The 115,343-nt window shown below is 70.6% G+C and carries 95 protein-coding genes and 1 pseudogene (2 of these 96 running past the window's edge); 67 read left to right on the top strand and 29 right to left on the bottom strand.

Annotated elements, in window-relative coordinates:
• The 9 genes from lepB (ACKTSN_RS13910) to ACKTSN_RS13870 all read left to right on the top strand — a co-directional run.
• Positions 1–121, top strand: the end of a protein-coding gene (lepB, locus tag ACKTSN_RS13910) for a signal peptidase I (RefSeq protein ID WP_409469423.1). It extends 866 nt beyond the left edge of the window; 121 of the gene's 987 nt are visible here — the last part of the coding sequence; the start codon falls outside the window, past its left edge; its stop codon occupies positions 119–121.
• 91 nt (positions 122–212) lie between these two features.
• The gene (gene lepB, locus ACKTSN_RS13905) at positions 213–986 is read left to right on the top strand and encodes a signal peptidase I (RefSeq protein WP_409469422.1); all 774 of its coding nucleotides are present in this window, start codon (positions 213–215) and stop codon (positions 984–986) included.
• Positions 987–1,020: 34 nt separating this feature from the next.
• The gene (locus ACKTSN_RS13900; RefSeq protein ID WP_409474825.1) at positions 1,021–1,545 is read left to right on the top strand and encodes an NUDIX hydrolase; all 525 of its coding nucleotides are present in this window, start codon (positions 1,021–1,023) and stop codon (positions 1,543–1,545) included.
• A 56-nt stretch (positions 1,546–1,601) separates the two neighbouring features.
• Positions 1,602–1,910 carry a DUF2469 domain-containing protein gene (locus tag ACKTSN_RS13895; protein ID WP_003993268.1) on the top strand — a complete coding sequence of 103 codons (309 nt, stop codon included), beginning with the start codon at positions 1,602–1,604 and terminating at the stop codon, positions 1,908–1,910.
• Positions 1,911–1,997: 87 nt separating this feature from the next.
• Entirely contained in the window at positions 1,998–2,399 is a 402-nt protein-coding gene (locus ACKTSN_RS13890) for a YraN family protein (RefSeq protein WP_409469421.1), read from the top strand.
• 1 nt (position 2,400) lies between these two features.
• On the top strand, positions 2,401–4,026 hold the full coding sequence (locus tag ACKTSN_RS13885) for a YifB family Mg chelatase-like AAA ATPase (protein WP_409469420.1): 1,626 nt from the start codon (positions 2,401–2,403) through the stop codon (positions 4,024–4,026).
• The gene (dprA, locus tag ACKTSN_RS13880; protein WP_409469419.1) at positions 4,023–5,183 is read left to right on the top strand and encodes a DNA-processing protein DprA; all 1,161 of its coding nucleotides are present in this window, start codon (positions 4,023–4,025) and stop codon (positions 5,181–5,183) included. The genes ACKTSN_RS13885 and dprA overlap by 4 nt, the downstream gene beginning before the upstream one ends.
• Before the next feature lie 271 nt (positions 5,184–5,454).
• Positions 5,455–6,297 carry an RNA polymerase sigma factor WhiG gene (gene whiG, locus ACKTSN_RS13875; RefSeq protein WP_129801604.1) on the top strand — a complete coding sequence of 281 codons (843 nt, stop codon included), beginning with the start codon at positions 5,455–5,457 and terminating at the stop codon, positions 6,295–6,297.
• A gap of 94 nt (positions 6,298–6,391) precedes the next feature.
• Positions 6,392–6,949 (top strand): TetR/AcrR family transcriptional regulator, encoded by a 558-nt coding sequence (locus ACKTSN_RS13870; protein WP_409474824.1) that lies wholly within the window; start codon positions 6,392–6,394, stop codon positions 6,947–6,949.
• Positions 6,950–7,095: 146 nt separating this feature from the next.
• On the opposite strand, the gene ACKTSN_RS13865 is transcribed toward ACKTSN_RS13870, so the two are convergent.
• A complete protein-coding gene (locus ACKTSN_RS13865) occupies positions 7,096–7,695 on the bottom strand; it encodes a peptidoglycan DD-metalloendopeptidase family protein (protein WP_409469418.1) in 600 nt (199 codons plus the stop codon).
• A gap of 272 nt (positions 7,696–7,967) precedes the next feature.
• Between ACKTSN_RS13865 and rpsB the strand changes: the two genes are divergently transcribed.
• From rpsB to ACKTSN_RS13815, 10 genes are all read left to right on the top strand, one after another.
• Positions 7,968–8,855, top strand: coding sequence for a 30S ribosomal protein S2 (gene rpsB / locus ACKTSN_RS13860; RefSeq protein ID WP_409469417.1), 888 nt, complete (start codon positions 7,968–7,970; stop codon positions 8,853–8,855).
• Positions 8,856–9,011: 156 nt separating this feature from the next.
• Positions 9,012–9,848: a translation elongation factor Ts gene (tsf, locus tag ACKTSN_RS13855; protein WP_409469416.1), complete on the top strand. Its 837-nt coding sequence runs from the start codon at positions 9,012–9,014 to the stop codon at positions 9,846–9,848.
• Positions 9,849–10,037: 189 nt separating this feature from the next.
• On the top strand, positions 10,038–10,796 hold the full coding sequence (gene pyrH, locus ACKTSN_RS13850; RefSeq protein ID WP_224735224.1) for a UMP kinase: 759 nt from the start codon (positions 10,038–10,040) through the stop codon (positions 10,794–10,796).
• A 185-nt stretch (positions 10,797–10,981) separates the two neighbouring features.
• Positions 10,982–11,539, top strand: a complete 558-nt coding sequence (frr, locus tag ACKTSN_RS13845) for a ribosome recycling factor (protein ID WP_055623354.1) — start codon at positions 10,982–10,984, stop codon at positions 11,537–11,539.
• Positions 11,539–12,663: a phosphatidate cytidylyltransferase gene (locus ACKTSN_RS13840; RefSeq protein ID WP_409469415.1), complete on the top strand. Its 1,125-nt coding sequence runs from the start codon at positions 11,539–11,541 to the stop codon at positions 12,661–12,663. Before frr ends, ACKTSN_RS13840 begins: the two co-directional genes overlap by 1 nt.
• 462 nt (positions 12,664–13,125) lie before the next feature.
• Positions 13,126–14,232 (top strand): 23S rRNA (adenine(2503)-C(2))-methyltransferase RlmN, encoded by a 1,107-nt coding sequence (rlmN, locus tag ACKTSN_RS13835; protein WP_409469414.1) that lies wholly within the window; start codon positions 13,126–13,128, stop codon positions 14,230–14,232.
• Positions 14,233–14,438: 206 nt separating this feature from the next.
• Positions 14,439–15,533 carry a thiamine ABC transporter substrate-binding protein gene (locus ACKTSN_RS13830; RefSeq protein ID WP_409469413.1) on the top strand — a complete coding sequence of 365 codons (1,095 nt, stop codon included), beginning with the start codon at positions 14,439–14,441 and terminating at the stop codon, positions 15,531–15,533.
• Positions 15,509–17,182, top strand: coding sequence for an ABC transporter permease (locus tag ACKTSN_RS13825; RefSeq protein ID WP_409469412.1), 1,674 nt, complete (start codon positions 15,509–15,511; stop codon positions 17,180–17,182). The genes ACKTSN_RS13830 and ACKTSN_RS13825 overlap by 25 nt, the downstream gene beginning before the upstream one ends.
• Positions 17,182–18,201, top strand: coding sequence for an ABC transporter ATP-binding protein (locus ACKTSN_RS13820; protein WP_409469411.1), 1,020 nt, complete (start codon positions 17,182–17,184; stop codon positions 18,199–18,201). The genes ACKTSN_RS13825 and ACKTSN_RS13820 overlap by 1 nt, the downstream gene beginning before the upstream one ends.
• A gap of 25 nt (positions 18,202–18,226) precedes the next feature.
• The gene (locus ACKTSN_RS13815; protein WP_409469410.1) at positions 18,227–19,024 is read left to right on the top strand and encodes a maleylpyruvate isomerase family mycothiol-dependent enzyme; all 798 of its coding nucleotides are present in this window, start codon (positions 18,227–18,229) and stop codon (positions 19,022–19,024) included.
• Between the two features lie 60 nt (positions 19,025–19,084).
• Here the strand turns inward: ACKTSN_RS13815 and ACKTSN_RS13810 are convergent, their stop codons facing one another.
• The 7 genes from ACKTSN_RS13810 to ACKTSN_RS13780 form a co-directional block, all read right to left on the bottom strand.
• Positions 19,085–19,789, bottom strand: a complete 705-nt coding sequence (locus ACKTSN_RS13810) for an LAETG motif-containing sortase-dependent surface protein (protein WP_409469409.1) — start codon at positions 19,787–19,789, stop codon at positions 19,085–19,087.
• A gap of 163 nt (positions 19,790–19,952) precedes the next feature.
• A complete protein-coding gene (locus tag ACKTSN_RS13805) occupies positions 19,953–21,083 on the bottom strand; it encodes an LOG family protein (protein WP_409469408.1) in 1,131 nt (376 codons plus the stop codon).
• Between the two features lie 26 nt (positions 21,084–21,109).
• Positions 21,110–21,517 carry a VOC family protein gene (locus ACKTSN_RS13800; RefSeq protein WP_409469407.1) on the bottom strand — a complete coding sequence of 136 codons (408 nt, stop codon included), beginning with the start codon at positions 21,515–21,517 and terminating at the stop codon, positions 21,110–21,112.
• A gap of 97 nt (positions 21,518–21,614) precedes the next feature.
• Positions 21,615–22,925 (bottom strand): hypothetical protein, encoded by a 1,311-nt coding sequence (locus ACKTSN_RS13795; protein WP_409469406.1) that lies wholly within the window; start codon positions 22,923–22,925, stop codon positions 21,615–21,617.
• Positions 22,907–23,647 carry an ABC transporter ATP-binding protein gene (locus ACKTSN_RS13790; RefSeq protein ID WP_409469405.1) on the bottom strand — a complete coding sequence of 247 codons (741 nt, stop codon included), beginning with the start codon at positions 23,645–23,647 and terminating at the stop codon, positions 22,907–22,909. The genes ACKTSN_RS13795 and ACKTSN_RS13790 overlap by 19 nt, the downstream gene beginning before the upstream one ends.
• A gap of 189 nt (positions 23,648–23,836) precedes the next feature.
• The gene (locus ACKTSN_RS13785) at positions 23,837–25,219 is read right to left on the bottom strand and encodes an aspartate aminotransferase family protein (RefSeq protein ID WP_409469404.1); all 1,383 of its coding nucleotides are present in this window, start codon (positions 25,217–25,219) and stop codon (positions 23,837–23,839) included.
• Positions 25,204–25,752 carry an Lrp/AsnC family transcriptional regulator gene (locus tag ACKTSN_RS13780; protein WP_224740474.1) on the bottom strand — a complete coding sequence of 183 codons (549 nt, stop codon included), beginning with the start codon at positions 25,750–25,752 and terminating at the stop codon, positions 25,204–25,206. Before ACKTSN_RS13780 ends, ACKTSN_RS13785 begins: the two co-directional genes overlap by 16 nt.
• Before the next feature lie 165 nt (positions 25,753–25,917).
• On the opposite strand from ACKTSN_RS13780, the gene ACKTSN_RS13775 reads away from it, so the two are divergent.
• Complete coding sequence (locus ACKTSN_RS13775) at positions 25,918–27,357, top strand: gamma-aminobutyraldehyde dehydrogenase (protein ID WP_409469403.1); 1,440 nt, start codon at positions 25,918–25,920, stop codon at positions 27,355–27,357.
• 115 nt (positions 27,358–27,472) lie between these two features.
• Positions 27,473–28,006: a hypothetical protein gene (locus ACKTSN_RS13770; protein ID WP_409469402.1), complete on the top strand. Its 534-nt coding sequence runs from the start codon at positions 27,473–27,475 to the stop codon at positions 28,004–28,006.
• Here ACKTSN_RS13770 and ACKTSN_RS13765 read toward each other — a convergent pair.
• The gene (locus tag ACKTSN_RS13765) at positions 27,996–29,159 is read right to left on the bottom strand and encodes a serine hydrolase domain-containing protein (protein WP_409469401.1); all 1,164 of its coding nucleotides are present in this window, start codon (positions 29,157–29,159) and stop codon (positions 27,996–27,998) included. The two genes, ACKTSN_RS13770 and ACKTSN_RS13765, sit on opposite strands and share 11 nt — an antisense overlap.
• Positions 29,160–29,529: 370 nt before the next feature.
• Between ACKTSN_RS13765 and ACKTSN_RS13760 the strand changes: the two genes are divergently transcribed.
• Positions 29,530–31,209, top strand: a complete 1,680-nt coding sequence (locus ACKTSN_RS13760; protein ID WP_409469400.1) for a sigma-70 family RNA polymerase sigma factor — start codon at positions 29,530–29,532, stop codon at positions 31,207–31,209.
• A 6-nt stretch (positions 31,210–31,215) separates the two neighbouring features.
• Here the strand turns inward: ACKTSN_RS13760 and ACKTSN_RS13755 are convergent, their stop codons facing one another.
• Together ACKTSN_RS13755 and ACKTSN_RS13750 are read right to left on the bottom strand one after the other, a co-directional pair.
• On the bottom strand, positions 31,216–31,902 hold the full coding sequence (locus ACKTSN_RS13755) for a glycerophosphodiester phosphodiesterase (RefSeq protein ID WP_409469399.1): 687 nt from the start codon (positions 31,900–31,902) through the stop codon (positions 31,216–31,218).
• Between the two features lie 21 nt (positions 31,903–31,923).
• A pseudogene (locus ACKTSN_RS13750) lies at positions 31,924–33,089 on the bottom strand (adenosine deaminase).
• A 61-nt stretch (positions 33,090–33,150) separates the two neighbouring features.
• On the opposite strand from ACKTSN_RS13750, the gene ACKTSN_RS13745 reads away from it, so the two are divergent.
• Positions 33,151–34,281, top strand: coding sequence for a DUF4190 domain-containing protein (locus ACKTSN_RS13745; protein ID WP_409469398.1), 1,131 nt, complete (start codon positions 33,151–33,153; stop codon positions 34,279–34,281).
• Positions 34,282–34,283: 2 nt separating this feature from the next.
• On the opposite strand, the gene ACKTSN_RS13740 is transcribed toward ACKTSN_RS13745, so the two are convergent.
• Positions 34,284–34,874 carry an NADAR family protein gene (locus ACKTSN_RS13740; RefSeq protein ID WP_409469397.1) on the bottom strand — a complete coding sequence of 197 codons (591 nt, stop codon included), beginning with the start codon at positions 34,872–34,874 and terminating at the stop codon, positions 34,284–34,286.
• A 210-nt stretch (positions 34,875–35,084) separates the two neighbouring features.
• Between ACKTSN_RS13740 and ACKTSN_RS13735 the strand changes: the two genes are divergently transcribed.
• Genes ACKTSN_RS13735 through ACKTSN_RS13710 form a run of 6 tightly spaced genes read left to right on the top strand, consistent with a single transcriptional unit; the run spans position 35,085 to position 42,254 of the window.
• Entirely contained in the window at positions 35,085–36,620 is a 1,536-nt protein-coding gene (locus ACKTSN_RS13735) for a gamma-aminobutyraldehyde dehydrogenase (RefSeq protein WP_409469396.1), read from the top strand.
• Positions 36,621–36,676: 56 nt separating this feature from the next.
• A complete protein-coding gene (locus ACKTSN_RS13730) occupies positions 36,677–37,921 on the top strand; it encodes a polyamine ABC transporter substrate-binding protein (RefSeq protein ID WP_409469395.1) in 1,245 nt (414 codons plus the stop codon).
• 5 nt (positions 37,922–37,926) lie between these two features.
• Complete coding sequence (locus ACKTSN_RS13725; protein ID WP_409469394.1) at positions 37,927–39,081, top strand: ABC transporter ATP-binding protein; 1,155 nt, start codon at positions 37,927–37,929, stop codon at positions 39,079–39,081.
• Entirely contained in the window at positions 39,081–40,004 is a 924-nt protein-coding gene (locus ACKTSN_RS13720; protein ID WP_409469393.1) for an ABC transporter permease, read from the top strand. The genes ACKTSN_RS13725 and ACKTSN_RS13720 overlap by 1 nt, the downstream gene beginning before the upstream one ends.
• The gene (locus tag ACKTSN_RS13715; protein WP_409469392.1) at positions 40,005–40,805 is read left to right on the top strand and encodes an ABC transporter permease; all 801 of its coding nucleotides are present in this window, start codon (positions 40,005–40,007) and stop codon (positions 40,803–40,805) included. It begins immediately after the preceding gene.
• Positions 40,806–40,826: 21 nt separating this feature from the next.
• Positions 40,827–42,254, top strand: coding sequence for an NAD(P)/FAD-dependent oxidoreductase (locus tag ACKTSN_RS13710; RefSeq protein ID WP_409469391.1), 1,428 nt, complete (start codon positions 40,827–40,829; stop codon positions 42,252–42,254).
• A 6-nt stretch (positions 42,255–42,260) separates the two neighbouring features.
• Here the strand turns inward: ACKTSN_RS13710 and ACKTSN_RS13705 are convergent, their stop codons facing one another.
• Both ACKTSN_RS13705 and gabT read right to left on the bottom strand, forming a co-directional pair.
• Positions 42,261–42,905 carry a phosphatase PAP2 family protein gene (locus ACKTSN_RS13705; RefSeq protein WP_409469390.1) on the bottom strand — a complete coding sequence of 215 codons (645 nt, stop codon included), beginning with the start codon at positions 42,903–42,905 and terminating at the stop codon, positions 42,261–42,263.
• Between the two features lie 481 nt (positions 42,906–43,386).
• Positions 43,387–44,721, bottom strand: coding sequence for a 4-aminobutyrate--2-oxoglutarate transaminase (gene gabT, locus ACKTSN_RS13700; RefSeq protein WP_409469389.1), 1,335 nt, complete (start codon positions 44,719–44,721; stop codon positions 43,387–43,389).
• Between the two features lie 284 nt (positions 44,722–45,005).
• Between gabT and ACKTSN_RS13695 the strand changes: the two genes are divergently transcribed.
• The 3 genes from ACKTSN_RS13695 to ACKTSN_RS13685 all read left to right on the top strand — a co-directional run bounded on the left by ACKTSN_RS13695 (position 45,006) and on the right by ACKTSN_RS13685 (position 50,425).
• Positions 45,006–47,123, top strand: coding sequence for an ATP-binding protein (locus ACKTSN_RS13695; protein ID WP_409469388.1), 2,118 nt, complete (start codon positions 45,006–45,008; stop codon positions 47,121–47,123).
• 127 nt (positions 47,124–47,250) lie between these two features.
• Positions 47,251–48,834, top strand: coding sequence for a PucR family transcriptional regulator (locus tag ACKTSN_RS13690; RefSeq protein ID WP_409469387.1), 1,584 nt, complete (start codon positions 47,251–47,253; stop codon positions 48,832–48,834).
• A 145-nt stretch (positions 48,835–48,979) separates the two neighbouring features.
• Positions 48,980–50,425 carry an aldehyde dehydrogenase family protein gene (locus ACKTSN_RS13685; RefSeq protein ID WP_409469386.1) on the top strand — a complete coding sequence of 482 codons (1,446 nt, stop codon included), beginning with the start codon at positions 48,980–48,982 and terminating at the stop codon, positions 50,423–50,425.
• An 85-nt stretch (positions 50,426–50,510) separates the two neighbouring features.
• Here ACKTSN_RS13685 and ACKTSN_RS13680 read toward each other — a convergent pair whose 3' ends face one another.
• From ACKTSN_RS13680 to ACKTSN_RS13660, 5 genes are all read right to left on the bottom strand, one after another.
• Entirely contained in the window at positions 50,511–51,257 is a 747-nt protein-coding gene (locus ACKTSN_RS13680; RefSeq protein WP_409469385.1) for a hypothetical protein, read from the bottom strand.
• Positions 51,258–51,504: 247 nt separating this feature from the next.
• Positions 51,505–52,074 carry an HD domain-containing protein gene (locus tag ACKTSN_RS13675; protein ID WP_409474823.1) on the bottom strand — a complete coding sequence of 190 codons (570 nt, stop codon included), beginning with the start codon at positions 52,072–52,074 and terminating at the stop codon, positions 51,505–51,507.
• A gap of 38 nt (positions 52,075–52,112) precedes the next feature.
• Complete coding sequence (locus ACKTSN_RS13670; RefSeq protein WP_409469384.1) at positions 52,113–52,679, bottom strand: GNAT family N-acetyltransferase; 567 nt, start codon at positions 52,677–52,679, stop codon at positions 52,113–52,115.
• Positions 52,680–53,010: 331 nt separating this feature from the next.
• Positions 53,011–53,532, bottom strand: coding sequence for a GNAT family N-acetyltransferase (locus ACKTSN_RS13665; RefSeq protein WP_409469383.1), 522 nt, complete (start codon positions 53,530–53,532; stop codon positions 53,011–53,013).
• A gap of 29 nt (positions 53,533–53,561) precedes the next feature.
• The gene (locus ACKTSN_RS13660; RefSeq protein WP_409469382.1) at positions 53,562–54,839 is read right to left on the bottom strand and encodes a hypothetical protein; all 1,278 of its coding nucleotides are present in this window, start codon (positions 54,837–54,839) and stop codon (positions 53,562–53,564) included.
• Positions 54,840–55,071: 232 nt separating this feature from the next.
• Here ACKTSN_RS13660 and ACKTSN_RS13655 point away from each other — a divergent pair, with 232 nt between their 5' ends.
• The 4 genes from ACKTSN_RS13655 to ACKTSN_RS13640 are packed head-to-tail and all read left to right on the top strand — an operon-like array spanning position 55,072 to position 56,415.
• A complete protein-coding gene (locus ACKTSN_RS13655; protein WP_409469381.1) occupies positions 55,072–55,464 on the top strand; it encodes a hypothetical protein in 393 nt (130 codons plus the stop codon).
• Positions 55,461–55,694, top strand: coding sequence for a hypothetical protein (locus tag ACKTSN_RS13650; protein ID WP_409469380.1), 234 nt, complete (start codon positions 55,461–55,463; stop codon positions 55,692–55,694). Before ACKTSN_RS13655 ends, ACKTSN_RS13650 begins: the two co-directional genes overlap by 4 nt.
• Positions 55,691–55,813: a hypothetical protein gene (locus tag ACKTSN_RS13645; RefSeq protein WP_409469379.1), complete on the top strand. Its 123-nt coding sequence runs from the start codon at positions 55,691–55,693 to the stop codon at positions 55,811–55,813. Before ACKTSN_RS13650 ends, ACKTSN_RS13645 begins: the two co-directional genes overlap by 4 nt.
• The gene (locus tag ACKTSN_RS13640; RefSeq protein WP_409469378.1) at positions 55,810–56,415 is read left to right on the top strand and encodes a DUF6415 family natural product biosynthesis protein; all 606 of its coding nucleotides are present in this window, start codon (positions 55,810–55,812) and stop codon (positions 56,413–56,415) included. Before ACKTSN_RS13645 ends, ACKTSN_RS13640 begins: the two co-directional genes overlap by 4 nt.
• Here ACKTSN_RS13640 and ACKTSN_RS13635 read toward each other — a convergent pair.
• Positions 56,366–59,185 (bottom strand): glycoside hydrolase family 3 C-terminal domain-containing protein, encoded by a 2,820-nt coding sequence (locus ACKTSN_RS13635; RefSeq protein ID WP_409469377.1) that lies wholly within the window; start codon positions 59,183–59,185, stop codon positions 56,366–56,368. The genes ACKTSN_RS13640 and ACKTSN_RS13635 overlap by 50 nt on opposite strands.
• 371 nt (positions 59,186–59,556) lie before the next feature.
• On the opposite strand from ACKTSN_RS13635, the gene ACKTSN_RS13630 reads away from it, so the two are divergent.
• The 4 genes from ACKTSN_RS13630 to ACKTSN_RS13615 all read left to right on the top strand — a co-directional run bounded on the left by ACKTSN_RS13630 (position 59,557) and on the right by ACKTSN_RS13615 (position 65,540).
• On the top strand, positions 59,557–61,251 hold the full coding sequence (locus tag ACKTSN_RS13630) for an extracellular solute-binding protein (RefSeq protein WP_409469376.1): 1,695 nt from the start codon (positions 59,557–59,559) through the stop codon (positions 61,249–61,251).
• A gap of 27 nt (positions 61,252–61,278) precedes the next feature.
• A complete protein-coding gene (locus ACKTSN_RS13625; protein WP_409469375.1) occupies positions 61,279–62,313 on the top strand; it encodes an ABC transporter permease in 1,035 nt (344 codons plus the stop codon).
• Complete coding sequence (locus ACKTSN_RS13620; protein ID WP_409469374.1) at positions 62,310–63,245, top strand: carbohydrate ABC transporter permease; 936 nt, start codon at positions 62,310–62,312, stop codon at positions 63,243–63,245. Before ACKTSN_RS13625 ends, ACKTSN_RS13620 begins: the two co-directional genes overlap by 4 nt.
• Before the next feature lie 612 nt (positions 63,246–63,857).
• Positions 63,858–65,540 carry a 1,4-beta-glucanase gene (locus ACKTSN_RS13615; protein ID WP_409469373.1) on the top strand — a complete coding sequence of 561 codons (1,683 nt, stop codon included), beginning with the start codon at positions 63,858–63,860 and terminating at the stop codon, positions 65,538–65,540.
• Positions 65,541–65,552: 12 nt separating this feature from the next.
• Here the strand turns inward: ACKTSN_RS13615 and ACKTSN_RS13610 are convergent, their stop codons facing one another.
• The gene (locus ACKTSN_RS13610; RefSeq protein WP_409469372.1) at positions 65,553–67,214 is read right to left on the bottom strand and encodes a hypothetical protein; all 1,662 of its coding nucleotides are present in this window, start codon (positions 67,212–67,214) and stop codon (positions 65,553–65,555) included.
• A gap of 143 nt (positions 67,215–67,357) precedes the next feature.
• Here ACKTSN_RS13610 and ACKTSN_RS13605 point away from each other — a divergent pair, with 143 nt between their 5' ends.
• The 3 genes from ACKTSN_RS13605 to ACKTSN_RS13595 are packed head-to-tail and all read left to right on the top strand — an operon-like array spanning position 67,358 to position 72,313.
• A complete protein-coding gene (locus ACKTSN_RS13605) occupies positions 67,358–69,373 on the top strand; it encodes a beta-galactosidase (protein WP_409469371.1) in 2,016 nt (671 codons plus the stop codon).
• A complete protein-coding gene (locus tag ACKTSN_RS13600) occupies positions 69,370–71,574 on the top strand; it encodes a glycosyl hydrolase family 95 catalytic domain-containing protein (protein ID WP_409469370.1) in 2,205 nt (734 codons plus the stop codon). Before ACKTSN_RS13605 ends, ACKTSN_RS13600 begins: the two co-directional genes overlap by 4 nt.
• Positions 71,575–71,599: 25 nt before the next feature.
• Positions 71,600–72,313, top strand: a complete 714-nt coding sequence (locus ACKTSN_RS13595) for a glycoside hydrolase family 12 protein (protein WP_385785567.1) — start codon at positions 71,600–71,602, stop codon at positions 72,311–72,313.
• 66 nt (positions 72,314–72,379) lie between these two features.
• Here the strand turns inward: ACKTSN_RS13595 and ACKTSN_RS13590 are convergent, their stop codons facing one another.
• Positions 72,380–75,094 (bottom strand): tetratricopeptide repeat protein, encoded by a 2,715-nt coding sequence (locus ACKTSN_RS13590; protein WP_409469369.1) that lies wholly within the window; start codon positions 75,092–75,094, stop codon positions 72,380–72,382.
• A 372-nt stretch (positions 75,095–75,466) separates the two neighbouring features.
• Here ACKTSN_RS13590 and ACKTSN_RS13585 point away from each other — a divergent pair, with 372 nt between their 5' ends.
• On the top strand, positions 75,467–75,700 hold the full coding sequence (locus tag ACKTSN_RS13585; protein WP_409469368.1) for a type II toxin-antitoxin system RelE/ParE family toxin: 234 nt from the start codon (positions 75,467–75,469) through the stop codon (positions 75,698–75,700).
• Between the two features lie 185 nt (positions 75,701–75,885).
• Here ACKTSN_RS13585 and ACKTSN_RS13580 read toward each other — a convergent pair whose 3' ends face one another.
• The gene (locus ACKTSN_RS13580) at positions 75,886–77,994 is read right to left on the bottom strand and encodes a glycoside hydrolase family 36 protein (RefSeq protein WP_409469367.1); all 2,109 of its coding nucleotides are present in this window, start codon (positions 77,992–77,994) and stop codon (positions 75,886–75,888) included.
• Positions 77,995–78,101: 107 nt separating this feature from the next.
• Here ACKTSN_RS13580 and ACKTSN_RS13575 point away from each other — a divergent pair, with 107 nt between their 5' ends.
• The 5 genes from ACKTSN_RS13575 (at position 78,102) to ACKTSN_RS13555 (ending at position 84,813) form a co-directional block, all read left to right on the top strand.
• Positions 78,102–79,139, top strand: coding sequence for a LacI family DNA-binding transcriptional regulator (locus ACKTSN_RS13575; RefSeq protein WP_385512847.1), 1,038 nt, complete (start codon positions 78,102–78,104; stop codon positions 79,137–79,139).
• A gap of 56 nt (positions 79,140–79,195) precedes the next feature.
• On the top strand, positions 79,196–80,518 hold the full coding sequence (locus ACKTSN_RS13570) for an ABC transporter substrate-binding protein (RefSeq protein WP_409469366.1): 1,323 nt from the start codon (positions 79,196–79,198) through the stop codon (positions 80,516–80,518).
• A 2-nt stretch (positions 80,519–80,520) separates the two neighbouring features.
• A complete protein-coding gene (locus ACKTSN_RS13565) occupies positions 80,521–81,441 on the top strand; it encodes a carbohydrate ABC transporter permease (protein ID WP_409469365.1) in 921 nt (306 codons plus the stop codon).
• Positions 81,438–82,265 (top strand): carbohydrate ABC transporter permease, encoded by an 828-nt coding sequence (locus tag ACKTSN_RS13560; protein WP_385512844.1) that lies wholly within the window; start codon positions 81,438–81,440, stop codon positions 82,263–82,265. The genes ACKTSN_RS13565 and ACKTSN_RS13560 overlap by 4 nt, the downstream gene beginning before the upstream one ends.
• A gap of 82 nt (positions 82,266–82,347) precedes the next feature.
• The gene (locus tag ACKTSN_RS13555; RefSeq protein ID WP_409469364.1) at positions 82,348–84,813 is read left to right on the top strand and encodes a CBM35 domain-containing protein; all 2,466 of its coding nucleotides are present in this window, start codon (positions 82,348–82,350) and stop codon (positions 84,811–84,813) included.
• Positions 84,814–84,882: 69 nt separating this feature from the next.
• Here ACKTSN_RS13555 and ACKTSN_RS13550 read toward each other — a convergent pair whose 3' ends face one another.
• Together ACKTSN_RS13550 and ACKTSN_RS13545 are read right to left on the bottom strand one after the other, a co-directional pair.
• The gene (locus ACKTSN_RS13550) at positions 84,883–86,925 is read right to left on the bottom strand and encodes a glycoside hydrolase family 31 protein (RefSeq protein WP_409469363.1); all 2,043 of its coding nucleotides are present in this window, start codon (positions 86,923–86,925) and stop codon (positions 84,883–84,885) included.
• 72 nt (positions 86,926–86,997) lie between these two features.
• Positions 86,998–88,011, bottom strand: coding sequence for a LacI family DNA-binding transcriptional regulator (locus ACKTSN_RS13545; protein ID WP_409469362.1), 1,014 nt, complete (start codon positions 88,009–88,011; stop codon positions 86,998–87,000).
• Between the two features lie 147 nt (positions 88,012–88,158).
• On the opposite strand from ACKTSN_RS13545, the gene ACKTSN_RS13540 reads away from it, so the two are divergent.
• From ACKTSN_RS13540 to ACKTSN_RS13500, 9 genes are all read left to right on the top strand, one after another.
• Entirely contained in the window at positions 88,159–88,395 is a 237-nt protein-coding gene (locus ACKTSN_RS13540) for a hypothetical protein (RefSeq protein ID WP_409469361.1), read from the top strand.
• A 343-nt stretch (positions 88,396–88,738) separates the two neighbouring features.
• A complete protein-coding gene (locus ACKTSN_RS13535) occupies positions 88,739–88,963 on the top strand; it encodes a GH12 family glycosyl hydrolase domain-containing protein (RefSeq protein ID WP_409469360.1) in 225 nt (74 codons plus the stop codon).
• Between the two features lie 110 nt (positions 88,964–89,073).
• A complete protein-coding gene (locus tag ACKTSN_RS13530; RefSeq protein WP_409469359.1) occupies positions 89,074–91,005 on the top strand; it encodes an acyl-CoA dehydrogenase family protein in 1,932 nt (643 codons plus the stop codon).
• A 256-nt stretch (positions 91,006–91,261) separates the two neighbouring features.
• On the top strand, positions 91,262–92,524 hold the full coding sequence (gene dxr / locus ACKTSN_RS13525; RefSeq protein WP_409469358.1) for a 1-deoxy-D-xylulose-5-phosphate reductoisomerase: 1,263 nt from the start codon (positions 91,262–91,264) through the stop codon (positions 92,522–92,524).
• A gap of 8 nt (positions 92,525–92,532) precedes the next feature.
• Positions 92,533–93,825 (top strand): M50 family metallopeptidase, encoded by a 1,293-nt coding sequence (locus ACKTSN_RS13520; RefSeq protein WP_409474822.1) that lies wholly within the window; start codon positions 92,533–92,535, stop codon positions 93,823–93,825.
• A gap of 206 nt (positions 93,826–94,031) precedes the next feature.
• A complete protein-coding gene (gene ispG / locus ACKTSN_RS13515; RefSeq protein WP_409469357.1) occupies positions 94,032–95,189 on the top strand; it encodes a flavodoxin-dependent (E)-4-hydroxy-3-methylbut-2-enyl-diphosphate synthase in 1,158 nt (385 codons plus the stop codon).
• Between the two features lie 257 nt (positions 95,190–95,446).
• A complete protein-coding gene (locus ACKTSN_RS13510; protein WP_409469356.1) occupies positions 95,447–96,295 on the top strand; it encodes a GNAT family N-acetyltransferase in 849 nt (282 codons plus the stop codon).
• Positions 96,296–96,382: 87 nt separating this feature from the next.
• Positions 96,383–96,952 carry a GNAT family N-acetyltransferase gene (locus tag ACKTSN_RS13505; RefSeq protein ID WP_409469355.1) on the top strand — a complete coding sequence of 190 codons (570 nt, stop codon included), beginning with the start codon at positions 96,383–96,385 and terminating at the stop codon, positions 96,950–96,952.
• A 73-nt stretch (positions 96,953–97,025) separates the two neighbouring features.
• A complete protein-coding gene (locus ACKTSN_RS13500; RefSeq protein WP_409469354.1) occupies positions 97,026–98,729 on the top strand; it encodes a proline--tRNA ligase in 1,704 nt (567 codons plus the stop codon).
• 61 nt (positions 98,730–98,790) lie between these two features.
• Here the strand turns inward: ACKTSN_RS13500 and ACKTSN_RS13495 are convergent, their stop codons facing one another.
• From ACKTSN_RS13495 to ACKTSN_RS13485, 3 genes are read right to left on the bottom strand one after another with little or no spacing between them, the layout of a single operon-like run.
• Positions 98,791–99,690 (bottom strand): aminoglycoside phosphotransferase family protein, encoded by a 900-nt coding sequence (locus tag ACKTSN_RS13495; RefSeq protein ID WP_409469353.1) that lies wholly within the window; start codon positions 99,688–99,690, stop codon positions 98,791–98,793.
• A 27-nt stretch (positions 99,691–99,717) separates the two neighbouring features.
• Positions 99,718–100,209 (bottom strand): ferritin-like domain-containing protein, encoded by a 492-nt coding sequence (locus ACKTSN_RS13490; RefSeq protein WP_409469352.1) that lies wholly within the window; start codon positions 100,207–100,209, stop codon positions 99,718–99,720.
• The gene (locus ACKTSN_RS13485; protein ID WP_409469351.1) at positions 100,206–100,721 is read right to left on the bottom strand and encodes a hypothetical protein; all 516 of its coding nucleotides are present in this window, start codon (positions 100,719–100,721) and stop codon (positions 100,206–100,208) included. The genes ACKTSN_RS13490 and ACKTSN_RS13485 overlap by 4 nt, the downstream gene beginning before the upstream one ends.
• Positions 100,722–100,915: 194 nt before the next feature.
• Between ACKTSN_RS13485 and rimP the strand changes: the two genes are divergently transcribed.
• The 9 genes from rimP to ACKTSN_RS13440 all read left to right on the top strand — a co-directional run bounded on the left by rimP (position 100,916) and on the right by ACKTSN_RS13440 (position 112,930).
• Positions 100,916–101,425: a ribosome maturation factor RimP gene (gene rimP / locus ACKTSN_RS13480; protein WP_409469350.1), complete on the top strand. Its 510-nt coding sequence runs from the start codon at positions 100,916–100,918 to the stop codon at positions 101,423–101,425.
• A gap of 2 nt (positions 101,426–101,427) precedes the next feature.
• Positions 101,428–102,414: a transcription termination factor NusA gene (gene nusA / locus ACKTSN_RS13475; protein ID WP_409469349.1), complete on the top strand. Its 987-nt coding sequence runs from the start codon at positions 101,428–101,430 to the stop codon at positions 102,412–102,414.
• Between the two features lie 102 nt (positions 102,415–102,516).
• Positions 102,517–102,813, top strand: coding sequence for a YlxR family protein (locus ACKTSN_RS13470; RefSeq protein WP_409469348.1), 297 nt, complete (start codon positions 102,517–102,519; stop codon positions 102,811–102,813).
• A gap of 146 nt (positions 102,814–102,959) precedes the next feature.
• Positions 102,960–106,058 (top strand): translation initiation factor IF-2, encoded by a 3,099-nt coding sequence (gene infB, locus ACKTSN_RS13465; protein WP_409469347.1) that lies wholly within the window; start codon positions 102,960–102,962, stop codon positions 106,056–106,058.
• Positions 106,059–106,268: 210 nt separating this feature from the next.
• Positions 106,269–106,562 carry a DUF503 domain-containing protein gene (locus ACKTSN_RS13460; protein WP_409469346.1) on the top strand — a complete coding sequence of 98 codons (294 nt, stop codon included), beginning with the start codon at positions 106,269–106,271 and terminating at the stop codon, positions 106,560–106,562.
• 38 nt (positions 106,563–106,600) lie between these two features.
• A complete protein-coding gene (gene rbfA, locus ACKTSN_RS13455) occupies positions 106,601–107,047 on the top strand; it encodes a 30S ribosome-binding factor RbfA (protein WP_409469345.1) in 447 nt (148 codons plus the stop codon).
• Entirely contained in the window at positions 107,044–107,949 is a 906-nt protein-coding gene (gene truB / locus ACKTSN_RS13450) for a tRNA pseudouridine(55) synthase TruB (RefSeq protein ID WP_409469344.1), read from the top strand. Before rbfA ends, truB begins: the two co-directional genes overlap by 4 nt.
• A gap of 243 nt (positions 107,950–108,192) precedes the next feature.
• A complete protein-coding gene (locus ACKTSN_RS13445) occupies positions 108,193–111,852 on the top strand; it encodes a trypsin-like peptidase domain-containing protein (protein ID WP_409469343.1) in 3,660 nt (1,219 codons plus the stop codon).
• 130 nt (positions 111,853–111,982) lie between these two features.
• Positions 111,983–112,930, top strand: a complete 948-nt coding sequence (locus tag ACKTSN_RS13440; RefSeq protein WP_409469342.1) for a bifunctional riboflavin kinase/FAD synthetase — start codon at positions 111,983–111,985, stop codon at positions 112,928–112,930.
• Positions 112,931–113,021: 91 nt separating this feature from the next.
• Here ACKTSN_RS13440 and ACKTSN_RS13435 read toward each other — a convergent pair whose 3' ends face one another.
• Positions 113,022–115,343, bottom strand: the 3' portion of a protein-coding gene (locus ACKTSN_RS13435) for an AAA family ATPase (protein WP_431197163.1). 312 nt of this gene lie beyond the right edge of the window; 2,322 of the gene's 2,634 nt are visible here — the last part of the coding sequence; its start codon lies off the right edge, out of view; its stop codon occupies positions 113,022–113,024.

Raw genomic sequence — 115,343 nt, 5'->3', positions numbered from 1 at the left:
GGGCGGCCAGTCCTCCGCGTCCGCGGCCCTGACCGCCGCCCCGAACGCCCTGGCGCTCGCCGGGGTCGTGCCGGTGGCCCTGTGGCGCCGCCGCCGGCTCACCGTCGCACAGACGCGCTGACCGGCCCTGGTGAAGCCTTCCGGAACTCTGACCTCGGTCGGAGAACCGAAGGGCTGACCCGGTCAGGTACCGCCGGGTAGGGTGCGGGTCCATGGGTGGCGAGAGCGCGACACGTACGGCCCCGCAGCGCGGCGGGGTGAGCAGTGGCCCGGCGGGCGGGCGGATCGGACAGCGGTTGTCCGGGCTGGCGGTCGCGCTGGGCCTTGTGCTGTTCCTCGGCGGATTCGGCTGGGGAGCGGTGGTCTACCGCCCGTACACCGTGCCCACCGGCTCCATGGCACCGACGATCGGCGTGGGCGACCGCGTGCTGGCCGAGCGGGTCGACAGCGCGGACGTGCGCCGCGGTGACGTCGTCGTCTTCAAGGACGTGACCTGGGGCAACGCGCCGATGGTCAAGCGCGTGGTCGCGGTCGGCGGGGACACCGTCTCCTGCTGCCGGGACGGGAAGCTGACCGTCGACGGCAAGGAGATCGAGGAACCGTATCTGCCCGAGGGGCAGGCCGCCGAAGTCGCGAACTTCCCGACCGTGACCGTGCCCGAGGGACGGTTGTTCCTGCTCGGTGACGAGCGGCACGGCTCCCTGGACTCCACCGCCCACCTCACGGACGCCGCCGGCGGCACCGTGTCGCGCGACGCCGTGTCCGCGCGGGTGGACGCCGTCGTCTGGCCCATGGACGGCATGCTGGAACGCCCCACCGGTTTCGAGGTGCTCGGCGACCTGTCCACGCCCGGCCCGCTCCGTACGATGGGCGCCATGATCGTGGTCGGAGCCGTGCTGGTGCTCGGGGGCGCCGCGTACGGTCCGCTCGCGAAGCGCGTGGCGGGCCGTAGCCGTCCGTGGACGGAGTCTGCCGGTGCCCGCTGAGGCGACGGATGCCGGAGCAGGTTCCTCCGAGGGCCTGGGCGGCACCGCCGCGCCCCGGAGGCGAGCCGCGCATGAACACGAGGTGCGCAAGGTGGCCCGGGTCGTGCTGCTCGACCCCCACGACCGCATCCTGCTGCTGCACGGCCACGAGCCGGACGATCCCGCCGACGACTGGTGGTTCACTCCTGGCGGCGGCCTGGAGGGCGACGAGACCCGCGAGGAGGCCGCTGTGCGGGAACTCGCGGAGGAGACCGGAATCACGGCCGTCGAGCTGGGCCCGGTGCTGTGGCGGCGGATGTGCTCGTTCCCGTTCGCGGGCCGACGCTGGGACCAGGACGAGTGGTACTACCTGGCCCGGACGAACCAGACGACGACCGAGGCCCTGGGCCTCACCGAGCTGGAGCGACGCAGTGTCGTGGGTGCGCGGTGGTGGACGTGGCAGGAACTGACCCGGGCGCATGAGACGGTGTATCCGACCAGACTCGCCGAGCTGCTGCGCAGACTGCTCGACGAAGGTCCCCCTGCCAGGCCCAAGATCCTCGACACGGAAATCGTCTAGGGGCTCACGGGACTGGCGCACAATGGTGGGATCGCACGGCTGAAGGGGAACATGCCATGAGCGCCGAGGACCTCGAAAAGTACGAGACCGAGATGGAGCTCAAGCTCTACCGGGAGTACCGCGATGTCGTCGGTCTGTTCAAATACGTGATCGAGACCGAGCGGCGTTTCTACCTGACCAACGACTACGAGATGCAGGTGCATTCGGTTCAGGGCGAAGTGTTCTTCGAGGTGTCGATGGCGGACGCCTGGGTGTGGGACATGTATCGGCCGGCCCGGTTCGTGAAGCAGGTCCGGGTCCTCACATTCAAGGATGTGAACATCGAGGAGCTGAACAAGAGCGATCTGGAGCTCCCGAGCGGGTGATCGGTGGTCGCTGTCGCTCGCGTGGGTGACGACGTTGTCCACAACTGCCGAGTAACCCACCAAGATCCACTTCTTGGCGGAGGATGCGTGACGGTTGGCGCCGGAGGTGGTGCCGACATGAACACGCATCTGGCACGCAGTGCACTGGGCAGGTACGGAGAGAAGCTGGCCGCTCGGCGGCTGGTCACGGCCGGCATGACGGTCCTGGAGCGCAACTGGCGCTGCGGCAGGACCGGGGAGATCGACATCGTGGCGCGGGACGGTGATGTCCTGGTCGTCTGCGAGGTGAAGACCCGCAGGTCGGGTCCCTTCCAGCATCCGATGGCGGCGATCACGCCGGCCAAGGCGGCGCGCCTGCGCGGCCTGGCGGAACGCTGGCTGCAGGAACACGGGGGAGCGCCGCCCGGCGGCGTCCGCATCGACCTCGTCGGCGTTGTCCTGCCCGACCGGGGCGCGGCCGTGGTCGAGCACGCGCGGGGGGTGGCCTGAGATGGGCTTCGCACGTACGTGCTCCGTCGCCCTCGTCGGGGTGGAGGGCGTGGTCGTCGAGGTCCAGGCCGACCTCGAACCGGGTGTCGCCGCGTTCACGCTGGTGGGACTGCCGGACAAGAGCCTGACGGAGAGCCGGGACCGGGTGCGGGCGGCGGTCGTCAACTCCGGGGGTGAGTGGCCGCAGAAGAAGCTCACGGTCGGGCTCAGTCCGGCGTCGGTCCCGAAGGCGGGCAGTGGTTTCGACCTGGCCGTCGCCTGCGCGGTGCTGGGCGCCTGCGAGCGGATCGATCCGCGGGTGCTCGCCGACATCGTGATGATCGGCGAGCTGGGCCTGGACGGACGGGTGCGGCCGGTGCGGGGCACCCTGCCGGCCGTGCTCGCCGCGGCGGACGCGGGCTATGAGCAGGTGGTCGTGCCGGAGTGCGCGGCAGCCGAGGCCTCCCTGGTGCCCGGAGTGTCCGTGCTGGGCGTGCGCAGTCTGCGCCAGCTGATCGCCGTACTGGCGGACGAGCCCGTCCCCGACGAGGAACCGGCCGAACCGGGACGTCCCGACCCACTGCTCGCCGGCCTGCGGGTTCCCGGCACCGGCGCGGCAACGGGCATGCACAGCTCCGGCGCCGCGCAGCACGACCAGGACCACGACCTCGCCGACGTCGTCGGACAGACCTCGGCTCGGACCGCCGTGGAGGTCGCCGCGGCCGGCGGACATCATCTCCTCCTGTCGGGACCGCCCGGTGCCGGGAAGACGATGCTCGCGGAGCGGCTGCCCGCCGTCCTGCCCAGGCTCGGCCGCGAGGAGGCGCTGGAGGTGACGGCGGTGCACTCCGTGGCGGGCCTGCTGCCCCCGGGCAAACCCATGATCGACACCGCTCCCTACTGCGCCCCGCACCACTCGGCCACCATGCAGGCGCTGGTCGGCGGCGGCCCGGGGATGGCCCGCCCCGGCGCCGTGTCGCTGTCCCATCGGGGGGTGCTCTTTCTCGACGAGGCGCCGGAGTTCAGCAGCCATGCGCTCGACGCCCTGCGACAACCCCTGGAGTCGGGGCATGTCGTGATCGCCCGCAGTGCCGGGGTGGTGCGGTTCCCGGCGAGGTTCCTGATGGTGCTCGCCGCGAACCCGTGCCCCTGCGGCCGCTTCTCGCAGACCGACAGCCTGTGCGAGTGCCCGCCCTCGGCGATCCGCCGCTACCAGGCCCGGCTCTCGGGACCACTCCTCGACCGGGTCGACCTCAGAGTGGAAGTGGACCGCGTCACCCGCGCCCAGCTCGCCGACCGCGGTGTGCGGGGTGAGTCCACGGCGACGGTCGCCGACCGTGTCCGGGCGGCGCGGGAGCGGGCCGCAGCACGCTTCGCCGGTACGCCCTGGCGGACGAACAGCGAGGTGCCCGGCCGGGAGCTGCGCAGCCGCTGGCACGCCGCGACCGGCGCGATGGACGAGGCGGAACGCAATCTGGAGCGGGGCGCGCTGACGGCACGCGGAATCGACCGGGTGCTGCGGGTCGCCTGGAGCGTCGCCGACCTCGTGGGACACGACCGGCCCGACGCGACGGACGTCGCCCTGGCGCTGCAACTGCGTACGGGAGTGCCGCGCGGTGTGCCGATGGCCATCGGGGCGCTGACATGAGCGGCGGCGGCGATCCGGACGACGAGCTGCTCTCCCGTGTCTTCCTCACCCGCGTCATCGAGCCCGGTGACGAGGTTGCCGGGCGGTGGGTGCGGGAGTTCGGGGTGGAGCAGGTGGTACGACGCTTGCGGGAGGGCGGGAGGCCCTTGCCGGGGGTGAGTGAGAAACGGTGGGCCGGGCTGCTGGCGCGGGCCAGGCTGGCCCAGCCGGGGCGTGATCTCGGCGTCGCGCGGGACGCCGGCGTGCGGTTTGTGTGCCCGGGGGACGCGGAGTGGCCGGGGCAGCTGGACGACCTGGGAGAGGCGAGGCCGCTCGGGCTGTGGATCAGGGGCCGGCCCAGTCTGCGGATGTGGGCGCTGAGATCCGTCGCCGTCGTGGGTGCCCGGGCCTGCACCGAGTACGGCGCGCACATGGCCGTCACCCTCGCGGCCGGCCTCGCCGAGCGCGGCTGGGTGGTGGTGTCCGGCGGCGCCTACGGCGTGGACGGCGCCGCTCACCGCGGTGCCCTCGGCGCGGGTGGTGCCACCGTCGCCGTCCTCGCCTGCGGGGTCGACCGGCCCTACCCGCGCGGCCACACCCAGTTGATCACCAGGATCGCAGACCAGGGGCTGGTGGTCGGCGAGTTGCCGCCCGGTGATCATCCGACGCCGAACCGGTTCATCGTCAGGAACAGAGTGATCGCCGCGCTCACCCGGGGAACCGTCGTCGTCGAGGCCGCCTATCGCAGTGGCTCACTCGTCACGGCGCGGGCGGCGCAACGGCTGGGGCGTCACACGATGGGAGTGCCCGGGCCGACCACCAGTGGACTGTCGGCAGGCGTGCACGAACTGCTGCGCGGGGACGCGACGCTGGTCACCGACGCGGCGGAGGTGGTGGAACTCGTCGGAGACATGGGGGAGCTGGCCCCGGACCGCCGAGGACCGGTGCTGCCGCGGGATCTGCTGGCGCCCGGCGCACGACGCGTCCTGGCCGCGTTGCCCGCCCGTGGAGCCGCCACGGCCGAAGAGATCGCACGCGGCACGCCGACGACGGAGGATGACGCGATCGCGAGACTGTACGAACTCAGAGCACTTGGTTACGTCGAACGACACGGCGATGGCTGGAAGTTGACACGCCAGGCCATGATCTCCGTTCAAGGCGGTCGGAGCCCGTGCTGACCGTGCGTGTTCGGCCGTCCGAGGGAAAACTCGACGCCCTTGGGAAATCCCGCAGTTGACGGGTCCTGGCGGTCACGGAGAGCGACCGTCATGACCCTACGGGGCACCCGGCGGAACGTATCTGCGCATGGGTTCCGCCCCGTCCTTCGCACACCGCGACTCTTCAGTCACGCTACGCTCACAAGGATCCCGACACAGTCCAGTAACTCGACATCAGACCGACAGCTCCCCCAGGCGCCACCCTTCACGGCAGAACGGCACAAGGCGACGAATGCCCCAGCACACCTCCGGGTCCGACCGGGCGGCGATCCCCCCAGCCGCCCGTGACGGTGGCAGCGTGCGGCCGCCCGCTCCCTCGACGCTCGACGAGTTGTGGCGGTCGTACAAGGCGACGGGGGACGAGCGGTTGCGGGAGCAGCTGATCCTGCACTACTCGCCGCTCGTGAAGTACGTGGCCGGGCGGGTGAGCGTGGGGCTGCCGCCCAACGTCGAGCAGGCGGACTTCGTGTCGTCCGGGGTGTTCGGGCTGATCGACGCGATCGAGAAGTTCGACATCGACCGGGAGATCAAGTTCGAGACGTACGCGATCACGCGGATCCGCGGCGCGATGATCGACGAGCTGCGGGCGCTGGACTGGATCCCGCGGTCCGTGCGGCAGAAGGCGCGCAATGTGGAGCGGGCCTACGCGACGCTGGAGGCACGGCTGCGGCGGACGCCGACGGAGAGCGAGGTGGCCGCCGAGCTGGGCATGGCGGTCGACGAACTGCACGCGGTCTTCAGCCAGTTGTCACTGGCCAACGTGGTGGCGTTGGAGGAGCTGCTGCACGTCGGGGGTGACGGCGGCGATGGGCTGAGCGTCATGGACACGCTGGAGGACACCGCCGCGGACAATCCGGTGGAGGTGGCCGAGGACAGGGAGCTGCGGCGGTTCCTGGCGCGGGCGATCAACACGCTGCCCGAGCGGGAGAAGACCGTGGTCACGCTGTACTACTACGAGGGGCTCACGCTCGCCGAGATCGGCAATGTGCTCGGGGTGACCGAGAGCCGGGTCAGTCAGATCCACACCAAGTCCGTGCTCCAGCTGCGCGCGAAACTGGCAGGCTTCGGGCGTTGACCTGGTCGAACGCCGACGAGGCGACGCGATTCACTCCCGCCCCGGGTGCCGCGTCCGTAAAGTGGTCGACGTGCCAAGGATTCGAGCGGCCTCCGTGGCCGAGCACCGGTCGATGCAGCGAGCCGCCCTGCTGGACGCGGCTCGTTCCCTACTGTCCGAGGGCGGGACGGAGGCGCTGACCTTCCCGGCCCTGGCCGAGCGGACGGGGCTTGCGCGGTCGTCCGTGTACGAGTACTTCCGGTCACGGGCCGCCGTGGTCGAGGAGCTGTGTGAGGTCGACTTCCCGGTCTGGGCGGCGGAAGTGTCGGCGGCGATGGAGCGGGCGCACGGGCCGGAGGCCAAGGTCGAGGCGTATGTGCGCAAGCAGCTGGAGCTCGTCGGGGACCGGCGGCATCGGGCCGTGGTGGCGATTTCGGCCAGTGAGCTGGATGCCGGGGCGCGGGAGAAGATCCGGGCGGCGCACGGGGAGCTGGTCTCGATGATCGTCGAGGCGCTGGGGGAGATGGGGCATGCGGAGCCGCGGTTGGCGGCGATGTTGCTGCAGGGGGTTGTGGACGCGGCCGTGCGGCGGATCGAGCTGGGGGCGGCGGAGGAGCCGGGGGTGATTGCGGAGGCTGCGGTGGGGATGGTGTTGCGGGGGGTTCGGGGCTGAGTGCAGGTGCAGGTGCAGGCCGGTGGGGGTGGTTGGGGGACTCGCCGGCGTTGGCCGGGTGCCGCTGCGCCCACCCTCCCCCACTCTCGGCTTCGCTCGAGCGGGGACCCCCATCGCCCCAGCGGCACGACTGTCCGCAGCTACGTCTACGCCGGTGGTAGCGGTACCCCGAGCACCGGTAGGAGGCGGGACGGTCCACGGTGCAGGAGCCAGGGCGGTAGCAACGACAGTGGGTCAAGGTACGTGGTCTCCCTCAGCAAACCCCAGTGCACGCACGTGACTGTGCAGTGTGAGCCCGTCGGTTCGACCGTGCCGAGCACCTCGCCCCCCTGTACCTCGGCCCCCTTGCGGACCGACGCGTGTACGGGTTCATAGGTCGTCCGCAAGGGCGGGGTGCCGGTACCGGTCAGTTCCACCGACACAACCCCCTTTCCGGCCACCCGCCCCGCGAACGACACCCGGCCCGCCGCGACCGCCCGTACCGGTGTTCCGGGCGGGGCCGCCAGGTCCACGCCCCGGTGGCCCCGGCCGTACGGCGTGGCAGGGGGGTCCCAGCCGCGCAGCACGGAGGGGCGTAACCCCACCGGCCACGTACGGCCGATCACCGGTACCGGGGCGTCCGCCCTCGGCGGCGCTGTCGGCGGCGGGTCGTCCGCCCGGGCCGCGGTGGCCAGGACGGTCAGCGTCAGCCCCAGCAGCATCGCCCACGTCGCTCGTACACCTCGTTTACATCGCATCGCTCGCATGCGAGGACCGTGCCGTACTCCCGCCGATCCCGGCTGAAACCTGTGGATTACTCCCGAGTTGTGGACAGCGGCGTCACCCGGGACCTCCTGGGTCCCGTACACTTCTGATGGCGACCCGGGCCACCGGGTCGACTTCGCACGCCCCGATACCAGGGCCGGCAACGGTCCGGATCAGCGCCCCTCGGTCCCTTTGTGGCAAGGCGCATGCGGGCGTCAGGCGCGGGAGCCGTCCGGCATCCGCGGCACAACCGAGAAACACGAGGAGAACGGCCATGGCCGTCGTCACGATGCGGGAGCTGCTGGAGAGCGGCGTCCACTTCGGTCACCAGACCCGTCGTTGGAACCCGAAGATGAAGCGCTTCATCTTCACCGAGCGCAACGGCATCTACATCATCGACCTGCTCCAGTCGCTGTCGTACATCGACCGCGCCTACGAGTTCGTCAAGGAGACCGTCGCCCACGGCGGCACGGTCATGTTCGTCGGCACGAAGAAGCAGGCGCAGGAGGCCATCGCCGAGCAGGCCACCCGCGTCGGCATGCCCTACGTCAACCAGCGCTGGCTGGGCGGCATGCTCACCAACTTCTCGACCGTCTACAAGCGTCTGCAGCGCCTCAAGGAGCTCGAGCAGATCGACTTCGAGGACGTCGCCGCTTCCGGTCTGACCAAGAAGGAGCTTCTCGTGCTCTCGCGCGAGAAGGCCAAGCTGGAGAAGACCCTCGGTGGTATCCGCGAGATGCAGAAGGTGCCCAGCGCCGTCTGGATCGTGGACACCAAGAAGGAGCACATCGCCGTTGGTGAGGCCCGGAAGCTGAACATTCCGGTCGTCGCGATCCTCGACACCAACTGCGACCCCGACGAGGTCGACTACAAGATCCCGGGCAACGACGACGCGATCCGCTCCGTCACCCTGCTCACCCGTGTGATCGCCGACGCCGTCGCCGAGGGCCTCATCGCCCGCTCCGGCGTCGCCGCCGAGGGCAAGGGCGAGAAGGCCGCGGGCGAGCCGCTCGCCGAGTGGGAGCGCGACCTGCTCGAGGGTGAGAAGAAGGCCGAGGAGGCTCCGGCTGCGGAGGCTGCCGCCGAGGCTCCCGCCACGGAGGCGCCGGCTGCCGAGGCGCCGGCTGCTGAGGCTCCGGCCGCCGAGGGCGAGCAGGCCTGACCGTCCCGTCAGCGTTGACGGCGGGAGCGGTGCATGAAGACCGCTCCCGCCGTTCACCCGTAGGTCAGCGGAGTGTCGTAGATCTGCAGATGCATGCGGATCGCAGAACCCCGCAGATCTTCGATCTTCCAGACTTCGAGAAAGATTCACAGACTCATGGCGAACTACACCGCCGCCGACGTCAAGAAGCTCCGTGAGCTCACCGGCGCCGGCATGATGGACTGCAAGAAGGCGCTGGACGAGGCCGAGGGCAACGTCGAGAAGGCCGTCGAGGCGCTGCGCATCAAGGGCCAGAAGGGCGTCGCCAAGCGCGAGGGCCGCTCCGCCGAGAACGGCGCCGTGGTCTCCATCATCGCCGACGACAACTCCTCCGGCGTCCTCGTCGAGCTGAAGTGCGAGACGGACTTCGTCGCCAAGGGCGAGAAGTTCCAGGCCGCGGCCCAGACCATCGCCGAGCACGTCGCCAAGACCTCCCCGGCCGACCTGGAGGCCCTGCTCGCCTCCGAGATCGAGCCCGGCAAGACCGTCCAGGCGTTCGTGGACGAGGCCAACGCCAACCTCGGTGAGAAGATCGTCCTGGACCGCTTCGCGCAGTTCTCCGACGGCTTCGTGACCGCGTACATGCACCGCACGATGCCCGACCTGCCGCCGCAGATCGGTGTCCTCGTCGAGTTCGACAAGCCGAACGCCGAGGTCGCCAAGGGCATTGCCCAGCACATCGCCGCCTTCGCGCCGAAGTACCTCTCCAAGGAGGACGTCCCGGCCGAGGTCGTCGAGACCGAGCGCCGTATCGCCGAGGAGACCACCCGCGCCGAGGGCAAGCCCGAGGCCGCGATCGGCAAGATCGTCGAGGGTCGTCTGAACGGCTTCTTCAAGGACGCCACGCTGCTCGGCCAGCCGTACGCGCTCGACAACAAGAAGTCGGTCCAGAAGGTCCTGGACGAGGCCGGTGTCACCCTGAAGCGCTTCACGCGCATCAAGGTCGGCATCTGAGTCCGTACAGCGACGGGTACCCGATCCCGATAGGGTCGGGTGCAGTCGTCCGTGTCGCTCGCGCGGGCAGCCCCGCCCGCGCGCGTGGCGGACGACAGCAGATCTGACGAGGAGGCCATTGCCGCGTATGGGATGCAAACCCACCACCGGCAATGGCCTTCTTCGTATGTGCACCACGAGGAGATCCCCATGACCACCAGCGTCGAGAAGAGCGACGACGGCAAAGTACGCGGCCGGTTTCTGCTGAAGCTGTCCGGAGAGGCCTTCTCAGGCGGCGGGGGCCTGGGCGTCGACCCGGACGTGGTGCACGCCATCGCCCGCGAGATCGCGGCCGTCGTACGCGACGGCGCGCAGATCGCGGTCGTCATCGGCGGCGGCAACTTCTTCCGCGGCGCCGAACTCCAGCAGCGCGGCATGGACCGGGCCCGCTCCGACTACATGGGCATGCTCGGCACCGTGATGAACTGCCTCGCCCTCCAGGACTTCCTGGAGAAGGAGGGCATCCAGTGCCGGGTGCAGACCGCCATCACCATGGGGCAGGTCGCCGAGCCGTACATCCCGCTGCGCGCCGTACGGCACCTGGAGAAGGGCCGTGTGGTCATCTTCGGCGCCGGTATGGGCATGCCGTACTTCTCCACCGACACCACCGCCGCCCAGCGTGCCCTGGAGATCGACGCCGAGGCCCTGCTGATGGGCAAGAACGGTGTGGACGGGGTCTACGACTCCGACCCGAAGGCCAACCCGGACGCCGTCAAGTTCGACTCCCTCGGCTACGGCGAGGTCATCACGCGGGACCTGAAGGTCGCCGACGCCACCGCCATCACACTGTGCCGCGACAACAAGCTTCCGATCGTGGTCTTCGAGCTTCTGAAGGAGGGCAATATCGCCCGAGCCGTCAAGGGTGAGAAGATCGGCACGCTGGTGGGTGACCAAGGCAGCCGGGACTGACCGGTGGAACGACCTCGGTTCGCGGGAGGACACCTGTCCGAGGGACGGAGGGAACGGACCCTGGCCAGGGGATGGACAATGACCTGCCGGTCGGGAACCGTGCAGGAAGAAGACGCGACGCAGCCGGCCGTCGGCCCCGACAAGGAACCGCAGCCGGGCCTACTCAAGACACGCAGGAGCAAGTGGTGATCGAAGAGACCCTCCTCGAGGCCGAGGAGAAGATGGAGAAGGCCGTCGTGGTCGCCAAGGAGGACTTCGCCGCGATCCGCACCGGCCGTGCGCACCCGGCGATGTTCAACAAGATCGTGGCCGACTACTACGGCGCACCGACGCCGATCAACCAGCTGGCTTCGTTCTCCGTGCCGGAGCCGCGCATGGCGGTCGTGACCCCGTTCGACAAGAGCGCGCTGCGCAACATCGAGCAGGCGATCCGCGACTCCGACCTCGGCGTCAACCCGAGCAACGACGGCAACATCATCCGGGTGGTGTTCCCCGAGCTCACCGAGGAGCGCCGCCGCGAGTACATCAAGGTCGCCAAGGGCAAGGGCGAGGACGCCAAGGTGTCCATCCGCTCCGTCCGCCGCAAGGCCAAGGACGCCATCGACAAGCTGATCAAGGACGGCGAGATCGGCGAGGACGAGGGCCGCCGTGCGGAGAAGGAGCTCGACGACACCACGCACAAGTACGTCGCTCAGGTGGACGAGCTCCTCAAGCACAAGGAAGCTGAGCTGCTCGAGGTCTGATGAACGACTCTTCCTGGGGAGCGCCGCCGCACGCCGGGTACTGGGCGCCGTCCGACGGGGGGCCTGTCCCGGGGGCCGCCCCGGCGGGTCCCACGTACGATGCGCACAACGCGCAGCAGACTCGCCCCATGCCCGTCGTGCCCGACGTGTCCGCCCACGGCGGAGACCAGGACGACGACCGGGGGGCCGCTCGGCTGGGCGGCCCCTTGTTCCGCGACGAGAGCCCGACGGCGCAGCCCCATCCGGCGGTGCCGCAGAATCCGGAGCCCATGCACGACGCCCCACAGCCGGCGCCCGCACCGCAGAAGAAGAGCGCGGGCCGCGACCTGGGCGCCGCGATAGGGGTCGGAGTCGGACTCGGCGCGGTGATCGTCGCGTCTCTGTTCATCGTCAAGGCGGTGTTCGTCGGGGTCGTCGCGGTCGCCGTAGTGGTGGGCCTGTGGGAGCTGACCAAACGGCTCGACGAGCGCAAGGGCATCAAGGCGCCGATCGTGCCGCTCGCGGTGGGTGGCGCGGCGATGGTCGTCGCCGGGTATGTGCGCGGGGCCGAGGGCGCCTGGGTGGCGATGGCGCTCACCGCGCTCGCGGTCCTGGTCTGGCGGATGACGGAACCGCCGGAGGGTTATCTCAAGGACGTCACCGCGGGGGTCTTCGCAGCCTTCTACGTGCCGTTCCTCGCGACATTCGTCGCGATGATGCTGACGGCCGAGGACGGTCCGCGCCGGGTCTTCATGTTCCTGCTGCTGACGGTCGTCAGCGACACGGGTGCGTACGCCGTCGGCTGGCGCTTCGGCCGGCACAAGCTCGCCCCGCGCATCAGCCCCGGCAAGACCCGTGAAGGGCTGCTCGGCGCGGTCAGCTTCGCCATGGTGGCAGGGGCGTTGTGCATGCAGTTCCTGATCGACGACGGCATGTGGTGGCAGGGTCTGCTGCTCGGCCTCGCAGTCGCGGCGAGTGCCACGCTGGGCGACCTCGGCGAGTCGATGATCAAGCGGGACCTCGGCATCAAGGACATGGGCACGCTGCTGCCGGGCCACGGCGGCATCATGGACCGGCTGGACTCGCTGTTGCCGACGGCTCCGGTGGTGTGGTTGTTGCTGGTGCTGTTCGTGGGGTCCGGCTGATCGCCGCTCCTGTCCTGCGGAGGCCTGCTGCCCTCGGGGGTGGCGGGCCGTTTCCGTTCAAAACCCGGTGCCCCGCCCGCGGGCGCCTGAGTACGCTCGTCGAGCCCCGGGTGCTGACAAGCTCGGGGCACTGACCGGCGACCGCGTCCACCTGGCTGCTGCTTGTGGCGGGGTCCGTCTGATGGCGGGTGGTCGCCGGCGCGCGGGGAGGGTGTGCGGTGTCGGTACGTTCGTTGCCGACATGAGTGACAGAACCGAATCCGGGACGCGGCCGTGCCGTTGGTGCGGTACGCCGGTCCCGCAGCCGCGCCGCCGGTGGCGCAGGCGGCGGTACTGCAGCCAGGCACACCGTCGCGGGTACCGCGCTCTTGAGGCGGTCGCGCGCTTCTTCGACAGCCTGTAGGCCGCCCTGCGTCTGGGGAAAATCGCCCTCCCCAATTGATCTGCGACACTGGTACAGCCATGCCTAAGCCCGGAGAACTCACTTTCGTCGCCCCGCGCGGAGCCAAGAAGCCGCCGCGGCACCTTGCCGATCTCACGCCTGCCGAGCGCAGGGAAGCCGTGGCCGAGATCGGCGAGAAGCCGTTTCGTGCCAAGCAGCTCTCGCAGCACTACTTCGCGCGGTACGTGCACGACCCGGAGCAGTGGACCGACATCCCGGCCGGGTCCCGCGCGAAGCTGCGGGAGGCGTTGCTGCCCGAGCTGATGACCGTCGTACGGCATCTGTCGACCGATGCGGACACCACCCGCAAGACGCTGTGGCGGTTGTTCGACGGGACGCTCGTCGAGTCGGTGCTGATGCGGTACCCGGACCGGGTGACCATGTGCATCAGCTCGCAGGCCGGCTGCGGGATGAACTGCCCGTTCTGTGCGACCGGGCAGGCGGGGCTGGACCGGAATCTGTCCACCGCCGAGATCGTGCACCAGATCGTGGACGGGATGCGGGCGCTGAGGGACGGCGAGATTCCCGGCGGTCCCGCGCGGCTGTCGAACATCGTCTTCATGGGCATGGGCGAGCCCCTCGCCAACTACAAGCGCGTCGTCGGCGCGATCCGCGCCCTCACCGACCCCGAGCCGGACGGGCTCGGGCTGTCGCAGCGCGGGATCACCGTGTCGACCGTCGGACTGGTGCCGGCGATCCACCGCTTTGCCGACGAGGGCTTCAAGTGCCGGCTGGCCATCTCGCTGCACGCGCCCGACGACGAGCTGCGTGACACCCTCGTCCCCGTCAACACACGGTGGAAGGTGCGGGAAGTCCTCGACGCCGGGTGGGAGTACGCGGCCAAGTCGGGGCGCCGGCTGTCCATCGAGTACGCGCTGATCCGGGACATCAACGACCAGGCCTGGCGCGGTGACCGGCTCGGCCGACTGCTCAAGGGCAGGCCTGTGCACGTGAATCTGATCCCGCTGAACCCGACACCGGGCTCGAAGTGGACGGCCTCACGGCCGGAGGACGAGAAGGCGTTCGTCGAGGCGATCGCCGCGCACGGCGTGCCGGTGACCATCCGGGACACCCGAGGTCAGGAGATCGACGGGGCGTGTGGTCAGCTGGCGGCCACCGAGCGGTAGTCTGACGCCGTACACATCTTCATATTCCGACAGGGGAGCGCCACAGCGCTGAGAGTGCGGGACAGTCCGCAGACCCTCTGAACCTCGCCCAGGTCATTCTGGGTAGGGAGATCGGTCGTCACTCAAGCTGTTGCGCCCTGCCCGGGAGCCGTCCGAAGGTCCCCGGGCAGGGCCGCGTCTCTTCCTGGTCAGCCAGGAGGAAATCGGTGAACAACACCAGGAAGTTCACAGCCGTGGTCGTCGGGCTGGGCCTGATCACGCTGCCAGTGCTGTCTGCGTGCGGGTCTTCTTCCGAGTCCGGCAGCGGGGGCTCCGGGGACTCCAAGACGGTCACCCTCGTCAGCCACGACTCGTGGGCCGTGTCCAAGGGCGTGCTGGCGGACTTCGAGAAGCAGTCCGGATACACGGTGAAGGTCCTCAAGGACGGCGACGCCGGGCAGGCCGTCAACAAGGCGATCCTGACCAAGGACAACCCGCAGGGCGACGTCTTCTTCGGCGTCGACAACACGCTGCTGTCCCGCGCCCTCGACAACGGCCTCTTCCAGCCGTACGAGGCGAAGGGCGCCGACTTCGTCCTGCCCGAGTACCGGGTCGACCAGGACAAGCACCGGGTCACGCCCGTCGACACCGGCGACATCTGCGTCAACTACGACAAGGCCTACTTCACCGAACACAAGCTGGACCCGCCGCAGTCCTTCGACGACCTGACCAAGCCCGCGTACAAGAACCTCCTGGTCACCGAGAACGCCTCGACCTCCTCGCCCGGCCTCGGCTTCCTGCTCGGTACCGCCGCGAAGTACGGCGACGACGGCTGGCAGGACTACTGGAAGAAGCTCGAGAGCAACGGTGTGAAGGTTGTCGACGGCTGGGAGCAGGCGTACTACGAGGAGTTCTCGGGTTCCTCGAGCGGCCGGAAGGCCGGCGGCGACCGGCCCCTCGTCGTGTCGTACGCCTCCTCCCCGCCCGCCGAGGTCGTCTTCGCCGACCCGAAGCCGAAGACCGCGCCGACCGGCGTCGCGACCGGCACCTGCTTCCGGCAGGTCGAGTACGCGGGGTTGCTGAGCAACGCGCGGAACACCGAGGGCGGCAAGGCGCTGCTCGACTTCCTGCTCACCAAGGAGTTCCAGGACGACATGCCGCTGAACATGTTCGTCTACCCGGTGCGGGAGGGCGCCCAGGTGCCGGAGGAGTTCGTGAAGTACGGGCCGCAGGCCGAGGATCCGCAGACCATGGACCCGGCCGAGATCGCCGCCAACCGCGACCAGTGGGTCAAGTCGTGGACCTCGCTCGTACTGAAGTAGCCCTCAGGAAGCGCGTCACGAAGGGCGGCGCGGCGCGGCTCGGGCTCATCGCACTGCCCGTCGCGTTCTTCGCCGCCTTCTTCGCCTACCCCGTGGCTGCGATCGTCGCCCGCGGGCTGAAGGCCGACGGGGGCTGGCAGCTCGGCAGGATCGCGGACGTCCTCGCGCAGTCAGACATCCGCCACGTGCTGTGGTTCACCACCTGGCAGGCGCTCGCCTCGACCGCGCTGACGCTGCTGGTCGCGCTGCCCGGTGCGTACGTCTTCGCCCGCTTCGACTTCCCCGGCAAGCAACTCCTGCGGGCAGTCGTGGCCGTGCCGTTCGTGCTGCCCACGGTGGTCGTCGGGTCGGCGTTCCTCGCGCTGGTCGGGCGTGGCGGGCTGCTCGACGAGCTGTGGGGTGTACGGCTGGACACCACCGTGTGGGCGATCCTGCTGGCGCACGTCTTCTTCAACTACGCCGTCGTCGTACGGACGGTCGGCGGGCTCTGGGCGCAACTCGACCCCCGGCAGGAGGAGGCCGCCCGGATGCTCGGTGCCTCGCGGCTCTCCGCCTGGCGCACCGTGACCCTGCCCGCGCTCGCGCCCGCCGTGGCCGCCGCCGCGCTGATGGTCTTCCTGTTCACCTTCACCTCCTTCGGTGTGGTGCAGATCCTGGGCGGGCCGACCTTCTCGACCCTGGAAGTGGAGATCTACCGGCAGACCTCAGAGATCTTCGATCTGTCGACGGCCGCCGTCCTCACGATCATCCAGTTCCTGGCGGTGGGCGCCGTCCTCGCCGTGCACGCCTGGACCGTACGGCGACGGGAGACCGCCCTGCGCCTCGTGGACGCGTCCGTGACCGCGCGCTGGCCGGAGGGGATGGGCCAGTGGGCGCTGCTGGCCGGTGTCCTCACTTCCGTCGCCGTGCTGCTTGTGCTGCCGCCGGCCGTGCTGGTGCAGCGGTCGCTGGACGCGCCCGACTTCGCCTACTACCGGGCGCTGACCAGCGAGGACGACGGGGCCTTCCTCGTCCCGCCGATCCACGCGATCGGCAATTCGCTCCAGTACGCCGTCGTCGCCACCGCCATCGCCGTGCTGATCGGCGGACTCGCGGCCGTGGCACTGACCCGAAGGGATGCCGGGCGGTTCGTGCGCGGGTTCGACGCGCTGCTGATGCTGCCGCTGGGCGTGTCCGCCGTGACCGTGGGCTTCGGGTTCCTCATCGCCCTCGACGAACCGCCGCTGGATCTGCGCAGTTCATGGATCCTGGTGCCGCTCGCGCAGGCGCTGGTCGGGGTCCCCTTCGTCGTACGGACCATGCTGCCCGTGCTGCGGGCCGTGGACGCGCGGCTGCGGGAGGCGGCGGCGGTGCTCGGGGCGTCGCCGTGGCGGGCATGGCGCGAGGTCGATCTGCCGATGGTGCGGCGGGCGCTGCTGGTCGCGGCCGGATTCGCCTTCGCGGTGTCGCTCGGGGAGTTCGGGGCGACGGTCTTCATCGCACGGCCGGACAACCCGACGCTGCCGGTCGCGGTGGCGCGGTTGTTGGGCCGGCCCGGTGAGCTCAACTACGGGCAGGCGATGGCCCTTTCGACGATTCTCATGGTGGTGTGCGCGGTGGCGCTGCTGGTGCTGGAGCGGTTGCGGACCGACCGGACGGGGGAGTTCTGATGCTGCTGAGCCTTGAGGGCGCGACCGTACGGTTCGGCGGGCGGGCCGCGCTCGACCGCGTCGACCTGGACGTCGCCGAGCACGAGGTGGTGTGCGTGCTCGGGCCGAGTGGCAGCGGCAAGTCGACGCTGCTGCGGGCGGTCGCCGGGCTGCAACCGCTGCATGCCGGACGGGTGGTGCTCGACGGGCGGAACCAGGCGGGCGTGCCCGCTCACAAGCGGGGCGTGGGGCTGATGTTCCAGGACCATCAGCTGTTCCCGCAGCGGGACGTGGGCGGCAATGTGGCGTTCGGGCTGCGGATGCACGGGGCGTCGAAGGGGCAACAGGACGAGCACGTACGGGAGTTGCTGGAGCTCGTCGGGCTGCCGGGTGCCGCGCGTCGGGCCGTCGCCGCGCTGTCCGGAGGTGAGCAGCAGCGGGTTGCGTTGGCCCGGGCGCTGGCGCCGCGGCCACGGCTGCTCATGCTGGACGAGCCGCTCGGCCAGCTGGACCGGTCGCTGCGGGAACGGTTGGTGGTCGAACTCCGGGAACTGTTCGGCTGGTTGGGGACGACCGTGCTCGCGGTGACGCACGACCAGGGCGAGGCCTTCGCGCTCGCCGACCGGGTGGTGGTGATGCGGGACGGGCGGATCGCGCAGTCCGGTACGCCGCTCGAGGTGTGGCAGCGGCCGGCGGACGAGTTCGTGGCCCGCTTCCTGGGCTTCGACAACGTGGTCGCGGCGACGGTGAGCGGACAGGCCGCGGACACGCCGTGGGGCAAGCTGCCGGTGCCCGAGGGGGCGGCGCAGGGGGCGGGCACGGTCCTCGTACGGCCCGCCGGTGTACGCCTCGTGCCGGCCGACGCCGGGCTGCGCTGCACGGTGGCCGCGCGCACGTTCAAGGGCACCCATGTCGCCGTACATCTGCAACCCGAGGGCGCCCCGCGGCTTGAGGCGGCGTGTGCGCTGCGGGAGGCGCCGGAGGTGGGGGACGCGGTCGGGGTCGAGTTCGACGTGGCCGAAATCGTCGTGCTCCCGTGATCGACCGCACCGTAGGGTGCCGCCCATGACGCACCTCGCACACGACCGGTACTGCGACGAAATCGCCCACCAGATGCGGTTGCTGAGGTCCGTGGTGACCTCCGGAGCCGCTCTGTCCGCCACCGTGCCGACCTGCCCCGACTGGTCCCTGGAACAGCTCGTACGACATGTGGGCCGCGCCCTGCGCTGGGTGGAGCTGCTGGTGCGCACCCGGTCCGCGGAGGACATCCCGGAGGATCAGGTACTGGGAGGCGGCGGGCCGGAGACCGAAGGGGACGCGGCCGCGCTGGACGCCTGGCTGGCCGAGAGCGGCGAGCTGCTCGTCGGCACCCTGCGGGAGGCCGGGCCGGACGCCGAGGTGTGGGGCTGGGCCGGGATCCGCAACGCCGGTTTCTGGGCCCGCCGGATGACCCATGAGGTCACCGTCCACCGCGCCGACGCCACGCTCGCCGCGAAACTGCCGTACGACGTCGCGCCCGACGTGGCGGTGGACGCGATCGACGAGTGGCTGCAGATCGTCGAGTTCGTCCAGCGGACGGCTCCGCACGACGCGGTACAGGATTTGCGTGGGCCGGGCCGGAGCATCCATCTGCACGCCACGGACACGGGGCCTCAGCTGAACGCCGAGTGGGTGATCGAGCTCACCGCGGACGGGGTCGCCTGGCGGCGCGGCCACGAGAAGGCGACGGTCGCGTTGCGCGGCCCGCTCACCTCCGTTCTGCTCGCCTTCTACCGCCGGCTGTCGTTGGACAGCCCCGAGGTGGAGGTCCTGGGGGAGCGGGAGTTGCTGGAGTTCTGGCTGGAGCGGGCGACGTTCGGCTGAGACGCGTGTGGCCCGCCCCGGGAACGGGCCGGGCCACAGCCGGTCGGGCCGGACGGAGGATCAGCGGTCGTTGCTCGCCCCGCGGCGGCGCATGCCGAAGAACACCGCGCCGCCGCCGACGGCGACCAGGGCGGCCGCGATGCCGGCGATCAGACCGGTGTTGGAGTCGGCGCCGGTCTCGGCGAGGTTGGAGTCACCGGCACCGGCCGCGGGCGACGGAGCGTTGCTCGCGGTGTCCGCGGGCGCGCTGCTGCCGCCCTCCGAGGCCGTCGGGGTCGGGGTGTCGGACTCGGCCGGGGCCGAGGGGGTCGCCGACTCCGACGGCGTCTGGGACGGGGTCGGGGTGGGGCTGGGGGTCTCCTCGGTCGTGCAGGCGGTGGCCGGGGTGACCAGGTTCGGCTTGATGTCCTCGTCGACCTGGTTGCCGGCCTTGACGTGGATGCGGTACGTCGCGCCCGGCTTCCAGTCCTCGGCGAAGGTGATCGTGACACCCTCGCGGGAGCCCTTGACCACCTGCTTGCCGACGAGCCGCTCGTCGGCCCCGTTGTTCTCGAGGTAGACGGAGACGGTCGCCGGGGTGCCGGCCGGGTCCTTGTCGGTGACCGTGATGACGCCCTTGGTGCCGTCGCACTCGGCCGCGGCCGAGAACTCACTGATGTTGCAGGCGAGCGCGTTGCCCGCGGCGCCGAGCGCGAGCGCGGCAGAGGCGGAGACGACACCGAGGATGCGCACGGAACGGCGTGCGTTACGGCGAGTTATGGACACGTTTGTCCTTCATGGGATGCGCGTAATGCGGGGGGTTTGAGGGGGAGATGAGGCGACAGCGCCTGCCGATGCTCACCACCCCCAGGAGACTCACAGGTTTATAAGCGCTCCATAAGGAGTGTCAATCCGTCTGCGCATCATGACGATTGGCTTTGCCCGCTTATTAACCGCCGAGACGTTTCAACGCCGCCGGAGCCTCCTCGATCCCGTCGACCAGGGCGATCCGGGCCTCCATCGAACGCTCCCGCGCGAGCGCCCGGAGCAGCGGCCATGTCGGCAGCTTCTCCGTCCAGTGGGCGCGGTTCACCAGGACCATGGGGGTGGGTTCGCCGCGGGACTCGTAGTAGTTGGGGGTGGCGTTGTCGAATATCTCCTGCACGGTGCCGGCGGCACCCGGCAGGAAGACCACGCCCGCGGTGCAGCGGGCCAGCAGGCCGTCCTCACGGGTCGCGTTGGCGAAGTACTTGGCGATGTGCGCGGCGAACGGGTTCGGCGGCTCGTGGCCGTAGAACCAGGTGGGGATGCCGACGGAGGGGCCGCCGTCCGGCCAGCGGCCGCGCACCTCGAAGGCGGCGCGCGCCCAGTCGGTGATGGACGGGGTGAACCTCGGTGCCTTGGCGAGGAGTTGGAGGGCGTCCATGAGCATCTCGTCGCCGTACGGAGCGGCGTACGCGCCGAGGTTCGCCGCCTCCATCGCGCCGGGGCCGCCGCCGGTCGCGACGGTGAAGCCCGCGCGGGCCAGCTCCCGCCCGAGGCGGGCCGCGCCGGCGTAGGCCTCCGTGCCGCGAGCCATCGCGTGACCGCCCATGACACCCACCACCCGGGCGCCGACGAGGAGTTCGTCCAGCGCGTCGGAGATGGCGTCGTCGTGGACCGCGCGCAGCATGGACGCGAAGACGTCGCCGTCCGCCTTCGTCTCCTGGAGCCAGGCGTACGACAGGGCGTCCGGTGTGGCCTCGTAGCCCTGGTCGAGCGAGTCGAACAGCTCGTCGGGGGTGTAGACGAAGCCGCGGTACGGGTCGAAGGGGAGGTCCGGGACGGGCGGGAAGACCAGGGCGCCGGCGGCGCGCACCCGGGTGGCCGCCGCCTCGTCCATCGGACAGCCGAGGAAGACGGCGCCCTTGGTGTCGACGGACAGCAGTGCGTCCGTACGGCCCGTCAGATCGACGGCCTGGACGCGGAAGTGGGCGAGGGTTCCCTGCTCGGCGACGACCTCGTCGAACTCGGCGAGAGACTCGATCTCGCGGTCGTGGGAAGCGGTGTGGGGCGCGTGGGCGGGTGGTGTCGGCTGCACCCGCCCATGCTAGGCATGCGTGCCGCTCAGCCCTCGACGGCCGCCGGGTCCATCCACATGACCTCCCAGGTGTGGCCGTCCAGGTCGTCGAAGGCGCGGCCGTACATGAAGCCGTGGTCCTGGACCTGTTCCGACGCCGTGCCGCCCGCCGCCACCGCCTTCTCGACCAGCTCGTCGACCTTCTCGCGGCTCTCGGCGCTCAGACAGATCAGCACCTCGCTGGTCCTCGTGGCGTCCGCGATCTCCTTCTTCGTGAACGTCGCGTAGAACGGCTTGGTGAGCAGTATCGCGACGATTGTGTCGCTGATCACGACGGATGCCGCGTTCTCGTCGCTGAACTGCGGGTTGAGCGTGTAGCCGAGCTCCGTGAAGAACTTCTTCGAGGCGTCGAGGTCGTTCACGGGCAGGTTCACGAAGATCATCTGCTGGTACATGTGTCGTCTCTCCCATCGGGCTTGTGCCGTTCGGTGGGGTAGACCCGAGGGCCGTCGGAGACTCATCGGCGGCCGGAGAATTTTTTCCGTACGAGCTTCAGCGGGCCAGTGGCCGGGCCGCGAGCTCGGCGACGAACAGGGCCAGCGGGCCGAACACCGCGAGGAGGGCGCCGGCGCGGAGGGTGGCGGCGCCGCGCAGCATCGTGGCCGGGGCGCCGAGGCGCAGCAGGGCGGCGGTGGTGTCGGCGCGGGCGTGCTTGGCCTCGACGGCGGCGGTGAGCAGGGTGGCGAGCGTGCAGCCCGCGACGAGGAGGACGCCGAGGGTCGTCAGCGGGCCGAAGGCCGGGCCGTCCGGGTCCTGCAGGGTGGCCACGGCGTACGCGGCGGACCCGGCCGCGCAGACGACGCCGACGGGGCGGCCGATGCGGGTGGCTTCCTCCATGAGGACACGGCCGGCGAGGAGGCGCACGGCGCCGGGACGGGCTGCCTGGAGGAGGTGGCCGCAGAGGTGGGTGAGGCCTGGGCCGGCCAGGATCAGGCCCAGGGCGGCCAGGGCCCAGCCGAGGAGCAGGCCTGCGGGGCCGCTGGGTGGGCTGCCGGGCATGGAGAGGCCGGTGGTGCTGGTGTGGGCGGCGTAGGCCTCTGCGGCCAGGCCGGCGGCGAGGGTGGCGATGCCCCAGGGGAGGGTGGCGGTGGGGTGGGGTGGGGTGCGGGTGGGTGTGGGTGCGGTCGGGGCGCCGGGGGTACCAGGTGCCCAGTGTGCGGCTGAAGGGTTGGTCGCGCTGCCCGGCGCTTGCGGGGTGCCTCCCCCAGAGGGGGGACCCCCAGCGCCCACCCGCGCCGCCCCAGCGGCACGACTGCCCGCGGTTGGGCGGGACGGGCGGGACGGGCGCCGCGGCTCTCTGGGGCGTAGGACCAGGGCGACCGACAAGGACGCGGCTGCTGGGACCAGGGCGAGGAGGGTCAGGGCTGCGGGGAGGGGGAGTGGGGTGCCCGCGGCGAGGAACTCGGTCGCCGCTCCGTCGAAGGGCATGCCCGTGAGGTCGCCGCGCAGGTGGAGGAAGAACAGCAGGGCCAGCATCGAGCCGAGGGCCGTGGACAGGGCCGTCGTCGTGGCCGAGAAGGCCATCTGGCGGGCCGGGCCGAGGCCGATCGCCGAGAGGCCGTCGCGCGGCCGGGTGCAGGGATCGGTGCGGGCGACGGCCACCGCGAAGTGGACCGTGGCGGCCGCCGGCACCGCACACCAGGCCAGCCGGAGGACGGATGCGGCCGGCGTGTCCGGGTGGCTCATCGCGTGGCCGAGGGTGCACAGCAGGAGGAAGCCGGTCCCGGCCGACGCCGCAGCCACCAGGAGACGGCGCAGCTGGACGGCCGGGTGGGCGCGGCGGGTCAGACGGAGAGCGAGCACGCGGCCCGGCCTTCCGTCTCGGAGACGGGCGGCAGGTGCACGGTGTTCACGCGCCGTCCGTCGAGCAGGGAGACCGTGCGGTCGGCGAGCGCGGCGGTTTCCGGGTCGTGGGTGGCCAGGACCACGGTGATGCCGTGCGAGCGGGCCGCCGTGGTGAGCGTACGCAGCACGTGCCCGCGGTCGGCGCGGTGCAGCGGGGCGCTGGGCTCGTCGGCGAACAGGACCGTCGGGGAAGGGGCCAGCGCACGGGCGATGCAGACCCGCTGTCGCTCGGCCTGGCGCAGTTGGTGCGGGCGTCTGCGGGCGCGGTCACCGATGTCGAGGCGCTCCAGCCACTCCAGGGCGACCTTCTTGGCGCGTCGGCGGCTGGTGCCGCGCAGCATCAGGGGGAGCGCGGCGTTCTCCCAGACGTTCAGCTCGGGGACGAGGACGGGGGCCGGGTCGATCCAGCCGAAGCGGTCGCGGCGCAGCCGTTCCCGGGCGAGGGGACCCATCCTGTGCACGGGGACGCTGTTGAACCACACCTCGCCGCTCCCGGCCCGCAGCAGTCCGGAGAGGCAGCCCAGGAGCGTGCTCTTGCCGCTGCCGCGCGGGCCGCTGACGGCGAGGATCTCGCCCTCCTGGACGCCGAGCGAGACGCCTTGCAGCGCAGGGGAGCCGTCGTGGTGCTGGAAGTGCAGGGCGCGTGCCCAGAGCACGTCGTTGTCCGGCGGGGCCACCATGGGCGTACTCCTCAGTTGATCCGCTTTCCTGTGCCAAGTCCCCCAAGCGGGGGAACGAAGGCTGGGCCGATCGGTCACTGGCACGCTAGGTACTCAAAGGAGCCGGGCCGGACAGCACACAGCCCCGGGCCGCCGTTTCTCACTCGAACGGACGGCACCGGGGCCGTAGTTGATCACAGCGTCAGTTGATCAGAGCTTTGTCCACGCCTCCGTCAGCGTCGCGCGCAGGATCTGCTCGATCTCGTCGAACGTCTCCTGGTTGGAGATCAGCGGCGGGGCGAGCTGGACGACCGGGTCACCGCGGTCATCGGCACGGCAGTACAGGCCGTTGTCGAAGAGGGCCTTGGAGAGGAAGCCGTACAGGACGCGCTCGGTCTCCTCCTCGTTGAAGGACTCCTTGGTCGCCTTGTCCTTGACCAGCTCGATGCCGTAGAAGAAGCCGTTGCCGCGGACGTCGCCGACGATCGGCAGGTCGTGCAGCTTCTCCAGGGTGGCGCGGAACGCGCCCTCGTTGTCGAGCACGTGCTGGGTGAGGTTCTCGCGCTCGAACAGGTCGAGGTTGGCGAGGCCCACGGCCGCGGAGACCGGGTGGCCGCCGAAGGTGTAGCCGTGCAGGAAGGTGTTGTCGCCCTTGTAGAACGGCTCGGCCAGGCGGTCGGAGATGATGCAGGCGCCGATCGGGGAGTAGCCCGAGGTCATGCCCTTGGCACAGGTGATCATGTCCGGTACGTAGTCGAACTTGTCGCAGGCGAACATCGTGCCCAGGCGGCCGAAGGCGCAGATGACCTCGTCCGACACGAGCAGCACGTCGTACTTGTCGCAGATCTCGCGGACCCGCTGGAAGTAGCCGGGCGGCGGCGGGAAGCAGCCGCCGGCGTTCTGCACCGGCTCGAGGAAGACCGCGGCGACGGTGTCCGGGCCCTCGAAGAGGATCTGCTGCTCGATCTGGTCGGCGGCCCAGCGGCCGAAGGCCTCAGGGTCGTCGCCGAAGATCGGGGCGCGGTAGATGTTGGTGTTCGGGACCTTGTGCGCGCCCGGGACGAGGGGCTCGAACGGGGCCTTCAGGCCCGGCAGGCCCGTGATGGACAGGGCGCCCTGCGGGGTGCCGTGGTAGGCGACCGCGCGGGAGATCACCTTGTGCTTGGTGGGCTTGCCGGTGAGCTTGAAGTACTGCTTGGCGAGCTTCCAGGCGGTCTCGACCGCCTCGCCGCCGCCGGTGGTGAAGAAGACCTTGTTGAGGTCGCCCGGCGCGTGGTGGGCCAGGCGCTCGGCCAGTTCCACGGCCTTGGGGTGGGCGTAGGACCACACCGGGAAGAACGCCAGCTCCTGCGCCTGCTTGAAGGCGGTCTCGGCGAGTTCCACGCGGCCGTGACCGGCCTGGACCACGAACAGACCCGCGAGACCGTCGAGGTAGCGCTTGCCCTTGTCGTCGTAGATGTAGGTGCCCTCGCCCCGGACGATGGTGGGAACGGGGGAGTTCTCGTACGAGGACATGCGGGTGAAGTGCATCCACAGGTGGTCGTACGCGGAGCGGCTGAGGTCCTTGGTACTCACGGTTATCGGGTTCCCCACATATAGGTCTGCTTCTTGAGCTTGAGGTAGACGAAGCTCTCGGTGGAGCGCACGCCGGGCAGGGCCCGGATGCGTTTGTTGATGACGTCCAGCAGGTGGTCGTCGTCCTCGCAGACGATCTCGGCGAGGAGGTCGAACGAGCCCGCGGTCATCACCACGTACTCGACTTCCGACATGCCGGTCAGCGCGTCGGCCACGGACTCCGTGTCGCCCTCGACGTTGATCCCGACCATCGCCTGCCGGCGGAAGCCCACGGTGAGCGGATCCGTGACGGCGACGATCTGCATCACGCCCTGGTCGAGCAGCTTCTGGACGCGCTGGCGCACGGCCGCCTCGGACAGGCCCACGGCCTTGCCGATGGCGGCGTACGGCCGGCGGCCGTCCTCCTGGAGCTGTTCGATGATGGCGAGGGAGACGGCGTCCAGCTGCGGACTGCCGTTCCTGGGATCGCGAGAGGACTCGCGGGAGGACTCACGGATGTCGCGTGAGTTCCTCTGGTCTGCGCTTCGACTGGCCACGAGCTCACTCTGCACGAGGACTCGTCGGTTTCGCAAGGCCAGATCGATGAAATCCGTTGTCTGCGAGCTTGAAGCTTGCGGATTTCGCAGGTCTGGTGCGTCGGGGGGTGTTGAAACCGTGGGCTTACGGATTAGGGTGGGTGTCTCAGTGATTGGACACCCGAACTTGGAGGGCCGGCAGTGAGCACCGAGCTGCGTCGTCTGCGCAACTACATCGACGGAGAGTTCCGGGACGCCGCCGACGGACGGACCACCGAGGTGGTGAACCCCGCGACCGGCGAGGCGTACGCCACCGCGCCGCTGTCCGGGCAGGCCGACGTCGACGCCGCGATGGCGGCCGCCGCCGCCGCGTTCCCGGGGTGGCGGGACACCACGCCCGCCGAGCGGCAGAAGGCCCTCCTGAAGATCGCGGACGCGTTCGAGGAGCGTGCCGAGGAACTGATCGCGGCCGAGGTGGAGAACACGGGCAAGCCCATCGGGCTGACCCGCTCCGAGGAGATCCCGCCGATGGTCGACCAGATCCGCTTCTTCGCGGGCGCGGCCCGGATGCTGGAGGGCCGCTCGGCCGGCGAGTACATGGACGGGATGACCTCGATCATCCGCCGTGAGCCGGTCGGCGTCTGCGCGCAGGTCGCGCCGTGGAACTACCCGATGATGATGGCCGTGTGGAAGTTCGCCCCGGCGATCGCCGCGGGCAACACGGTGGTGCTGAAGCCCTCGGACACCACCCCCGCGTCGACGGTCCTGATCGCGGAGATCCTCGGCTCGATCCTGCCCAAGGGCGTCTTCAACGTCATCTGCGGCGACCGCGAGACCGGCCGCATGATGGTCGAGCACCCGACCCCGGCGATGGCCTCCATCACCGGTTCCGTGCGCGCGGGCATGTCCGTCGCCGAGTCGGCCGCCAAGGACGTCAAGCGGGTCCACCTGGAGCTGGGCGGCAAGGCGCCGGTCGTCGTCTTCGAGGACACCGACATCGCCAAGGCCGTCGAGGACATCTCCGTGGCGGGCTTCTTCAACGCCGGGCAGGACTGTACGGCCGCCACCCGCGTCCTCGTCCACGAGGCGATCCACGACGAGTTCGTGCAGGCCCTCGCCAAGGCCGCCGCCGACACCAAGACCGGCCAGCCGGACGACGAGGACGTGCTGTACGGCCCGCTGAACAACCCCAACCAGCTCAAGCAGGTCGCCGGCTTCATCGAGCGGCTGCCCGCCCACGCCAAGGTCGAGGCCGGCGGTCACCAGGTCGGCGACAAGGGCTACTTCTACGCTCCGACCGTCGTCTCGGGCCTCCAGCAGGACGACGAGATCATCCAGAACGAGGTCTTCGGCCCGGTCATCACCGTCCAGTCCTTCACGGACGAGGACCAGGCCACCGAGTGGGCGAACGGCGTCGAGTACGCCCTCGCCTCCTCCGTCTGGACCAAGGACCACGGCCGCGCGATGCGCATGTCCAAGAAGCTCGACTTCGGCTGCGTGTGGATCAACACGCACATCCCGCTGGTCGCCGAGATGCCGCACGGCGGCTTCAAGAAGTCCGGTTACGGCAAGGACCTCTCGGCGTACGGCTTCGACGACTACACGCGGATCAAGCACGTGATGACGTCGCTGGACGTGTAAGTCGCCGGTTGAACGCGGCCCCGGACGGAGGACGGACCGTCCGGGGCCGCGGTGTGTCCGGGGTACTCCGTCGAAGTGTTTTGAACATGTTCAATTCCAGGACTGCGCTCCCCTCATGAGCGACAGAGCCGCCCTGTTGAAGGGCATCCGTGCCTGGCTGGTCTTCTTCATCGTCTGCCTGGTGCTCAGCGGCGCCACGGCCTTCCCCCTCGTCCACGAACTTCGCTGGACCGAGGACCTGTTGCGCGCCCTGTCCGTGCCGGAGCACCTCCCCGGACTCATGGACTGGATCGAGCGCGTCCGGCGCGGGCTCGACGCCGCCGACGCCGACTACCCGTTCCTGCTCTACGGCACGGACTGGCTGGCCTTCGCCCACCTCGTCATCGCGGTCGCCTTCTGTGGCCCCTACCGCGACCCCGTCCGCAACATCTGGGTCGTCGAGTTCGGGATGATCGCCTGCGCGGGGATCATCCCGCTCGCCCTCATCTGCGGACCGATCCGCGACATCCCCTTCTGGTGGTCGGTGATCGACATGTTGTTCGGCGTCTTCGGGGTGATCCCGCTGTACGTCGTACGGAAGAAGATCAAGCGGCTGGAGGCGCTGACGGCGCCTTGGACACCTCCAGCCGCCGCCGTCGTCAGCGGTTGAACGCCGGGAAACTGAAGCGCTGGACGATGGCCAGGCCGTCGCCCTTCGCGTCGGTCGAGTTGACGGAGTAGACCAGCGTCCGGGACAGGTCACGGGTGGCCGCCACGACCGTGTGATAGCCGGGGCGGGATCCCGTCTTGCCCCAGATTTCCCGCCCGTTCAGCTCGAAGCGCTCCAGGCCCATGCCCATCGTCGCCCCCGGCAGGTCCGGGACCGTGAACATCTGCGTCAGCTGCGGCTCGGGCACGACACGGCCGCGGAACAGGCCCACCAGCAGCCTTTCCAGGTCCGCCGTAGTCGAGATCATGTCGCCGACCGCCCAACGGTCGGACATGTTCCAGTCCGTCACGTCCACCAACTCTCCGTCGATCCAGTCGTACCCGCGGTTGTGCGGGCCGTGGACGCGGGGGTCCGGGCCGGCGGGGAAGGAGGTGTGCCGCATGCCGAGGGGGCGGAAGATCCGTACGGCCGCCTGGTGGGCGTACGAGTCACCGGTGACCTTCTCGATCAGCATGCCCAGCACGGTGTAGTGGATGTTGCCGTACCGCTGGTGTTCGCCGGGGGCGTGCTCGGGGTCGGGTCCCTTGGCGACGGACGCGGCGACGACCTCGGCGGGTGTCAGGGTCTCGAAGCGGTGTGCGTAGCCGTCCTTGTCCGTCTCGCCGAGGGACGCGCCCGGCTGGAGTCCGCTGGTGAAGTCCAGCAACTGTCGTACGGTGATGGGCGCGAAGTCGTCGGTGAGCAGCCCCGGCAGGTAGTCCTGCACCGTGCCGTCGAGGGAGATCCGCTTCTCGGCGACGAGTTGCAGCACGATCGCCGCGGTCACGATCTTCGTCGTGGAGCCGGCGCGGAAGCGGGCGTTCTCGAGCGCCGGGGCGCCGGTTCTCATGTCGCGCACACCGGCCACCCCGCGCCAGCTCCCCTTGCCGCCCACGCGGATCAGCGCGGCCGTCGCGTCCCGGTCGGGCAGTCCGGCGATGGCGGCGCACAGGGCCTTGACGTCGGGGCCGTCCTTCGGGGTGTCCTCGATCGCCTGCGCGGTGCACGACGACGCGGGTCGCGCGGAAGCGGTCGCGGCCCCGGCCAGCGGCAGCGCGGTCAGGGTCAGGGCGAGCGCGGAGGTGAGGAGGACGGGAAGCGGGCGTACGGGCATCTGCTGCTCCTGAAGTCGACGGGACGGCCGGCGGGAAGGTCCGGCGAAGGTGCGTGATCATCGTCGGGGCGGTACGGTCCCGTCCGGATCGTCGGTGAGGAGGGGCTCGGACCCTGACGGACCCCGGAGCAAATGCCCTGTACAACAAGGGAGTTGTAAGGGATCGCCCTTACGGGCCCTCGCCCGGCGAAAAGTGTTATCGCCGCCCCCTTCACCGCGTCTCCACTCGCGTCCCCCCGTCCCCCACACCCGGGAGCCGCTCCATGCCTCGCCCGTACCGGAAGCGGAATGTGATCTCCAACATAGCCAACAGTGCAGGTCAGGCTGAGAAGGTGCGTACGGGCAGCAAGTGAGCCGGGAGAGGACGTACGTGGACGAGGGAGCCGGCAGGCAGTGGCGCTCCACCATCGCGGCGGCGCAGGCCGGTGACCGGCATGCGCTGGACAAGCTGGTCGAGGGCTGGCTGCCGCTGGTCTACAACGTGGTCGGGCGCGCCCTGAACGGCCATGCCGACGTCGACGACGTCGTCCAGGAGACCATGCTGCGCGCTGTCGACAACCTCGGCTCGCTGCGCGACCCGGACAGCTTCCGTTCCTGGCTCGTCGCCATCGCCATGCGGCAGATACGGGACCGGGCCCGCCGCAAGCAGCCCGCTCACCTCGACGAGTCGGCCGCGCACGAGGCCACCGACTTCGCCGAACTCACCGTGCTGCGGCTGCAGTTGGAGGGGCAGCGGCGTGAGGTCGCCGAGGCGGTGCGCTGGCTGGACGACGAGGACCGGCAACTGCTGTCGCTGTGGTGGCTGGAGGTCGCGGGCGAGCTGACCCGGCGCGAACTGGCCGCGGCGGCCGGGATCAGCCGGCAGCACGCCGCGGTGCGCGTCCAGCGGGTGAAGGAGCGGCTGGAGACCGCGCGCGGCATCGTACGGGCGCTCGACGGCGCCTGCCCCGACCTGCGCGAGCTGACCGCCCGCTGGAACGGCCGTCCCGACTCGGTCTGGCGCAAGCGGCTGGCCCGGCACATCAGGGGCTGCGGCTACTGCGGCGACACCCGCGAGGCCGTCGTACCGGCGGAACGGCTCCTCGTCGGCATCGCGCTCGTCCCGATCCCGGTCGGCTTCACGCTGTCGCTCGCCCTCGGCGGCAAGACGGCGGTCGCGGCCACCGCCACGGCGACCTCCGTCGGCTGGTCCGCGAAGGTGATGGCCGCGATCACCCAGCCCGCCGTTGCGGTGACGGCCGGCGCGACGATCGTCGCGGGCGGCGCGTACGTCGTCACCCAGACCCCCGACGCCCCGCCGCGTGCGGTCGCCCCGACGGCGTCGAGCACGGCCCGACCGCCGTCGTCCCCGGTCCCTTCCGTGACCCCGTCGGCCACGCCTTCACCGTCGCCGTCGGTGACGCAGCGGAAGGTCGAGCTGTACGGCACGGTCGTCGACGCCGTCGACCGGGCCCCGGACCCGAACGCCCGCCCCGCGGCCCTGCCGCACCGCCCCGAGTCCGGCATCACCAGCACCTGGGGGGCGAGGGCCGTCATGCAGCACCGCGGCGAGAGCGTAACGCTCAGCGGGCAGGGCTATGTCCTGGTGCGCTGGCAGATCGCGCCGCACGACCGGCCGGGCGGGCTGACCATGCCGACCTGGACCGGCCTGAAGGGCAAGATCTTCCACGTTGCCTCCGGTGGCGGCCGCCGCATGGACGACGTCACCGGGGAGGCCGCCGACGGCGACCCCGTCACCGGCATGGGCGGCCCGGACACCGGCTACACCGTCCTGCCCGACGGCACCCAGCAGATGTGGCAGAACGAGTACTTCTACGTCGACGGCACCGTCACCCTCAACCAGAACGAGCGCGGCGCCTCCTACGGCCTGACCGTCTTCCCGTCGAGCTGGAACGCCGTGAACGAGGACATCAACTCCGGGCCTCCTGAGGGCGCGAAGCGCTACGGCCTCGTCCGCGACACGGGCAAGGACGACACCCCCGTACCGCAGTACGTCACCCGCACGACCCCGGCCGACCCGGCGACGGTCCCTCAACGGTCCCGCGTGTAGCGCGGGTCAACGGAACGTGCGCAGCGCGCACAGGGCGTCGATGCGGTTCGTGGTGATCGAGTCGACGCCCATGCCGAGGAGCCGGCGCATGGCGCGTCGGGTGTCGGGGGTCCAGACGGAGAGCAGGTAGCCGTCGCGGTGGACGCGGGCCGCGAGGTCACGACCGACCAGTGAGAAGCGGTAGTTGAGCCAGCGCGGGCGTACCGCGTCCAGCAGCGCGGGACGCGGTGGCGCCAGCGTCGTCCAGGTCAGGGCGATCTCGGCGGCCGGGTCGGCGGCGCGCACGGCGAGCATGGCGGAGGGGCCCGCGCAGTAGTACACGCGGTCCTGGGCCCCGCAGTCGCGCACGACGTCCACGACCCGGCGCGCCGCTCGCACATCGGGCGTGCCCGGCAGGTCGAGCATCACTCGGCTCCCGTCGGTCGCCGTGAGCGCTTGGGCGAGCGTCGGCACCGCGCCGTTGGTGAGCCCGTGCACCTCGTCCGCCGACAGCGACAGCAGCGGCCGGTCGTGCTCCCACAGCCGCTTCAGCGTCTCGTCGTGCAGCAGCACAGGGATGCCGTCCCGGGTGAGCCGTACGTCGATCTCGACGGCGTCCGCGCCCAGTTCGAGCGCGGTGCGCAGCGAGTCGACCGTGTTCTCGGGATGGTGGTAGGGGGCGCCGCGGTGGGCCACGGCGGTCACGTTCGGCATGGGCTCAATTCTGGTGGTGGGTCAGGACGCGAACCAGGACGAGGTGTAGGTGTCGATCTCGGCTGCCAGGCTCGCCTTGCCGGCCTCGTCCAGGAAGGATGCCTCGACCGCGTTCTTCGCGAGGTCGGCGAGACCCCGCTCGTCGAGGTCGAGGAGCCGGGCGGCCACGGCGTACTCGCTGTTGAGGTCGGTGCCGAACATCGGGGGGTCGTCCGAGTTGATCGTGACGAGGACGCCGGCGCGGGTGAACTCCTTGATCGGGTGCTCGTCGAGGGTGCGGACCGCGCGCGTGGCGATGTTGGAGGTCGGGCACACCTCCAGCGGGATCCGGTGCTCGGCGAGGTGCGCCAGCAGCTTCGGGTCCTGCGCGGAGCTGGTGCCGTGCCCGATGCGCTCGGCGCGCAGGTGGGTGAGGGCGTCCCAGACCGTCTCCGGTCCGGTGGTCTCGCCGGCGTGCGGCACGGAGCGGAGTCCGGCGGCGATCGCGCGGTCGAAGTACGGCTTGAACTGCGGCCGGGGTACGCCGATCTCGGGCCCGCCGAGTCCGAACGACACCAGTCCCTCGGGGCGCACCTTGTCGTCGGTGGCGAGCCGTGTGGTCTCCTCGGCGGCCTCGAGACCCGCCTCGCCGGGGATGTCGAAGCACCAGCGCAGTACGGTCCCGAAGTCGGCCTCGGCCGCCTTGCGGGCGTCCTCGATCGCATCCATGAAGGCCTGCTCCTCGATGCCGCGCCGGGTGGAGGAGAAGGGAGTGATGGTCAGTTCGGCGTACCGCACCTGCTGCCGGGCCAGGTCCCGGGCCACCTCGTACGTCAGCAGCCGGACGTCCTCCGGGGTGCGGATCAGGTCGACGACGGACAGGTACACCTCGATGAAGTGCGCGAAGTCCGTGAACGTGAAGTAGTCGACCAGGGCCTCGGGGTCGGTGGGCACCTTGGAGTCGGGGTGACGGGCGGCCAGTTCGGCGACGATCCGGGGGGAGGCGGAGCCGACGTGGTGCACGTGTAGTTCGGCCTTGGGCAGTCCGGCGATGAAGGCGTGCGGGTCGCGGACGCCGGGGACGGCGGATACGGCGGCGTGGTCGGTCAAGGTTCCTCCCCGGGAACGGCGTCCCCGGCCGCGGGTGGCGGCGGGACGCGGGTGATCGGCTGATCGGTGACTCGGGGATCATCGTATGCCGGGCCCACACGGCAGATGCCAGGGCCGTAGCATGCTTCACGGCACGCACGACAGAGGGGATCCCCGCGCATGTCCGACGACAGGCAGCCGCCGGCAGCGCCGGAGGCCAACGCCGCGCCCGCGTCGGCGGGCCGGGACGACGGCGTATCCGGTGCGGCGCCGAGCGGTGGGGCGCCGAGTGGTGCAGTGCCCAGTGATGCGGTACCCCGCGACCCGTGGGCGCCGCCGGAGCGGTCGGCGTATGACGGGGCGCCCGAGGTCGTGTTGGACAGCGGCGCCATTCCGGAGGTCCAGCAGGACCGGGACACGGCGTTCGGCATATCGCAGGTCGGCGAGGCGGTGCCCCTCGTGCCGTCGGACGGGGAGGCCTCGCCATCGCCGCGGACCCCGCACGATGCGGACACGGCCCGGCAGGGCACAGCGCCGCAGGTTCCCCTCGACAAGCACCCCGCCGCAGCTCCCAGCCCTGAGCCGAACCCCTGGGCACCCCCGGCGAACGACGTCATGGGCGGCCCCGGCGACACGATCGCGTCGAGCGGACCCGCCACCCCGGCCGGCCCCTCCGTCCACGACCAGCAGACGATCACGTCCCTGCCCGCCGCGGACAGCCCCCCGGCAGCCCAGGCCCCGCAGGGATGGGCAGCTCCGACCGCTCCGTCGACGGGTGCACCCCAGCAGGCGTGGGCCGCCCCGACCGCGCCGCCCAGCTCAGGCGGCCCGCACGATGCGTTCCCGCCGTCGGCCTCCACCGCCGGCAACCCGTTCGCCGCGCCCACCGCAGGCGTCCCGCACCCCCAGGACGGCGCCGTCCCGCCTCCGCCCATAGCCCCCAACGGCCCCGGCCAGGTCCCGTACGGCTACCCCGGCGGCCACGGCTACCCGGGCGGGCCCGGCTACGGCGGCCCGCTCACGCACGGCGCCCAGGGTTACTACGGCTGGCCCGGTGCACAGGCGATGCCCAGCAACGGGCTCGGCACGGCCGGGCTCGTGGTCGGCATCGTGGCCGCCGCCGGCTTCTGTCTGTGGCCGGTGGCGATCATCCTGGGCATCCTGGGCGTGATCTTCGGCGCGGTCGGCCGCAGCAGGGCGAACCGCGGCGAGGCCACCAACCCGGGCCAGGCTCTGGCCGGGATCATCTGCGGCACCGCGGGCATCCTGCTCGGCGCAGGCTTCGGCATCCTGGTGCTCGTGACCCCGTAGAACTACGCCCCTGCAGCGCTCCCTTCAGCGCTCCGCAGCCTCTCCCGCGCCTCCATCAACGCGAACCCCAGGAGATTCGGCCCCCGCCACCGCTCCGGATCCGACGCGGCCTCGTCGTCCGCGGCGAGCCCGATGCCCCACACCCGGTCCACGGGACTCGCCTCCACCAGTACCCGCGCCCCGGTGTTCAGCAGATACTCACGCAGATCCGCATGCGCGCCGAACTTGTGGACGCTCCCCTCGACCACGATCCCGAAGCGCTCGCGCTCCCATATCGACTCGTCGAAGCCGCGCACGAGCCGCCCCGCCTTCTTCGCCTGCGCGGGATGCGCAGCCGCCAGCACCCGGCGCTCCGCCTCCGCGTCCTCGAACAGCCGCGCCTTGGCGGCCATCATCCAGTGCTCCGCCGTCGCGTACTCCACCTCGTCCACCGTGAACGGCGACGGCCACCACTGGCTCAGACAGCTCGGCCCCCCTCGCCCGTCCGACCGTGGCCGGTGCCCCCAGAAGTGCAGATACTTGATGTGCGCCCCCGCGCGGACCTCCCTGACCAGGGCGTCCAAGGAATCGATCTTCCCCGTGATCCTCTCCATGCATGCGAGTCTGGCAGGCACCACTGACAGTCCGTCCCTCCTTTTCCATGCCGACTCGACACCTGGTCGACAGATTCCGTCGCGTAACCAAAAGGCAACAACGGAATCACTTGTTGGACGCCCTTGGCTCTGTCAGGATCGGCACTCAAATCGAGCTGGAGCTACGCCACCTACCCCGTGGACACCGGGGCGACGGCGGAGGAGAGCGACATGCACAAGCCGGGCAGGACCACCCCGGAACGATTCCCCGTCCAGGACCGTTTCGCGGACGGCGCGCAGTACATCGCCGGCCGCCTGACGAAGGGCACATCCGGTCGTACGCACACGGTCGTCGACCCGGCTACAGGTGAGGACGTCTTCACCTATGACCTGGCCGGCCCGGACGACGTGGACGCGGCCGTCGCCGCCGCGCGCGACGCCTTCCCGGGCTGGTCCGGCGCGACCCCCGGCGAGCGTTCCGACGCGCTGCACCGCTTCGCCGCTGTACTCGCCGACCGCGCAGAGGACTTGGCCCACGCCGAGTCCCTGCAGTGCGGCAAGCCGCTGAAGCTGACCCGTGAGTTCGACGTGCCGGGCACGATCGACAACACCGCCTTTTTCGCGGGCGCCGCACGGCACCTCCAGGGGCAGTCCGCCGGCGAGTACTCCGGCGACCACACCTCGTACGTCCGCCGTGAGCCCATCGGCGTCGTCGGCTCCATCGCGCCCTGGAACTACCCCCTCCAGATGGCCGCCTGGAAGATCCTCCCGGCGATCGCCGCGGGCAACACGATCGTGCTGAAGCCCGCCGAGCTCACCCCGCTGACCTCCCTCCTCTTCGCCCAGGCCGCCACCGACGCCGGAATCCCCGACGGTGTCATCAACATCGTCACCGGCACCGGCGAGGAGGCCGGCGAGCACCTGGTCGGCCACTCCGACGTGGCCATGACCTCCTTCACCGGCTCCACCGCCGTCGGCAAGCGGGTCGCCGAGATCGCCACCGCCACCGTCAAACGGCTCCACCTGGAGCTGGGCGGCAAGGCGCCCTTCGTGGTCTTCGACGACGCCGACCTGGAGGCGGCCGTCCACGGCGCGGTCGCGGGCGCCCTCATCAACACCGGGCAGGACTGCACGGCCGCCACGCGCGCGTATGTGCAGAGGCCGCTCTACGAGGCGTTCGTCGAAAAGACCGCCGAACTCATGGAAACCGTCCGCCTGGGCGACCCCTTCACCCCGGGCACCGACCTGGGTCCCCTCGTCTCCCACACCCAACGCGACCGCGTCGCCGGGTTCGTGGAGCGGGCACGTGCCTACGCGCGCGTGGTGACGGGCGGCGAAGCACCGCAGGGGGATCTCGAGAACGGCGCGTACTATCGCCCCACCCTTGTCGCGGACGCGCCCCAGGACAGCGAGATCGTCCAGTCCGAGATCTTCGGACCGGTCCTCGTCGTCCTGCCGTTCGACACCGACGACGAAGGTATCCGGCTCGCCAACGACACCCCGTACGGGCTGGCCGCGTCCGCCTGGAGCCGGGACGTCTACCGGGCGGGCCGCGCCACCCGCGAGATCAAGGCGGGCTGCGTGTGGGTCAACGATCACATCCCGATCATCAGCGAGATGCCGCACGGCGGGTACAAGCAGTCCGGCTTCGGCAAGGACATGTCCGCGTACTCGTTCGAGGAGTACACCCAGATCAAGCACGTCATGTTCGACAACACGGCGGTGGCCCGCAAGGACTGGCACCGCACGATCTTCGGGGACCGATAGCCACAACAGGCCGCCTGACCCGCGGCCGCCGACCCTCCCGAAAGGGCACCACGCGCATGGAGCAGTACGAGCCCGACCGCCTGTCCGCGGCCCAAGCGGCCGCCATGCGGCGCAGCCTGCGCAGCGGCAGGGCCTCCCTCACCCGCCGTTCCCTGCTGCGCGCCTCCGCCGGCGGCGCGCTCGCGGTCGGCGGCCTCGGGGCGCTGAGCGCCTGCGGCATCCCCCCGGCGGCGAAGACGTCGGGCGTGTCGTCCGAGGACCACTCGGCGAAGGAGAAGACCGTCACCTTCTCCAACTGGACCGAGTACATGGACGTCGACGAGAGCGAGAAGCGCCACCCGACGCTCGACGAGTTCAAGCGGCGCACCGGTATCACGGTCAAGTACACCGAGGACATCAACGACAACGTCGAGTTCTTCGGCAAGATCAAGCCGCAGCTCGCGGCCGGCCAGGACACGGGCCGCGACCTGATCTGCGTGACCGACTGGCTTGCCGCGCGCCTCATCCGCTTCGGGTGGGTCCAGAAACTGGACCCGTCCAACCTGCCGCACGCGTTCGCCAATCTGTCCCAGCAGTTCCGCAGCCCCGACTGGGACCCGGGACGGGCGTACTCGTACCCCTGGACCGGCATCTCCACGGTCATCGCCTACAACAAGAAGGCGCTGGACGGCGTCGAGGTGAAGTCGGTCTCCGACCTGCTCGACAATCCCAAGCTCAAGGGCCGCGTCGGCTTCCTGTCCGAGATGCGCGACAGCGTCGGGATGACGCTGCTCGACATGGGCAAGGACCCGGGCAGCTTCACCGACGACGACTTCGACGCGGCGATCGCCCGCCTCCAGAAGGCCGTCGACCAGGGCCAGATCCGCCGCTTCACCGGCAACGACTACACCTCGGACCTCACCAAGGGTGACTTCGCGGCCTGCCTCGCCTGGGCCGGTGACGTCGTCCAGCTCAAGGCCGACAGCCCCGACGTCGACTTCCTCATCCCGGACAGCGGATACATGACGTCGACGGACAACCTGCTGGTGCCCAACAAGGCCCGGCACAAGACCAACGCCGAACGTCTCATCGACTACTACTTCGAGCCGAAGCCGGCCGCGCAGCTCGCCGCGTACATCAACTACGTGTGCCCGGTCGACGGGGTGAAGGCGGAACTCGCCGAGATCGACGAGGATGCGGCGAACAACCCGCTGATCATTCCCGACCAGGAGATGGCCGCCAAGTCTCGTGCCTTCCGCTCCCTCAGCTCGAAGGAAGAGACGGCCTACGAAGAGAAGTTCGCGAAGCTCACAGGGGCGTGACGACGATGACGACGACCAACAGCAGCGGCGACGTCCGCCTCTCCGGAATCAGCAAGACCTACGGCTCCTTCACCGCCGTACACCCACTGGACCTGACCGTGCCGCAGGGCTCCTTCTTCGCCCTGCTCGGCGCGTCCGGCTGCGGCAAGACCACCACCCTCCGCATGATCGCGGGCTTGGAGGAGCCGACGTCGGGCACCGTCTCGCTCGGCGAGCAGGACGTGACCCGGCTGCCGCCGTACAAGCGGCCGGTGAACACGGTCTTCCAGTCCTATGCCCTCTTCCCGCACCTCGACATCTTCGAGAACGTCGCCTTCGGCCTGCGCCGGCGCGGCATCAAGTCGGTGAAGAAGCAGGTCGAGGAGATGCTCGACCTGGTCCAGCTGGGCGAGCAGGCCCGCAAGAAGCCGCACCAGCTCTCCGGCGGCCAGCAGCAGCGCGTGGCCGTCGCCCGTGCGCTGATCAACCACCCCAAGGTGCTGCTCCTCGACGAGCCCCTCGGCGCCCTCGACCTGAAGCTGCGCCGTCAGATGCAGCTGGAGCTCAAGCGCATCCAGACCGAGGTCGGCATCACCTTCGTCCATGTCACGCACGACCAGGAGGAGGCCATGACGATGGCCGACACGGTCGCCGTGATGAACGCGGGCCGCGTCGAGCAACTCGGCGCCCCCGCCGACCTGTACGAGAACCCGCGGACGACCTTCGTCGCCAACTTCCTCGGCACCTCCAACCTGATCGAGGCCGAGGTCGACACCAGGAGCGGCGAGGAGATCGTCCTCAAGGCGGGCGGCGGCAAGCTCACCCTGCCGTCGGAGCGCTGCTCGGCGCCCACCACGACCGGTGGCAAGGTGCTGGTCGGCGTACGCCCCGAGAAGATCTCCCTCACGCACGCCGACGATGCCGGCGAGATCCCGGACGGCCGCAACCGCGTCACCGGCAGGATCGCCGACGCCAGCTTCATAGGCGTCTCCACGCAGTACGTCATCGACAGCCCCGCCGGCCCCGAACTCGCCGTCTACGTCCAGAACGTCGACCGCGACACACGTCTCGCCCCCGGCGCCGAGGTCGTCCTGCACTGGAGCCCGGCGCACACCTTCGGCCTGGACGCGTCCCAGGACATCGAGGCGGGCGTGGAGAAGGTCGAGGAGGAGACCTCCTGATGGCCGCTGTCACCGAAGCGCCACCTCTGGCGCCCGTTCCGGCGAAGAAGCCGCCACGCAAGAGGGGCCGCTGGACGCCGTACCTGCTCCTGCTGCCCGGCATCCTCTGGCTGCTGGTCTTCTTCGCGCTGTCGATGATCTACCAGGCCTCCACGTCCGTGCAGACGGGCTCCCTGGAGGAGGGCTACGAGGTCACCTGGCACTTCGCCACCTACTGGAACGCGCTGTCCGAGTACTGGCCGCAGTTCCTGCGCTCGGTCCTCTACGCCGGCACCGCGACGATCCTGTGTCTGCTGCTGGGCTACCCGCTGGCGTACCTGATCGCGTTCCGCGCGGGCCGCTGGCGGAACCTGATCATGATCCTGGTGATCGCGCCGTTCTTCACCAGCTTCCTGATCCGTACGCTCGCCTGGAAGACGATCCTCGCGGACGGCGGCCCGGTCGTCGGCGCCCTGAACTCCCTGCACGTCCTGGACGTCACCAGCTGGCTCGGCATCACCGCCGGCGACCGGGTGCTGGCCACCCCGCTGGCGGTGGTGTGCGGTCTGACGTACAACTTCCTGCCGTTCATGATCCTGCCGCTCTACACCTCCCTGGAGCGCATCGACGGCCGGCTGCACGAGGCCGCGGGCGATCTGTACGCGCGCCCCTTCACGACCTTCCGGAAGGTCACCTTCCCGCTGTCGATGCCGGGCGTCGTCTCCGGCACCCTGCTGACGTTCATTCCGGCCGCCGGTGACTACGTGAACGCCGATCTGCTCGGCTCCACCGACACCCGCATGATCGGAAACGTCATCCAGTCGCAGTTCCTGCGGATTCTGGACTATCCGACGGCGGCGGCCCTCTCCTTCATCCTGATGTTCGCGATCCTCATCATGGTGACGCTGTACATCCGCAAGTCCGGCACGGAGGATCTGGTTTAAATGGCCTTCGTCAACTGGCTCAAGCGCCATCTCGTCGTCATTGCGGGACTGTTCACGCTCGGATATCTCCTGCTGCCGAACGTCGTCGTCACGGTGTTCTCCTTCAACAACCCGAAGGGCCGTTTCAACTACGAGTGGCAGGAATTCTCCACGGAGGCCTGGACCGATCCGTGCGGCGTCGCCGATCTGTGCGGCTCGCTCTCGCTCAGCCTCCGGATCGCGCTCTGGGCGACGCTGGGCGCGACGATCCTGGGTGCGATGATCGCCTTCGCACTGGTGAGGTACCGCTTCCGCGCGCGGGGGGCCGTCAACTCGCTGATCTTCCTGCCCATGGCCATGCCCGAGGTCGTCATGGCGGCCTCGCTGCTCACCCTCTTCCTCAACATGGGTGTTCAGTTGGGATTCTGGACGATCCTGATCGCCCACATCATGTTCTGCCTCAGCTTCGTCGTGACGGCCGTCAAGGCACGGGTGATGTCGATGGACCCGAGGCTGGAGGAGGCCGCCCGTGATCTGTACGCCGGCCCGCTCCAGACCTTCCTCCGGGTCACCCTGCCGATCGCGGCACCCGGAATCGCCGCGGGCGCACTGCTCGCCTTCGCGCTCTCCTTCGACGATTTCATCATCACCAATTTCAACGCGGGCTCGACCGTCACCTTCCCCATGTTCGTGTGGGGCTCCGCGCAGCGCGGAACGCCCGTTCAGATCAATGTCATCGGTACGGCCATGTTCCTCATCGCCGTACTGCTCGTACTGACCTCCATGGTCATCAGCAGCCGACGCGCCAGGCAAAAGGCATAAACCCTGTAGGGAGTTGAAATCATGGCCCCAAGCGCCATGAGCCCCAGAAACAACTGGACGAAGTCCCTTTCCGAAGCCCAGCCGGTCCCGTACTGGCTGGACGACCCCGGCAGGCCCCACCCCGAGCCCGCGCTCGCCGGCGCCGAGACCTGCGACCTGCTGGTCGTCGGCGGCGGATACAGCGGACTGTGGACCGCACTGGGCGCCAAGGAGCGCGACCCGCAGCGGGACGTGATCCTGCTGGAAGGCCGCGAGATGGGCTGGGCCGCCTCCGGCCGCAACGGCGGTTTCTGCGCCGCCTCCCTCACCCACGGCCTGCCCAACGGCCTCGCCCGCTGGCCCGACGAGATCCACAAGCTTCAGGAGCTGGGCGCCCGCAACCTCGACGAGATCGAGGCAGCGGTCGCCCGGCACGGAATCGACTGCGACTTCGAACGCACCGGCGAGATCGACGTGGCGACCGAGACGTACCAGGCGTGGGAACTGCGCGACTGGTACGAGGAGATGGAGCACAAGGGCCTCGCTGAGGACGTGGAGTTCCTGGACGCCGAAGCGGTGAAGGAACAAGTCGACTCACCGACCTTCCAGGCGGGCCTGTGGGACCGCCGCGGCGTGGCCATGCTCCACCCCGCCAAGCTCGTCTGGGGCCTGAAGCGGGCCTGCCGTGACCTCGGCGTACGCATCTACGAGCACACCCCCGCCCTCACCCTGAAGCCGTACGGCGCCGGCATGGCCGTACGCACCCCCTACGGCGAGGTCCGCGCCCGCAGGGTCGCTCTCGGCACGAACATCTTCCCCAGCCTGGTCAGGCGGGTGAGGTCGTACACCGTCCCCGTCTACGACTACGCGCTGATGACCGAGCCGCTCACCGCCGAACACCTCGCGTCGATCGGCTGGAAGAACCGGCAGGGCCTCGGCGATTCGGCGAACCAGTTCCACTACTTCCGCCTCTCCGCCGACAACCGCATCCTCTGGGGCGGCTACGACGCCATCTACCCGTACGGCGGCCGGGTGCGCGCCGAGTACGACGACCGCCCGGAGACGTACGCCAAGCTCGCCGGGCACTTCTTCACCTGCTTCCCGCAGCTGGAGGGCGTCCGCTTCACCCATGCCTGGGGCGGCGCGATCGACACCTGCTCGCGCTTCTCGGCGTTCTTCGGCACCGCGCACGGCGGGAAGGTCGCGTACGCGGCGGGCTACACGGGCCTCGGTGTGGGCGCCACCCGCTTCGGTGCCGATGTGATGCTGGACCTGCTGGCGGGGGAGCGCACGGAACGCACGGAGCTGGAAATGGTGCGCAGGAAGCCCCTCCCCTTCCCGCCGGAGCCCTTCGCGTGGACCGGTATCGCCCTCACCAAGTGGTCGCTGGCCAGGGCGGACGCGCACGGCGGCCGGCGCAACCTGTGGCTGCGGGCGATGGACCGGCTGGGCCTGGGCTTCGACAGCTGACCTGGGTCACTCCGACTTGGAATCGGGAGTTCCAGCGGACGCTCGACGGCTGCTTCGGCTGACGACCATCACGAAGCAGCCGATCAGCACCGCACCGAGGCACCAACTGGCCACGACGTCCAGTGGCCAGTGGTAGCCGCGCCGGACCAGCCCGAAGCCGACGCCGAGATTGACGGCGACGCAGCACAGCGCGAGGGCGCGTCTGGCGTACGTGCCGTGCAGCAAGGGGAGAAGGAGCAGGGTCGCACAGCCGTAGGCGACGACTGCGGTCGCGGTGTGGCCGGAGGGGTAGTAGCCGGTGGCGGGCGGGACGACCGGGGTGCCCGGGCGGTCGGTCAGCTCCTTGAGCGGGACGACGAGAGCCGGGACGAGCGCCATGAGGACGGCGGCTGCTGCGCCCGGCAGCCACCAGCGCCCCACCCTCGCGGCCCACGCTCGGCGGGCGGCGTACACCGCGGCGATCGCGAGAACGGGCACGGCCACCTGCACATTGCCCAGATCGGCGAGGAGTTCGGAACACCGGTCGGGCTGGACCAGCACACGGCTGATCCGCTCGTCCAGCCCCACCAGCGGCCCGTCCGCGACGACCTGCCAGGTGATCAGCACGAAGAGAACGACGGGCAGGGCGAGCAGCAGAAGAACAGGGAGCACGGGGAACAGCTTCGCAGGGGGCCGATCGGGTTCAGGAACCGCCGCCCGCGCAGTAGTAGGCGCCAGCTGTCCAGACCACTGGCGTCGGAGGTTCCCTGCCCCGGACACGCTGAAGGGCCGGCACAAAGGGGGGTGTGCGCCGGCCCTTCATGGGCGTACCGCTCCCAGGCGGCCGTCCGGACCGGAACGTCGCGCGCCCCGGGGGGTCTGGGGCGGGCGACTGTCCGATCGGTGAGGAGACCCGGAGCCTTCAGGCACCGGTTGTGTGCGCGAGGGCACGACCAGGTCGAAGCTGGGGATGCCCCGGCCTGATGTCGCCCACAGTCCCCTGTGGGCGGGGTGTATCTCTCATCTGGGTAGAACCTACGACAGGGGGTGCGGGTGCGACAGACGGAATCCCGTCCCACCATCCACCTCGCACACGTTCTTCACACGCTCTGCCGTAGGCGGCCCCGGCGCCGGAATCGCGCCGGGGCAGGGCTCAGATGCGGGCGAAGGCCTGCTCGATGATGTCGAGGCCCTCGGTCAGCAGGCCCTCGCCGATCACCAGCGGCGGCAGGAAGCGCAGCACGTTGCCGTAGGTGCCACAGGTCAGGACCAGCAGTCCCTCGGCGTGGCAGGCCTTGGCGAGCGCGGCGGTGGCCTCCGGGTTGGGCTCCTTGGTCGTACGGTCCTTGACCAGCTCGATGGCGATCATCGCGCCGCGGCCGCGGACGTCGCCGATGATGTCGAACTTCTCGGCCATGGCGGTGAGGCGGGCCTTCATGACCGCCTCGATGTTCTTCGCCCTGGCGTTGAGGTCGAGCTCCTTCATCGTCTCGATCGACCCGAGTGCGCCGGCGCAGGCGACCGGGTTGCCGCCGTACGTACCGCCCAGGCCGCCCGCGTGCGCGGCGTCCATGATCTCGGCGCGACCGGTGACGGCGGCCAGCGGCAGACCGCCCGCGATGCCCTTGGCGGTGGTGATCAGGTCCGGGACGATGCCCTCGTCCTCGCAGGCGAACCACTGACCCGTACGGCAGAACCCGGACTGGATCTCGTCGGCGACGAAGACGATGCCGTTGTCGGCGGCGAACTGGCGGATCGCGGGGAGGAAGCCCTTGGCCGGCTCGATGAAGCCGCCCTCGCCGAGCACCGGCTCAATGATGATCGCGGCGATGTTGTCCGCGCCGACCTGCTTGGACATCTGGTCGATGGCCTGCGCGGCGGCCTCCGGGCCGGCGTTCTCCGGGCCGGTCGGCCAGCGGTAGCCGTACGCCACCGGCACCCGGTAGACCTCGGGCGCGAACGGGCCGAAGCCGTGCTTGTACGGCATGTTCTTCGCGGTCAGCGCCATGGTGAGGTTCGTACGGCCGTGGTAGCCGTGGTCGAAGACGACGACGGCCTGGCGCTTGGTGTAGGCGCGCGCGATCTTGACGGCGTTCTCGACGGCCTCGGCGCCGGAGTTGAAGAGGGCGGACTTCTTGGCGTGGTCACCGGGCGTCAGCTCGGCGAGGGCCTCGGCGACCTCGACGTACCCCTCGTACGGCGTGACCATGAAACAGGTGTGGGTGAAGTCGGCCAGCTGCGCGCTCGCCCGGCGTACGACGGCCTCGGCGGACGCGCCCACGGAGGTCACGGCGATGCCGGAACCGAAGTCGATCAGCCGGTTGCCGTCGACGTCCTCGATGATGCCGCCGCCCGCACGCGCGGTGAACACCGGCAGCACGGAGCCCACGCCCTGGGCGACCGCGGCGGTACGGCGGGCCTGCAGTTCCTGCGACTTCGGGCCGGGGATGGCGGTGACGACGCGGCGCTCCTGCGGGATTGCGGTCATGAGGGCTCCCTGATGATCTTGCGTACCGGCATTCCGGGTGAACCAGACGTTCCGGGTGGGGATTTTCGGACGCTTGCCTTCTTTCTTCGCAGGCTAGAGCCGCGGATCGGACCTGGGCATGCTCCATGTGGGCGTTGTCGCCGGAACGGGTTGTCCGTGGTGGACATGGCGCGGCGCGAACACATCACCGCAGGCCCGGCCGCGTAAGCGGTGAACTCCCCTTGGGAGGGCGTTAGATTGACTCGCTGATGGTGGACGGAGCGGCTGGTCAGGGGGCAAGAGCGATGGACAGCGACGGGACGCGGGACACGCGGGGCACGCATGCGAATCCTGTGCCCCGGCCGGCGACGCCGCCGGATCCGCCCGCGGTACCGCCGCGGCCGACGCACGCGCCGGCGCACCCGGACGGGTCGGCCTTCCTCGCGTGGCTGCGCACCACGCGGCCGGAGGCGGCGCCGGGAGTGTGGCGGTTCGGGCATCAGCCTCGGCCGGAGGAGGAGCCCGAGCAGATTCCGGCTCGACAGCTGTTGACCGGGGCGTTGATCGCGTTTCTGGTGGGGTGGCTGATCTGGTCGCTGTTGTGGAACGGCTACCTCGGCGGCTGGTGGCTGCTGCCCTTGTACGCGATGATCCCCGATTCCTGGGCCGAACCGCACAGCTTCGGTGCCGTCGTGGTCGTCTACGCGTACTACGTGATCATCGCGCTGATCATCATGATCGGCGTGGGCCGGCTCGGCCGGTGGAGCGAGATCTGGCGGCGCTTCGGCCCGCCCGCCTGGCGCCGTACCACAGGCCCGGCGGCTCAGCGGCCGCCCGCCCCCGAACAGGACCCCGCCGAGTGGCCAGCGCTGCGCGCCGCCGGTGCCGTCGACGCCGCCGACCGGCTCGCCGCCGACGCCCGCACGGGGCTGATGCGGGACGTCGACCACGCCCGGATCGCCCGCGCCTGGCAGGGCGTACGCAGCGGCCGGCACAGCCTCGCCACCTTCACCGGCGCGGTCCTCAAGGACGGCGCCGCCGCCTGCCTGCACCCCTCCGGCGAACGCGACCTGCCGACCCGGCTCGCCCGCCACGACCTGCTCACCGGCCAGGTCCGCCTCGGCACGACCGCCGACGACGCGCGCAACCCGTACGCCTACCGCGGCACCGGCCTCGCCCTCGGCCCCGACCTGCTCGGCACCTCACTGCTCGCCGTCGGCCCGGCCGGCTCCGGCAAGACCGGCACCGTCGTGCGCCCGCTCGCCGAGTCGCTGTGCCTGCAGGCGCTCGCCGGCCGGGCCGCCGTCGTCGTGGTCGGCGCGGCGGGCGCGGGGCTCGGTCCGGCCGAGGCGTACGACGTCGTCGTACGGATCGGGAACCCGGAGTCCGTGTACGACCTCGACCTGTACGGCGGCACCACCGACCCCGACGAGGCCGCGGCCGTGCTGGCCGAGGCGCTGGTCGGGGACCTCGCCGACCCGCACCCGGGCAGCGACAGCCGCCGCTCCACGACGGTCCTGGCGCAGCTCCTCGGACCGTTCCGCGCGGTCCACGACCGCTTCCCCTCCGTACCCGAGCTGCGGCAGCTGCTCGACGGCGCGCCCGGACCGCTCGCCGCACTGCGTACCGCCCTCCAGGACGCCGGGCAGGAGCCGCTGTTGCGGGAACTCGACGCGCGGGAGCGGCAGATGGGCCACCCGGGCGATGTGGGCGGGGTGCTGGCCGACCGGGTGGCGCTGCTCGACCGGCCCGCGTTCGCGGGTTTCTTCGACACGTCCGGGCAGTCGCGGCCGTTCTCGCTGAAGGCCCTCGACCACCCGGTGCGGGTGCGCATCGACCTGCCCGAGCGGGGCCACGCGGATGCCTCGCGGATGCTGGCGCGGCTGGTGCTGGCGCAGTTCACGGCGAGCGTGCCCGCACGGGAGGACCGGTCGCTGTTCGCCTGCCTGATCCTGGACGACGCGACGGGCGTGGTCACTCCGGAGGCCGTACGGGGCATCCAGCGGCTGCGGTCGGCGGGCGCGGGCGCCGTACTGACCCTGCGCACCCTCGACGACGTACCGCGCCCGCTGCGCGGCCCCCTGCTCGGCGCCACCGGATGCCGGGTGGCGCTGTCCGGCCTCACCCCATGGGACGGGCAGGACTTCGCCGAGGTGTGGGGCAAGGAGTGGACGGAGACGCGGGACGTCACCGACCGGCAGATCATCGCCGAGACGCCGGCGGGCAAGGCCGTGCACATGCTGCGCCGGGTCATCACCGGGAAGGCGCCGACCGCGCGGGCGGTCACCGTCCGCCAGGTCGAACGGGAGCGGTGGTCGGCGTCCGAGCTCGCGCACGGGGTGCCGCCGGGGCATGCGGTGCTGTCGCTGACGAACCTGAAGGGGGAGCACGCGCCGCCGCTGCTGGTGGATCTGCGCGACTGAGGTTTTCACGGGCACCGGGACCGTACGGTGAGGCAGAATCGACACAGGTCGTTCATACGTGGCGGCCAAAAGATCACAACGACCAGCCGATCTCCCGAACACAACCGCAGACCGACCTGAAGGCCCCATGCCCCCGACGCTCGCCTCCCTCGTCCACCATTCCGCGCTCAAACTCACCGTGCGGGCGGGCGAGGACCGCCTCGACGTGCCCGTCCGCTGGGCGCACTCCAGCGAGCTCGCCGACCCCGTCCCGTACATGGAGGGCGGGGAACTGCTGCTGATCACCGCGCTGAAGCTGGACGCGGAGGACCCGGAGGCGATGCGCCGCTATGTGAAGCGGCTGGTCGGAGCGGGGGTCGTCGGGCTGGGCTTCGCCGTCGGGGTCAACTACGACGAGACGCCGAAGGCCCTCGTCGACGCGGCGGAGGAGGAGGGGCTGCCGCTCCTCGAAGTCCCCCGCCGCACACCCTTCCTCGCCATCACCAAGGCGGTGTCTGCGGCCATCGCCGCCGACCAGTACCGGGCGGTCACCGCGGGCTTCGCGGCCCAGCGGGAACTCACCCGGCAGGCGCTGACGGACGGTCCGGAGGGGCTGCTCACCGGGCTCGCCGCCCAGGTCGACGGGTGGGCGGCGCTGTTCGACGCCTCGGGTGCCGTCGTCGCCGCCGCGCCGGAGTGGGCCGCCCGCCGGGCCGCCCGTCTCACCGCCGACGTGGAACGGCTGCGCGAGCGCCCCGCTCCGGCGAGTGCCGTGGTGGGCGGACCCGAGCACGAGGACCGCGTCGAGCTGCACACCATCGGCACCGGTCGCCGCCCCCGCGCCGCCCTCGCTGTCGGTACGGCCGCCGCCCTCGGCACCGCCGAGCGCTACGCCCTCCACTCGGCCATCGCCCTGCTCACCCTGACCACCGAGCGCTCCCGTTCCCTGCAGGCCGCCGAGCAGCGGATCGGCGCGGCCGTGCTGCGCATGCTGCTCGCCGGGCAGCCGGACCACGCCCGTGGCGTCGCCGGCGACCTGTACGACGGCCTGCTCGACGCCCCGTTCCGGGTCGTCGTCGCCGACTGCCCGTCCGGGCAGGCGGGCCTCGCCGGGATCGCGGAGGCCGTGGAGGCGGCCGCGGCCCGGTCCGGGGAGGCGGTGCTGGTCGTTCCCGAGGGCGAAGGGGAGCGGCTGGTGGTGCTGGCCGCGGACGGGGGCGCGGCAGTCGCGGCCTGCGGGGAGTACGCGACGGCTCGGGAAGCGGCGCGGGCGGGACAGGAACAGGCGGCGGGGGAGGAGGACGACCTGGTCGTCGGCTTGTCGGCGCCGGCCGGACCGATCGCCGCGGCCGCCGCGTACAAGCAGGCCGAGCAGGCCCTGTCGGTGGCCCGCCGCCGGGGCCGGGTCCTCGTCGAGCACGAGCAGCTCGCGGCGGGCTCGGTCCTGCCGCTGCTCGCCGACGACGCGGTGCGCGCCTTCGCCGACGGTCTGCTCCGTGCCCTGCACGAGCACGACGCCACCGGCCGCGGCGATCTGGTCGCCTCCCTGCGGGCCTGGCTCTCCCGGCACGGCCAGTGGGACGCGGCCGCCGCCGACCTGGGCGTCCACCGGCACACCCTGCGCTACCGGATGCGGCGCGTGGAGGAGATCCTCGGCCGGTCCCTGGACGATCCGGACGTACGGATGGAGCTGTGGCTGGCACTGAAGGCGACGTCGCCCGAGTCCTCGTAGCCCCGACCGGGCCAAACCGGCGTACCCACCTCCGCCACTGCTACGAATCGGACAAGCGCCCCCGCGCCCGTGCCGCCCTACCGTGGACGACGACATACACGAGCACCACCAACCACCATCAACGCGGAAGGGCACGGGCCACATCATGACCTCCACCCACGCCTTCTGGCTCGCCGGCCGTCAGGCCACCGGCGAGGACAGCTTCGACGTCACCTCCCCGTGGGACGGCCGCATCGTCGGCAAGGTCAGCGTGCCGACCGCGGACCAGGTCGAGGAGGCCGTGGCCGCCGCGTACGCCGTCCGGGACTCCTTCGCCGCCACGCCCGCCCACGTCCGCGCCGCCGCCCTCGACCACGTCAGCAAGCGGCTGATCGAGCGCACCGAGGAGATCGCCCGGCTGATCTCCGCCGAGAACGGCAAGCCGATCAAGTGGGCCCGCGGCGAGGTCGGCCGCGCCGTGTCCGTCTTCCGGTTCGCCGCCGAGGAGGCCCGCCGCTTCAACGGCGGCGAGGCGCAGCGCCTCGACACCGAAGCCGGCGGCCAGGGCCGGCTCGCCCTCACCCGGCGCTTCCCGAAGGGCGTCGTGCTCGGCATCGCGCCGTTCAACTTCCCCCTCAACCTGTGCGCCCACAAGGTCGCCCCGGCCATCGCAGCCGGCGCCCCGATCATCCTCAAGCCGGCGCCCGCCACTCCGCTCTCCGGCCTGATCATCGGCGAGCTGCTCGCCGAGACCGACCTCCCGGCCGGCTCCTGGAGCATCCTCCCGGTCCCCAACGAGGCCATGCCCGCCCTGGTCCAGGACGAGCGCCTCCCGGTCATCTCCTTCACCGGTTCCGAGAAGGTCGGCTACGCGATCATGGACTCGGTGCCGCGCAAGCACTGCACCCTGGAGCTGGGCGGCAACGGCGCGGCCGTCGTCCTCGCCGACTACGCCTCCGACGAGGACCTCGACTGGGCGGCGAACCGCATCGCCACCTTCTCCAACTACCAGGGTGGCCAGTCCTGCATCTCGGTGCAGCGCGTGATCGCCGACGCGTCCGTGTACGACCGCCTGCTGCCGCGCATCGTCGCCGCGGTCGAGGCCCAGGTCACCGGCGACCCCTCCGACGACACGACGGACGTCGGCCCGCTGGTCAGCGAGGACGCCGCGAAGCGCGTGGAGTCCTGGGTCGACGAGGCGGTGACCGCCGGCGCGAAGCTGCTCACCGGCGGCAAGCGCGACGGCGCCTCCTACGCGCCGACCGTCCTCACCGACGTACCGGCCGACGTCACGATCGCCTGCGAGGAGGTCTTCGGCCCCGTCCTCACCGTCCAGAAGGTGAACGGCGAGACCGAGGCGTTCGCCGCCGCCAACGACTCCAAGTACGGCCTCCAGGCAGGCGTGTTCACCCACGACCTCCAGGCCTCCTTCCGCGCCCACCGCGCCCTCGAGGTCGGCGGCGTGATCATCGGCGACGTGCCCTCCTACCGCGCCGACCAGATGCCGTACGGCGGCGCCAAGCAGTCCGGCGTGGGCCGCGAGGGCGTGAAGTTCGCGATGGACGACTACACGTACGAGCGGGTGCTGGTCCTCACCGGTCTGGCACTCTGACGACATCCACAGTCCGACGGCCGGAGCCTGCTGTGCGGAGGCTTCGGCCGTTGTCGTACCCGCCCATTCCGACGTGCGGAAACCGTCAGGTGCCGTCGGCGGCGTGTCCCGGGCGGGGGCGCATCAACCGCAGATCCTCGCCCCAGGCGTCCAACGTGGACCCATGGCCGGCGTCCCGGGCCACCGCCTCAACCTGTGCGAAAAGCCGTCGTTGCACGTCCACGTCACCCGTGTCCGCGATCTGTCCGATCGTGGCCAGCAACGCGCCCGTGTTCCATTCCGGAAGTGGGAACCTTTCCAGTTCCCACTCCAGGTACTTGTTGTAGGGGCGCGGACGACGCTCGAGGGCGAACAGCAGCTCCAGCAGGAAGCCGATGCTGTCGGCCGCGTCGAGGCGTGCGGCGAGCAGGTGGCCGTCGCGGGCGTTCTTGACCGACCGGTAGAGGGAGTTGGCATAGGCATCCAGCCAACCAGCTGCCGCTCGCGACGCCTCACCGACGTCGAGTCGTCCTTTGGCGGCGATGATCTTTGCGATCTCGCCGTCGAGCCTGTCGAGCAGGACGCGGCCCCGAGCGAGGGCATACCGCTCCCAACCACCGAGCCGACGGAAGCTGTCCACCGTCATGACCATGAGGTCCAGCTTGGTGGAACGATGGCCATCGAGATCTGTGAGGTCGGTGTTCGCGTCGTCGGCGAGGATGACGTAGACATCGTGATCGGACTGCTTGGTGGCCATGCCGTCATGGGCCTGGGAGCCCTTGAGAACAAGCCCGACGACGTCGGGATCGGCGACGGCTCGGGCGACAAACGCCTCATAGGTCAGCGGCTGCACGTGGTGATCTCCAGTCGGTTTGACGGGTGAGCATGCCGTGCCGTCCTCGCCGTCACACCGACAGGAGGGGGCCGCTCCGTCCGCGGCGGCCATGGCGCCACCGCCCAGAAGATCAACGCACGTCCGGCACCCTACCCACCCCCGGCAGTTACTGACAGCCCCTTTTCTTCTGTGCAGCTACTGCTTCGCGGCGCAGTCGGCGAAGGGGGGGGCCGGGCGTGAAGCAGCAGAGTCACAGCGCCTGGCGTCAGCCCTTCTCGCCCATCGCCGCGCGGAGCCAGTCCAACGACCCCGTCTCCAGCACCGTGTCAGCGATCGCCTGCCCTGACTTGGTGACGATCCGGCCGCGGCTGTTGTCGATCCACCGCTGAGCGTTGACGTAGCCCTGGTCCCGGTACTCGATGCCCTGGATCATGCACTCCAGCTTGTCGGCATCGCGGGCGCAGACAGCTTCCAGGGACTCCTTTGCTTCGTACTCGGCGACCAGTTCTTGCACGACCTGGGCCAGTCCCTCGGGCATACCCGAGACCTGGTCTGCCGTGATGTCCCGCGGGTCGGCCTCGCCCTCGGTGTACTTCTTGCCGAGATGGTTCACGTCGCCGGTACGCGTTTCCTGGGAGTCGTGCCACACCGCGAGGAACGCCGCCCGGGCCGGGTCGGCGCCTTCGAGCTTCGCGATGATCGTCGCGATGAGGGACGTCCGCCACGAGTGATCAGCGACCGATTCCGGGTCCTTGACACCCGCCATCCACCATCCAGTCCGCTTGGCCTGCTTCAGCGTTCCCGCTTCGAACAGGAAGCGCGCAACCGCCTTCATCTCCTCGGACACCGTCGGGCTCCTCTCACGCAGAACGGCTACAACGCCTGACCTCGGCGCAGCTCGCGGATCATGCAGTTGTACAGCGGCGCCTCCTCCCACGGGTGGGACACACCGACATTCTGGTAACCCCAAGCCGCGTAGGCGGACTGGGCCGGCGCCGCCTCTGGCTCGGGCCGCATCGTCAGCGTGATCCGCTCGGCGCCCAGGCCTTCGAGGAGCCGGGCGTGGAGCTCGGCGGCGATGCCGCGCCGACGCCACGGCTTCCGTACTGCGAGTTCGATGATCACGAACGTACGCCGGCCATCCTCGCGGGTGAAGTCGTCCGGGAGAGTGACGTCCTGGAGGTTCTTCCACCAGCGGGTGTCAGGGGCGAGGTAGTAGCCGTAGGTGAAGCCGACGACGTCCTCCTCATCGCGGGCGAGGACAAGGCGCATGCCGGGACGCTGGGCCTGCACCTGGTAGTGGTCGATGAACTCGGCGACGTCGCGGGGTCCCTCGCAGTAGGGCGGCTCAACGTAGACCTCCTCGTAGGCGGGGAGGAACGTGTCAAGCTGGGCGGCTGCGTCCGGTCCCTCGTAGCGCTCGTACGTGATCTCAGTCATCAGGCTGCTCCCTCTCGTCCGCGTAGTCCCTCAGCGTGCCGGCGGCCTCGCCCCTCTTCCCCTCTGTCTCAGTCGGCAGAGTGAGGGGGAGAGGGGAAGCCGAGAACGGCTTCCCCCGCGTCCCCGGGCTGCCTGATGAAATGCCGCCCGCGACCGGTCGTGTCTCGCGCGCGGGTGCGCGCGGGCACCGCGTCCCACCGGCACCGCGCCCGGTTCATCTGGGAACGTCCCATGCACGCGTAACCGGTTCCGCCCCCTCCCGCGCGTGAGGGCAGTCGACGTCCGTGACCGGTCGCTGTGCCCCTACGCGCGCGAGGTGCCTGCCCGGTGTTCAGTGCAGATCGAGCAGCATCACGTCATGGAGGTCCGCGCCCTCCCACGGTCGCGCCTCGCCGACCTTCCGGTACCCCCACCCCCGGTACGCGGCCGACGCCGCCTTGCTGTCTGGGTGGACGTTGAGCAGCATCCGCTCGGCCTCGATGCCCTCGAGCAGGGTCTTGTGCAGGCGCCGCGCGATGCCCTGCCCGCGCCACGGTCCGCGTACGGCAAGTTCCATGAGCCCGAAGGTGCGGCGTCCGTCCTCGCGCCGCATGTCGTCGGGTACGGGCTCGGTCAGTTGGTCCCACCACCGGGTGTTCGGACCGAGCGGGTAGCCGTACGCCATGCCGACCGGCTCGCCGTCCTCGGTACGGGCCAGGGTGGCGCGGAAGGTGGCTTTTCGGGCCTGGGAGCGGAAGCGGCGGAAGGTGGCCGCGACGTCGTCGGCGGTCTCGTTGTACGGCGGTTCCGCGAACGCCTCAGCGTAGACCAGCCTGAACGCGTCCTCGGCCTGAGCCGCGGCCGGTCCGTCCATGCGCTCTATCCTGATGGTCCCTTGCTGCGTCATGTGGTGCCTCCTCGGACGGCTTCGCGGATGCACTCGCCGCACTCGCGCGCCGCAGCACTGTCGACCTTGGCCGCGGACCTCTGAAACTCCCGGATCTTGCCGAGCAGGCGAGGAGAGGAGATTCCGCCGCACACGGCGAGAACGGCGCTCATCTCCGCGCACGCTTCGTCGACCTCCCCGGCGTCGAGGAGTACACCCGCGAGTTTCACGCGGTACGAGGCGCTGTTGCGGGCGAGGTCGCCGCCGATACCGCGCACTGCGGCGCGCAGGAACGGCACGGCGCGCCTGGGCTGCTCGGCCCGCACGTACATGTCCGCCGTGGCGTAGTCGACCTCGAACGGGCCCACGAACTGCGCCCAGTTGGGCACCTCGGCGTCCGTGTCCGCGTGCCCCTGGTGACTGACTGCCCGGCTGAGGGCGCGGCGCGCCCCGGACAGGTCTCCCGTGTGGGTGGCCACGTTGGCATCTCGTAGCGCGATCACCAGATGCACCGTGTGTCCGGCACCCGCGCGCGTGGCGAGCCGGTAGGCGTTCTCGACCGCGCTCGCGGCCTCCCACGCCCGGTCTGCCTTGATCGCGAGGAGTACAAGCGTCTCCAGCACGGAGACCTGTAGCAACGGGTTGTCGACGAGTTGCGCCGCCGCGAGTGCTTCCATGCAGGCGGCGCGGCCCTGATCAATACGTCCGCCGTCGTAGCCGTACCACGCCCGGTGGCCGTGCAGTTCGGCGAGCATCGTCTGTAGCTCACGGCCAATACGGCCGGTGTACGAGGCAGCCCCGAGGGCGCCCGTGATCTCGTCCTCGATGCGGTGCGCCTGCGTCATGGCCGGCACACTGCCCGCCGTGTGGTCCATCTGGTACAGCCCGTCGAGCCTCGCACGTAGTCGGGCGATGTCGGCCGCGCCGATCCTCGGGCCCGGCCGAGCAGGAACAAGGGCCGCCGCGGCGAGCGCCCCGGCGTCGGCGACGAACGTCCTCCGCTTCACCTCTTCAGGGTCGCTGATCGGCGCCGAAACCGTCACACGATGTGCGGGGACGTCGAACCCCATCTCGGTGAGCGGTACGCCGAACATGGCCTCCAACACGGTCTGCTGACTGGGGTGGGGGAGCGGCGGGGGGTTCTCGCGCTCCCAACGGCGGAGCTGCCGCACGCTCACCGACGCGTCGACACCGAGGTGCGCGGCTTCCCGTGCGAACGCCGTCACGAAGGATTCTTGCGTGTACCCGGCGGCATGCCGTAACCGCGCCAGTCTGCTCACGCTCGTGTCGGCCATGCGTTTCCCCCTGCGACCACGGACTGCCCTCTCACGGCAGTGACTTGGCCTATACAGCGAAGGCGAAAACGTCCGCCTAAACGTCCGGTCGCTCGTTGCCCGCAGCGCCGCCCGAGCCGGTGCACTGGTCCTACGCCACTTCAGCACCCGTTCTGAGCTGCGGAGAGGACGCACGCATGCCGCGCCGAAGACGCTTTCCCCGCCATCAGCCCCTAAGGAGAGAGCAACAACGATGCAACACAGTCCCACATGGACCCGCAACCTCAGCGAGCCGAAGCTACTCGCGGCCGGTGAGGACTGGGACGCCGTCCGCGTGTCGGCCGACGTAGCGGTGCGCGCGGTCCGCGACTTGGAGGCACGCGGCGTTCCGGTCGGGCCGGTGTTGCACGACCTGTGCAGTGAACAGGCGTACTTCCTCACCCCACCCGGCACCGCGCAGGACTGGGAGCAGGACGGAACGCGAGCGCTCGGCTCGGGCTCATGGGTCGTCCTCGCCCCGCCCGAGTGGGACGGCCTGTTGCGGTGGGTGCGCGACCCGACGGACGGCCCCGCCCACACCCCGGCCGACGACCTCGCAGCCGCCCTGGCCGACGCCATGGCCACGGCAGAGGAGGCGGCGCGGTGAACCACGCAGAACAGGTCCGCTACGCCGGGCCGAGCCCACTCGAGAAGAGCGGCTACCGCACGGGACTGCACTGGAACACCAACAGCCGCGCCCGCGCGCGGGCTGCCGACACGTCGCCGTGGGTGGAGGGGACGACAACTCCGCGCGTACTGCTCAGCGGAGCGAAAGTCGGCCGGGTTCTCACGGAGTGCTTCAACTACGTCAGAGACCCCGAGGCGGTGAGCCGATGACCCGGCAGGCAATCACTCACCCCCGGATCGAGGAGATCGCCGCCTGGCTGCTTCAGGCGGCCCGGAACGAGCGTGCGCACGGCCGTTCCCGCCTGGCGCAGATGGAGGGGACGCGTTGACGGACACGGACGAGCGGCCCGTCGACGTCGCCACGACAAGGCGGCACTACGAGGCTGGATTTCAGTGCACGTCCTACGCGGAGGCGGAGCGGCTGCACGATCACCTGGTCGGCGACGTGCGGCGTCTCATCCCGGAGGTGGAAGCGCTGAAGCCGGGCGTGCAGGGCGACGGGCTCTCCCTGCTGGAACTCGTCATCAGACGGGCTCGCGAGCACCTGGAGATGGAACCCGAGAGGTGGCAGTCGGCGCCTGTCGCCCAGGTCTACGACCTCGCCACCTGCACCCGGGCGTTGTTGACGCTCTACGAGTTCCCGGGCCTGGTCAGCGAGGCCCCCACAAATCCCGTCGGCGGCCGCAGCTGTCTCGTGCATGTACAACTCGCAGCCGAGCAGGCGCTGTGCACATTGCAGTTCGCGTGGAAACCTCTGGCTGATGGGAACCATTTTCATATACGGTGGGACCTGACGACGCAAGCTCGCCGTCCCCGAAGGGGCCCGGCACCGATGCCTTCCGGTGCCGGGCCCCTTCTCTGTGTCGGCCTCGTCCGGACCCTCAACCGGAGAAGCCGACGTGCGCGAGCCGTAGTGGGCCGCGCAGTCTGAGGTGGACGTCGTGTACGCCCTCGGCGACGATGCCGGCGTCCACGGTGGTGTAGTCGTACGGGCCCGAGGGGGGCGTCTGCAGAGTCGCCAGGGTCGGTCCGCCGTCCAGGGACAGCTCGATCGTGCCCTCGCCCGCCACCTGGACGGTCACCTCCGTCACGCCGGGCCCGAAGTCGCAGGCTCGATAGATCAGTTCGCCGGTCCCACCCGCCACTGGCGTCACCGCATCGCCGGATGTCTTCGTCCGGTCGACGATCTCGGTGCCGCTCTGCTCGTCGAAGTCGGCCGCTTCCAGGCCCCGTTCGGCGACGGGACGCGGCGCGGCGGGCTCGCCGTCGAGCGTCACGGTCGTGCGAAGGCGGATGTCCTCGCTCGACGCGCCGATCAGCAGGTCGTACGGCCCCGGCTCCAGGCGCCAGCTGCCGTGGGCGACGTCCCAGAACTCGAAGGCGGTCAGCGGCAGTTCGAAGGTGAGCTCCGCCGTCGCGCCGGGGGTCAGTGTGATCCGCCGGTGCCCGAGCAGCTCGCGGCGTGGCCGGACCACCGACGGATCGGCGGCACGCGCGTACAGCTGGGCGACTTCGTCGGCGGTCACGTCACCGGTGTTGGTGAGCGTGAACGAGACGTGCACAGTGTCGCCCTCGACGCGGGCCTGTACATCCGCGTAGGAGAAGGACGCGTACGACAGGCCGTGCCCGAAGGGGAACAGTGGTGTCCCCTCGAAGTACAGGTAGGTCTGCCGGCCGCCGATCACGTCGTAGTCGAGGAGGTCGGGCAGGTCGGCGTCGTCGGCGTACCAGGTCTGCGGCAGACGTCCGGCAGGGGAGATGTCGCCGGCCAGGACGCGGGCGAGGGCCGTGCCCGCGGCCTGGCCACCGTGTGCGGTCCACAGCACGGCCGGGAGGGGGCCCGGGTCGATCGCGTACGGGTATGCGGAGACCAGCGTCAGCACCGTGTGCGGGTTGGCCGCGCGGGCGGCGCGGAGGATGCGCTCCTGGTGGGCGGGCAGCCGCAGCGTCGTACGGTCCTCCGTCTCACGGCCGTTGATGTGCGGGTCGTTGCCGGCGACGACCACGACCACGTCCGCCTCCGCGGCGGCCCGCGCCACCGCGTCCTCGCCGCGCTCGGCGACGACCAGTTCGAAGATCTCCGGGTTCTCCTCGGCAACCTTCACGCCGTCGGCGGCGACAGAGACGGGGTGCCCCGTGCCCAGGTGCCTGAGGAGGTGACCGTTCTCGTGGGTTTCCAGGCGGAATGTCTCCTGGACGATCCAGCCGCCGGGCTGGTCGGCGGAGGCGCGCAGGTAGCCGTCGTCCGCGACGGAGAGGTAACGGCCGTCCGGTGCGCGCAGGGTGAGGATGTCCTCGCCCCAGTCGACGAGGGCGAACTCCGTGCCGGTGGCGTCGGTGGTCAGCGGCGGGAGGTCGGTGCGGCCGGCGAGCAGCGCCGGGTCGAGCGCGCCCTCGGCGCCGCGGACCTGGTCGTCGGCCTCCTCGGCGGGCGGCACATGGAGGAAGGTGCCGTCGCCCGTCCTGAGCAGCACCCGGTCCACGCCCTCCGCGAACTGCACACGCTCGGTGCCGAACCGCTCGTACAGGCCCTCCAGAGGGGTGGACCGGTGCAGGAGGGTGCCGCTGTACCAGTCGAGTTTGCACTCGTCGGCGAGCAGACCGACGACCGCGATGCGGGTGTCGGGGGCGAGCGGGAGCAGACCGTCGTTCCGGAGCAGGACGATCGCCTGCTCGGCGGCCTCCTGGGCGAGCGCACGGTGCTCCGGGGTGTCGAAGGCGCCGGTTTCGTCGTATCCGTCGAACTCGCCGAGCCGGAAGCGGACCGAGAGCTGGCGGCGGACGGCGGTGTCGATGTCGGCCTCGGTCAACCGGCCCTGAGCCAGGGCGCCTTGAAGGCGGGCGACGATCTTCGTGCTGTCCGTGCCGTGGTCGGTGAAACTGTCCACGCCGGCGAGCAGCGCGGCCGCGGTCCCCTCTTCGTGCGTGTCGAAGTAGTGCTCGAAGTCGACCAGGTTGGAGGGCGCGCCCGCGTCCGAGCAGACCAGCAGGTCCTCGTCGGTCCACGTGCGCAGGTGCTCGCGCAGATACGGCGAGACGTGGTTCGGGCGGCCGTTGACCAGGTTGTACGCCGGCATCACCCCGGCCACCGCGCCCGCCTCGGCGGTCTCGCGGAAGGCCCGCAGATCGTACTCGTGCAGCACGCGCGGGCGGACGGACGACGACGAAGTGGCCCGGTCCGTCTCGTTGTTGTGCGCGAGCCAGTGCTTGAGGACCGGTGCGGTGCGCCAGTACGTGGGGTGGTCGCCGCGCAGACCGAGGGTGTAGGCGGTGGCGATCGCCGAAGTCAGCTTGGGGTCCTCGGAGTAGCCCTCCTCGTTACGGCCCCACAGCGGGTGGCGCAGCAGATTCACCGTCGGCGACCAGACGTTGAGGCCGACCCGCTCGTCCCGGGCACGCATCGCGCGCACCTCCTTGGACACCGCGTCGCCGACCCGGCGTACGAGATCCGGATTCCAGGTCGCGCCCAGGCCCACCGCCTGCGGGAACACCGTCGCCGGGCCCATCCAGGCGACTCCGTGCAGCGCCTCCTGCCCGGTGCGGAAGGCTGCGATGCCGAGCCGTTCGACGGCGGGCGCGAACTGGTGCAGGAAGGAGACCTTTTCGTCGAGGGTGAGCCGCGACAGCAGATCGTCGATGCGCTTCGCGAACGGCAGGTGCGGATCGCGGAAAGGCGGCGTAGGCGGCGTTTGTGCGGTCACGTGGGGTTCCCCTTGCGATGGAGCGGCGAGGCGCTTTCGAAGCGCTTCGATGCTCATTCGGCGTACGGGCGGGTGTCAAGACACCTCGGGGCAACAACTCCGGCTTCCCGTCGACATTGCATGGCGCATATGAGGTCGGTTCGATACCCCAAACCTCGGAGGAATGTTGGGAGCGACCCTTGTGCACCCCCGGGTGTTCACTTAACCTCGCAGCAACATCGAAGCGCTTCGACGACGAGGGCTCTGCCGCCGGGAGGTGCGCATTCCTCGGCATTCGTCGGAGGACCGCTTCAGCTCAGCCAGTTCCACTCGAGACACCGCAGCCGACGGCCACCGCCGGGTGTCCTGGTGCGCCACGAAGGGTTGACGCAATGACGCCGAACGCCGCTTCCGCCTCCTCCGCGCCGAGCCGGAGAAACTTCCTCGCCTCCACGGCGGTCGCCGCCGTCGCGGTGGGCGGGGGAATGCCTCTGCTGGCCGCCTGTGGCGGTTCGGGCGGCGGGTCGCGTGAGGGAACCACGTCGGGCAAGGACGCCAAGAAGCTGCTGCCGGCGTACGTGGCCAGCAACGTGGTGGCGCCGGACATCCCGTCGAAGAACGGTTCGTCGATGGGCTTCACCGCCAAGCTCGACGTCGCAACCCTCAAGACCTCGGTCCCGAAGAAGCTCGGCAAGGGCGGCAAGGTCACCATCATGTCGCCGTTCTGGGGTTCGCCGCCGAAGGGGAACAATCCCTACTACACGTCGATGAACGACCTGATCGGCGTCGACGTCCAGTGGCGGAACCAGGACGGCAACATCTACGACCAGAAACTCGGCGCGGTCCTCGCCTCCAGCGCCATGCCGGACGTGGTGGTCGTCCCCGGCTGGAACATGATGGGCAAGATACCCAGCGCCATCATCGGCAAGTTCGCCGACCTCGGCCCGTACCTGTCCGGCGACAAGGTCAAAGAGTACCCGAACCTCGCGGCGATCCCGACCGACGCCTGGCAGCGCTCCATCTTCGGCGGCAAGCTGATGGGCCTGCCGATGCCCGCCTCGTCCGTCCCGAACATCGTGCCCCTCTACCGCCAGGACATCTTCGACAAGGAGGGCTACGAGGTCCCGCGCTCCGCCGACGAGTTCATGGCCCTGTGCAAGGAGATCACCAACGCCAGGGCCAAGCGGTGGGCCTGCGGTGACATGAAGTGGACCGCGTTCGGCAACTTCGGCGTGCTCGGGGGCGGTGAGAAGCCGCTCTGGTGGAACATGGTCGACGGCAAGCTGATCAACCGCATCGAGACCCCGGAGTACCTGGAAGCCATCGAGTGGACGCGCAAGCTGTTCGCCGCCGGAGTCGTCCACCCCAACTTCAAGCTGGGCAAGAGCCAGATCGCCGACCCGGCCCCCAAGTTCGCCGCCGGCGAGTTCCTGATCTGGAACAACAACATCGTCAACTGGTACGCGCAGCAGGCCTCCCTGGCCACCCAGAACCCCGACGTCAAGGTCTGGGGCATGGACATCTGGGGCCACGACGGCGGTGACCCGACGCTGTACGCCCAGAACCCGGCCGGCATCTTCGCCTTCGTCAACAAGAAGGCCTCCGAGTCCGTCATCCGCGACGTCCTGGCGGTCGCCAACGTCACCGCGGCGCCGTACGGCACCAAGGAGTGGATGATGACCAACTACGGCGTCGAGGGCACGCACTACACGATCAAGGACGGCGTCCCCGTCAAGAACGACAAGGGCAACAACGAGGTCGTCAACGCCTATGTGATGGTCGCGAGTCCCGCCGCGACCACCGCCCACCCCGACCTCCCGGACTACACCAAGGCCATGGTCGAGTGGGAGCAGCGGATGGGCGCCTTCACCAAGAAGTCGTCGTTCTGGGGCCTGCAGATCACCGAGCCCTCCCGCTACACCAACCTCGTCAACGACTTCGAGCAGCTCGAGGACGACATCATCCGCGGCCACAAGAAGATCAGCGACATGCAGCAGGCCATCTCCGACTGGAAGAGCAAGGGCGGCGACAAGCTGCGCGACTGGTACAAGAAGCTCCTCGACGAGAACGGCTCGGCGGCGAACTGACCAGGCTCTGAGGCAAGGAGAACGGCCGTGTCCCACAGCACGGTGCCTCGGAGCAGTGCCGAGGCCAGCACGCCGGTGAAGACCCCGGTGGCGTCCGACGACGCCACCGGTCCCCGGAAGGAACGAGGCTCGGGCAAGCTGAGCCTCCGGCACAGGTTCAGACGCGACCGCGCCCTGATCCTCATGACACTGCCGGCCATCGTGCTGGTCCTGGTCTTCAACTACCTGCCCATCCTCGGCAACGTCGTCGCTTTCCAGGACTACGACCCCTACATCAGCGACAACGGCATCGTCTCCATCCTGAACAGCCCCTTCGTGGGCCTGGAGAACTTCCAGCGGATCTTCGAGGACTCGGCCTTCTGGAACGCCGTCGAGAACACGCTGGTGCTGTTCTTCGTCCAGCTCGTGCTGTTCTTCCCGATCCCGGTCCTGCTCGCGCTGCTCATCAACAGCGTGGTCCGGCCCCGGGTGCGGGCCGTCGCGCAGGCAGTTCTCTACCTGCCGCACTTCTTCTCGTGGGTGCTGGTCATCGCCGTCTTCCAGCAGATGTTCGGCGGCGCGGGGATGCTCTCCCAGCTGCTCAGGCAGAACGGGTACGACGGCCTCGACATCATGACCAACCCGGACACCTTCCCCTTCCTGCTCACCGCGCAGAGCGTGTGGAAGGACGCCGGGTGGGGGATCATCGTCTTCCTCGCCGCGCTGGCCTCGGTTCCTCAGGACCACTACGAGGCCGCCGCGATGGACGGCGCCGGACGCTGGCGCCGCATGTGGCACGTCACGCTTCCCGCCCTGCGCCCGGTCATCGCCCTCCTCCTCGTGCTGCGCGTCGGCGACGCCCTGACCGTCGGGTTCGAACAGATCCTGCTGCAACGCGACGGCGTCGGACCGGACGCTGGAGAGGTCCTCGACACCTTCGTGTGGTGGAACGGCGTGCGCAACCAGGACTTCGGCTACGCGGCCGCCGCCGGCCTGATCAAGGGCGTGGTCAGCATCGGCCTGGTCCTCGCCGCGAACAAAGTGGCCCATCTCATGGGCGAGCAGGGGGTGTACAAGAAGTGACCGCCGTCATCGACAAGCCGGTCAGCAAGCCCCGCTGGTGGACGGCGCCGCCTCGGCCGGCGTGGGAGGAGCCGCCTTCCAAGGCCGGGCTCGCGGGCAAGGGGCTTGCCCTGACGTTCGCCTGCCTCGCGGTTCTCTTTCCGCTGTGGATCGTCGTCGTCACCAGTCTCTCGTCGCGCAAGACGATCGATGAGGCGGGCGGCCTGGTCATGGTGCCCAAGGGCATCACCTTCATCGCCTACAAGGAGCTGCTCAGCGGCGGCCAGGTCACCCGCGCCGCGATCATCAGCATCCTGGTCACCCTGGTCGGCACGCTGTTCTCGATGGCGGTGTCCGTCCTGTGCGCCTACGGCCTGTCCCATAGCGGGTCCCTCGGCCACCGCTGGATCCTGATGACGCTGCTGGCGACCATGTTCTTCAGCGCCGGCCTCATCCCCACCTACCTGCTGGTGCAGTCCCTCGGTCTGACGGACAGCTATCTCGCGCTGATCCTGCCGAGCGCGATCAGCGTCTTCAACATCCTGGTGCTGCGTGGCTTCTTCATGGGGATCTCGCAGGAACTCATCGACAGCGCGCGCATCGACGGCGCCGGGGACTTCCGGATTCTCTGGCGGATCGTCATGCCGCTGTCGCGGGCGGTTCTCGCGGTGATCACGCTGTTCTACGCCGTCGGGTACTGGAGCGCCTGGTTCAACGCGTCGCTCTACCTGAACGACCAGGACATGATGCCGTTGCAGAACGTCATGATCCAGCTCGTGCAGAGGCAGGAAGCGCCGGTCGGTCTGAGCCAGGCCATCAGGACAGGTCAACTGTCGGGGCTGGCCATTCAGATGGCGGTCATGGTGATGGCTCTGCTGCCAGTGGCTGTGCTTTCGCCCTTCGTCCAGAAGCACTTCAAGAAAGGCATGCTCACCGGAGCGGTCAAGGGCTGAAGCCCGAGCGGGTGGGTTCGGGGAGGTGCGGTTGTCTTTCGGCCGCGGGTTGTTCGTGGCTGGTCGCGCAGTTCCCCGCGCCCCTAAGGTCTCTCCCCTCCCCCAATCTGCAGAACGAGGTATGTCATGTGCACGTCCCGCCCCAGCAGGCGAACGGTCCTTGCCGGTACCGCGGTCGCCGCGCTCACTACCGTCTGGGTCATCGAGGACTGCGCGCATGTGTCCGGGGCCGAAGCCACGACGGCCCCGGACACATGCGCCTATGGCACGCTGATCTGCCGCTGGCGTAACGCCGTCGGCAACGGAACCGGCGTGCTGTTCCACCGTTCCTTGGCGGTGAGCAGGAAGCCCACTCACTGGCACGCCCCGAACGGTCTTGGGCGCACTGGTCGTCCGCTTTCGCATCCCGGGCGGCGACACGGATCGCGTCCGTGGTCCGAGCCGGGTGGGCAGAGTCCCTCACGACCTGGCCATGTGGACGCGGCCAGAGGCGACGGGGAGGCCCTGAACCATCTCGCTGGTGGAGCAGGGGCCCCGCACGCTGACACCGCACCCGGCGTCCCAGATCGCACGGTCACGGTATCCCGAGCCTTGCTTGGCGCCCCAAGGCAGATGGCTGACTGTCACGCGATTGAGCGAAGCCGTCCTGAACGAGGCGCCGCCTCAGCAGCCTTGAGCTCCTTCCCGGCCATCCCCAGCGCCACCGGCCAGGGCGTCACCCTGCTCGTCGCGGCCGGGCGGGCCGTCTACGCCGGCTGGGGTGACGGGGACGGGACGTCTCCCCACCTGTACCGGACCACCGACGGCACCACCTGGAACCCCGTTCCCGGACAGCCCACCGGTACGCACGCCAAGGTCCCGATCCGTGCCGCCTACGACCGCCACACCCGCGCGCTGTACGTGACGTACGCCAACGCCCCCGGTCCCAACGGCCAGTCCGACGGCAGTGTGCACAAGCTGGCCACCGTGACCGGCACGTGGACCGATGTCACGCCGGTGAAGCCGGGCGGCACCGCCCCCGACGGCGGCACGGACGCCTTCGGCTACGGCGGCGTCGCCGTCGACGCCCGTCGCCCCGGCACCGTCGTCGTGTCGACCAACAACCGCCGGGCCGCCGTCGACACGCTCTACCGTTCCACGGACGGCGGTCGCACCTGGACGTCCCTCAAGGACTCCGCTGTCTTCGACGTATCCGAGACTCCTTACCTCAAGTGGGGCGAGGACCAGCCCAAGTTCGGCTGGTGGATCCAGGCCCTCGCCCTCGACCCGTACGACTCGCGCCACATCGTCTACGGCACCGGCGCCACTCTCTACGGCACCCGTGACCTGAAGAACCGGGCCCCGCAGATCCGCGGCCTGGAGGAAACGTCCGTGCGCCAGCTGATCTCGCCCCCGGTCGGAGAGGCGCACCTGATCAGCGGGCTCGGGGACATCGGGGTGATGTACCACGAGCGGCTCACGGCGTCCCCCTCCCGCGGCATGGCGACGAACCCCGTGTTCGGGTCGGCGACGGGACTCGCGCAGGCCGCGGGCAGGCCGGCGTACGTCGTGCGCACCGGGTGGGGCGATCACGGCAACGGTGCCTACTCGAACGACGGGGGCCGGACCTGGGCGCCCTTCGCGGCCCAGCCCGACATCGCCAAGAGCGCACCGGGGCCGATCGCCACCAACGCCGACGGCAGCGTGCTGCTGTGGTCCTTCGTGCACTGGGACGGCACGAAGTACGCAGCCCACCGATCCGCCGACAACGGCGCGACCTGGTCCGAGGTCTCTTCCTTCCCGAAGGGCGCCACGCCGGTCGCCGACCCGGCCGACCCGACGCTCTTCTACGCGTACGACACCGACACTGGAACGCTATACGCCAGCACTGACAGTGGCCGTTCCTTCACCGCCCGTGCAACGGGACTGCCGTCCGGGGACAGCCAGTTCAAGATCGCTGTCGCGCCCGGCCGTAGTGGCGACCTGTGGCTCTCCGCCAAATGGAACGGCCTGCATCGCTCCACCGACGGGGGCGTCACCTTCACCAAGGTCGACAGCTGCTGGGCCTCGTACACCGTCGGCTTCGGCAAGGCCGCCGACGGCGCCGACTGCCCCGCGATCTACCAGGTGGGCTCCACCGAGGCCATCACCGCCGTCTACCGCTCCGACGACGAGGCGAAGACCTGGGTGCGGATCAACGACGACGCCCACCAGTGGGGCTGGACCGGCGAGGCCATCACCGGTGACCCGCGCATCCACGGCCGCGTCTACCTCGCCACCAACGGGCGCGGAATCCAGTACGGGGAGCCCGTCTGATGCCGACCGTTTCTAGCGTTGCTGACCACTGTTGGCCAACTCGCCATAATCCGGGCAGGTAGCCCGGTGACCTCGCGAACGGTCTTCGAGGTCGGGGAACAGCGCGAGTTGGTCACCTCGGCTCCAGCAGGTCTTCTCCCCTCCGTTTGGGGTGCCTGGGGTCCTGGGCGGGCTCGCGGTCCCGCGCGGCCTGGGAACGAATACGGTCTGGCCGGTAGCTCTCCGGGTCACGATCCTCTGGTCGTGGCCGGTCACACCTGGCCGACGCCGGATTCGGCATCCCAGGCCACGCCTGCCGATCGCCACAGCGGCACCGTGGTGCCGGGTGACGGGGGTCTTGGTCTGCTGCTGGAGCGGGTTCTTCCAGTACTTCTCGCCCCAGATGCTGGTGTAGGCCGGATCGACGGCGATCACGACCAGGCCCTGGTGGTAGGCCATGCCGCGCAGCCGCTCGCGGAAGCGTGCGGTGGGGATACCGGCGACGGTGCGGCGGAATTTCTTGCCGCGCTCGCCGCGGCCCATGGTTTCCCGCCCGGCGGCGCGGGCGTCGTCGAAGCCCAGGTTCTCCACCACGATGGCGGCGCAGTGGTGCTGGCGGGCGATCGTGATGAGCTGAGTGATCGCTGCCCGCAGACGGCCGTCTCGCTGCGAGGCTTCACCTGTCAGGTCGAGCGGGACGGTCAGGGGCTCGCCGATCGGGTTGCCGTGCGCATCGAGGACGTAGGCAGCCAGGTGATCAGCGTTGAGGTCGGCCCCGAGTGTCTTCTCGCCGAACGCGCGGATCTCCTCGGGGCTGGGCAGCACTGCCTTGTCGGCCGACCACGAGGCATCCAGGTACCACCGCCCGCGGACGGGATCGTGCGTGATGTCGTAGCGCACGGGCCGGTTGGCGCTCACGCGGTCGAGCCATTCCTCACGGCGGTGATGGAAACCGGCGGTGCAGCTCAGCTGGTACCGGCCGCGTGGAGTGTTGGCCAGGTGCCTGAGCGGCTCGGGCAGCACGATGGTGACGGTGCCGTCGGCGGGGTCGACGGTGATCGTGTAGTTGCCGTGCGGGGCGCCGGACTCGCCGTCAGCGGTCAGGAACATGCGTTCCGTTTCCCACCGCTGACGCCACTCGGTCTCGGTGAGCTGCGCGTCGGCGAGGTTGTGCCGCACCTTGGCCAGGCGCCGACCGCCGGACACAATGCTCGGCCGGCCCTGCTCGATGCGCTGCTCAACGGCAGCGAGCCGTGCCTTGAGGACCTGCAGACGGCGCTGCTTGTGCCACCGCTCGGCCTGGTCCTTGTAGCCGCGTACCTTTCCTTTGCGCTGCCCGCACGGCACCTCGATGCGCTGGCTGACCGTACGGACGGCGCGGCGCAGACCGGCCCGCTCGTCGTACAGGCACCGCAGGGAGAGCTGGTACTGGTCCTCACTCGCCCTGGTCATGGCCCCGGCCCAGCGGGACGAGGACACCACCGTCAGCGTCTTCTTTCGCGCCGCCCGCCGGGTGTCCTTCGCTTTGACCTTGCCGATACGCACCCGCTCGGCGAGGTCGGCCCGCTGATGGCGGCCCAGGTGCTCGCCGACTTCCCGCAGAACCTTCTCGTCATCCGGGGGCAGGCGCAGACGGTCCCGAATCCGGGCACCGCCGGGCGCGGCAACGGTGAAGGGAGCCACGATCGTACGCAACTCACGCTTCCTCCCCCGCTTACGCGCCACCGGCCACCTTCTCCCGCCCCGTCACACCGAACCCGGCCGCCGTAACCGATCATGCGTTCCACGCATACCCAAGACCACGAAAACCGATCCCGTTCACCCTGGCGAGGGACAAGATGACCGGCCACGGCCAACAACCGAATCAACAGTTTGCAATCCGCAAAGGCCCCGCGCTCTCCGACGCCACCCGCGGCCGCATCCTCTTCGGCGGCGACTACAACCCCGAGCAGTGGCCCGAGGAGACCTGGCTCGAGGACGTCCGCCTGATGAAGGACGCCGGCGTCAACTCCGTCACCCTCGGCGTCTTCTCCTGGGCGAAGCTCGAACCCGCCCCCGGACAGCGCGACTTCGCCTGGCTCGACCGCCTGATGGACCTGATGCACGATGCGGGCATCGGCGTCGTCCTCGCCACCCCCACCGCCTCACCACCCCCCTGGCTTGGCAGGCTCCACCCGGACACCCTGCCCCGCGACGCCGACGGCCGCGTCGAGCACTGGGGCGGCCGCCAGCACTTCTCCCACTCCAGCGCCACCTACCGCCGCCACGCCGCCGCCATCACCGAGGACCTCGCCGCCCGCTACGGCGCCCACCCCGCCCTCACGATGTGGCACATCAACAACGAGTACTGCACCTCCGACTACGGCGACGAGGCCGCCGAACGCTTCCGCCGCTGGCTCCAGGACAGATACGGCACCCTCGACGCCCTCAACACCGCCTGGGGCACCGCCTTCTGGAGCCAGGGCTACGACACCTGGTCCGGCATCCTGCCCCCGCGTCACGCGCACTATCTGAAGAACCCCACCCAGGTGCTCGACTTCCGGCGCTTCACCTCCGACATGCTCCTGGAGTGCTACGTCGCCGAGCGGGACATCGTCCGCCGGCACTCCCCGCACATCCCGGTCACCAGCAATTTCATGCCGCTGTGGATCGGCCAGGACGCCTGGCGCTGGGCCGAGGAGGAGGACGTCGTCTCCGTCGACCTCTACCCGGACCCGCGGGACCCGCTCGGCGCACAACAGGGCGCGCTGGTCCAGGACATGACCCGCTCCCAGGCGCGCGGCCCCTGGATGCTGATGGAGCAGGCGGCCGGTCCTGTCAACTGGCGTGGTGTGAACCACCCCAAGCCGCGTGGCCTCAACCGGCTCTGGTCCCTCCAGGCGGTTGCGCGCGGTGCGGACGCCGTCTGCTACTTCCAGTGGCGGCAGTCCCGGCAGGGCGCGGAGAAGTTCCACTCCGGGATGGTCAGTCACGCGGGGGAGCAGGGCCGTACCTTCCAGGAGGTCAAGCAGCTCGGCGCCGAGCTCGCGAAGATCGGTGCCGAGGTGACGGGGAGTCGTCTGGAAGCCGATGTCGCGATCCTGCACGACTGGCACTCCTGGTGGGCCGGCGCCCAGGAGGGCCGCCTCTCGACCGAGGTCGACCACCCGGCCGTCCTGGGCGCCTGGCACCGCGCCCTCTGGGAGGCGCACCTCACCACCGACTTCACCCGTCCCGAGCACGACCTGTCCGGCTACCGCCTCGTCGTCGTCCCGCAGCTCTACCTCCTCACCGACCCGGCGATCGAGAACCTCCTGACGTACGTCCGCGAGGGCGGCACCCTCGTCTGCGGCTTCCTGACCGGCGTCGCCGACGAGGACGACCGGGTGCGGCCGGGCGGTATGGACGGCCGGCTGCGTGAGCTGTTCGGCATCCGCACCCTGCACGAGTGGTGGCCGCTGGACGCGGGGGAGACCGCCGAGTGCGACGGCTTCCGCGGCACGCTCTGGTCGGAGGAGATCGAAGCGGCGACGGACGCCGACGAGACGATCCCCTACAAGGGCGGCGAACTCGACGGACTGCCCGCCGTCCTGCGCAGGGGCAGCGCCTGGTACGTCTCCACGCTCCCGGAGCCGGACGCCCTGAAGGGCCTGCTCACCCGCGCCGCCGCCGAGGCCGGCGCCCGACCGGTCGTCGACGGCCTCCCCGCCGGGGTCGAGGCGGTACGCCGCGGTGAGCTGCTCTTCGTGCTCAACCACGGGCGCGAGCCGGTCACCGTCCCCGTCCCGGGCACCCTGCACGACCTGCTCACCGACACGTCCGTCACCGGCGAGGTCCGCCTGGACCGCTACGGAGTGGCGGTGCTGAAGCCATGACACGGTCCGGCCCCGTCCACGGCACCTGGGAACCGCACCCGGCCGCCCGCTGGGAGGACGCCTTCCTGAGCGGCAACGGCCACCACGGCGTCCTCGTGTTCGGAGATCCGAACGACGACCGTGTCATCGTCACCCACCACACCCTCGTACGCCCCAACGGCGGCGAACACGCCCGGCCTCCGCACCTGGCCGCCGGACTCCCCGCCCTCCAGGACCGTATGCTCGCCGGTGACCTCACCGCGGCGGAGGGCTTCACGGACGGACGGCCGCTGCAGTGGGTGCAGCCCTTCCATCCCGCCTTCCAGCTACGGCTGCGCAGACCGGCCGGGGACGCGCACGACTACCGGCGGCATGTCGACTTCACCACCGGCGAGGTCACCGCCCGCAGCTACGACTGGACCAGCCGTGTCTTCGTCTCCCGCGCCGACGACGTGATCGTCCAGCAGATCGCGGGCCCGGGACTCACGCTCGACATCCACCAGGACCACCAACTCCCGGGCGCACCGGCCGCACTGGCCCTCAGCCACGGCTCCCTCCTCACCCCCGAGGGCGCCGCACTGACTCTGCGCGCGGGCTACCCGGGCAGCGACCGCGCGTACACCGGAGTGACCCTGGTCGCCGTCACGGGCGGCACGGCGACCCTGGTCCCGCCCGGGGTGCGCGTCACGGGAGCCGAGTCCGTGCTGCTCCTCACCCGGGTGCGCCGGCACACCGGCGAGCTGGACGTGGTGGAAGAGGCCCGGGCTCTGCGTGAGCTCCTCACCGAGCAGCCGTACGACGATCTCCTCGACCGCCACGCACGCCTCCACCGCACCGCCTACACCCGCGTCACCCTCGACCTGGCCGCCGACCCGGCCGAACGCGACCTCCCCGGCTCCGAGCTGATCGAACGCCCGCAGAGCCCGGCCCTCCTCGAACGCCTCTTCGCGGCCGGCCGCTACCACCTGCTCTCCTCCAGCGGTCTGAACCCGCCCCGCCTCACCGGTCTGTGGACCGGCGACTGGAACACGGCCTGGTCCGGCGCCTTCACCACCAACGCCAACCTCAACCTCCAGACGGCGTCCGCCGCCTCCGCCGCGCTCCCCGAAGTTACGGAAGCCCTGGCAGCCCTGATCCAGCGTCAGCTCCCCGACTGGCGGGAGAACGCCCGCGCGATCTACGGCGCCCGAGGCGTCGTCGCGCCCACGCACACCGACGGCGAGTCCGGTTTCACGTACCACTACAGCCGCGAATACCCCCTCCATCTGTGGACCGCCGGCGCCGACTGGCTGCTCAAGCCCCTCGTCGACCACGACGAGACCCGCGGCGAACGCGATCCCCGTACCGCCGCCGTCCTCGCCGAAGTCGCCCGGTTCTACGAGGACTTCCTCACCCGGACCGACACCGACGGCCACCTGGTCGTCGTCCCGTCCTACTCGCCCGAGAACCGCCCCGCAGGCGCGAGCTGGGGCTCGGTCAACGCCGCCATGGACCTCTCCGCGGCCCGGCACGCCCTCCGCACGGCGGCCGAGTACCACCCCGGACAGGCCCCCCGTTGGCGAGCCCTCGCCGACCGCCTCCCGCCCCACCGCATCAACGCCGACGGCGCCCTCGCCGAATGGGCCCGGCCCGGCCTGGAGGACACCTACGACCACCGGCACCTCAGCCACCTCTACGGCGTCTGGCCGCTCGACGAGATCGACCCGTACGACACCCCCGGCCTGGCGGCCGCCGCCCACCGGGCGCTGGAGTTGCGCGGTGCCGAGAACGACTCGGCGCACGGCCATCTGCACCACGCCCTGATCGCGGCCCGGCTGCGGGACAGCGAGCGGGTCGCAGGGGCGCTCGCGAGTGTCCTGGACGGCGACTTCTTCCACGCCTCCCTGATGAGCGCCCACTACCCCCACCGGAACGTCTACAACGCGGACGCCGCCCATGCCCTCCCGGCGGTGCTCATCGAGATGCTCGTGCAGTCGACGCCCGACCGGCTGGTCCTGCTTCCCGCGCTGCCGGCCGGCCTCCCGGCGGGCGAACTCCGGGGAATCCGCACCCGGTTCGGCGCCGAGCTCGACCTCACCTGGAGCCCGGACGACGCCACCGCCGTCCTGCGGCCCACCCGCACCCACCGCATCGAAGTCAGGACTTCCTCCGGCGCGCAGCCGCTCGACCTCGTCGCCGGAGAGGCCTGCGTCCTCACCCTGGGGGCGCAGGAGACCCCGTAATCCCCCCACCCATGGAAGGGACACCATGGCATCAAGCACGCTCGGCAAGGTCACCAAGGCCCTGCTGGCCCCGGCCCTCGCGCTCGGCGCCACCGTCGGCCTCGCCTCCGCCCCCGCCCACGCCGCCGTCTGGAACTCCTGCGACCAGTGGGGCAACACCAACCTGAACGGCTACACGCTCTACAACAACATCTGGGGCAGCGGCGCCGGCAGCCAGTGCATCTGGGCAAACTCCGGCACCAACTGGGGAGTCTGGGCCAACCACCCCAACACCGGCGGCATCAAGTCCTACCCCAACTCCAAGAAGGTGATCAACAAGACGATCACCTCCCTCGGCTCCCTCACCAGCAACTACAACGTCACCGTCCCCTCGTCCGGCGCGTACAACACGTCGTACGACATCTGGGACACCGACTACGACTACGAGATCATGCTCTGGGTGAACTACAACGGAGCCGTCGGCCCGCTCGGCACCTCGCAGGGCAGCGTCACCCTCGGCGGCCACACCTGGAACGTCTACAAGGGCAACAACGGCGCCAACGAGGTCTTCTCGTTCCTGCGGACCTCCGACTCCAACTCCGGCACCGTCAACATCCTCCCGATCCTGAAGTGGATCAAGGACACCAAGGGCTGGATGGGCAACGAGACCATCGGCGACGTGCAGTTCGGCTACGAGGTCACCTCGTCGTCCGGCGGCCTGGACTTCATCACCAACAACCTGACGGTCAGCAGCAGTTGACCACACGCCCGGGCCGCCCCGTTCCCCCATGCGGCGCCGGCCCGGGCCCCATGTCCCTGATCACCATCAGTCCTCATCCGGGACGACCTCGGCCCCGTTCCGCCCGCGCATCCGGACGAAGACCGGGTTGGCCGCGACGGTGGCCGTCTCCAGGCTCTCGGCCTCCTCGGCCTGTCCCTCGGCCCGCAGGGCACGGACGACGTCGTGGATCACGGCTGCCTCGTTCCACTCGTAGTCCCCCGACCGGTAGACCTCGAGGGCCGCTTCGAAGTCGGCGTAAGCCTCCGGGTAGCGGCCGAGGTCCCTGTGGGCGACTCCGCGCAGGTGGTACGCCATGGCCCCGGCGTAGGCGTCTCCCGTGCGCCCGGTCACCTCGATGGCGTGGGTCAGCGGTTCGAGGGACTCCTCGGGCCTGCCCTCCTTCAGGTGCAGCCAGCCCACGTCCCGCTGGGTGTGGGCGTACCACATCTCGTCGCCGATCTGCCGGAAGATACCGAGCGCCGTCCTGGCCGTGGCGGCGGCCTCGTCCAGGTCGCCCCTGCCTGCCAGGACACGGATCTTGGCGTTGGTGACCCGCCCGACCCAGCGCCGCTCACCCATCGGTCCGAAGATCTCCTCCGCCCGCCGGTAGCAATCAAGGGCGTCGTCACGGCGGCCGAGGAGGCGGTAGATCTTACCGAGGGCGTAGAGACAGGCCCCTTCCCATCTGCGGTCGTTCAGCACCCGGAAGTCGTGGATGGCCGATTCCAGCAGCGGCGCCGCCTCCTCCGGCCGGCGCAGGTATCCGAGGGTCTCGGCCAGGGTGCGCCGCAGTCGGGCCCGCGCTCGGAGATCACCGACGCGGTCGGCCAGCCGCAGCGCCTCCCGCTGGCTCTGCTCCGCGAGCTCCGGCTCGCCCCGCCATCTCTGGAACTCGCCCAATTTCTCAAGGGAGTTGAGGACATGCCAGGAGTCTCCGGCGGTCCGCAGCCGGTCCGTCGCCGCGGTCATGTGCCGCAGGGCCTCCCGGAAGTCGTTCTTTGCCGCGTGCGCGCGGGCGACGACCATCTCGTCCCTGGCCCGGTCCACCGGGTCCGTCGTCCCCGCGGCGTCCGCGTCGCCGGTCACCAGCAGCGTCAGCGCCGTGTCCGGCGCGCCCTCGGCCAGCGCCGCCGACGCGCGGGCGCGGCGCAGGCTGCCCAGTACCCGCGGCCTGGTCTCGGACGGCGCGCTGAACAGCCAGTCCGCGGCGCCGGCCGGGAGGGTGATGTCGTCGAGGAAGTACGACAGGGCCTCGCCGATCTCGGCCACCTCCGCGTCCATACCGAGACTCCGGCCCCGGCCGATGGCCCACAGGAGCCGTTCCCGCTCGCCCGAGACCCAGGTGGCGGCCGACAACCGGTCCAGGTCGCCGACCCGCTCCGGGGAGACCTCCGCCGCGAGTTCCGGAGCACGCTGTGCGGCCAGATGGACGACGGCGTCCCGGACGGCCCGCACCAGACGGGCCTCCAACCGCCGCCGCTCGTCCGACGGCAGATGCTCGTACTGCTCGGCCGCGTAGACCCGGATCAGGTCGTGGACGCGATAGCCGGTGTCCGCTCCCGTGTCCGCTCCGTCGCTGTCCTGGACCTCCATCAGGCTGACCTCGATCAGCTCGTCACAGGCCGCGACCGCAGCTCCCGGGGCCCCCGCGACGGACGCGAAGTGCCAGTCGGTGAGCCGTCCGACCGGCAGCGACGCGATCAGCCCGAAGGCCGCACGGGTGGACTCCTCGAGTTCCTGGTAGGTGAAGCCCAGGCACGCCTCCAGGCTCTTGTCGCCGTGGACGAGTTCCCGCAGCCGGTCCCGCTCGTTCACGAGGCGCTCCTGCATCGCGGCCAGGCTCAGATCCGGCCGGAGCTTCAGCTTGGCGCCGACGATGCGCAGCGCGAGAGGAAGCCGCCCGCAGAACCGCGTGATCTGCAGGGCGACGGCCGGGTCGGCGGCTATACGGTCCTGCCCGGCCCAGTGCGCGAGGACGCCCAGCGCGTCGTCCTCGTCCGGGAGGACGACCTGAACGGGAGGGCGAGTGACATCCAGGTCGGAGAGCGACTTGCGGCTGGTGATCAGTACCGCGCACCCCGCTCCCACCGGGAGCAGCGGCGCCACCTGCTCGGCGCTGTGAGCGTTGTCCAGCACGATCAGCAGCCGCCGGTCGTTGGTCAGGGTGCGCAGGAGCGCAGCCCGGTCCGCGACGCCGGCCGGGATGTCCTCGCGCGCGACGTCGAGCCGCAGCAGGAGCCGCTCCAGGGCGTCGGCGCTGGTCCGGGGCTCGTCGCCGTCGCCCCGCAGTTCGAGGTACAACTCGCCGTCGGGGTACTCGCCCCCCACCCGGTGCGCCGCATTGAGGACGAGCGTCGTCTTTCCGGTACCGGGCGCCCCGTGCACGACGATGATCTTCGACTGGCTGTGCACGGCGTCGACGGCCAGGGCCCCGCCCGTCGGTGCCGGAACGTCCCGGAGCACGGCGAGTAACCCGTCGAGCAGGACCTCCCGCCCCACCCAGGGCGCGGTGCCCGGCAGTTCGTGCCGCGGCACGCTCTGCGCGGCCGCCGGCCCGACCTGCTCCGGCTGGGTGCGCACCGTGTGGTACCAGGCGAGGCCGCCGACCAGTACGGCCGCCCCGCCGCAGACGGCGACGGCGGTCGTCCCGGCGAAGAGGTCGAAGATGATGTCGCCGGTCATGCTCAGCGCGGCCGTGCTGCCGACGACAGCACCGGCGACCCAGTACGGCGCGCGACGTGAACTGACCTGCTCCGCCATGGAATTCCCCCGTGAAGTCAGCGTGGCGTATGCCGATGATGCCACGAGCACGAGCCCCGAAGACAGCAGCTTCACCGCCATCCGCGCCGGGTTGACGCGCGGTCACCGAGGGGAGCCCCGCGGCCAGTACGCCACCCGGAAGACCCGTGTGTGCAGGCAGGCACGGTAGGGGACGCCCGGCGGTGAACCGCAACGGAATTCCCAGCCTCCCGTCCGGGTGCGGCGTGGACAGTTCCAGCAGGCCGTCCGGCACGGGCCAGGGCATGTGACGGGGGTGCCGTGCCGGAGGACAGGATCTCCCACCGCCGAGACATCAGCGCGCTGCAGCACCGCTTGTATATGTCGTCTGCGACATATGCCGTTGCGGAGTGGATGCGCTCTTCCACCATTGAACTCGAGCCCGAGGTCCGGGACTGGCTGGAAGCCCTGCCTGCCAAGCACTTCCTCAAGGTCGATGAGTACGTTGGGCTACTCGCCGAACATGCTGCCGCACTCGGCGAGCCCTATGCCCGGTATTTCGGCGACGGGGTCCGTGAGCTGCGTCCCACCCTGGACGGTGCCGCCATGCGTATCACCTACTGGGAGGAAGGAGAGGTAGAGCAATGAGCCACATACTCACCCACCATGGGGCCGCGCACCGCGTTCAGCGACACGGCCAGGAGGCGAGTCAGTGCAAGGCGGCAGAGCTCCGGTCGATGACACCCACCGCCTGCCCAGGTGTCGGGGCGGGCAACGCCCACCACCCAATGGACCTGGCCACGTGGCACTCCGCACCGGCCCGGGCCGGGTCCTCAAGGGCCCGAACTGAGCCGCACCAGCAGCACTCCGGGCGTACCCGGCAGTGACACCCGCAGTCCCTCCCCGTCCCAGACCGCCGAACCGGCGGCCGGAGCCGACGGGTGCAGGATCTCCATACGGACCTCGCGGCCCGCCAAGTGCCCGAGCCCGAGCCGTACTTCGTCCTCACCGCCCCGGCGCCACACCGACACGTACGACGGCCCGTCCGGCACCCCCATCCCCAGCGCCACCCACTCGTCCGTCCACCCCGGCAGGCCCAGCGGCCAGAAGGGTTCGGCCCGTGCGAGGTCCCCGCGGATCGCCTTGTACGTGCCCACCGCGTCCCGTACGAGCCCGAGTTGGTGCTCCGACATGCGGTTGAGGTGGCCCGAGAGGTGGATGCGGCCGAGCAGTGCCCCGCCCAGCGTGAACGTGATCAGGTCGTCGTCGAACTCGGGCTGCGGGTAGGCCCAGACGGCGCTCTGCTCGGGCGGGACCGCCGTCGGAGCCGCGGCGGCGATCGGCGGGTAGCGCAGGGGATCCTGCTGGTCGCTGGTGGACTGGAGCTGGGTGACGGCCAGCGTGGCGCCGTCCATCCGCATCCCGCCCGAGGCGCAGTTCTCGATCACCAGCCCCGGGTGCCGGTCCAGCACCTCGGACAGCCAGTCGAGGTACGCGTGGGCGTGGCCGAGCAGCCCCGCGCCGGGTGCGAGGTCTCCAGCGGCCCCGGTGCCCGGGTCGACCACGATGTTGTAGTCCAGCTTGAGATAGCCCACTCCCCAGTCGCCGACGATCCGGTCCACCGTCTTGTCGAGGTGCGCGCGGGCAGCGGGATGCCGCAGGTCCAGCTGGTGGCGGCCCTGTTCGGCGATGCGCACACCGTCTCGCTGGAAGAACGCCTCGGGCGGGAGCGCGGACGCGACCGGGCTGCGCACCCCGACGACCTCCGGTTCCAGCCACAGCCCGGGCACCATGCCACGCTCCCGGATCCGGTCCAGGACCGCCGCGAGCCCACCGTCGGGGAAGCGGCGCGAGGAGGGCAGCCACTCGCCGACGGCGTCCCACCAGCCCTGTGTGTCGTCGTCGTACCAGCCGGAGTCGATGCAGAAGTACTCCGCGCCGGCCTCGGCGGCCGCGTCGATCAGCGGCAGCAGCTTCTCGGTCGTCGGGTCGCCCATCAGCGTGTTCATGTAGTCGTTGAAGACGACGGGCAGCGCGGTGTGGTCCGGGTGGGGGCGGCGTACGGCGCGGCGGTACGAGGTCAGGGCGCCCAGCGCCTCGTCGAAGCCGCCGCCGAGGGCCAGCGCTCCCGGCACGGTCGTGAACTCCTCACCCGGCGCCAGCCGGACCCGCCACTGGTGCTCGGCGTCCGTGGGGCCGTTCAGCGCCAGATGCGTCCCGTGCGCGCGTTCGCCCAGGTCCCAGCGCCAGCCGGCCGGTGACTCCACCTGCCACAGCCAGGTCCGGCCACCGCCCCGTTCCGTCAGCGCCCCCATCGCCAGATGGCCGTCGGTGGGCCAGCTGCCGCGCCCGGCGAGGACGAGGGCGGCCCGGCTGTCGTGCTGGTGGGCGTCGACGTTGATGTCGGCGACCGTGTCGCGCAGCGGCTCGGTGTACCAACGGCACTCCGCCAGCCAGTCGTTGCGGGCCCGGTGCACATCCAGCGTGTCGGGGGACGGCAGCCCGCCGAGCAGCAGGCTGCTGACGGACTGGACGACGAGAGCTTCCGTCCCGTCGTTGCGGAGCCGGACGCGGGAGCGCAGGACGGGCACTCCGGTGGGTGAGGACAGCTCGGCGAAGGCCGTCAACCCGGTTGTCGGGTCGTGGAGTTCGACGGTCAGCCAGTCCCAGCCTCCGCGTGTGCCACTGCGGTGATCCCGGTGACGCAGCCGTGTACCGAAGGCGGTACCGGTGAAGCGCGGTCCGGACCACCCACTCCCATGGCCCAGGGCGGTCAACTCGACCAGCGGCAGAGCGGATTCGGGGTCAGCCGATCCGGCGCCATCGGGAACTGCCAGTCGAACCAACCGCAGTGTCCCGTCCGAGGCGGTCGCGAACTCGGCCTCCAGGCCCGAGTGCCCCCAGGAGAATCCGTTCCGCGTCGCATCCGCCGTACCGGTCAAGATGTTGCCCCCTCCCGGCCTCGCTCGCCGGCGCGGCCCGCTTCCGTCGCGTGAATCCATCGTTACGGTCTCTTGACGCCCCATGTGTGACCGGTCACAATCCTGGCATGAATGTGACCGGTCACACAAGCCGCCCGGCGAGCATCAGGGATGTCGCCGGCGCCGCGGGTGTCTCGTACCAGACCGTCTCCCGGGTGATCAACGGCCATCCCAGCGTCAAGCCGTCCACTCGGGAACGCGTCCTCGCGGCCATCGACGAACTGGGCTTCCGGCGCAACGCCACCGCCCTCGCCCTGGCCAGCGGCCGCAGCCGCGCCGTGACCGTGCTCACCGCCAACACCACCCACCACGGCTACGCCTCCATCCTCCAGGGCATCGAGGAGTCCGCCCGCGCCGCGTCCTACACGATGGCGATCGGCGTCCTCGAATCGGCGGAGGAACCGGCCGTCGCCGCCGCCGTGCAGCGCGCGGCGGACGCGGGCGGCGGGCTGATCGTGATCGCCTACGATCCCGCCGGCGTACGGGCCCTGGGCGCCGTCCCCGCCGGACTGCCGGTCGTCGGCGTGGTGGAGACTCCCGCCGGCCGGCCCGACGACGACCGCCCCTGGGTGTGGACCGACGACCGCGAGGCCGCCTACGAGGCGACCCGGCATCTGCTCTCCCTCGGCCACGACACCGTGCACTATGTCGCCATACCGTCCAGCACCCGGCGCACCAGCGCCCGCACCACCGGCTGGCGGCAGGCGCTCAGGGAGGCCGGAGCGCCCGAACCGCGCCCCATGCAGGGCAGTTGGGGCCCGGCCGGCGGCTACAAGGCGGGCCTGCGGCTCGCCAAGGCCCCCGACGTCACCGCGATCCTGTGCGGCAACGACGACCTCGCGCTCGGGGTGCTGCGCGCCCTGCACGTCAGCGGCCGCTCGGTGCCGGACGAGGTCAGTGTGGCCGGGTTCGACGACGCTCCGCACTCCGCCTATCTGACCCCGTCGCTGACGACCGTACGCCTGGACTTCACGGGCCTCGGGCGGGCCGCGTTCGCCCTGCTGCACGGGGTGCTGGAGGAGTCCGCGCCGATCGCCCCGCACCCCGTCTCCGTGCCGGAGCTGGTGGTGCGGGAGAGCTCGGGGCCGCCGCCCGCCCGCGACTGACAGCCCGGTACCGCCCGTCCTGAATCCCTGTTCGCGAAAGGCACTCGAGGTACGTGATGACGAGAAGAGCCCTCCCCGCACTGGCACTCATATGCATCTCCGCCCTGGCCGCCACCGCGTGCAGCGACCCCACCGCCGGCGGCTCCGGCACGGAGGGGAAGCAGACGGCGGTCGACCCCACCGCCCGCCTGGACGGCGTGAAGCTGACCATGTGGACCGCGCAGAACACGGTCAACGCTCCCAAGCAGGTCATCGACGCCTTCGAGAAGGCCACCGGCGCCCAGGTGGAGACGCAGGCGATCCCGGACCTGTACGAGCAGAACGTGCCGACCAAGCTCGCCTCCGGCGACCGGCCGGACCTGATGTTCTGGCAGCCGTCCATCTCGACGCTGCCGTTCATCCAGCCCCAGCAGAACCTGCTCACCCTCGACGGGGAGGAGTGGGTCTCCCAGCTCGGCGACACCGAGAAGTCGCTCGGCGTCATCGACGGCAAGCGGTACGCGGCGATCGTCACCAGCCCCGCCATGCTCGGCGTCTACTACAACAAGGACGTCTTCAGGGAAGCCGGGCTGAGCGAGAAGGACTTCCCCCAGTCGTACGACGACCTGCTGCAACTCGCCCACACCGTCAAGGACAAGACCGACGCCGCCGCCTTCTACGAGGCCGGCGGCGACAAGTGGCCGATGCAGTGGCAGATGCAGGTCCAGCTCACCGACCTCGACCAGCAGTGGTGGGCGGGGCTGAACCAGAACAAGGAGAAGTGGACCGACCCGGTCGTCGTCGGTGCGATCAAGAAGTACAAGGAGAAGCTGCTCGACGCCGGACTCGCGCAGAAGAACTACCGGACCGGCACCTTCACCGGGCAGGCCGACGCGCTGTGGAAGGGCGAGGCCGGCATGGTCCTCAATGTCACCTCCTTCCAGACCCAGCTCCAGGCCAAGTACTCCACCGCAGAGATCGACAAGAAGATCGGCTGGTTCCCGGTCTCCAACTCCTCCGCCACCGGCATGTACTCGCCCGACCAGACCAACGGTGTGGTCGCCTTCAAGACCGGCGACGAGAAGCGGCAGAACGCGGCCCGGCAGTTCCTGGCCTTCTGGCTCGGCCCCGACTACGCCGACTACATCAAGGCGATGAAGATCCCGTCCGTCCAGCCGTCCGTGCCCACCCCCGACGGACTGCCGCAGACCTCCAAGGCCCAGGTCGCCGCCCTGCCGACCGCCATCGGTGTCTTCCAGGCCAAGGCGATCGTCGCCCCGGACACGCATCTCTACCTCGCCGACATGATCTACGGCAAGAAGAGCCCGCAGCAGGTCGCCCAGGCCATCCAGGACCAGTTCGCGCAGGTGGCCGAGGCCCAGGGCGCCCCCGGGTTCTGACCATGGTGGACACGGTCGTACGTACCGAGCCCGCGCCGATGACGGGCGCGCCGAAAAAGGTGGGCCGGCTGCCGCGCGCAGCCGTCCACCACCCCTGGTGGTTCGCGCTCCCCGCGATCGCCGTCTTCGCGGGGTTCTTCCTGGTGCCGAACCTGCTCAACTTCTACTACCCGTTCACCAATTGGTCCTCGTACCACGCGGACATCGCCTTCACCGGCCTCGACAACTTCCGGACCATCGCCGAGGACGGCTCACTGCTGCGCGCGATCCGCACGACTCTGATCTACGCCCTGCTGGCAGCGCTGTTCCAGAACGGCTTCGGGCTCGGGCTGGCCCTGCTGCTGGAGGCGGACACCCGCTTCAACCGGTTCTTCCGCGCCGTGTTCTTCCTGCCCGTGCTCATCTCGGCGCTCGCCACCGGCTATGTCTTCCAGGCCCTCCTCGACCAGGACGGCGCTGTCAACTCCGTCCTCGGTACGGACATTCCCTGGCTGGGCTCGACCACCTGGACGCTGGTGCTGGTCACCGTCATTCACGGCTGGAAGTGGATGGGCCTGTCCATGCTGATCTATCTCGCCGGGCTCAAGGGCATCCCGGGGGACATGCTGGAGGCCGCGAAGTGCGACGGCGCCGGTCCCTGGCGGACCTTCCGGTCGGTGCGCTGGCCGATGCTCGCCCCGGCCGTCACCTTCAACGTCACCACGGCGCTGATCGGCTCGATGAACACCTTCGACATCGTGCAGGCCACGACGGGCGGCGGACCCGCGGCCTCCACCGAGGTCTTCAACATCTACATGTTCCGGATCTTCGGCCAGGGCCTGTACGCGCAGGCCTCCGCGATGAGCCTCGTCCTCTTCCTGGTCGTCGTCGCTGTCGCGATTCCGCTGGTCATCGGCCTGCGCCGAAGGGAGCAGATGCTATGACCCCGGTGGTGTGGCGGTACGGCCGACCGGCCCTGGTCGTCCTGCTCGCCGGGCTCGCCGTCGGCGTACCGCTGTGGCTGGTCCTCGTCACATCGGCCAAGCCGCAGGCCGAGGCCATCAGACCGAACCTCGACCCGCCGGAGCACTGGCAGCCCGGCAGCAACTACGAGGACGCCGTCGCCCAGGGCGAGATGCTGCGCGGCTTCCTCAACTCCCTCCTCGTCGTGGTCCCTTCGGTCGTCCTCGTCCTGATCCTCGGCGCGGGCGCGGCCTGGGTCTTCGCCCGCCGCAGGTCGAAGCTGGTCTCGGCGGCGTACGCGCTGTGCATCAGCGGACTGCTGCTGCCGCCCGCCGTCATCACCATCGTGATGGAGCTGCGGCAGCTCGGACTGGCCAACACCCGCCCCGGGATGATCGCCGTCTACACCGGCATGTACCTCTCCACGTCGATCTTCTTCATGACCGGCTTCATCCGGGCCATCCCCATGGAGCTGGAGGAGGCCGCGCGGATGGACGGGGCAAAGCCCCTGCGGATCTTCCTCCGTATCATCCTGCCGCTGCTCAGGCCGGTGATCGCCACCGCGACGATCATGGTGATGCTCTACGCCTGGAGCGACATCTTCTACGCGTTCTTCGTCCTCGGCGGCGGAGAGCGGGCGACCCTCCCGCTGAACCTCTACAAGGTCGCCAGCGCCCAGCTCTACCTCAACAACTGGCATCTCGTCTTCGCGTACGTCGTGGTGATGAGCCTGCCCATGGTCGCCGTGTTTCTGGTGGCCCAGCGAAAGATCGTGTCCGGAATCACCAGTGGAGCCGTCAAATGACCGGAGGTCCAGCAGCGTGAGCACCCGCACCGGATCCCGCACCAGAACCGCCCTGGTCACAGTCGCCCTTGGAGTCGCCACCATGGCAGGCACCCTCCCCGCCGCAGATCCCGCGGCCGCCGCCGACCCGCAACGCCTCACCGTCGACCTCGCCGCGTCCGAGGGGCCGGTGATGCGCGGCGCCAACGGCGCGCTCTACGGCCTCAGCGACGACGGCGTGCCGAGCGACGCGGCCCTGGAACCCTTGAAGATCACCAGCATCTCGCAGAAGCCGGAGGGCGGCGCCCAGCACCCCAACGGCGACGCGCTCACCGTCTCCAAGTCGTTCTTCCGCAACGGCGGCGGCGAGATCAACGTGATGATGCAGGACATCTACGCCAAGTGGCCCTACGAGGACCTCGGCATCGACGACTATCTCCCCAAGGTCGACAAGATCGTCAAGGAGGTCTCGGCCGACCTGAACAGCGACCGCTTCATCTACATCCCGTTCAACGAACCCGACCAGATCTGGTACAAACTGGGCGTCTCCGACCAGGCGCAGTACGAGGCCAACCGGGACCGCTTCTTCAAGGACTGGAAAACGGTCTACCAGCGCATCCGCGCCATCGACCCCGACGCGAAGATCGCCGGCCCCAACGAGGCGGCGTACCACACCCGCCTGCTGACCGACTTCCTCACCTTCGCCCAGCGCGAGAACGTCCTGCCGCAGGTGATGACCTGGCACGAGCTGGGCTCCGGCTCACTGCGCGACTTCCAGGCCCACTACGACGACTACCGCGCCATCGAACGCCGACTCGGCATCGCACCCCTGAAGATCAACATCGACGAGTACGCCAACCGCCGCGACCTGTCCGTCCCCGGCCAGCTCGTCCAGTGGGTCTCGATGTTCGAGCGGAACAAGGTGTACGCCAACCAGGCCTACTGGGACGCCGCCGGCAACATGGACGGCAACGTGGTCCGCTCGAACATCCCCAACGGCGGCTGGTGGTTCTTCCGCTGGTACGCGGGCCTGACCGGCGACACCGTCAAGGTGACCCCGCCGCAGGCCAACACCATCGACACCCTCCAGGGCCTGGCCTCCCTCGACACCGAACGCCGCCAGGCCCAGGTCCTGCTCGGCGGCTCCGCCGGCGACTCCGACGTGGTGGTGCGGAACGTCGCCCGGAACCTCTTCGGCCGTACGGTCACCGCGACCGTCGCCGAGGCCGCCTGGTCCGGCTACGAGGGTCAGCATGCGACGCCCCGCGTCCTCGCGCGGACGAAGCTGACAGTGGCGGCCGACGGCACGGTGACCGTCCCGCTGCGCGGCATGCACAAGATGTCCGCCTACCGGATCGTCCTCACCCCCGGCGGCTCCGGCACCCCGTCCGCCGCCACGGCCTTGTGGTCGGCGTCGTACGAGGCCGAGGACGCGGCCATCACCGGCGGCCAGGTCTACACCCAGGGCACGGTCGGCAACGCCAACGGCTACGCGGCCTCCGGCACCAAGGACGTCGGCTCGCTCAACACCGCCTCCAGCAAGGTCGACTTCACGGTGACCGTGCCCGAGACCGGCACGTACGACCTGGCGATCCTCTACGGCAACCAGTCGGGCGCACCCGCCACCCAGCAGCTGTCCATCGACGGCGGGGAGCCGGTGACGGTCAGCTACCCCTCCACCGAGAACTGGACCTACCGCGCCAAGAAGGACGTCACCGTCCGCCTCGCGGCCGGCACCCATGTGCTCACCCTGGCCAAGGGCGACGCCGAGGTCACCCTCGACCGCATCGACCTGACCGCCCGGACCGGCGAACCTTCGGCGTCGTACGAGGCCACCCTCGCGGACATCAGCGGCAGGCCGTCCTACGACTACTCCTCATCGGCCGGCGTCGGCACGGGCGCCCTGGTCCTGCGCTCCGGCGACAAGGCGGTCTTCGACGTCTACGCCCCGCGCGACGCCTACTACACGGTGGTGCCGAGGTCCTCGGCGGCGGTGCAGCTCACCCTGCACGGAGAGACGGTGACGGCGGCACCCGGCCGACCCCTGCGGCTGTACCTCGTCGCGGGCAACAACCGCATCGCGACGACCGCCCAGAACGCCTCCGTCCGCTCCCTCGACGTCTCCGGCGCCGGCTCCACCACCGGCACGCTCTCCTACGAGGGCGCCTCGGCCACCCTCGCTGGCGGCGCCCGGCTCGTCGACTCCGCGCACGCCTCGGCCGGGTCGTACATCGGATGGCTGGGCAACAGCCCTGAAAGCACCGCCGAGTTCACCGTGGACGCGCCCAGGCCGGGCCGCTATCTGCTGGTCGTCCACTACGCGCACAACGACCGGCGCGACAACGGCCACGCCTACAACACCGACATCATGTCCCGTACGGCGGACATCACGGTCGGCGCCGACGCTCCCCGCCGGGTCACCTTCAAGAACACCTGGAGCTGGGACGACTACTGGACGCTGGGCGTCCCTGTCGACCTGAAGCAGGGCGCCAACAGGGTGACGTTCGGCAACGCGAGCGCATGGGCGCCGGACATCGACCGGATCGAAGTCGGCCGGATCGTCGGCTGAGGGACGTCCGCAGGGCCTCGGCCACCGCGTCGCCGGTGGCCGAGGCCCTCCTCCTGCGTGCCCCCGCCGCTACTCGGCGACCGGCAGCGCGGCCCCGTCCCGCAGGAACAACGGGATACGGTCCAGCGGGGCGTCGACCGTCACGGCCGCACCGCCCTCGTACGTCTCACCGGTCCACGCGTCCGTCCAGGTCGCGCCCGCCGGGAGATAGGCCGTGCGGGCCGTGGCGCCCGCCGTCAGCACCGGCGCGACCAGCAGATCGCGGCCGAAGAGATACGCGTCGTCGACCGCCCAGGCCGCCTGGTCCTCGGGGAACTCCAGGAACAGGGGCCGCATCACCGGCAGGCCCTCCTCATGGGCCTCGCGCATGACGTCGAGGATGTACGGCTTCAGGCGCTCACGCAGCCACAGATACTTCCCCAGGATCTCGGCCGCCTCCTCGCCGTACGACCAGACCTCGTTCGGGCCGCCGGTCATCTCCGGGCCGAGCGGCATGCCCGGGTCGCGGAAGCCGTGCAGACGCATCAGCGGGGACAACGCGCCGAACTGGAACCAGCGGACCATCACCTCCTGGTACGCCGGGTCGTCCGGGTCGCCGCCGTGGAAGCCGCCGATGTCCGTGTTCCACCACGGGATGCCCGAGAGCGCGGTGTTGAGGCCGGCCGCGATCTGGCGGCGCAGGGTCGCGAAGTCGGTGCCGATGTCGCCGGACCACAGGGCGGCGCCGTAGCGCTGACTGCCTGCCCACGCCGAGCGGTTGAGGGTGATGATGTCGGACTCGCCCGCCGCGAGCAGGCCCTCGTAGAAGGTGCGGGCGTTCTCGGCCGGGTACATGTTCCCGACCTCCAGGCCCGGGCCCGCCCAGTAGCGCAGGTTCTCCTGGAAGCCGGGCTTCAGCTCCGGCTCGCAGGCGTCCAGCCAGAAGGCCGTGATGCCGTACGGGGAAAGGTAGTTGTCGCGTACCCGCGACCACACGAACTCCCGGGCGTCCGGGTTGGTGGCGTCGTAGAAGGCGACCTGGACGGTGGAGGCGACCTCCTTGTCCGGCCAGTCGGCGTGCGCCATCGGGCCGTACTGGGTGCCGATGAAGTAGCCGCGCTGCTCCATGACCGGATGGTTCTCGCTCAGCGGGGACACCGACGGCCACACCGACACGACCAGCTTGATGCCGAGCTCGTCCAGCTCCCGCACCATCGCCGCCGGGTCGGGCCACTCCTTCGGGTCGAACTTCCACTCGCCCAGGTGCGTCCAGTGGAAGAAGTCGCAGACGATGACATCGATGGGCAGGCCGCGGCGCTTGTACTCCCGCGCCACGGCGAGGAGTTCGTCCTGGGTGCGGTAGCGCAGCTTGCACTGCCAGAAGCCCGCCGCCCAGTCGGGCAGCATCGGCGTACGGCCCGTGGCCGCGCTGTAGCGGCGCTGGGCGTCGGCCGGGGCGCCGGCGGTGATCCAGTAGTCGATCTGGCGGGCGGAGTCGGCGACCCAGCGGGTGCCGTTGTGCGCGAGCTCCACGCGGCCGATCGCCGGGTTGTTCCACAGCAGGGTGTAGCCGCGGCTGGAGGTCAGCACCGGGATGCCGACCTCGGCGTTGCGCTGGACCAGGTCGAGGACCAGGCCTTTCTGGTCCAGCCGCCCGTGCTGGTGCTGGCCGAGGCCGTACAGCTTCTCGCCCTCGTAGGCGGCGAACCGCTGCTCCAGGCGGTGGTGGCCGTTGCCGACGGCGGTGTAGAGGCGCGGGCCGGGCCACCAGAAGTGGGCGCGTTCCTCGGCGAGCAGCTCTTCGCTGCTGGAGGTGTCGAGGAACCGGATCAGGCCCTCGGCGTCGACGTGCACGGTCAGCGCGCCGACGGTCAGCCGGCCCTCCCCGTCCACGATCTTGACGGTGCTCTCGGTCGGCGGGGCCTCGTCCAGGAGCGCGCCCGGCAGTCCCTCCAGGACCGGACCGCCGAGCCGCGCCCGCACCCGGACCGCGTCCGGCCCCCACGGCTCGATGCGTACGGTCTCCTGGCGGCCGCTCCACTCCAGACCGCCGTCCCGCTCACGGAACGTGCCGACGGTGGGGGAGGACTGGGCCAGGCTGACCTTGGGCTGATTTTCGGCAGGCTGATTCACTTGGGGGCTCCTGTGAGGAGTGCAGACAGGGAGGTGCCTTGAAGGGGGGTGGTGCGACCGGTGTCAGGACCGTCAGGATCCGGACGGAACCGGTCCCGAGCTCGCCCGGACCGTCAACTCGGGAGCGATCAGCACGACCTCGTCACTGCCCCGCCCGTCCAGCTTCGCGACCAGGTGTTCCACGGCGTGCCGGCCCATCTCCTGCGCCGGGATGGCGACCGACGTCAGCCGCACCGACGCCTGGGTGGCGACCTGGTCCGGGCAGATCGCGACCACCGACACGTCCTCCGGCACGGCCCGGCCCTGCTGGCGCAGCAGCGCGAGCAGCGGCTCGACCGCCGACTCGTTCTGCACGACGAACCCGGTCGTCGCCGGACGCTCGTCGAAGACCCGGGCGAGCGTCACCGCCATCGCGTCGTACCCGCCCTCACAGGGGCGGTGCAGCACCCGCAGCCCCAACTCCCGTGCACGGGAGCGAAGTCCGTCGAGGGTGCGCTCGGCGAAACCGGTGTGCCGCTCGTACACCGCGGGCGCCTCGCCGATGACAGCGATGTCGCGGTGACCCAGCTTGGCGAGATGCTCGACGCAGAGCGCGCCCGTGGCCGCGAAGTCCAGATCGACGCAGGTGAGCCCGGTGGTGTCGGCGGGCAGTCCGATCAGGACGGACGGCTGGTGGGTGCCGCGCAGCAACGGCAGCCGGTCGTCGTCCAGCTCGACGTCCATCAGGATCATGGCGTCGGCCAGCCCGCTGCCGGTGACCCGGCGCACCGCGCCGGGGCCCTCCTCGCCGGTGAGCAGCAGGACGTCGTAGCCGTGCGTCCGGGCGGTGGTGGCCACGGCGATGGCGATCTCCATCATCACCGGCACGTACATGTCCGTGCGTAGTGGAATCATCAGGGCGATGATGTTCGACCGGCTGCTCGCCAAGGCGCGGGCGCCGGCGTTCGGGTGGTAGCCCAGCTCCCGGATGCTCTGCTCGACCCTGTGCCGGGTGGTCGCGGAGATGGACCGCTTGCCGCTGAGGACATAGCTCACCGTGCTCGCCGACACTCCGGCGTGCTGGGCGACCTCGGCGAGGGTGACCATCCAGCTCTCCAAGCTTTGTGAAGCGCTTCGACAGTGCGCATTGCGAACAACGGCGGGTGAGGGTGGTTCGACAGTAGCTCCAGCCGGGGTGGGTGTCCATAGTGTGTCGAAGCGCTTCGACAATGATTTTCGGCCGGTACGGCAACCTTGGCGCGCCCGGCGGCCACTGAAGGGACGTACGCGCACCGTCGCCCGCAGGACCCCCATGCAACACCGTCGTCCCGCCTGTCTCGCAAGGCGAAGGCCCTCCTCGTCGGCGCGGAACGGTCGCACCCGGCTGCCGGGGGCGTCACCGTCGCCCGCGCCGGCGAGGAGAGCAAGAAGCGCGCGGACTTCGCCGCGCTCGGCAAGTACTACGTCACCTTCTCGGCCGTGTACAGCTGAGCTCGTCGGCTCGGCTGTACACACCTCGTCGCGCTCCCGACTGCCCCCTACGACAGGACGGTCACGGGTCGCATCCACCCTCTGGTCACAGGGTGCGGGTACGGTGACAGGCACCCACATCGGGCAGCGCCCGATGGCGACGGCCCGGTCAACGCCACGTACAACCGTGTCCCCGGCCATAGCCGGTTCGTGCCTTCGAGGGGCTTACGGGCTGTCACTGCGACGCTACCGCCCAGCAGGCCTCTCCCGGGCCGGAAGTAGTCATTCTCGGCGACCAGCGGGACGCATGTTCGGGCGCTACGGCGCCCCCGGCAAGTAGGGCAGCGCGAGCCTGGGCGGCGCGATGTGGGACATCTACCAGGGCGACATCGGCTGGAACGTCTACTCCTTCGTCCGCCGCACCAACACCACCAAGGCGACCCTCAACCTCGACGACTTCACCCAGGCGCTCGTTCGGCGCAAGCCGATCGGCAACGACAAGTACGTCTCCGGGATCGAGGCCGGCACCGAGGTTTTCCAGGGCAAGGGCCGCCTTGACACCAAGGCGTACTCCGTCGACATCGGCTGAACGACTGCGCGCGGGGTGGTGGCCTCGCCCCGGATCGGGTACATACGATCGAGTAGCACCCGTCGGTAACCAAATGGACCCTGATCCCGATTCGCGGCGAGGTGAGCCTCATGTCCGCAGCTCCCACCCGACCCACCGTCACCGAACGTGAGGCCCGCCAGGTGGCGGAGGCGGCCCGTGAACAGGACTGGCGCAAGCCCAGCTTCGCCAAGGAACTGTTCCTCGGCCGCTTCCGCCTCGACCTCATCCATCCCCACCCCCTGCCCGCCGCCGACGACGTCCAGCGGGGCGAGGAGTTCCTCGCCAAGCTGCGCGACTTCTGCGAGACGAAGATCGACTCCGCCCGCATCGAGCGGGACGCCCAGATCCCCGACGAGGTGATCGACGGGCTCAAGGAGCTCGGCGCCCTCGGCATGAAGATCGACACCAAGTACGGCGGGCTCGGCCTCACCCAGGTGTACTACAACAAGGCGCTCGTGCTGGTGGGCTCGGCCTGCCCCGCGGTCGGCGTACTGCTCTCGGCGCACCAGTCGATCGGCGTGCCGCAGCCGCTGAAACTGTTCGGCACGCAGGAGCAGAAGGAACGGTTCCTGCCACGCTGCGCCCGCACCGACATCAGCGCCTTTCTCCTGACCGAGCCCGACGTCGGCTCCGACCCCGCCCGGCTGGCCACGACCGCGGTGCCGGACGGGGACGACTACGTCCTCGACGGGGTGAAGCTGTGGACCACCAACGGGGTGGTCGCCGACCTGCTGGTGGTCATGGCCCGGGTGCCGAAGAACGAGGACCACAAGGGCGGCATCACCGCCTTCGTCGTGGAGACCAACTCGCCCGGCATCACCGTGGAGAACCGCAACGCCTTCATGGGCCTGCGCGGCATCGAGAACGGCGTCACCCGCTTCCACCAGGTCCGCGTCCCCGCCGCCAACCGCATCGGGCCGGAGGGCGCCGGCCTGAAGATCGCGCTGACCACACTCAACACCGGGCGGCTTTCCCTGCCCGCGTCGTGCGTCGGCGCCGGCAAGTGGTGTCTGAAGATCGCCCGGGAGTGGTCGGCGGCGCGCGAACAGTGGGGCAAGCCGATCGCCGAGCACGAGGCGGTCGGGGGGAAGATCTCCTTCATCGCGGCCACCACCTTCGCCCTGGAGGCTGTGACCGACCTTGCCTCGCAGATGGCCGACGAGGACCGCAACGACATCCGCATCGAAGGGGCGCTCGCCAAGCTGTACGCCTCCGAGATGGCCTGGAAGATGGCCGACGAACTCGTCCAGCTCCGCGGCGGCCGCGGCTTCGAGACGGCCGAGTCCCTGCGGGCACGCGGCGAGCGCGGGGTGCCGGCCGAACAGATCCTGCGGGACCTGCGGATCAACCGCATCTTCGAGGGCTCGACCGAGATCATGCACCTGCTGATCGCCCGCGAGGCGGTCGACGCCCACCTGTCGGTCGCCGGAGACCTGATCGACCCCGACAAGACCCTGCAGGACAAGGCGAAGGCGGGCGCGAACGCCGGTGTCTTCTACGCCAAGTGGCTGCCGAAGCTGGTCGCGGGACCGGGCCAGCTCCCCTCGTCCTACGCCGAGTTCAAGCACGGGATCGACCTCTCCCCGCACTTGCGCTTCGTCGAGCGGCACGCCCGCAAGCTCGCCCGTTCCACCTTCTACGCCATGTCCCGCTGGCAGGGCCGGATGGAGACCAAGCAGGGCTTCCTGGGCCGGGTCGTCGACATCGGTGCCGAGCTGTTCGCGATGAGCGCGGCCTGCGTACGTGCCGAGCTCCTGCGTCGCCGGGGCGAGAACGGCCGCGAGGCCTACCAGCTGGCCGACGCCTTCTGCCGCCAGGCCCGCATCCGCGTCGACGAGCTCTTCGGCCGCCTGTGGACCAACACCGACGACCTCGACCGGCAGGTCGTCAAGGGCGTCCTGGCGGGCCGCTACGAGTGGCTGGAGCACGGCGTCATCGACCCCTCGAGCGAGGGCCCGTGGATCGCGGACGCGACCCCCGGACCCTCACAGAAGGAGAACGTGCACCGACCCGTCAGGTGACTCAGATCACTCAGGTGCGGGTCGGCTGAGGCTCATCGGCCGGATCAGCGAAACGTGTTGGCCCTGTTACAAGGTGTGACGTGCATGCCCGGCGCCCAGGCGGCGTCGGGCACCCTCCTCGGTGAGGTCGTGAGACTTGGCCGATCAGTGTCCGGACAAGGATGTCGTCCGAAGTCATGCGACGGCCGGCCCCCCGCCGCACCCACCCGAGGGACACCCTGTCCGGACGGACATCCGTTGCGGCAACAATGGGGGGATGAGCGACAGTCCAGCCCCCCTCGCCGACCCGCACCTCGTCTACGACCCGGTGACGGCAGACGGCCCGAAGGACGTGGTGATCCTCGGCTCCACCGGGTCGATCGGCACCCAGGCCATCGACCTCGTGCTGCGCAACCCCGACCGGTTCCGGGTCACCGGACTCTCCGCCAACGGCGGCCGGGTCGCCCTCCTCGCCGAGCAGGCGTTCCGGCTGCGGGTCCGGACCGTCGCGGTCGCCCGCGAGGACGTCGTACCGGCGCTGCGCGAAGCCCTGAGCGCCCAGTACGGCGCCGGAGAGCCGCTCCCCGAGATCCTGGCCGGCCCCGACGCGGCCACCCACCTCGCCGCCTCCGACTGCCACACCGTCCTGAACGGCATCACCGGCTCCATCGGCCTCGCCCCGACCCTCGCCGCCCTGGAAGCGGGCCGCACCCTCGCGCTCGCCAACAAGGAGTCGCTCATCGTGGGCGGCCCGCTGGTCAAGGCCCTCGCCAAGCCCGGCCAGATCATTCCCGTCGACTCCGAGCACGCCGCCCTCTTCCAGGCGCTGGCGGCCGGCACCCGGACCGACGTACGCAAGCTCGTCGTCACGGCGTCCGGCGGCCCCTTCCGCGGCCGTACGAAGGCGGAGCTGGCGAACGTCACCGTCGAGGACGCCCTGGCCCACCCCACCTGGGCCATGGGCCCGGTGATCACGATCAACTCCGCGACCCTGGTCAACAAGGGCCTGGAGGTCATCGAGGCGCACCTGCTGTACGACATTCCCTTCGACCGCATTGAGGTGGTCGTGCACCCGCAGTCGTATGTCCACTCGATGGTTGAGTTCACGGACGGATCCACGATCGCCCAGGCGACGCCCCCGGACATGCGCGGGCCCATCGCCATCGGCCTCGGCTGGCCGGAACGCGTCCCCGACGCGGCCCCCGCCTTCGACTGGAGCAAGGCGTCGACCTGGGAGTTCTTCCCGCTCGACAACGACGCCTTTCCGTCCGTCGACCTCGCCCGGCACGTCGGCGAGCTCGCAGGCACGGCCCCGGCGGTGTTCAATGCCGCCAACGAGGAGTGCGTGGAGGCGTTCCGCAGTGGAGCGCTGCCGTTCAACGGGATCATGGAAACCGTCACGCGGATCGTCGACGAACACGGCGTCCCGCGCACGGGAACCTCACTGACCGTGTCGGACGTCCTCGAAGCGGAGACCTGGGCGCGTGCCCGGGCCCGGGAACTGACAGCACAGACGGCCACCGCGGAGGCGCGTGCATGACGACCCTGATGATGATCCTCGGCATAGTCGTCTTCGCGGTCGGCCTGCTGTTCTCGATCGCGTGGCACGAGCTGGGGCACCTGTCCACGGCCAAGCTCTTCGGCATCCGCGTTCCGCAGTACATGGTCGGCTTCGGCCCGACCATCTTCTCGCGCAAGAAGGGCGAGACCGAGTACGGCATCAAGGCCATCCCGCTCGGCGGCTACATCCGCATGATCGGCATGTTCCCGCCCGGCCCCGACGGCAGGCTGGAGGCCCGCTCCACCTCGCCGTGGCGGGGCATGATCGAGGACGCCCGCTCGGCGGCCTTCGAGGAGCTCGGGCCCGGCGACGAGAACCGCATGTTCTACACGCGCAAGCCGTGGAAGCGGGTCATCGTGATGTTTGCGGGCCCCTTCATGAACCTGATCCTGGCGGTGGTGCTGTTCCTCACCGTCCTGATGGGCTTCGGCATCTCCCAGCAGACCACCACCGTCAGCTCGGTCTCCCAGTGCGTCATCGCGCAGAGCGAGAACCGCGACGACTGCCAGAAGTCCGACCCCGCCTCCCCGGCTGCGGCGGCCGGCCTCAAGGCGGGCGACAAGATCGTCGCCTTCAACGGTGTGCGCACGGACGACTGGAACGAGCTCTCCGACCTGATCCGCGCCAACCCCGGCAAGGAGGTGCCGATCGTCGTCGAACGCAAGGGCGAGGAAGTCACCCTGCAGGCGAAGATCGCCACCAACCAGGTCGCCAAGAAGGACTCCAGCGGCCAGATCGTCCAGGGCGAGTACGTCACCGCCGGCTTCCTCGGCTTCAGCGCCGCCACCGGCATCGTCCGGCAGGACTTCGACGATTCCCTGGTGTGGATGGGCGACCGGGTCGACGAGGCCGTCGACTCACTCGCCGCCCTGCCCGGGAAGATCCCGGCTCTGTGGAACGCGGCCTTCGACGGCGCCGAGCGCGAACCCGACTCCCCGATGGGCGTGGTCGGCGCGGCCCGCGTGGGCGGCGAGATCTTCACCCTCGACATCCCGCCCACCCAGCAACTGGCCATGGCCCTGATGCTGGTCGCAGGCTTCAACCTCTCCCTGTTCCTCTTCAACATGCTCCCGCTGCTGCCGCTGGACGGCGGGCACATCGCGGGCGCGCTGTGGGAGTCGCTGCGCCGGAACGTGGCGAGGGTGCTGCGCAGGCCGGACCCCGGTCCGTTCGACGTGGCGAAGCTGATGCCGGTGGCCTATGTGGTGGCCGGGGTCTTCATCTGCTTCACCCTCCTCGTCCTCATCGCGGACGTGGTCAACCCGGTGAGAATCTCCTAGTCACCCGGCGTTGGCGGCGGCCCGGCATGATGGGGGTCCCCCCGCTCGAGCGCAGCCGAGAGTGGGGGAGTGCCGGGCCGCCTTCCATCGAGTGGGTTTCGACGGGCGTGGTGTGCTGGCGCACAAGCCCGTGCCGTAATCTCGAAGCCTGGAGCCCGCTGCTGACGGGACCGGACCTTGATCCACGACTTGGGGTTGCACAGCAGATGACTGCGATTTCTCTCGGCATGCCGTCCGTTCCGACCAAGCTCGCCGAGCGCCGGAAGAGCCGGCAGATCCAGGTCGGATCCGTGGCGGTGGGCGGAGACGCGCCGGTGTCGGTGCAGTCGATGACCACGACCCGTACGTCGGACGTCGGCGCGACCCTCCAGCAGATCGCCGAGCTGACGGCGTCCGGCTGCCAGATCGTCCGCGTCGCCTGTCCCACCCAGGACGACGCCGACGCGCTCGCGACCATCGCCCGCAAGTCGCAGATCCCGGTGATCGCCGACATCCACTTCCAGCCGAAGTACGTGTTCGCCGCGATCGAGGCCGGCTGCGCCGCGGTCCGGGTCAACCCCGGCAACATCAAGCAGTTCGACGACAAGGTCAAGGAGATCGCGCGGGCCGCGAAGGACCACGGCACGCCGATCCGTATCGGTGTGAACGCGGGCTCGCTCGACAGGCGGCTGCTGCAGAAGTACGGCAAGGCGACGCCGGAGGCGCTGGTGGAGTCGGCGCTGTGGGAGGCCTCGCTGTTCGAGGAGCACGACTTCCGGGACATCAAGATCTCGGTGAAGCACAACGACCCGGTGGTGATGATCGAGGCGTACCGGCAGCTCGCCGCCCAGTGCGACTACCCGCTCCACCTCGGCGTCACGGAGGCGGGCCCCGCCTTCCAGGGCACGATCAAGTCGGCGGTCGCCTTCGGCGCACTGCTGTCGCAGGGCATCGGCGACACGATCCGGGTGTCCCTGTCCGCCCCGCCCGCCGAGGAGGTCAAGGTCGGCATCCAGATCCTGGAGTCGCTGAACCTCAGGGAGCGCGGTCTGGAGATCGTCTCCTGTCCGTCCTGCGGGCGCGCCCAGGTCGACGTGTACAAGCTGGCGGAGGAGGTCACCGCCGGCCTCACGGGCATGGAAGTGCCCTTGCGCGTCGCGGTCATGGGGTGTGTGGTGAACGGCCCCGGCGAGGCCCGCGAGGCCGACCTCGGCGTGGCCTCCGGCAACGGCAAGGGGCAGATCTTCGTCAAGGGCGAGGTCATCAAGACCGTCCCCGAGTCCAAGATCGTCGAGACGCTCATCGAGGAGGCCATGAAGCTGGCCGAGCAGATGGAGCAGGACGGGGTGACGTCGGGCGAGCCGTCGGTGTCGGTGGCGGGCTGAAGGTCGGCTTTTCGGCGCCGGTCGGCATATCTCAGCCCGTCGTGGGGGTCCCCCCGCTCGAGCGAAGCCGAGAGTGGGGGAGATTGAGGACAAGGCCCGTTCAGGGCCGAAGCGGGGGCCTGGGGGCGGCAGCCCCCAGGGGCGGTGCGGTGGCCGACGCTCACCTTCAAGCGAGCGGTAACCATCACAGGGCGGCGCGGCAAAGCTTCCGCAGGTACAGTGCGGGGACCAGCAGATCCGACCCTGAGGCCCCGCCCGTGCTGACCCAGACGACCTCCCGGGTCCTCGAACCGAGCGACCTGGACGCCGCGCTCGCCGTCCTCGACCGTGAGCCCGTCGCGAACGCCTTTGTGACGTCCCGGGTCCAGGTCGCCGGACTGGACCCCTGGCGGCTCGGCGGCGAGATGTGGGGCTGGTACGAGGACGGCATGCTGACGTCCCTGTGCTACGCGGGCGCCAACCTCGTCCCCATCTGCGCCACGCCCCGCGCGGTTCGCGCCTTCGCCGACCGGGCGAGAAGGGCGGGCCGCCGCTGCTCCTCCATCGTGGGCCCCGCCGAACCCACCGCCCAGCTGTGGCGTCTCCTCGAACCGCAGTGGGGCCCGGCCCGCGAGGTCCGCGCACGCCAGCCGCTCATGGTCACCGACCGCATGCCCGCCGACATCGCCCCGGACCCCTACGTCCGCCGCGTCCGCAAGGACGAGATGGAGACGATCATGCCGGCCTGCGTGGCGATGTTCACGGAGGAGGTCGGCGTCTCCCCGCTGGCCGGTGACGGCGGTCTCCTCTACCAGGCCCGCGTCGCCGAACTCGTCGGCTCCGGCCGCTCCTTCGCCCGCCTCGACGAGCACGGCAAGGTCGTCTTCAAGGCCGAGATCGGCGCCGCGACCGACCGCGCCTGCCAGATCCAGGGCGTGTGGGTGGCCCCTGAGTACCGGGGGAGGGGCCTTGCGGCTCCCGGCATGGCAGCGGTCCTGCGCTACGCCCTCACCGACGTCGCCCCGGTGGTCAGCCTGTACGTCAACGACTACAACACGGCGGCGAGGAGGACGTACAGGAGAGTGGGTTTCCAGGAGGTCGGTGCCTTCACGAGCGTCCTGTTCTGAACCGACCCAGGAGCGCGGGGAACTGCGCGATCTGCCCCCACCCACCTGCACCCGGACGACGACAGCAACCCCCTGTACGCTCCCCCCATGCGCTTCCCCGGTCACGACCCCCACCACCGTGAAGACATCGTGATCGGCCCCCTCGACCTCCCGTCCAGGGTGGACGAGGCCCTCGCCGTCCAAGCGGTGGCGTTCGGCCTCGGCGCCGACGAGATCGCCGTACGCCGGCAGATCGTGCTGCGGCACATGACCTACCCGGGCGCCCGCGCCCTCGGCGCCACCACCCCTGACGGACGCCTCGTGGGTTTTGTGTACGGCATGCCCAACGACCGCACCCACTGGTGGTCCACCATCGTCGAGCCCTACCTCCGCGCCCAGGGCCTCGACGACTGGCTCGACAACTCCTTCGTGATCACCGAGCTGCATGTGCACCCGCGCTACCAGAACCGCGGCATCGGCCGTGCCCTCATCACCGCGATCACCGACACCGCCGACGAGCCCCGCTCCATCCTCTCCGCCATCGACACCGACAGCCCGGCCCGCGGCCTGTACCACTCCCTCGGCTACGTCGACCTCGCCCGCCAGGTCCTCTTCCCCAGCGCCCCCAAGCCGTACGCCGTGATGGGCGCACCCCTCCCGCTCCGCCGCCGCGGTTAACCGATTTCCACCGTCCCGCACCGCCCGGCTAACCTCCTTGCCATCACCCTTACCCGGCAGGAGTACGAGAACGATGGCGAACGCACCGGTCCAGCGCATGTCCCAGTTGATGGCGAAGACGCTGCGCGACGACCCGGCGGACGCCGAGGTCCTCAGCCACAAGCTGCTCGTCCGCGCCGGCTACGTCCGCCGTACCGCCGCCGGGGTGTGGACCTGGCTGCCGCTCGGCAAGAAGGTCCTCGCCAACGTGGAGCGGATCGTCCGTGAGGAGATGGACGCGATCGGCGCCCAGGAGGTGCTGCTCCCCGCCCTGCTGCCGAGGGAGCCGTACGAGGCGACCGGCCGCTGGGACGAGTACGGTCCCGAGCTGTTCCGTCTGCAGGACCGCAAGGGCGGCGACTACCTCCTCGGCCCCACCCACGAGGAGATCTTCACCCTCCTCGTGAAGGACCAGGCGTCCTCGTACAAGGACCTGCCGGTGATCCTCTACCAGATCCAGACCAAGTTCCGCGACGAGGCCCGGCCCCGGGCCGGCATCCTGCGCGGCCGCGAGTTCCTGATGAAGGACTCCTACTCCTTCGACCTCGCCGACGAGGGCCTCGCCGAGTCGTACGCCCTGCACCGCCGGGCCTACCAGAAGGTCTTCGAGCGCCTCGGCCTCGACTACCGCATCTGCGCCGCGACCGCGGGCGCGATGGGCGGCTCGAAGTCGGAGGAGTTCCTCGCCCCGGCCGGCGCCGGCGAGGACACCTTCGCGGACTGCCCCCACTGCGACTTCGCCGCGAACACCGAGGCGATCTCGTACGAGCTCAAGCCGGTGGACGCCTCCGACGTCCCGGCCGCCGAGGAGATCCCGACCCCGGACACCCCCACCATCGAGACCCTCGCCGCGTCGCTCGGTGTCCCGGCCTCCGCCACCCTGAAGAACCTCCTCGTCAAGGTGGACGGCGAGATCGTCGCCGTCGGCGTCCCCGGCGACCGCGAGGTCGACATGGACAAGGTCGAGGCACACTTCGCCCCGGCCGTCGTCGAGATGGTCACCGAGGCGGACTTCGTGACCCGGCCGGACCTGGTCCGTGGTTACGTCGGCCCGCAGGGGCTGGGCGAGAAGGTCAAGTATCTCGCCGACCCGCGCGTGGCACCCGGCACCTCGTGGATCACGGGCGCCAACAAGGAGCACACGCACGCCAGGAACGTCGTCGCGGGCCGTGACTTCGAGGTCGACGAGTACGTGGACGTGGTCGTGGTCCAGGAGGGCGACCCCTGCCCGAAGTGCGGCACCGGCCTCAAGCTGGACCGCGCCATCGAGATCGGCCACATCTTCCAGCTGGGCCGCAAGTACACCGACGCCCTCAAGCTCGACGTCCTCGGCCAGAACGGCAAGCCGGTCCGCGTGACGATGGGTTCCTACGGCATCGGCGTCTCCCGCGCGGTGGCCGCCCTCGCCGAGCAGACCGCCGACGACAAGGGCCTGTGCTGGCCCAAGGAGGTCGCCCCGGCCGACGTGCATGTCGTCGCCGCAGGCAAGGCCCTGCAGACCGAACTCGCCCTCGAGGTCGCCGAGAAGCTCGCCGCGGCCGGCGTCCGCGTCCTGGTCGACGACCGGGCAGGCGTCTCCCCGGGCGTGAAGTTCACCGACTCCGAGCTGATCGGCGTCCCGCAGATCCTGGTCGCCGGCCGCCGCTCCGCCGAGGGCGTGCTCGAGCTGAAGGACCGCAGGACCGGCGAGCGCGAGGAACTCCCGGTCGACGAGGCGATCGCCCGCCTCACGGCGTGACCTTGCGGCCTCCGGGGACGGACGGCGGAAGCTGCTCGTCCCCGGAAGCGCCCGGCGGGCCTCACAACCAGCCCGCGAACTCCAGCAACAGTTCCCCGTCCTGAGTCCGCCCCACCCGGCGGGCCCGCACCCCCGACTCCACGGCCCGGAACAGCGTCCAGCCGCGCAGCCGCTCCTGGTCGACGTCCAGGGACTCGGCGAGGCGCTTGACGCGCCGACGGGTCGTCGCGGAGCCCGAGGGCGATGCGATCAGGTCCTCCACCCGGTCGCGGACGAGGCGGGCCAGATCGAACGCGCACTCCCCGACCACCGGGTCCGGCCCCACCGCCAGCCACGGCATCCGGTCCCCGGCGAGCACCTTGCTCTGCCGGAAGGTGCCGTGCAGCAGCCGGTGCTCGGGCGGTGCGCTCAGCAGCTCCGCACGGGCCGCGAGCGCCGCATCGATCAGCGGCGCCGCTTCCGGGTCGGCCGCGACACTCGCCCGCATCGCCTCGGCCTGCCGCCCGGTTCGTTCGGCCACGGTCTCGAAGGTGTGCTGTTCCGGCGGCGCCACCCACAGCCGCCGCAGCGTGCCCGCCGCCTCCAGCAGCGCTTTCGCTTCCGGCAGCGACCGCACCGACACATCCGGATGCAGCCGCTCCAGCAGCAGCGCGCCGTCGTCGGCGACCGGTTCGAGCAGCTGTACGGCGCCCAGGCCGCCCCAGTGCGCAAGCGCGGCTCTCTCGCTCTCCGGCCGGGCCCGGGGCGGGGCCAGCTTCAGCACCGCGGGCGTCCCGTCCGCCCGCCGCACCAGCAGCACCAGGCTGCTCCGCCCGCCCGGCACCTGCACGCGTTCGACGGTCAACTCGCGTAGAGCAACGGCCCGTTGGGCGACCTCCGGCAGCTTCTCCAACCAGGCGTCACCGTCCGGTGCCGTCTCACCGAGCGCCCTGACCAGACGCTGCGGCGGTTCGAAAGCCATACGCGAGTCGATTCCTTTCTGTACGGGTCACGGCGCCGAAAGCGGTGCCGAGGCCGGGGGAGTGGCCGTTTCCGGCCCCGGGTTCGTGGCCGCCCGCTCGGCGAGACCAGGGAAGGCTACGCTCCCGCCGCGCCAGCGCACCGCCCGCACCGCCGCCTCCCGCAGCGCTGCCGCGGCCGTGCCCCGCAGCCCGCCCCCGGCCGCCCGCACCAGGTCGGAGTACACGCCGGCCACGCGTTCCTCCAGCTCGGCGGCGAGTCGTACGGCCGTCGTCGAGTCCGTCACCGGGAACGGCAACGCGTATCCGCCGGCCGCGGCGACCGGCTCACCGCCCAGGTCCCGCACCTCGCGCACCAGGGCGTCACGCCGCGCGCGATGGGCGTCGTACGCCGCCCGCGCCTGAGTGCGCCGACTTTCGTCGATCCTCCCGCCGACCACCCCGTACCCGTACACGGCGGCGTGCTCGGCGGCCAGCGCCGCCTGGAGCGCCCGCAGCTCTCCGTCCTCCGCCTCGCTCATCTCTCACCCTCCGTCAGCAGGTACGCGTGCGCCGCCCCGGCCGCCGCCACCGAGGCCAGCAGCCGTGCCAGCTCGCCCGGCAGGTCGAGCAGCGCCTCGGCCCGCCGGTCCGCGAGCGCCCGCTCGGCGCCCGCGAGCCGCGCGAGCGAATCCTTCTCGCTGCTCGGCACCGGGGACGGTGCCGAGGACGGTGCGGAGACCGTGGGCGACGCCTTCGCCCTCGTGTCCCCGAACGCCTCGGCATGCCGCGCGGTCTCGTCCCGCAACGGCCGCAACCGCTCGGCCAGCGCGGGATGTACGGCCATCACCGCGTCGTACTCATCCACGAGTCCGCTGCTGTCCCGGGCCGCACGCGCGCGTGCCCGGTCGGTGACGGACGGACTGCCGCCGGTGACGCCGGAGTCCTCGGGCCCGCCGGAGCAGCCCGTGAGGAACGCGACGCCCGCGGCTGAGGCGAGCAGGGTCCTTCTGCGCGGTCCCGAAGGGGTGCGCGGAGACAGGGGAAACGGCACGGCTGACGTCCTCGAAGGCTCGTACGAAAGGACAGGGCGGCACGCCCGTGATCACCGTACCCGCGCACACGTGTCCGACCACTCATCGGCACCGCTCGGACACAGGTGGACGGCAACACTCCCTGCGACCGGATACCCTTTGACCAGACACGCGACCAACCCACAACAGCACACGCGGCCGAGGAGTCACCCGGATGAGCACCACCCAGAGCGAGAGGCTGCGAGAACTGCTGGAACCGCTCGTCATCTCCCAGGGCCTCGATCTCGAAGAGATCGCAGTGGACTCCGTCGGACGCAAGCGGGTGCTGCGCGTCGTCGTCGACTCCGACACCGGAGCGGACCTGGACCGGATCGCCGATGTGAGCCGTGTGCTCTCGGCGAAGCTCGACGAGACGGACGCGATGGGCGAGGGCGAGTACACCCTCGAGGTAGGAACCCCGGGCGCGGAACGCCTCCTCACGCAGCACCGGCACTATGTGCGCGCCACCGGCCGGCTGGTGAGATTCCAGCTGGCTGAGGGCGAAGAGCTGGTGGCCAGAATCCTCACCGTCGACGACGAGGGCGTCGACCTCGAGGTACCCGGGATCAAGGGACGCAAGCCCACCGCGCGCAGGCTGCCCTTCGAGGACATCGCCAAGGCGCGCGTCCAGGTCGAGTTCAGCCGCAAGGACAAGAAGGACATGAAGGAAGAGGAGGAGGCGTAGCCGTGGACATCGACATGAGTGCCCTGCGGGGCTTGGTTCGGGAGAAGGAGATCTCCTTCGACCTGCTCGTCGAAGCGATCGAGGCGGCCCTCCTCATCGCCTACCACCGCACCGAGGGAAGCCGCCGACACGCGCGCGTGGAGCTCAACCGGGAGACCGGACATGTGACCGTGTGGGCGAAGGAGGACCCCGAGGACCTCGAGGAGGGCCAGGCGCCCCGCGAGTTCGACGACACCCCGTCCGGTTTCGGCCGGATCGCCGCGACCACCGCCAAGCAGGTCATCCTGCAGCGGCTGCGCGACGCCGAGGACGACGCCACGCTCGGTGAGTACGTCGGCCGCGAGGGCGACATCGTCACCGGCGTGGTGCAGCAGGGGCGCGACCCCAAGAACGTGCTCGTCGACATCGGCAAGCTGGAGGCGATCCTGCCGGTGCAGGAGCAGGTGCCGGGCGAGACGTACCCGCACGGCATGCGGCTCCGCTCGTACGTCGTACGGGTGGCGAAGGGCGTGCGCGGTCCCTCGGTGACCCTGTCCCGGACGCATCCCAATCTGGTGAAGAAGCTGTTCGCCCTGGAGGTGCCGGAGATCGCCGACGGGTCGGTCGAGATCGCGGCCATCGCGCGTGAGGCCGGTCACCGCACCAAGATCGCCGTCCGCTCCACCCGGTCGGGTCTGAACGCCAAGGGCGCCTGCATCGGCCCCATGGGCGGCCGGGTGCGCAACGTGATGGGCGAGCTGAACGGCGAGAAGATCGACATCGTCGACTGGTCGGACGATCCGGCGGAAATGGTGGCGAACGCGCTGTCCCCCGCGCGGGTGTCCAAGGTCGAGGTCGTGGACATGGCGGCCCGCTCCGCGCGTGTGACGGTGCCGGATTACCAGCTGTCGCTGGCGATCGGCAAGGAGGGGCAGAATGCCCGGCTTGCGGCCCGCCTCACCGGCTGGCGGATCGACATCCGTCCGGACACCGAGCAGCCCGGGGAATAGATCCAGGCCGCAGGGCGCTAGGAACACGACAGATCCGTGTGCAGCAACTGTTCGATCTCTGCCCCAAAGGGGTGAGGTCGGTACGGGGAGGTAGACTTAACCGTGTCTGGCCGGACGCCTGCCCGAGTATGCCCTGAACGCACGTGTGTGGGGTGCCGGGAGCGAGCGGCCAAGACGGATCTGCTGCGCATCGTGGCGATCAAGGACGCATGTGTCCCTGATCCTCGCGGTACGCTGCCCGGCCGGGGTGCGTATGTGCACCCCGTCCTGGTCTGTATCGACCAGGCGGTACGCCGCCGGGCGTTCACGCGGGCGCTGCGCGCCCCGGGTGCGCTCGACACAAAGGCGTTGCGCCGGTACGTCGAGCAGACAACAGTTGCTGAGCAGGCAACACCGTAAGAAGCGTCGTGCGGAACCCCGTGCGGCCCTGGTACCTCGCGAGTCGAAAGCAGGTCGAGATTGCGATGAGCACTCGATGAGTACGCGATGAGTACGCCCATGAAGTAGCGACGGTCCGGCCGCAACCCGGACCTAAAAGGAGCGAAGTGGCTAAGGTCCGGGTATACGAACTCGCCAAGGAGTTCGGGGTTGAGAGCAAGGTCGTCATGGCCAAGCTCCAAGAACTCGGTGAATTCGTCCGTTCGGCGTCTTCGACCATCGAAGCGCCCGTTGTCCGCAAGCTGACGGACGCCCTCCAGCAGGGCAACGGAGGCGGCAAGTCCGCCCCCGCACGCAAGGCTGCCCCGGCGAAGCCGGCAGCCCCCTCCCCGGCGCAGGCTGCCCGTCCGGCCGCCCCGCGCCCGCCGGCCCCCAAGCCGGCCGCCGAGAAGCCCGCGGCTCCTGCCGCGCCGGCCACTCCCGGCCCCCGTCCCACTCCGGGCCCGAAGCCCGCGCCGCGGCCCGCCCCGGCGTCCCCGGCTCCGACCACGCCCGAGTTCACGGCGCCCCCGTCGGCTCCCGCCGCACCGGCCGCCTCCCAGGGCTCCGGTCCGCGTCCGGGCGCCCCGCGTCCGGCCGGCCAGGCCCCGCGTCCGGGCGCCCCGCGTCCGGGTGGCCCCGGCCAGGGCCGTGGTGACCGCGGCGACCGTTCCGGCGCCCCGCGTCCGGGTGGCGGCGCCCCGCGTCCCGGTGCCCGTCCGACCGGTCCCCGTCCGGGCAACAACCCGTTCACCTCTGGTGGCTCCACCGGCATGGCGCGCCCGCAGGCGCCCCGTCCGGGCGGCGCCCCGCGTCCGGGCGGCCCCGGTGCTCCCGGCGGCGCCCCGCGTCCGCAGGGCCAGGGCCAGGGCGGTCCCCGTCCCCAGGGCGCGGCGGGCGGTCCTCGTCCGCAGGCTCCGGGCGGTCCGCGTCCCACCCCGGGCGGCATGCCCCGCCCGCAGGGCGGCGGTCCGCGTCCCGGCGGTGGCCCCGGCGGTCCGCGTCCGAACCCCGGCATGATGCCGCAGCGTCCTGCTGCCGGCCCGCGTCCCGGCGGCGGTGGCCCCGGTGGCCGTGGTCCCGGTGGCGGCGGTCGTCCCGGTGGCGGCGGTCGCCCGGGTGGCGGCGGCTTCGCCGGTCGTCCCGGCGGTCCCGGTGGCGGTGGCGGCGGCTTCGCCGGTCGTCCCGGCGGTCCCGGTGGCGGTGGCGGCGGCTTCGCCGGTCGTCCGGGTGGTCCCGGTGGCGGCGGTGGCCGTCCCGGCTTCGGTGGTCGTCCCGGTGGTCCCGGTGGCCGTGGTGGCACGCAGGGTGCCTTCGGTCGTCCCGGTGGTCCCGCGCGTCGTGGCCGTAAGTCGAAGCGGCAGAGGCGCCAGGAGTACGAGGCCATGCAGGCCCCGTCGGTCGGCGGCGTGATGCTGCCTCGCGGCAACGGCGAGTCCATTCGCCTGTCGCGCGGTGCGTCGCTCACCGACTTCGCGGAGAAGATCAACGCCAACCCGGCGTCCCTCGTCGCGGTCATGATGAACCTCGGCGAGATGGTCACCGCGACCCAGTCCGTCTCCGACGAGACGCTGGAGCTCCTGGCCAGCGAGATGAACTACACGGTTCAGATCGTCAGCCCCGAGGAGGAGGACCGCGAGCTGCTCGAGTCCTTCGACATCGAGTTCGGCGAGGACGAGGGCGACGAGGAGGACCTGGTGGTCCGTCCGCCGGTCGTCACCGTCATGGGTCACGTCGACCACGGTAAGACCCGACTGCTCGACGCCATCCGCAAGACGAACGTCATCGCGGGCGAGGCCGGCGGCATCACCCAGCACATCGGTGCCTACCAGGTCGCGACCGAGGTCAACGACGAAGAGCGCAAGATCACCTTCATCGACACCCCGGGTCACGAGGCGTTCACCGCCATGCGTGCCCGTGGTGCGAAGTCGACCGACATCGCGATCCTGGTCGTCGCGGCCAACGACGGCGTCATGCCGCAGACGGTCGAGGCGCTCAACCACGCCAAGGCGGCCGACGTCCCGATCGTCGTCGCGGTCAACAAGATCGACGTCGAGGGCGCCGACCCGACCAAGGTGCGCGGTCAGCTCACCGAGTACGGCCTGGTGGCCGAGGAGTACGGCGGCGACACGATGTTCGTCGACATCTCCGCCAAGCAGGGTCTGCACATCGACTCCCTGCTGGAGGCCGTGATCCTCACGGCCGACGCCTCGCTCGACCTGCGGGCCAACCCGGTCCAGGACGCGCAGGGCATCTCGATCGAGTCCCGTCTCGACCGCGGCCGTGGTGCCGTGGCGACGGTCCTCGTCCAGCGAGGCACGCTGCGGGTCGGTGACACGATGGTCGTGGGCGACGCCTACGGTCGTGTGCGCGCCATGCTCGACGACAACGGCAACAACGTCGCCGAGGCGGGCCCGTCGACGCCGGTCCAGGTCCTGGGCCTGACCAACGTCCCGGGCGCGGGCGACAACTTCCTCGTCGTCGAGGAGGACCGTACGGCCCGCCAGATCGCGGAGAAGCGTGCCGCCCGCGAGCGCAACGCGGCCTTCGCCAAGCGCACGCGCCGTGTCTCGCTCGAGGACCTGGACAAGGTGCTCAAGGCCGGCGAGGTCCAGCAGCTGAACCTGATCATCAAGGGTGACGCTTCTGGTTCCGTCGAGGCCCTGGAGTCCTCCCTGCTCCAGCTGGACGTCGGCGAAGAGGTCGACATCCGCGTCCTGCACCGCGGCGTCGGTGCGGTCACGGAGTCCGACATCGACCTGGCGATGGGCTCCGACGCCATCGTGATCGGCTTCAACGTCCGTGCGGCCGGCCGCGCGGCGCAGATGGCCGAGCGCGAGGGCGTGGACGTCCGCTACTACTCGGTCATCTACCAGGCGATCGAGGAGATCGAGGCGGCCCTCAAGGGCATGCTCAAGCCGGAGTTCGAGGAGGTCGAGCTCGGTACGGCGGAGATCCGCGAGGTCTTCAAGTCGTCCAAGCTGGGCAACATCGCGGGTGTTCTCATCCGCTCCGGCGAGGTCAAGCGGAACACCAAGGCCCGCCTCATCCGCGACGGCAAGGTCGTCGCGGAGAACCTCAACATCGAGGGCCTGCGTCGCTTCAAGGACGACGTCACCGAGATCCGCGAAGGGTTCGAGGGCGGTATCAACCTCGGCAACTTCAACGACATCAAGGTGGACGACGTCATCGCGACGTACGAGATGCGGGAGAAGCCGCGGGCGTAATCGCGCCGACGGTTTGTGCTGGCCGGCGGGACTTCGGTCCTGCCGGCCAGCGCGCCGTGTTCTGGGGGCTCCGCCCCCGGACCCCCGGCCTGTGCGGGCGAAAAGAATCCCGTCGAGCCATCCGCCCGTTCGTTGTACCTTTCTTGATGTCCCTGCCGACTGAACAGCGGGGCCATCGATCCCGTACCGGCGGGTGAACCGGTTGCATACATGTATGTGGGGACGCTGTCCTTCGACCTGCTTCTCGGCGACGTACGGTCGCTGAAGGAGAAGCGCTCCGTCGTCCGTCCGATCGTCGCGGAACTCCAGCGGAAGTACGCCGTGAGCGCGGCCGAGGTGGATCACATGGACCTTTATCGCAGGGCCCTCATCGGTCTCGCGATGGTGTCCGGCGACGCGGGGCACCTGACGGACGTACTGGACCGGTGCGAGCGGCTGGTCGCCGGCCGCCCCGAAGTGGAGCTGCTGTCCGTGAGACGCCGCTTCCACGGCGACGACGACTGACCGAAGAACGTAGACAGGAAAGAACGGGAGACGGACCAGTGGCCGACAACGCGCGGGCTAAGAGGCTGGCGGACCTCATCCGAGAGGTGGTGGCCCAGAAGCTGCAGCGCGGGATCAAGGACCCGCGGCTCGGCTCGCACGTCACCATCACGGACACCCGGGTGACGGGCGATCTGCGGGAGGCGACCGTCTTCTACACCGTGTACGGGGACGAAAAGGAGCGGGCGGCCGCGGCCGCCGGTCTGGAGAGCGCCAAGGGCATCCTGCGCTCCGAGGTCGGCAGGGCGGCCGGTGTGAAGTTCACGCCGACCCTGACCTTCGTCGCCGACGCCCTCCCGGACACCGCCCGGACCATCGAGGACCTCCTCGACAAGGCGCGCGCCTCCGACGAGAAGGTGCGAGAGGCGGCCACCGGCGCCGCATACGCCGGAGACGCCGACCCGTACAAGAAGCCGGGTGACGACGAGGACGACACCACCGAATGACCCAGAAGCACACTACGCCCGACGGCCTCGTCATCGTCGACAAGCCGTCGGGCTTCACTTCGCACGACGTGGTCGCCAAGATGCGCGGCATCGCCAGGACGCGCCGCGTCGGCCACGCCGGCACCCTCGACCCGATGGCGACCGGCGTCCTCGTCCTCGGCGTCGAGAAGGCGACCAAGCTCCTCGGGCACCTCGCGCTGACCGAGAAGGAGTACCTGGGCACGATCCGCCTGGGCCAGACGACCGTGACGGACGATGCCGAGGGCGAGATCACGGGGTCGGTCGACGCCTCGAAGGTCACCCGGGAGGCCATCGACGCCGGTATCGTCAAGCTGACCGGCGACATCATGCAGGTACCGTCCAAGGTCAGCGCCATCAAGATCAACGGTGTGCGCTCCTACAAGCGGGCGCGGGAGGGCGAGGACTTCGACATCCCGGCCCGCCGCGTGACGGTGTCGTCGTTCAGCGTGTACGACGTCCGGGACGCCGTCGCGGAGGACGGCACGCCCGTGCTCGACCTGGTCGTGTCGGTGGTCTGCTCCTCCGGCACCTACATCCGCGCCCTCGCCCGCGACCTGGGCACCGACCTCGGCGTCGGCGGCCACCTCACCGCGCTGCGCCGGACGCGCGTCGGACCGTACAAGCTCGACTCGGCCCGTACTCTCGACCAGCTCCAGGAGGAGCTGACCGTCATGCCGATCGCCGAGGCCGCGGCGGCCGCGTTCCCGCGCTGGGACGTGGACGCCAGGCGGGCCCGGCTGCTCACCAACGGTGTCCGGCTCGACATGCCCGACGTGTACGCGGGCAGTGGCCCGGTGGCCGTCTTCGACCCCGAGGGCCGCTTCCTCGCGCTCGTGGAGGAGCAGCGGGGAAAGGCGAAGAGCCTCGCCGTCTTCGGCTGACGGCTCGGGACTGCCCGTGGAGCGGCGGTCACGGGGTCGTGCACTCCCGCCGCTCCACGGTCCCCCTCGGTTCCCCCATCCCTAGGGTGTATCCAACGACCCCTTCCCGTTCACCCGTCCGGGCAGGCGCTCGGAGTGAACCGGGGGAGTGCAAGGGGGCGCGTTGGGCCCGCGATCTGTCCGTCTGATCATCCCGCCCCTACCGTCGAATGCAGGGCACGTGTACGACGGGGAGGTTCGACCATGGCGGTACGGGGCCGGCGGACCGCACCGCAGGCCGGCTCGCGTGAGAACACCGGGCGCGCGCCACATCACGACGCCCTTGTACGCATCCACGACCTCGCCGGACGCCCGCGCGGTACCGGTGTCGTCGCCGACCACCACGGCACGGTCCTCACCAGCCACGAAAGCGTCGACGGGCTGACCCGCCTCGTTCTCCACGACGCCGGGGGCCGCAGCTGCGTCGTCACCGCCGACGCCGTGACCCCACTGCCCGAGCTCGACCTGGCTCTCGTACAGACCGAGGGCCTCGGCGCGAACCCGCTCCCCGTCACCGTGCGGGACCGCATCGAGAGCGGCACGTATGTGCGGATCGCCGCCGGCGGCTGGCGTGAGGCCCGTGTGCTGGGCGCGACCAGCGTGACGTACACGGCCACGGACCGGTTCCATCTCCTCGACGATGTACTGGAGTTGGCGATGGGCACAACCGGTAGGGACGCACTGCGGCTGGGCGGCGGCGCGGCAGGGGGACCGGTCGTCGACATCACGACCGGCGCCGTGGTCGCGATCCTCGGCACCGCCCTGCAGGCCGGTCACCGCGACACCGGCTTCGCCGTTCCACTGCACCGCACCGAGAGCGGCCCACTCGCCGACCTGCTCGCCCGCAACGCCGCGACGGTGCCTGCGTACGGGGCCGACCTCAACCTTGCCGGAGTGCTGGAGCTGACGGGCACGTCGGTGGGGCAGGACGGGCCGGGCGGGGCGGTTGCGGGCCGCCTCGGGCGGGTGGACGGTGGGGCGTACGAGGGCCGCCTTGGCGGGGTGGGTGCCGGGGCGTTTGCGAGCCGGCTCGGCGTGGATGATGGGGCGTTTGTGGGCCACGCCAGCCGGGTGGGCGTCGGCGCGTTCGACGCGGTTCAGCCGGTCGAACGGGTCGCGACGATGCGGGAGTTCGCCGCGTTCACCGCGGGCCCGGCCGTCGTCCTCGGGCTCGTCGGGTCGCCGGGCAGCGGTCGTACGACGGAACTCGCGGCCCTCGCCGACCGCCGCAGCCGGGGCGCGGAAGCGGCGCCCACGCTGTGGCTGCGCGGCTCCGACCTGAGGGACGACGACGCCTCGGTGGCGGACGCCGCCCGCCGGGCGCTGACCCGGGCGGCCCGTATCGTGGCGGCGTCCGGCGCCGCCCTGCCCACCGATCTGCGGCATGCCGATCCCGACGGCTTCTCGGTGGATGGCGATGACGCCGATTCCGGGAGCCTGTGCGGCGATCCTGACGCCCCCGACCCCGCCGACCTGGGCGACATCCGGCCCGAACGGGTCGCCGCCCTGGCTCGTGCCGCGGGCCGGCCCCTGTTGTTGCTGCTCGACGGTCCCGAGGAGATGCCGCCGGTTCTGGCTCACCGGCTGCCCGAGTGGACGGACGGGACGGTGAGGTGGCTGCGGGAGACGGGGGCGCGGCTGGTGGTCGCGTGCCGGGCGGAGTACTGGGAGCGGGCGGGGGCGGAGTTCCCGCGGGAGTTCCTTCATACGGGCGGGCAGTACGACGAAGGCCCCGGCAACCTTCCGCCCTGCGTCCACCTCGGCGACCTGGGCGAGGCCGAGGCCTGCGAGGCCCGCGCCCGCTACGGCCTGCCCGAGGATGCCCTCACCGGCCCCGATGCCCGCCACCCCCTCACCTTCCGCCTCCTCTCCGAGGCCCGCGCCGCCCTCCCGGATGCCCCCGTCGCCACTCCCGTGGACCGGCACGACGTCCTCTCCGCCTATCTCGACCTGATGTGCCTGCGTGTCGCGGTCCGGCTCGCCGCCGAGAACGGCCTGCGCGGCACCGCCGTACGGCGCCTCGCGGCGAGGGTGGCCGGGCAGGTCCACGAGGCCGCCCGGCGCAGCCTCGGCCCCGGACAGGGCGAACTGGACCGGGAGTCGTTCGAGGCCGTCTTCCCGTGGGGACCCGCACCCGCTCGGCTCGGCGGCGGAGCCGGCTGGGCGGCCGCCGTCCTCACCGAAGGCCTCCTCGTCCCCGCCGGCACCGGCTACCGCTTCGCGCACGAGGAGCTCGCCGACTGGATCCAGGGCACACACCTCGACCTCGACGAGGCCCTGCGCGCCCTGGTCCACCGCCCCCTCACCCCGCACACCCCGCACCCCCTCCCTGTTCCGCACCACCGCATCGGCCCCGTCGTCCAGGCCCTCCTCCTCGTCGCCCGCCAGCAGGGCACCCGCCAACTCGCCCGCCGCCTGGAGGAGCTGGTGCAGGCCCTGAACGCCGACCCGTGCTCCTGGTGGGCCGCCCGTCTGCTCGCAGAGGTCCTGCGCGGGGTGCCGGACGCCACGCCGTACGTCGGTGCCCTGCGGCTGCTTGCCGACGGCATCGCCGACTGGCGGCGGCAACAGCGGCCCGTGCCCGGGGAGTTCGGGCCCGCCTTCTGGACGGACCTGCCGCTGCCGGAGGCCGAGCGTCTCGACCTGCTGCGCCGGCTCGTCCGCGCCGACACCACCGCCGGTGGCGCCCGGTACCTCGACGCGGCCGCACACCTCCTCGCCGCCGACCCCACCGCCGTACAACCGCATCTCGCCCGCTGGTTCGACGACGAGCGGCCGTTGCCCGCGACCCCGCACGCCACCGTTGCCACGGCCGCACAGGCGCTGCTGCACACGCACCGGCACCGGGCGCTGGACGACCTCACCGAGGTGCTCGTGGACAGCGCGCACCCGCGCGGCGACGAGCTGCTCGCCGTACTCGCCGAGGAGGAGCCGTCCGCCGTGTGCCGGGCGGTCGACCGGTGGGCGCACGACGAGCGGCCCGCGCGGCGGGTGGCGGCGGTGGCGTACGGACTGCGCGCCGCCCCGCACGCGCGCACCGAGGCCGACCGGCAGCTCCTGCGCTACGCCGCCCTCACCCTGCTCGCCCGCCCCGCCGACGGCACGCTGCACGGCGGCGCGCTCGGCATCCTCGTACGGGATCCGCGCACCCGCGCCCGCCACCTTCCGCGGGCGCTCGAACACTTCGCGGCGGGCGATCCCCAGCTGCCGCCCAGCGCGCTGGCCGCGGCCCTGTCCACCCACCCGGAGGCGGTCCTCGACGCCTTCCGCATCCGGCTGCACCGGCCGGACGCCGGGGCGGCGCTGCTCGCGCTCGCCGACGTCACGACACCGGCGCTGGCCCGCCGGGTCGCCGATCTGGCACGGGAAGCCGTGGCGCGACACCCCGACCGTGCCGCGTCCGTCGCCGCGTACGTCGACCGGCGCCTCGACCAGGGGACCCTTGCCCGGACCGTACTGTTCCCGCTGGTCACCGGCGTACTGGACGGCGGACCGGAGCCGGTGCGGACGGCGCTCGCCGCCGTGCTCGCCGGCCCCGGCCCCCTGCGCCGCGAACTGCGCGCCTTCCTCCTCGCCCACGAGTGCACGCCCGCCGTCCTGGAGTCCCTGCTGCGCGCCGCCGCCCGGCACGACGCCGACGACCTGGGCGACCTCGTCCACCACACCGGCCTGCTCCTGGTCCGCACGCCGGACGGAGCCACCCGCTTCGACCGCGCCCTCGTCGACCTCGGCCACGAGGTGCCGGGCTTCGCCGCACGGGCCGCGGGCTGGCTGGCCGACGCCCCGCAGGACTGGGCCGTGGTGGTCGGCCCCAGCACCCGCCGGATGATCGAGAACCTGGCCGGCGTCCGGGTCCCCGCATGACCGGGGACCGGCACGTGCGTCAGGTCACAGCTCCCATGCCGATGCGGGCCGGACACCCGCGGCATGGCACCCTTAGACCTGCGTAAGAGGTAGACGGCAAGTACCGACACGGGTTCGAGGAGCGGTCACAGTGCAGCGCTGGCGTGGCTTGGAGGACATCCCCGAGGACTGGGGACGCAGCGTCGTCACCATCGGCTCCTACGACGGTGTCCACCGCGGACACCAGCTGATCATCCGGCATGCCGTGGAACGCGCCCGCGAGCTGGGCGTTCCCACCGTCGTCGTCACCTTCGACCCGCACCCCAGCGAGGTCGTCCGCCCCGGCAGCCACCCCCCGCTGCTCGCCCCGCACCACCGCCGCGCCGAACTGATGGCGGAGCTGGGCGTGGACGCGGTCCTCATCCTCCCCTTCACGACGGAGTTCTCGAAGCTGTCGCCGGCCGACTTCGTCGTCAAGGTCCTGGTCGACAAGCTGCACGCCAAGGCGGTCGTCGAGGGCCCCAACTTCCGCTTCGGCCACAAGGCCGCGGGCAACGTGGACTTCCTCGCCGAGCAGGGCAAGGTCTACGACTTCGAGGTCGAGGTCGTGGATCTGTACGTGACCGGCGAGGCGGGCGGCGGGGAGCCCTTCTCCTCGACGCTGACCCGGAGCCTGGTCGCCGAGGGCGACGTCGAGGGCGCCGCGGAGATCCTCGGGCGTCCGCACCGGGTCGAGGGCGTGGTCGTGCGCGGCGCCCAGCGGGGCCGCGAGCTGGGCTTCCCGACGGCGAACGTCGAGACGCTGCCGCACACCGCCATCCCGGCCGACGGGGTCTACGCGGGCTGGCTGCACGTGGAGGGCGAGGCGATGCCGGCCGCGATCTCGGTGGGCACCAATCCCCAGTTCGACGGCACGGCTCGCACGGTCGAGGCGTACGCCATCGACCGGGTGGGGCTTGACCTGTACGGGCTCCATGTCGCCGTCGACTTCCTGGCCTTCGTACGCGGGCAGGCGAAGTTCGACACCCTGGAGGCCCTGCTCGAGCAGATGGCCGACGACGTGAAGAAGTGCCGGGAGCTGGTCGCGGCGGCGCAGTAGTCGGGCGTACGACGCCAGTAGTCGCGCGTACGACGCCGAAGGGCGGCCGGTGCCTACGGGGCACCGGCCGCCCTTTATGTGGTGGCTGCGGTTACTGCTGGGGCGGTTGCTGACCGGGCTGCGGCTGCTGGGGGTGGCCGGGCTGCGGGTAGGGCTGGGCGCCCGGCTGCTGGTACGGCTGGCCCGGCTGTGGGTAGGGCTGGCCGGGCTGCGGGTATGGCTGCGGCTGGCCGGGGTGGGCGGGGGGTTGTCCCGGTTGACCCGGCTGCGCGTAGGGCTGACCCGGCTGCTGGTACGGCTGTCCCGGCACGGGCTGGCCCGGCATGGGCTGACCTGGCATGGGCTGACCTGGCATGGGCTGGCCCGGGAGCGGCGGCGCGGCCACGGGCGGCGGGTTGCCGTCGCTCGTCCACAGACCGTGCATCTGCTGGTGGCGGACGAAGTCCTCGGCGACCATGGCCGCGAGGTTGAAGTACGCCTCCCGTACCTTGGGCCGCATCATGTCGAGGTCGACCTCGGCCCCGGCGGCCAGGTGCTCGTCGAAGGGAACGACGACCACGCCCCGGCACCGGGTCTCGAAGTGCGTCACGATGTCCTCGACCTTGATCAACTTGCCGGTCTCGCGCACACCCGAGATGACGGTGATGGACCGGGAGACGAGGTCCGCGTACCCGTGCGCGGACAGCCAGTCCAGTGTCGTACTGGCGCTGCTCGCACCGTCCACGGACGGCGTCGAGATGATGATGAGCTGGTCGGCGAGGTCGAGCACACCGCGCATGGCGCTGTAGAGCAGACCGGTGCCCGAGTCGGTGAGGATGATCGGGTACTGCTTGCCCAGGACGTCGATCGCGCGCCGGTAGTCCTCGTCGTTGAAGGTCGTGGACACGGCCGGGTCGACGTCGTTGGCGATGATCTCCAGACCGGATGCGGCCTGCGAGGTGAACCGCCGGATGTCCATGTACGAGTTGAGGTACGGGATCGCCTGGACGAGGTCACGGATGGTGGCCCCGGTCTCGCGGCGTACGCGGCGGCCGAGCGTACCGGCGTCCGGGTTGGCGTCGATCGCGAGGATCTTGTCCTGCCGCTCACTGGCGAGGGTGGAGCCCAGTGCGGTGGTCGTCGTGGTCTTGCCGACGCCGCCCTTGAGGCTGATGACGGCGATGCGGTAGCAGGACAGCACCGGCGTCCGGATCAGCTGGAGCTTCTGCAGCCGCTCGGCCTCTTCCTTCTTGCCGCCGAACTTGAACCGCGAGCCCGCGGTCGGCCGGCCGCTCTTCGGCTTCTGCCGCTTGTTGTTGAGCAGTCGGTCGGAGGACAGCTCCACGGCCGCGGTGTAACCGAGCGGCGCGGCACCGGGATTGGTGGGCTGCCGCTGGTCATGCTGCACGGGCTGCGGCCACGCAGTGCCGGCTCGGGGGTCTACGGGCGGCTGGTGCGGGGCTTGGGGCTGCTGCGGAGGCTGGGGCTGCTGTGGGATCTGCGGGGCGAAGCCCTGCGGGGTTCCTTGAGGGGCGCCGGCCGGGTTCTGGGCGTCGGGCTGCGGCTGCGCCGGCTGTGCGGGCACGCCGGGGTGCCCCTGCTGCCCGGGCTGCTGCTGCGGGAAGCCGTAACCGCCGGGTTGGGCGGTGGAGTTGGGGGCGGGAGGGGTGTTGGGGGTGGCGCCGGGCGGGGGGAAGCCGTAGCCGCCCGGTGTGGTGGCCGGGGCCTGGGGGGCGGAAGGTGCTTGTACCGGCTGGGGGTTGGCGGCAGTGGGGGCTGGGGCGCCGGGCTGGGGGAAGCCGTAGCCGCCCTGGGCGTTGGGCACGCCGGGGGGCGGGAAGCCGTAGCCCGGCTGAGGGTTGGGTGTGGGTGCGGAGCCCGGCTGCTGGGCGGCCGGAGCCGGGGTGCCGACCGGCGGGAAGCCGGGGGCGGGCTGCGGTGCGGCGGGCGATGGGGCCGGCGGCGTCGGTGCAGGCGGCGGAGTCCAGGCGGCCGGCGCGGGCTGCGGCGGCCGCGGCTGGAAGGGCGGCTGCTGGGGCGGCACGGGCGGCTGCGGCTGCGCGGGCGCGGCTGGTTCCGCCTGCTGCGGCTGGGGCTGCGCGGGCCACTGGGCGGCGGGTGCCGGGGCCGCGGGCTGGTACGACGGCGGCAACGGCGGCAGCCCGACCTGCGGCGCCGGCGGGGGCGTCCAGGCCGACGGCGTGTCCTGCGGCGCGTCGGACGGGGCCGGTACGGCGTCCTCTGGGGTGCTGTCCTGGGGTGCGTCGTCGTGAGGCGTCGCGTCCGAGGGCATCTCATCCGCAGGCGCCGCATCCGACGGCGCAGCGTCGGCCGGCACGGCATCGGACGGTTCGGCAGCCGCGTCGTCGGAGAACTCGGCGTCGGACGGCTCGGCGTCGGCGGGAGCGGCGTCCTCCGTCTCGCCGTCCGCGGC

Origin of the sequence: Streptomyces flavusporus (genome assembly GCF_046267975.1) — a bacterium.
GTDB lineage: Bacteria > Actinomycetota > Actinomycetes > Streptomycetales > Streptomycetaceae > Streptomyces > Streptomyces flavusporus.
This window is presented reverse-complemented; position numbering and strand designations above follow the sequence as displayed.

Bases quoted from the DNA above. Each gene is read 5' to 3' on its own strand.
- dxr (WP_409469358.1), top strand. From the start codon at position 91,262: ATGAGCGACAGTCCAGCCCCCCTCGCCGACCCGCACCTCGTCTACGAC.
- ACKTSN_RS13840 (WP_409469415.1), top strand. From the start codon at position 11,539: ATGAACGACTCTTCCTGGGGAGCGCCGCCGCACGCCGGGTACTGGGCG.
- ACKTSN_RS13690 (WP_409469387.1), top strand. From the start codon at position 47,251: ATGCCCCCGACGCTCGCCTCCCTCGTCCACCATTCCGCGCTCAAACTC.
- ACKTSN_RS13520 (WP_409474822.1), top strand. From the start codon at position 92,533: ATGATGATCCTCGGCATAGTCGTCTTCGCGGTCGGCCTGCTGTTCTCG.
- ACKTSN_RS13885 (WP_409469420.1), top strand. From the start codon at position 2,401: ATGGGCTTCGCACGTACGTGCTCCGTCGCCCTCGTCGGGGTGGAGGGC.
- ACKTSN_RS13765 (WP_409469401.1), bottom strand. From the start codon at position 29,159: ATGCCCGTACGCCCGCTTCCCGTCCTCCTCACCTCCGCGCTCGCCCTG.
- ACKTSN_RS13790 (WP_409469405.1), bottom strand. From the start codon at position 23,647: ATGGTGGCCCCGCCGGACAACGACGTGCTCTGGGCACGCGCCCTGCAC.
- ACKTSN_RS13740 (WP_409469397.1), bottom strand. From the start codon at position 34,874: ATGGAGAGGATCACGGGGAAGATCGATTCCTTGGACGCCCTGGTCAGG.
- truB (WP_409469344.1), top strand. From the start codon at position 107,044: ATGACCCAGAAGCACACTACGCCCGACGGCCTCGTCATCGTCGACAAG.
- ACKTSN_RS13495 (WP_409469353.1), bottom strand. From the start codon at position 99,690: ATGGCTTTCGAACCGCCGCAGCGTCTGGTCAGGGCGCTCGGTGAGACG.
- ACKTSN_RS13735 (WP_409469396.1), top strand. From the start codon at position 35,085: ATGCACAAGCCGGGCAGGACCACCCCGGAACGATTCCCCGTCCAGGAC.
- ACKTSN_RS13545 (WP_409469362.1), bottom strand. From the start codon at position 88,011: ATGGTCACCCTCGCCGAGGTCGCCCAGCACGCCGGAGTGTCGGCGAGC.
- ACKTSN_RS13755 (WP_409469399.1), bottom strand. From the start codon at position 31,902: ATGCCGAACGTGACCGCCGTGGCCCACCGCGGCGCCCCCTACCACCAT.
- ACKTSN_RS13575 (WP_385512847.1), top strand. From the start codon at position 78,102: ATGAATGTGACCGGTCACACAAGCCGCCCGGCGAGCATCAGGGATGTC.
- ACKTSN_RS13530 (WP_409469359.1), top strand. From the start codon at position 89,074: ATGTCCGCAGCTCCCACCCGACCCACCGTCACCGAACGTGAGGCCCGC.
- ACKTSN_RS13815 (WP_409469410.1), top strand. From the start codon at position 18,227: ATGACGCACCTCGCACACGACCGGTACTGCGACGAAATCGCCCACCAG.
- ACKTSN_RS13645 (WP_409469379.1), top strand. From the start codon at position 55,691: ATGACCCGGCAGGCAATCACTCACCCCCGGATCGAGGAGATCGCCGCC.
- ACKTSN_RS13720 (WP_409469393.1), top strand. From the start codon at position 39,081: ATGGCCGCTGTCACCGAAGCGCCACCTCTGGCGCCCGTTCCGGCGAAG.
- ACKTSN_RS13895 (WP_003993268.1), top strand. From the start codon at position 1,602: ATGAGCGCCGAGGACCTCGAAAAGTACGAGACCGAGATGGAGCTCAAG.
- ACKTSN_RS13715 (WP_409469392.1), top strand. From the start codon at position 40,005: ATGGCCTTCGTCAACTGGCTCAAGCGCCATCTCGTCGTCATTGCGGGA.
- ACKTSN_RS13695 (WP_409469388.1), top strand. From the start codon at position 45,006: ATGGACAGCGACGGGACGCGGGACACGCGGGGCACGCATGCGAATCCT.
- ACKTSN_RS13730 (WP_409469395.1), top strand. From the start codon at position 36,677: ATGGAGCAGTACGAGCCCGACCGCCTGTCCGCGGCCCAAGCGGCCGCC.
- ACKTSN_RS13585 (WP_409469368.1), top strand. From the start codon at position 75,467: ATGCGCTCTTCCACCATTGAACTCGAGCCCGAGGTCCGGGACTGGCTG.
- ACKTSN_RS13590 (WP_409469369.1), bottom strand. From the start codon at position 75,094: ATGGCGGAGCAGGTCAGTTCACGTCGCGCGCCGTACTGGGTCGCCGGT.
- ACKTSN_RS13665 (WP_409469383.1), bottom strand. From the start codon at position 53,532: ATGGACGGACCGGCCGCGGCTCAGGCCGAGGACGCGTTCAGGCTGGTC.
- ACKTSN_RS13600 (WP_409469370.1), top strand. From the start codon at position 69,370: ATGACACGGTCCGGCCCCGTCCACGGCACCTGGGAACCGCACCCGGCC.
- ACKTSN_RS13670 (WP_409469384.1), bottom strand. From the start codon at position 52,679: ATGACTGAGATCACGTACGAGCGCTACGAGGGACCGGACGCAGCCGCC.
- ACKTSN_RS13685 (WP_409469386.1), top strand. From the start codon at position 48,980: ATGACCTCCACCCACGCCTTCTGGCTCGCCGGCCGTCAGGCCACCGGC.
- ACKTSN_RS13615 (WP_409469373.1), top strand. From the start codon at position 63,858: ATGGCTGACTGTCACGCGATTGAGCGAAGCCGTCCTGAACGAGGCGCC.
- whiG (WP_129801604.1), top strand. From the start codon at position 5,455: ATGCCCCAGCACACCTCCGGGTCCGACCGGGCGGCGATCCCCCCAGCC.
- ACKTSN_RS13505 (WP_409469355.1), top strand. From the start codon at position 96,383: ATGCGCTTCCCCGGTCACGACCCCCACCACCGTGAAGACATCGTGATC.
- ACKTSN_RS13865 (WP_409469418.1), bottom strand. From the start codon at position 7,695: ATGCGAGCGATGCGATGTAAACGAGGTGTACGAGCGACGTGGGCGATG.
- rpsB (WP_409469417.1), top strand. From the start codon at position 7,968: ATGGCCGTCGTCACGATGCGGGAGCTGCTGGAGAGCGGCGTCCACTTC.
- ACKTSN_RS13605 (WP_409469371.1), top strand. From the start codon at position 67,358: ATGACCGGCCACGGCCAACAACCGAATCAACAGTTTGCAATCCGCAAA.
- lepB (WP_409469422.1), top strand. From the start codon at position 213: ATGGGTGGCGAGAGCGCGACACGTACGGCCCCGCAGCGCGGCGGGGTG.
- ACKTSN_RS13725 (WP_409469394.1), top strand. From the start codon at position 37,927: ATGACGACGACCAACAGCAGCGGCGACGTCCGCCTCTCCGGAATCAGC.
- pyrH (WP_224735224.1), top strand. From the start codon at position 10,038: ATGACCACCAGCGTCGAGAAGAGCGACGACGGCAAAGTACGCGGCCGG.
- ACKTSN_RS13565 (WP_409469365.1), top strand. From the start codon at position 80,521: ATGGTGGACACGGTCGTACGTACCGAGCCCGCGCCGATGACGGGCGCG.
- ACKTSN_RS13595 (WP_385785567.1), top strand. From the start codon at position 71,600: ATGGCATCAAGCACGCTCGGCAAGGTCACCAAGGCCCTGCTGGCCCCG.
- ACKTSN_RS13820 (WP_409469411.1), top strand. From the start codon at position 17,182: ATGCTGCTGAGCCTTGAGGGCGCGACCGTACGGTTCGGCGGGCGGGCC.
- ACKTSN_RS13675 (WP_409474823.1), bottom strand. From the start codon at position 52,074: ATGAAGGCGGTTGCGCGCTTCCTGTTCGAAGCGGGAACGCTGAAGCAG.
- ACKTSN_RS13445 (WP_409469343.1), top strand. From the start codon at position 108,193: ATGGCGGTACGGGGCCGGCGGACCGCACCGCAGGCCGGCTCGCGTGAG.
- ACKTSN_RS13745 (WP_409469398.1), top strand. From the start codon at position 33,151: ATGTCCGACGACAGGCAGCCGCCGGCAGCGCCGGAGGCCAACGCCGCG.
- dprA (WP_409469419.1), top strand. From the start codon at position 4,023: ATGAGCGGCGGCGGCGATCCGGACGACGAGCTGCTCTCCCGTGTCTTC.
- rimP (WP_409469350.1), top strand. From the start codon at position 100,916: ATGAGCACCACCCAGAGCGAGAGGCTGCGAGAACTGCTGGAACCGCTC.
- ACKTSN_RS13460 (WP_409469346.1), top strand. From the start codon at position 106,269: ATGTATGTGGGGACGCTGTCCTTCGACCTGCTTCTCGGCGACGTACGG.
- ACKTSN_RS13770 (WP_409469402.1), top strand. From the start codon at position 27,473: ATGAGCGACAGAGCCGCCCTGTTGAAGGGCATCCGTGCCTGGCTGGTC.
- gabT (WP_409469389.1), bottom strand. From the start codon at position 44,721: ATGACCGCAATCCCGCAGGAGCGCCGCGTCGTCACCGCCATCCCCGGC.
- ACKTSN_RS13490 (WP_409469352.1), bottom strand. From the start codon at position 100,209: ATGAGCGAGGCGGAGGACGGAGAGCTGCGGGCGCTCCAGGCGGCGCTG.
- ACKTSN_RS13800 (WP_409469407.1), bottom strand. From the start codon at position 21,517: ATGTACCAGCAGATGATCTTCGTGAACCTGCCCGTGAACGACCTCGAC.
- ACKTSN_RS13710 (WP_409469391.1), top strand. From the start codon at position 40,827: ATGGCCCCAAGCGCCATGAGCCCCAGAAACAACTGGACGAAGTCCCTT.
- ispG (WP_409469357.1), top strand. From the start codon at position 94,032: ATGACTGCGATTTCTCTCGGCATGCCGTCCGTTCCGACCAAGCTCGCC.
- ACKTSN_RS13500 (WP_409469354.1), top strand. From the start codon at position 97,026: ATGGCGAACGCACCGGTCCAGCGCATGTCCCAGTTGATGGCGAAGACG.
- ACKTSN_RS13660 (WP_409469382.1), bottom strand. From the start codon at position 54,839: ATGGCCGACACGAGCGTGAGCAGACTGGCGCGGTTACGGCATGCCGCC.
- ACKTSN_RS13570 (WP_409469366.1), top strand. From the start codon at position 79,196: ATGACGAGAAGAGCCCTCCCCGCACTGGCACTCATATGCATCTCCGCC.
- ACKTSN_RS13560 (WP_385512844.1), top strand. From the start codon at position 81,438: ATGACCCCGGTGGTGTGGCGGTACGGCCGACCGGCCCTGGTCGTCCTG.
- tsf (WP_409469416.1), top strand. From the start codon at position 9,012: ATGGCGAACTACACCGCCGCCGACGTCAAGAAGCTCCGTGAGCTCACC.
- rlmN (WP_409469414.1), top strand. From the start codon at position 13,126: ATGCCTAAGCCCGGAGAACTCACTTTCGTCGCCCCGCGCGGAGCCAAG.
- ACKTSN_RS13655 (WP_409469381.1), top strand. From the start codon at position 55,072: ATGCAACACAGTCCCACATGGACCCGCAACCTCAGCGAGCCGAAGCTA.
- ACKTSN_RS13535 (WP_409469360.1), top strand. From the start codon at position 88,739: ATGTGGGACATCTACCAGGGCGACATCGGCTGGAACGTCTACTCCTTC.
- ACKTSN_RS13555 (WP_409469364.1), top strand. From the start codon at position 82,348: ATGGCAGGCACCCTCCCCGCCGCAGATCCCGCGGCCGCCGCCGACCCG.
- ACKTSN_RS13630 (WP_409469376.1), top strand. From the start codon at position 59,557: ATGACGCCGAACGCCGCTTCCGCCTCCTCCGCGCCGAGCCGGAGAAAC.